Genomic DNA, 113,897 nt, shown 5'->3' with positions numbered 1-113,897 from the left:
TCTCCTGCTCGGCGCCGCTCATGACCGCTCCCGCCGCAGCGCCGCCTCGAAGGCGGCGCGGACCGGCTCGGGCGCCCCGGCCTCCGACCACACCAATCGGACCCTCAGCGCGAGGTCGTCACCGGGGATGGGCACGCACGCGACTCCGGGCACCCGCAGCAGCGGATCGGTGGTGAGCGCGAACGCGCGCCCCGCGGCCACCGCCATGACCGCGTCGCGGTCGTGCGCGGCGGTCAGGAACGCCGGGTCGAGGCCCTTGCCGCGCAGGGTGTCGACCAGCAGGTCGAAGGCCGCCGTGCCGTGGCTGCGCGGTGCCGTCGCGCACGCGAGTCCCTTCAGCGACCGCAACGACGGCTTCGTGGCGTCGGCGGCGGGGTGGTCGGCGGGCACCAGCAGCCACCGCGTCACCCTGATGATCGCGCCGCACTCCAGAGAACCGATCAGCGCCGGGTGGTGCACCGCCGCGCAGTCCAACCCTCCGGAGCCGACGGCGTCGACCAGCTCGGCCGTCGAGGCCGTGGTGGTGATGACGGTGCGCGGGTTCGGATCCGGCGCGCAGGTCCGCAGCTGGGTGGTCACGGCGGCCACGTGCCAGTCGCTGAGTGCCGCCACGACACCTACGCGCAGCGCCCCGCGGCTCTCCCGCAGCCGGTCGGCCTCCGCGGTGAACCCCTCGGCGTTGGCCAGCAGGTCGCGTGCCCGGGGCAGCAGCGCGGCCCCGGCGGTGGTGAGCTGCGCGCCGCGCGAGCCGCGGGTCAGCAGGACGACGCCGAGCCTGGCCTCCAGCCGCTGGATGCCCTGGGACAGCGGCGGCTGGGTAATGCCGAGGCGGTCGGCGGCGTAGCCGAAGTGCCCCTCCTCCGCTACCGCGACGAAGAAGCTCAGATGACGAAGCAGGTCCACGTCGCAGATCCAAGCAAACGCCCGGACCAGGCGTGCTCCCGGCACGTCCGCCGACGCCCGGCGTCAACTCCGGACAGCACTGGTCAGCGGCGAAGCGGTCCGATCGAGGCCGGCCGTGCCCTCACGGTCCTCCGGCGGCGTTGCGGCCGGAGAACGACGCGAAGTAGGCCGCGGCCATGTCCTCGTCGCCGTGGCCGGCCTCCAGTGCGCGCCGGAACCGCTCGCGACAGGCGTCGGCGACGTCCAGCCGCAGGTTGCCGCCGGTGACCTCGGTGATGAGGTTGGCGTCCTTGAAGGCGTTGCGCAGCGCGAACGACGGCGTGTACTCCCCGCCGAGGATGGCGTTGCCCTTCACGTGCGCGTACGGGGAGTCGGTCGCGGTCCCCTCGATCGCCTCCAGGAAATGCCTCGGGTCCACGCCGAGGGACTCGGCCAGCGCCACCGACTCCCCCACGGCGTTGGTCAGCGCCAGCACCCAGCTGTTCACCGCGAGCTTGAGCCGGGTCCCCAGCGCCTGGGCGGGGTCGTCGCCGAGCCACAGGGTCTGCTCCCCCACGGCGTCGAACACCGGTTGCACCCGGTCCCGGGCCTGCCGCGGACCCGCCGCCAGCACTTTCAGCTTGCCCAGCCGCGCGGGCTTCTCCGTGCCGAGGACCGGGGCGTCGACCAGGTGCACGCCGTCGGCGACCGCCGCCACCTCGGTCATCCCCTTGATGCCGATGGTGCCCATCTGCGCCCAGACCGCGTCGTCGCGCAGCTCGGGCACGGCCTCCCGGGCGGCCTTGGCGGTGGACTCGGCGTCCAGCAGCATCGTGACCAGCACGTCGGCTCCGCGCCCGGCCTCGGCGGGGCTGCCCGCGACGACCGCGCCATCCTCGGCGAGCGGCTCGGCCTTCGACCGCGTGCGGTTCCACGCCCGGACGTCGAACCCGGCGGCGAGCAGGTTACGCGCCATCGGCGCGCCCATCGTGCCCGTGCCGAGGAAAGCCACAGTGGTCATCGGCGGTGCTCCCTCCGTCTACGTGCTCCGCCACCCGGGGTACCCGCACGAGCACGCAGCCCCACATGGCTCCAGTGCCAGGTTTCGTGTGGGACTCGGCCTGACCACCCGCGGGTTCTCAGCCGTCTAGCCGCACTGCCAGAGGAAGCGACCCTGCCCCGTCTTCTCGTCGAGGAAGGCGTAGCCGACGCCGGCGTCGCCGAAGTCGACCTCGAACGGCTCGTCGGCCGAGTCGATCTGCAGCACGAACCGCCAGGTGCCGGGCTCGTCCGGCGCCTCATCGCCCTGCAACCAGTCGGGCTCGCCCCACAGCGCGCTGCCGTACTCGCCGGCGCCGTCGTGCTCGGTCAGCTCGGCGCGGTGGTCCAGGCCGAACGTCGGCCCGCGCCGGATGCTGGCGACCCGGTAGAAGTCGGCGGGCTCACCGGGCTGGGCGAAGAACGCGTTCTCGCCGCCGCCCGGCTCCCAGGTGCCGTCGACGTAGTCCTCTTCGTCGGTGATGAACAGATAGCCCAGTCGCGGTTCGTCCCCGGGCAGCCGCACCTGGCCGAGGAAGCGCATCGGCCTGCCGGTGCTGGCCGACAGCGGCCAGGTGGGCTCGTCGAGCCAGACCGGCTGGCCGCCGAACTTGGTCACCGGCTCGGTGATCGGTCCGGCTTCCTCGGCGAAGCGCAGTCGCTGCCTGGCGGTGGTGTTGCTCGTGGGCATTCTCGTCCTTCACTCGGTGGTCGTCCCGTGCAGACCGTAGTGAGCCGGACCGACGGCCAAGCGGCTTTCCGGTGAAAAGCCGGCGCGTCACACGTTCGGCCCAGAGGTGTCCACCGAGGCCGATGCGCTCAGCCGAACAGCAGGAGCGAAACCTTCCGCAGCAGCTCGTACAGGCCGTAGGCGAACGGCAGGCCGACCCACAGCCAGGCCAGCGCGGTCAGGGCGGTGCGGTTCATCGCGCGACCTCCGGCTCGTGGAACCTGGGAGCTACCGGCCGGATCAGCTCGTTGGCCACGAAGCCGACCACGAGCAGTCCGATCATGGCGTACAGCGACGCCGAGTACAGGTCCGGCCCCTGCGCGCCCGAGGCCTCCTGGGAGTCGGCGACGGCGTTGACGATCAGCGGCCCGAGCACCCCGGCCACCGACCACGCCGTCAGCAGCCTGCCGTGGATGGCGCCGACCTGGTAGCTGCCGAACAGGTCCTTGAGGTAGGCGGGCGCGGTCGAGAATCCGCCGCCGTAGAAGGAAAGGATCAGCATCGCGCAGATGACGAACACCGGGACGCCCGACGCCCCGAGCAGCGAGATGCCGAGGTACAGCAGCGCGCCACCACCGAGGTAGAGCCGGTAGATGTTGCGCCGCCCGACGATGTCCGATGTGGACGACCAGATGAAGCGGCCCGCCATGTTCGTCAGCGACAGCAGGGCGACGAAGCCCGCCGCGGCCGTCGCCGAGACCGGGGTGCTGCTCGATGCGAAGAAGTCGGCGATCATCGGCGCCGCCTTCTCCAGGATGCCGATGCCCGCGGTGACGTTGCAGCACAGGATCACCCACAGCAGCCAGAACTGCGGGGTCCGCAGGGCGTTGCGCGCCGACACGTTCGCGCTCGTGACCATCGAACGGCCACTGGTCGGCGGCCGCCAGCCCGCCGGCTGCCACCCGTCCGGAGGCACCCGCACGAGCAGCACCCCGAGCGACATGAACACCGCGTAGACCAGACCGTGCACGAGGAAGGTCAGCGCGATACCGCGGGAGTCGGAGCCGAAGGCGTCGAGCATCCGCACCGACCACGGCGAGGCGATCAGCGCCCCGCCGCCGAAGCCCATGATCGCGATGCCGGTGGCCATCCCCGGCCGGTCGGGGAACCACTTGATCAGTGTGGAGACCGGCGAGATGTAGCCGATGCCCAGGCCGATCCCGCCGACCACGCCGTAGCCGAACACCACCAGCCAGTACTGCCCGACGGCCACGCCGAGCGAGGAGATCAGGAAGCCCGCCGAGAAGCACAGCGTCGACACCGCCATCGCCCAGCGCGGGCCCCGGCGCTCGACCACCGTGCCCGCCACCGCCGCCGAGAGCCCGAGCATCACGATGCCGAGCTGGAACGGCAGCGCGCTGAGCGTGCCCGACAACCCGAGCTCGTCCTCCAGCGGCGGTTTGAACACGCTCCAGGCGTAGACCTGCCCGATCGCCAGGTGCACGGCCAGCGCGGCGGGTGGCACCAGCCAGCGGTTCCAGTCGGCTGGTGCGACGATCCGCGACCGCTCGAGCAACCCTGCTGACATTCATCCTCCCGCCGTGCGATGTGGATCACGCGGCAGCCTACTGTCGATGTCCCCTTCCGCAGGAGGGTCTTTTCCGGCCAGTGGTGCCATCGCCCAGTTCGCGCGAAACCCGCGAGTACCGCTTTTCCTTCCGTTACCGCACCACCGACCCGGATGTCACGAAGCACGCGGGTGCGACGATGTCAGGACAGGCGCTCTCCACGACTGGAGGTCCGGATGGGACGGGTCACCGTGCGGCGGCCGGTGCTGCACATCAAGGCGGGCGAACCCCGGCGCAGGCCCGACACGCTGGCCGCGGAGGAACCGCTGGAGATCAGGGTCGCCTCGCGGCCGCTGAGCGTCACCATGCGCACACCCGGCAGCGACGTGGAGCTGGCTCACGGCTTCCTGCTCACCGAGGGAGTCATCACCGGCCGGGACGAGGTGGCGGCGGCCCGCTTCTGCGACAGCCCCGGCCCCGACGGCCGCAACACCTACAACGTCCTGGACGTCGCGCTCGCACCCGGCGTCGAACCGCCCGACCCGTCGATCGAGCGCAACTTCTACACGACGTCCTCGTGCGGCGTGTGCGGCAAGGCCGCACTGGACTCGGTGCGGTTGCGCACCCGCCACTCCCCCGCCGAGGACCCGCTGCGGCTGCGCGCGGACGTCCTCGCCGAACTGCCCGGCAAGCTCCGCGCGGCCCAACGGGTGTTCGACAGCACCGGCGGGCTGCACGCGGCCGGGCTGTTCGACGCCGACGGCTCGCTGCTGGCCGTGCGCGAGGACGTCGGCAGGCACAACGCCGTGGACAAGGTCCTCGGCTGGGCGCTGATGGAGGGGCGCACACCGCTCACCGGCGGCGTGCTGATGGTGTCCGGACGCGCGTCCTTCGAACTCGTCCAGAAGGCCGCCATGGCCGGTGTGCCGATGCTCGCGGCGGTGTCGGCGCCCTCCTCGCTCGCGGTCGACCTGGCCGAGGAGCAGGGCATGACTCTGGTGGGCTTCCTGCGTGGACAGTCCATGAACGTCTACACCGGAACGCAGCGAGTGGTGACCGAAATCTCGTGACCACCTCCGCTGACCGGTGAAAACAGCGCGGCCCGATAGGCACGATGGAACGCGCGACACCGAGAGACCGGAGGGGAGCATGCAGACGCCAGAGCCCGCGCGGGCCAGATTCCTGCGAAGGCGAACCGTGCTCACCTCCGGGGCCGCCGGGGCTGCCGTGCTCGGGCTGGGCCTCTCCGGCGACACCTTCAGCATCCCCGGCAAGGCCGCGCCGCTGGCCAACCAGAGCAACGTCTCGGTCGAACGCGTCCACTCCCAGGCCCGCAACCGCGAGGTCGACCTCGTGCTGATGTCGCCCGAGGGCGTGGACCGCGAGGGGCTGCCGGTGTGCCTGATGCTGCACGGCCGCTACGGCGACGCCCGCAGGTCCGCCGCCGGCCTGCCCAACTGGCTGAGCGCCGCGGTGGCCGAGGGCCGGGTGCCGCCCTTCGCGTTCCTGGCCGTCGACGGCGGCGGCAACAGCTACTGGCACCGGCACCCGGGCGACGATCCGATGTGGATGTTGCTCGACGAGGTACCCCGCTGGCTGGGCGAACGCGGCCTCGGCGGCGACGACGGCCAGCCCTTCGCGGTGTCGGGCATCTCCATGGGCGGCTTCGGCGCCCTGCTCTACGCCCGGCGCAGGCACGAGCACGACAGCCCGGTGGCGGCCGCCGCGGTCGTCTCGCCCGCGCTGATCACGAGCTGGCGCGAGATGAGCAGGCGCAAGGCGTTCGTCGACGAGGCGGAATGGGCGGGCATGGACCCGCTGCGCCACATCCCCGAACTGGGCAACGTGGCGCTCGGCGTGTGGTGCGGCCTCGGGGACAGGTTCATCACCGGCACCCGCGAGTTCATCCGGCGGGCCCGGCCGGAGGTGGCGTCCACCACCCCAGGCGGCCACAACAGCCGCTACTACCGCAAGGCGCTGCCCGAGGTCGTCAGCTTCATCGGCCGCAAGCTCGCCGAACACGACGCCTGAGCCTTCCAGGCGCGGCCTGAGCCCCCTGACGACAGCACCAGTCGCTTCCGCTGGGCGGAGGTCCGCTGCCTACACCGGGCGCAGGCGTTCCGGCGCGTAGGCGACCGTGTACGGCTCCGCGTCGTAGCGGTCGGCCAGCGGCACCGACCCGTACAGCGCCCAGCTCAACATCGAGGGCCACGGTCCGTAACCGGCGTCGGTGTTGAGGTGCTCGCCGTCGGGGATGACGTCCAGCTCGATCTGCAGCGCCTCGGCCAGCCGGTGCGCCTTGCGCATCGACAGGTACGGGTCGCCGGTGCCCGCGACCATGCGGGTGACACCGCCCGCCTTGCGCAGGGCGCGCGCGTCGAGCGGGTAGGGCACGATGCCGGCCGCGTCCGGGTGCTGCCACTGCGGGTCGGGAGGGGCCACCAGCAGCACGCGGTCGGCGCGCCGCATCTGTCCGCCGATGGTGACCGCGTGGTGCAGCCACAGGGCGACACCACACGAGTGCGCCGCGACCACTAGCTCGGCGTCGGCAGGCACCGCCGCGAGACGTGCGCGCAGCACCGGCACCCACTCGTCCCGGTCGGGGTGGTCGGCGTCGGGAAGGGCCGGCATCTCCACCGTCACGCCCTGCGCCGGGAGCCGTCCGGCCAGCCACTGCTGCCAGTGCCACGGCCCGGAACCGGTCATCCCGTGCAGCAGCAGGACGTGCATCTCGCTCATGTGTCGCTCCCCGACTCGCAAATCTCGCCGATCGACCAATGATCATCGATGACCGGTGAAACCGCTGGAGAGGCCCACCGGTGGGGAGCCTGGCCCACCGCATCGGGTATGGGGCCAACGGAGGCCGGAAGCGAGGCGTCATCGACGGGCTGAAGCACCGGCTCGGCGGCGCGACGAGCCCACCGGGACACGAGGAGTCGTCACGTATTCGGGGGACGGGCCGGATGCCACGAGCGGATCAGGCCGCGACCAGTCCTCAACCGCGCCTCACCCGGACCGAAGGACCAGTCGACACACGAAGACGTCACATGCGTGTCCGGACTCACGGTGCGGCGCGAGCCGCGCGGACCGCGAGGAACCGCACCGCTCAGGCGGACTTCTCGCGGCGCTCCCGCCGGGTGGCCTGGCGCGCGACGATCGTGGGATTCACGTTCTCGCGCACGGTCTGCTCGGTTATCACGACCTTGGCGACGTCCGAGCGGCTCGGAATGTCGTACATCACCGGCAGCAGGACCTCCTCCAGGATCGCCCGCAGGCCGCGAGCGCCGGTGCCGCGCAGGATGGCCTGGTCGGCTATGGCCTCCAGCGCCGTCTTGGTGAACTCCAGCTCGACGTTGTCCATCTCGAACAGCCGCTTGTACTGCTTGATAAGCGCGTTGCGCGGCTCGGTGAGGATCTGCACGAGCGACGGCTTGTCGAGGTTGGTCACGGTGGCCACCGTGGGCAGCCGGCCGATGAACTCCGGGATCAGCCCGTACTTGATCAGGTCCTCGGGCATCACGTCGGCGAAGTGGTCGGCGTTGTCCAGGTCGGTCTTGGACCGCAGCTCGGCCCCGAAGCCCACGCTGTGCTTGCCCACCCGGTCCTCGACGATCTTCTCCAGACCGGCGAACGCGCCCGCCACGATGAACAGCACGTTGGTGGTGTCGATCTGGATGAACTCCTGGTGGGGATGCTTGCGGCCGCCCTGCGGCGGGACGCTGGCGGTGGTGCCCTCGAGGATCTTCAGCAGCGCCTGCTGCACGCCCTCGCCGGAGACGTCGCGCGTGATCGACGGGTTCTCGCTCTTGCGGGCGATCTTGTCGACCTCGTCGATGTAGATGATGCCGGTCTCGGCGCGCTTGACGTCGTAGTCGGCCGCCTGGATGAGCTTGAGCAGGATGTTCTCGACGTCCTCGCCCACGTACCCGGCCTCGGTGAGCGCCGTGGCGTCGGCGATGGCGAACGGGACGTTGAGCATCTTGGCGAGCGTCTGCGCGAGGTAGGTCTTGCCGCAACCGGTGGGACCCAGCATCAGGATGTTCGACTTGGCGAGCTCGACGCTCTCCTCCCGGCTGTCGCGCGATGTGCGCTCGCCCACCTGGATGCGCTTGTAGTGGTTGTAGACCGCTACCGAGAGGTTGCGCTTGGCCGGGTCCTGACCGATGACGTACTGGTCGAGGAACTCGTGGATCTCGGCGGGCTTGGGCAGCTCGTCGAGCTTCACCTCGCCCGCTTCGGCCAGCTCCTCCTCGATGATCTCGTTGCAGAGATCGATGCACTCATCGCAGATGTACACGCCGGGGCCGGCGATGAGTTTCTTGACCTGCTTCTGGCTCTTCCCGCAGAAGGAGCACTTCAGCAGGTCGCCGCCGTCACCGATACGTGCCATGACCGCTGACCCCGTCCCCTCCGGCGCGCCGTCCGGTAGCGCGCCTGACCGTGTGTGCCTTCGACGGTACCTGCCGCTCCCCGGGTTCGGGGAGACTCACAGTGTCCGCCACACGCCGGGCACGGCGTGACTCACGACGTGCCCGGCGTGTCGCCGCCTGACCGTGCTCACCTTGCCGGAGCACGGGCGGACCGGCGAACGAGTGACCGAGTTGTGACCACCGTCTCACCGGACCGCGCCCGGCATGTCTTCAGGACTTCATCGCCGACAGCTTGCGGTAGGGCAGCACCTCGTCGATGATGCCGTACTCCACAGCCTGGTCGGCGGTGAGGATCTTGTCCCGCTCGACGTCCTTGCGGACCTGTTCCTGCGTGCGGTTGGTGTGCCTGGCGAGCGTGGCCTCCATCTGGTCACGCATCCGCTGCACCTCGGCGGCCTGGATCTCCAGGTCGGAGACCTGGCCGTAGATGCCCTCCGTCGCGGGCTGGTGGATCAGCATCCGCGAGTTGGGCAGCGCCAGCCGCTTGCCCTTGGTGCCGGCGGCGAGGATCACCGCCGCCGCCGAGGCGGCCTGGCCCAGGCAGATCGTACGCACGTCCGGGCGAACGTACTGGATCGTGTCGTAGATCGCCATCAGCGCGGTGAACGAGCCGCCCGGCGAGTTGATGTAGATCTGGATCTCGCGGTCCGGGTCGTCGGACTCGAGGAACAGCAGCTGCGCCATCACGTCGTTGGCCGAGGCGTCGTCGACCTGGACGCCGAGGAAGACGATGCGCTCCTCGAACAGCTTGTTGTACGGGTTGGACTCCTTGACCCCGTACGCGGTGCGCTCGACGAACGAGGGCAGCACGTACCGGGACTGCAAGGACTGGTAGGGGTTCACGGGAACACTCCTCGTCTCGGTCAGCCGCGCGGCAGGTTGGCGGCGGTGGCGATGTGGTCGACGAAGCCGTAGTCGCGGGCCTCCTCCGCGGTGAACCACTTGTCCCGGTCGGAGTCGGCCTCGATCTTCTCGATCGGCTGACCGGTCTGCTCGGCGATCAGCTCCGCCATCTCCCGCTTGTTCTTGGCGAAGACCTCGGCCTGGATGGCGATGTCGGAAGCGGTACCACCGATGCCCGCCGACGGCTGGTGCATCATGATCCGCGCGTGCGGCAGCGCGAAGCGCTTGCCCCGGGCGCCCGCCGACAGCAGGAACTGCCCCATCGAAGCGGCGAAGCCCATCGCAACGGTCGCCACGTCCGGCTGGATGAGCTGCATGGTGTCGTAGATCGCCATGCCCGCCGGCACCGAGCCACCCGGCGAGTTGATGTACAACGAAATGTCGCGTTCCGGGTCCTCGGCGGCCAGCAAGATCAGCTGAGAGCAGATCTGGTTGGCGATCGAGTCCTCGACCTGGGAACCGAGGACGATGATGCGTTCCCGCAGCAACCGCTCGTACACCGAGTCGTTGAGCGAGAGCCCGTTCGTCGTCGTCCGCATCTGCGGCGATCCAGCGCCGGACGCCGGAACAGTCTGGTGCTGCGTCACGTCTCCCCTGCCTTCTCCCACTGTGGGCCTCTTCCACGGGGGCACCTGGTCCGCGGTGGAGGGGGGACCTCCACTGTGGACCACTGCGACCCCTGCGATGTCGCGATTCCCCTTCGGGTGATCCGCTACGACAGACCCTAACGAAAGTGGGCGGCACCAGCTTCCCAGTACCGCCCACGTTCGCTCAGAGCATGCCTATTGAAGTTTTCGAGACCGCGGTCACTCCGCCTTGGCGTCCGCCTTCGCCGACTGCTCGTCGGTGGCCTCGGCCTGCTCGTCCTGCTCCTCGGCCTGCGTGCCGAACAGCTCGTCGAGGTCGAGCTCGTTGCCCTCCTCGTCGGTCACGGTGGCCTGCCGCACCACCGAGAACAGCGCCTTGCTGCGCCGGACGTCGGCGTAGATCGCGCCGAGCTGGCCGGACTGCTGGGCCTGCTGGACGTACTGGTCGGGGCTCACGCCGAACCGCTGCGCCTGGTAGATGATCCGCTCGGTCAGCTCGTTGTCGGAGACCGACACGTCCTCGGCGTCGGCGATGGTGTCCAGCACCAGCTGGGTCCGCACCGCCTTCTCCGCCTCCTCGCGGGTCTCGGCCTCGAACTGCTCGCGGGTCTGGCCCTGCTGCTCCAGCCACTCACCGAAGCGGTCCTCGTCGTGGTCGAACGGGTGGATCGCGTCGTGCTTGCGCACGTCGATCTCGGACTCGACGACCTTCTCCGGCAGCGGGACCTCGACGGTCTCCAGCAGCGCCTCCAGGACCTTGTCCCTGGCCTGCATGCCCTGCTGCATCCGCTTGACCCGGCCCAGCCGCTCCCGCAGGTCCGACAGCAGCTCGTCGACGGTGTCGAACTCGCTGGCCATCTGGGCGAACTCGTCGTCGACCTCGGGCAGGTGCCGTTCCTTGACCGAGTTCAGCTTGACGGTGACCTCGGCGTCCTTGCCCGCGTGCTCGCCGGCCACCAGGTTGGTGGTGAACGCCTTGGTCTCGCCCTCGCTCGCGCCGATCAGCGCGTCGTCGATGCCCTCGATGAGCTGGCCGGAACCGATCTCGTAGGACAGGCCGCTGGTCTGGGCCTCCTCGACCTCCTGGCCGTCGACGGTGGCCGACAGGTCGATGCTGACGAAGTCGCCCTGCTGGGCGGGCCGCTCGACGCCTGCCAGGGTGCCGAAGCGGGCGCGCAGCTCGTCGAGCTGCTCGTTGACCTCTTCCTCGGTCACCTCGACGTCGTCGACCGACACCTTCAGCTCGCCGAAGGCGGGCACGGTGATCTCGGGACGGACGTCGACCTCGGCCTTGAACTCGATGACGTCGCCGTCCTCGATCTTGGTCACCTCGATGTCGGGGCGACCGAGAGTGCGCACCTCGCTGCTGTTGACGGCTTCGAGGTACTTGGCCGGGACCGACTCGTTGACGACCTCGTCGAGCACGGGTCCACGACCGATCCGGCTCTCCAGCACCCTGGCGGGCACCTTGCCCGGCCGGAAGCCGGGGATGCGGACCTGCTTGGCCAGTGCCTTGTACGCGCGGTCGAAGTTCGGCTTGAGCTCGTCGAACGGCACCTCGACGTTGATCCGTACGCGCGTCGGGCTCAGGTGCTCGACGGTGCTCTTCACGTGGTCTCCTAGTGCGAACGTGCTTCGTACCCCGGCGGTGCCTGCGGGAGCGGCCCTGGGCCGCATCCGTCGACGCCGGGCTGACCTCCGAGTCTATTGCTTGCAGCTCGGGTACCCGGTTCGGGGTTGCTTACCACCTCTGCCGGGCGACGGTGCCACCCGTCGGGCGACCTCGCGGCGTGCTTCAGTGGAGGCGTGCCAGACACTCCAGCCGGCGACGCGAGCTGCGCCACCCTGTCCGAATCGCTCAACGAGCCGCTGCCCGGCACGGCCGCCGTGGCGGGTAGCTGGTTGTGCCTGGAACAGCGCGGCCCGTGGGGACACAACGCCCTGCTGCAGAGCCACCTGGACCCGGCCGTCGGGCGGGCGCTGGACGCCGCCGCGGGCCCGGCCGAAGTGCGGGTGCAGCTCATCCGCCGCCCCGGCAGGCACGCCGACGAGCCGCCGGGCGGACCGCGTCGCGCCTACCTCGCCCACACCAGCCCGACGGGGTCCTGGCTGCGGGCAGCCGACCTGGCCGACCCGGCCGAACTGCTCGACCTGGACTTCGCGGCGATCGCGGCGGGCCGCCACGACGGCTGGGGACGCGAGGTCGCCGAGCCGCTGCTGCTGGTCTGCACAAACGGCCGCCGCGACCGCTGCTGCGCGGTACTCGGGCGCGAGCTCGTCGCCGGCCTGCGGGGCCGCCACGACGACGCCGTCTGGGAGACCACCCACACCGGCGGCCACCGGTTCGCCCCCGCGGCGGTCCTGCTGCCCAGCGGCTACACCTACGGCAGGCTCGGCCCGCACGAAGCCGACGCCGCGCTCGCGGCCGCCGCCTCGGGCAAGGTCGCGCTGGAGCGCTGCCGGGGCCGGTCCACGTGGACCAGGGCCGGCCAGGTCGCCGAGCTCGCGGTCCGCGACCACATCGGCGAGCACCTGATCGACGCGCTGCGGGTGGAGCCCGCCGGCGGGGACCAGGTGCGCGTCACGCACCAGGATGGCCGGATGTGGACTGTCACCGTCCACGAGCGCGAACTCGATCCGCCGCGACCGAACAGCTGCGGCAAGGCCGCCGTGCGCCCCACCACGCTGGCGGCGGTGGAGATCAGCGACGCACCGGCCGGCGTCAGTGACTCACCAGCGCCGGACCGGCGGCCGAACTGAGCTCGGTCGGGGTCACGGCCGTGATGATCCCCTCGGTGGGCGGCGTGATCGCCGGGGACGGCCCCTGCACCAGCACCGAAACCCCCACCAGGACCACCGCCACGGCACCCAGCACAGCGCACACCACCACGGCGGGGAGGTGAACACGCATCGGAACCCGAATGGCATCGCGCACGCCAACGGAATCGGAACTTTCGCCCCGGCCGTTACCGGCCGTCGCGAAGATCGCGACTCGCATCACGATCAGTGACAACCGGACAGGGGGCCGATTCACGGCGAAGAAGACAACGGGCGACGGGTTCGCGCCGAACGCGAACGACCGTCGCCCGATCGTCGGGGTGGCGGGATTTGAACCCACGGCCCCTCGCACCCAAAGCGAGTGCGCTACCAAGCTGCGCCACACCCCGTCTGAACAGCAACGCCACCAGGTCACCCCGGTGCGTTGCGAGCAGCCTATCGCGACCCGCTAAGCTGGGGCACGCAAGGTCGCGGGAAAGCGACCGGTTACGATGGCGACCGGTCGGCATCCTCCGACGGAGGACCCGTCCAGGCTCCGGCAGAACGGGCCACCAACAGAACACGCGGGCGTAGCTCAATGGTAGAGCCCCAGTCTTCCAAACTGGCTACGCGGGTTCGATTCCCGTCGCCCGCTCCGAGACGGGGGACCCGTGTCCGCGGAATGCGCGGACCGGGTCTCTTCGCATTTCACCGGGGGGTCGAACCCCCCGGGACCCCCCACGGTGCGGTGGCAGCTTTCGGGTGCTTCTGGCCTTCTGAGCGTTCCCGGCCTGGTTTTGGACCAGCCCTCCGCTCGGTTCACCCTCGCCTCTCACCACTACTTCACTTCACGCTCACTGCGGGCTTGCGTCTTCTTGGGGTGGAGGGGAACCGATCAGGCGGTGTGGAATTCGTCTGGGGCTGGTTCGCATCCGCACTGCGGGCGGAATGCGCCCCTGCCGTGATCTGCGGTTGTTGCGGATTTTCGTCCTAATAGGACCTTTTCGTCCCTGGTGGAAATGACGTTGTCGGTGTCGGGGGGATGGCGCATGCTGGCTGCGGTTCGGTCACCGAGAAGGCAGGGGGAACCGCCGGTGTTCCGGCTCGAGTACAAGTGGCTGGTCGGCATCACGTTCGTGCTCGGCCTCGTGATGCAGATCCTCGACATCACCATCCTCAACGTCGCGCTGGCGACGCTGGGACGGGAGTTCGAGGTGGACGCCAGCACCCTGCAGTGGGTGCTCACCGGCTACATGCTCAGCCTGGCGGTCTTCATCCCCTCCTCCGGCTGGATCGCCGACCGGTTCGGCAGCAAGCGGACCTTCCTGCTCGCCGTGGTCATCTTCACCACCGCCTCCGTCCTGTGCGGCTTCGCCGGGAGCATCTGGATGCTGATCGCCTCCCGCGTCCTGCAGGGCGTCGGCGGCGGGATGCTGGTGCCGGTCGGCCAGGCGATGCTCTTCCGCGCATTCCCCGCCCACGAGCGGGCGAAGGCATCCGCGGTGCTGGCGATCCCGATCACCGTCGCCCCGGCGCTGGGACCGATGCTCGGCGGTGCGCTGGTCGAGTACGCGAGCTGGCGCTGGATCTTCTTCATCAACCTCCCGGTCGGGGCCCTGACCCTGGTGTTCACCGTGCTCTTCCTCGAGGAGGAGCGCCGCGGCAGGCCCGGGCGGTTCGACCTTCCCGGGTTCGTGCTGGCCGGGGCCGGGCTGGCCACGCTGCTCTACGGGCTCGACCAGGGCGCCCAGGCCGGGTGGTCGGTGCCGACGGTGTGGGGCAGCCTGCTCGCCGCGGTCCTGCTGCTGGCGGGGCTGACGTGGCGGGAGCTCAGCGTCGGCGAGCCGATGCTCGACCTTCGGCTGCTGCGCAACCGCCTGTTCGGCACCGGAAACGCGCTCCTGCTGTGCCAGGTCGCCTCGCTGTTCGGCGTCCTGTTCCTGCTGCCGCTCTACCTGCAGGACGTGCTGCACGTCTCGCCCTTCACCGCCGGGCTCGTGCTGATGCCGCAGGCGGTGGCGATGCTGCTGGCCACCCAGGTCGTCAGCCGCCTGTACGGCCGGATCGGGCCGAGGCGGCTGCTGCTGGCCGGCTTCTGCCTGGAGATCCCCGTCTACCTGTGCCTGCAACTGCTCGGCACCGGCACTCCGCTGGTGGCCGTGGTGGTGCTGCTGGCACTGCTGGGCATCTCCGTCGGCATCCTGATGACCCCGATACAGACGGCCGCGTTCGCGCAGGTCTCGGTGGCCGAGATGGGCCACGCCAGCTCGATGTACAACGTCAGCAGGCAGGTCGCGACGGCGCTGGGGACCGCGGTCTTCGCCACGACACTGGTCGTGCTCACCGACGCGGGTGGCGACGGAGCCCCGGCGCACGCCCAGATGGCGGGATTCCACGGGGCTTTCCTGGTGGCGGTGGTGTTCGGACTGCTGGCGCTGGCGCTGAGCACCCGCGTGCGAGACTCGGACGCGGCGGCCAGCCTCGATCCGTCCCACCCGGAAGCCGCGCGAGCGGCGAGCCGAACGGGTGAGGTGAGATAGGTCAAGGCCGCCCCACGACCGCATGCCCCGGTGCATATTTGGGGAGTGACCGAAATGCCGCATGCCGACCAGGTCCGCAGCCACGCCCGGTGGCGCCCAGGCTGGAGCTCGGGCCGCACCAGCTACGCGTGGCTGCTCGGCCTGGCCGACCAGCCGGGACTCCGCAGGCTGGTCAACGAGTACCAGTACGCGCTGCGCGACCTGCCCGGCTTCGACCTCGTCCCGCTGGAGTGGATGCACATCCTGGTCCAGGAGGCCGGTTTCACCGACGAGGTCGGCGACGCCGACGTGGACCGGATGGTGACCGCCGTCGGCGACCGCCTGGCCGGCAGCTCGCCGCTCACCCTGGCCTTCCACCACGCCGTGGTGCTGCCCGAGTCGCTCGCGCTTCCCGCCGAACCGCAGTCGAGCCTGCACGAGCTGCGCGCGGACGTGCGCGCGGCGCTGGCCGACGTGCTCGGCGAAGCAGCCGTGCCCACCGAGCCCGAGGACACCGACCGCCACGTCAGCCTCGCGCATTCCACCACCGAGGGGCCCGCGATCTTCGCGGTCGCCACGCTCGGCGCGACCGCCGTGGAACCCACCACGGCCAAGGTCGGCTCGCTCTCGCTGGTGAGGCTCTCCCGCGACCACTCGAACTCCGAGTGGGAGGTCATCACCGACGTGTCGTTCGGCTGAACGGCCAAAGGAGGCGAAAAGCGGTCGCGGCCGCGCGGACATCCCGGTAGGAACCGGGCATGACCGATCTCACCGCGCGCACGCTCCAGGACAGCGAACTCGACGACTACTTCGACGTATTCCGGGCGGCGTTCCTGCTCGACGACGAGCTGCGGCACTTCCGCAACGTGCTCGACGCGGGCCGCTCGCACGGTGTCTTCGACGGCGACGAGCTGATCGGTGTGGCGAGCCGGCTGGCGCCGCGGCTCGCGCTGCCCGGCGGGACGAGCTCGCCGCTGGCCGCGGTCACCGCGGTCGGGGTGAGGCCCGGGCACCGCAGGCGCGGTGTGCTCACCAGGCTGATGCGCGCGCAGCTGCACTCGCTGCACGAGGACGGCGGCGCACCGGTCGCCGCGCTGTACGCGTCGGAAGGCGGCATCTACGGGCGCTTCGGTTATGCGGTCGGCACCTACGAGACCAAGCTGTCGGTCCCCGGCAGGACCCCGTTCAAGTCCACTGTGGACATCGATCCGCGGCCGGTGCGCGAGCTGGGCCGGGAGGCCGCGCTGGAGTTCGTCCACCGCTTCTACCCGACGGTCGAGCGCGACCACGCGGGCCGGCTCTCGCGGGACGACACCGCCTGGGAGGTCCGCGTCGCCGCCGACCGCCCCGGCGACGCCGGCGAGGGCAAGCCCCGGTTCGCCGTGCACCCCGACGGTTACGTGATCTACCGGCCGGAGAAGGGCTGGACCGACCGGGGCCCGGACTTCAAGCTCCACGTGCAGGAGCTGGTCGCCGCCACGCCCCGGGCCTACGCCGCGCTGTGGCGATACCTGCTCGACGTCGACTTCGCCGGTGAGGTCCGGTGGGACAAGGCCGCCATCGACGAACCCGTGGTGCACCTGCTGGCCAACCCGCGCACCGCGGGCCGCCGGGTGGTCGACGGGCTGTGGCTGCGCCTGGTCGACCTCGACCGCGCGCTGCGGGCACGCACGTACTCCGCTCCGCTGGACACCGTCCTGGAGGTCACCGACGCGTTCTGCCCCTGGAACGCCGGGCGCTGGCGGCTGCGCGTCGACGACGACGGCAACGCCGAGGTCTCGCGCACCGAGGACGCCGCGGCGCTCGATGTGGACATCACCGACCTGGCGTCGGTCTACCTCGGTGGCAACACCTTCGCCGGGCTCGCGCGCGGAGGCCGCCTCGGCGACGCGGACCCGGACGCGCTGCGCCGCGCCTCCCGCGCGTTCGCCACCGACGTCGCCCCGCACTGCCAGGAAGGTTTCTGACCCCGCGTGGCGTCCCGGCGGGTACCGTCGGTGTCATCCGGCTCGACATGAGCGGAGGCAGGCGTGGACACCGCAATCGTTCTCATCCTGATCGGCATCGTGGTCATCGTCGCCGCCGTCTGGTGGTCCCGGCAGCGCGCCGCGGCCCGGAGGCAGGCCGAGCTCGACGACGCGCGGGCCGAGGCCCGCCGCTGGCTGGAGCGGCTGAGCGGGCAGGTGGTCAACCTGGTCGGCACCAACGAGGCCGCGAAGCAGGCGCTGGCCGATGCTTCCGAGCGGCACAACGCCGCGGGGTCGCAGATGGAACAGGCGGCCTCGACGACCCAGTGCAAGCTGGTGACCGAGACCGCGCTCGAGGGGCTCTACTACGTACGCGCGGCGCGGACCGCGATGGACATGGACCCGGGGCCGGAGCTGCCCGACCTGTCCGGTCAACGCGGCGCGGGCCGGGTCACCGAGTTCCGCGAGGTCGAAGTCGACGGTCGGCAGCAGGTGGCGTCGCCGGAGCCGACCGACCGCACCCCGCACTACTACCCGGGCGGCACGGTGGCGGGGCGCCCGGTGCCGGAAGGCTGGTACAGCGAGCCGTGGTGGAAGCCCGCGATGCTCGCGGGCACCTGGAGCCTCGGATCGTTCGTGCTGATGAGCGCCATGTTCACCGGTATGGCCGGGGTGCCGGCCGCCGCCTACGCCGAGAGCCCTCCGGACGTCGGTGCCGACGGGGCGGCCGACGGAGGCGCCTTCGACGGCGGTGGCTTCGACATGGGTGGGTTCGACATGGGCGGCTTCTAGGACGTGTTTCGGAGGTGGCTTGCCTGGTTGGGCGCTTCGCGAAACCTCAGCCGCCTTCTCGCTCCGGGATCTCCGACTGACGACGTATGTCCGGATGTGCCTGGTGTCAGGGCGCCTGGCAGGACGGGCACCAGTAGAGCTTGCGCCCGGTCAGGTCGGCGGTGGCCACCTCCGTGCCGCACACCAGGCAGGGTTGCGCGGCCCGCCGGTAGACGTAGACCTCGCCGCCGTGCCGGTCCTGCCGCGGCGCACGGCCGGTGGCTTCCGGCTCGTGCTCGGGTCGCACGGTGTCGATGCGCCCCGCGCGCACCCCGGCGGCCATCAGCTCGACCAGGTCGCTCCAGACCAGGTCCCACCGCTCGCGGCCGAGGTCCCGCCCGGGTGTGTACGGCGGGATGCCGTGCCGGAACAGCACCTCCGCGCGGTAGACGTTGCCCGCGCCGGCCAGCACCTTCTGGTCGAGCAGCAGCGCAGCGATGCTGGTACGGGAGCGGGAGATCCGCTGCCACGCGCGGTCCGGGTCGGCGTCGGTGCGCAGCGGGTCCGGGCCGAGCCGGTCGCGCAGCGCCGCCACCTCCGCGTCGGTGAGCAGTTCGCACGCGGTCGGGCCGCGCAGGTCGGTGCCGTGGGTGTCGCCGACGATCCGCATCCGGACCTGGCCCCGCGGCTCCTCCATCGGCAGCTCGGACTCGGTGAACGTGCCGTAGAGCCCGAGGTGGACGTGCACGACCCGGTCCGGGCCGTAGAAGTGGAACAGGTGCTTGCCGTGGGCTTCGGCCCGCCGCAGGACCGAACCGTCCAGCAGGGCCGCGCTCGCGGCGAACCTGCCCTGCGGGCTGCCGACCCGCACGGCCGCGCCGCCGTAGCGCTTCTGGTGCAGTTGTGCCAGGCGGTGCAGGGTGTGGCCTTCGGGCACCGCTACACCAGTACCCACAGCACGATGGACTCGACCAGGTAGGCCAGCAGCAACCACAGGCACACCCGCAGCCCGCGCAGCACACCCACGCGCGGCGGGGCCTCGCGGTGCCGCACCGCGATCACCACGGACACCACCACCGAGACCAGCACTGCCACAACCGCCCCGGTGATCAGCCACACGCCCACGCCCAGCGCGCAATCGGGCTCCGGGCACGTCGACCCGGGACCGCCGATGAGCCACGGCTGCAGGGCGCTCTGGCCGAACAGCAGCAGGAGCGTGCCGACCACCGTGCCGCCGACCCCCGCGAGGACGGTCAGCGGCGCGGTGGCCTGCCTCGCCATGGTCAGTTGCCCGGCAGAGCCGGCGGCTCGCCGGTCCGCTCGTAGTCGGTGAGCAGGTCGATGCGGCGCTGGTGCCTGCCGCCCTCGAACTCGGTGCCGACGAACGCCTCGACGATCGCCTGCACCTCCTCGACGGTGTGCATCCGCGCACCGATGCCGGCCAGCAGCGCGTTGTTGTGCTGACGGGCCAGCTTGGCGGTGTCGACGTTCCAGGTCAGCGCGGCGCGGGCGCCGGGCACCTTGTTCGCCGCGATCTGCTCGCCGTTGCCGGAGCCACCGAGGACCAGCCCGAGGCTGCCCTCGTCGGCCACCACCCGGCGGGCGGTCTCGATGCAGAACGGCGGGTAGTCGTCCTGGGCGTCGTATTCCGCCGGGCCGACGTCGGTCACCTCGTGACCCTGCTCGGTCAGCCACTTGACGAGATGGTTCTTGAGTTCGAATCCTGCGTGATCGGAGCCTAGGTAGACGCGCACATCGGCAGTCTGCCAAACGCCGGACACCCCAGCTCCACCCTGGTTAGGATTGGGGCCCATGTCTGGGGCTGAGGTGCGGTTGGCGTGGGGCAGCGACGGCGTGCGAGCGCTCGCTCCCGGTTGTTCTGCTCTGATCGTCGTCGACGTGCTGTCGTTCAGCACCGCGGTCGACGTCGCCACCAGCACGGGCGCCCGCGTGCTGCCCCTGCGCTGGCACGACGAGCGCGCGGGGATCGCCGCGGGCCAGGCCGGGGCGGTCCTGGCCAGGCCGCGCAGCGACACCGAGTGGTCTCTGAGCCCCTCCTCCCTGCTCACGCTCACCCCCGAGGTGCTGCTCGCGCTCCCCTCCCCCAACGGCGCGACCCTGTGCGCGGAGGCCGCCGAGTTCGGGGTGAACGTCTTCGCGGGCTGCCTGCGCAACGCGATGGCGGTCGCCGCGGCGGCCGGCAGGCTCGGCGGGCCGATCGGCGTCGTCGCCGCCGGAGAAGGTCACCGCCCGGCCGTGGAGGACGCCATCGGCGCCGGTGCGATCATCGCCGCGCTGTCCGGTCCGCGCTCCGCGGAGGCCGAGTTCGTCGCCGCCGGCTACCAGGCGGTGTCGCAGCGCATCAAGGCGTTGCTGGCCGAGTGCGTCTCCGGCCGCGAGCTGCGCGACGGGGGCTTCGCCCACGACGTCGCCCTCGCCGCCGAGGTCGACACGAGCATGACCGCTCCCGTGCTGCGGGGCGGCCGTTTCGAGGCGTCTTGACCCGCTGGCGGGAGGTCGGCGACGGCGTGCTCGTGCGCCGGTACGCCGAGCTGGACCTGACCGTCGGCCTGGTCGTCGGCTCGGAGCGGGCACTGGTCGTCGACACCCGCGGCGACCACCGGCAGGGCGCAGAGCTGGCCGAAGCGGTCCGGCAGGTGACGTCGCTGCCGTTGCAGATCGTGCTCACCCACGCCCATTTCGACCACTGCTTCGGCACCGGGGCGTTCCTGCCCGCACCGGTGTGGGCGCACGAGCGGTGCGCCCGGCACCTGGACCGGACCGGTGAGTCGCAGCGCGCGGAATGGGGCGCGCACTACCGCGAGCAGGACCGTGAGGACGTCGCCTGCGCGTTGGCGGAGACGACGATCGTCGGGCCGGGCCACCTGGTCGCCGACTCCGCGGAGATCGACCTGGGTGGCCGCACCGCCCACCTGCTGCACCTCGGCCCCGGCCACACCGACCATGACCTGGTGATCGCCGCCGGGGACGTCGTCTTCGCCGGTGACCTGGTCGAACACGGCGCTCCGCCCGACTTCGGCGACGCCCTCCCGCGGCACTGGCCGTCCACTCTGGACGCACTGCTGGCGCTCGCACCGACGACGGTGGTCCCGGGCCACGGCGATCCGGTCGACCCGGGCTTCGTGCGGCGGCAGCGAACCGAGATCGCCGAGGTGGCCCGGCTCTGCCGCGAGGTACGCGAGGGCATGGTCGGCGAGCAGGAAGCCGTCGCCCGGTCCCCTTATCCGCCCGCGACCACACTCAGTGCATTGGCACGCGTTGTTCCGTAATCGCTGAACCGAATTCCCGGCCGACATTGCGCCATTCAGCTCAATGAACAGGGCTGTTCGGAGTCTTTGTGCACCCTAGGGGCACCAGCGCGGAACCGGAACCGTCATTCTCAGAGGACGCGACGAATTCCATTGTCGGACGGCATGTCCGGAGGGTATCCGGAATATCACCGAATGCTGTTTCGACGGCGGTGTCGCGTGCACGTGGACCGAGCGGAGAAGTGGGGTGCAGGCAGTGTCCGCACGCGATGGGTCGGATCCGGCCGCCAGGCAGCAGGACCTGGAGAACCGCAACGCCGCGCTGCGCGGGCAGATCGACAGCATGCTGTCGGATCTGCGCCGCCGCACCGCCGAGATCCAGCAGAAACAGGCCGAGGCCGCGGCCCGGACCCACGAGATCAGCTCCGAGGACGGGATGGTCACCGCGACCGTCGACGCCTCCGGCACGCTGCAGAAGCTGGAGCTGTCGCCGAAGGCGTTCGAGCGCAGTACCCCCGACCGGTTGGCCCGGACCATCACGAGCCTGATCCGGGAAGCCACCGGCACGGCGCAGCAGGCGCTGCACTCGGAGTTCGCGGGCCTGGCCGAGACGCCCGACCTGCCCAGCATCGTCGACGGCGCCCCGATGCTGCAGGACTTCTTCAACGGCAGCCCGCTGTTCACCCCTCCCGACCCGCAGGCCGAACGCGAGGAGCGCGCCGCCGCCGGGTCGTCGTCGCAGGCCGCGCCTTCGCGTCCCGCGAGCCCGCCGCAGGTCCGCACCGCGCCCGAAGACGACTACGACGATGACTTCGACTCGTTCATGGACGACAGGAGGCGTCGCTGGTGAGCAAGCCAATGCGCATGCAGCCGGAGGAGATCCGCTCCGGAGGCACCAAGATCGGCCACTCCGGTGAGGACTGCGAGAAGGTCCACCAGACGCTCAAGAGCGGGCTCGACGCCGAAGGCCAGTGCTGGGGCAACGACGAGGCAGGCCAGGAGTTCGCCAAGTCCTACGTCCAGGCGTCCAAGGACGTCGAGGAAGGCATCAAGAAGATCGCCAAGGCGCTCGGTGACATCAAGACGAACCTGCACCAGACAGCAGACGACACCGAAGCGCGCGATGCGAAGTCCGCGGAGGACCTCGCCAACGTCCCGAAGTAACGGCTGGGGGAGCTGAAGACCCGTGTCGATCGAAATGCCGGACGAGGTCAAGTGGCTGTTCCCGATCGTGGTCGGACAGTCCTGGCCCGAGGGTGACGAGGACGCGCTGCGCCGTCTCGCCGACGCGTGGCGCGCCGCGGGCCAGGGCCTGGACGGGGTCACCTCCGCGGGCAACAACGGCGCCCAGCAGGTCAAGAGCGCCATGGAGGGCAAGACCGCCGACGCCTTCGAGAAGATGTGGAAGGACATCGGCGAAGGCGGCGAGGCCGCCCTGCCCAAGCTGAAGGAAGCGTGCGACAAGCTCGCCGAGAGCTGCGACAGCAGCGCGCTCGAGGTCGAGCACACCAAGCTGACGATCATCGCCTCGCTGATCGCGCTGGCGATCCAGATCGCGGCCATGGTGGCCGCGGCCTTCGGCACCTTCGGCGCTTCCACGGCCGGCATCCCGATCGCGCAGGGCATCACCCGCGCAGCGGTGTGGCAGATCTTCAAGCAGCTCGTCATGAGCATCGCCAAGAACGTCGCGATCGAGGTCGCCACCTCGATGGCGATCGAGACGGCGGTGCAGGGCATCCAGATCGCCTCCGGCGAGCGCAAGGGCTTCGACGGCGGCAAGTTCAAGGACGCGGCGATCAGCGGCGCCATCGGCGGTGTGGTCGGCGGCGCCTTCGAGGGCGTCGGCAAGGTCGCGGGCCGCATGGGCAGCGAAGCGGTCGGCGACGCCGCGGGCGGCGCGGCAGGCAACGCCGGCTCGGCGGCCGGCCGGGCCGCCGGCGACGCGGCGGGTGACGCCGCGGGCGACGCCGCGGCCGCGGCGAGCGAGAGCGTCGCCAAGAACATCGGCAAGGAAGCCCTGAAGGAGGGCGCCACCGGCGCCGCCGAAGGCGCCGTGGGCAGCGTCGCCGAGCAGCTCATCACCGAGGGCAAGGTCGACTGGGGCGAGGTCGGCACCGGCGCCATGTCCGGTGGCGCCACCGGTGCAGGCATGGGCGGCATCGGCGCGGGCGCCGGTCACATCGCCGACAACATCCGCACCCCCGACGTCGACACCGGCGGAGCCGGTGGGTCGGGGTCGGGGTCCGGTGACGGCGGGTCGGGGTCTGGCGACGGTGGGTCGGGCTCTGGCGAGTCGGGCTCCGGCTCGGGCGACGGTGGTTCGGGTTCGGGTTCGGGTTCGGGTTCGGGTTCGGGTTCTGGCTCGGGCTCGGGCTCGGGCTCGGGTGACGGCGGGTCCGGTGGCGGCTCCGACTCCGGCTCGGGTGGCTCTGGTTCCGGCTCTGGTTCAGGCTCTGGTTCAGGCTCTGGTTCCGGCTCGGGCGACGGTGGTTCCGGTGGGTCCGACTCCGGCTCCGGTAGCTCTGGTTCGGGCTCGGGCGGCGCCTCCGCCTCGGCGTCCGACAGCGGATCCGGCTCCGGCGGCGGCGACTCCAGATCTTCCGGTTCCCCCGACTCGTCCTCCAGTTCCTCCGATTCCTCCTCTTCCAGCTCCGGTGGCGGCACCCCGTCCAGCGGTGGCGGCTCGCCTTCCAGCGACGGCGGTTCTTCTTCCAGCAGTGGCGGGACCGGACCGTCCACAATGTCCGCAGGCGGCGACTCAAGTGGCGCTGCCGACAGCTCGCCCGGCGGTTCGTCCGGCGGTTCTCCCGGCGGTGGCAGTCATTCGACTTCCGACTCCGGTTCCTCGGGTGGTGGTTCTTCCAGCCACAGCACCGATTCCGGGGGCCGCGCCTCGGGCGGCGACTCGACGCCGACTTCTTCAGGCGGTGACTCCACCCCGTCGTCTTCGGGCGGCGGCGCCTCGCATGCGACGCCGGGCGGTGGCGACGGCGGTCCCAGCCCGCGCAGCGACAGCGGCGGAGGTAACTACTCCACAAGCGACAGCGGCACTTCCGGTGGCGGTTCCGGCGGGAGTTCGCCCAACGGTTCCGGCGCCTCTGGCGGTTCGGATTCGCCGAGCCCCTCCTCGTCCGGTGGCTCCTCCGGTGGCGCAGGAGCCGGTGCGGGCTCACCGGATTCGTCCGGTGGCGGCTCCGGTGGTTCCCACGGCGGTGGCGGTGCCGGTGGCGGCGCGTCCCACGGCGGTGGCGGTGCCGGCGGCGGCGCGTCCCACGGCGGTGGCGGCGTCGGTGGCGGCGCCTCGCATGGCGGCGGTGGCGGCGGCTTCCGCGGTGGCGGCGGCCCCGGTGCCGGTGCCGGTGCTGGTACCGGTGCTCCCGCGGGCGGCGGCGGTTTCCGCGGTCGTCCCGGCGGCGGTGGCCGTCCGGGTGGTCCCGGTGGCCGCGGTGGCGCGGCCGGTGCCTTCGGCCGCCCGGGTGGTCCGGCGCGTCGTGGCCGCAAGTCCAAGCGGCAGAAGCGCCAGGAGTACATGGACAACATGCAGGCGCCGTCGGTCGGCGGCGTCCGGCTGCCGCGCGGCAACGGCGAGACGGTTCGCCTGCGCCGCGGCGCCTCGCTGACCGACTTCGCCGAGAAGATCAACGCCAACCCGGCCTCGCTGGTGCAGGCGATGTTCCACCTCGGCGAGATGGTCACCGCGACCCAGTCCGTCTCCGACGAGATCCTCGAGCTGCTCGGCGGCGAGATGAACTACAAGGTCGAGATGGTCAGCCCGGAGGACGAGGACCGGGAGCTGCTGGAGTCGTTCGACATCAGCTTCGGCGACCCGGGTTCCTCCGACGAGCAGCTCAGCGCCCGGCCGCCGGTGGTGACCGTCATGGGTCACGTCGACCACGGCAAGACGCGACTGCTGGACACCGTCCGCAAGGCCAACGTCCAGGCGGGCGAGGCCGGCGGCATCACCCAGCACATCGGTGCCTACCAGGTCATGACCGAGCTGGAGGGCAACGAGCGGCCGATCACCTTCATCGACACCCCTGGTCACGAGGCGTTCACCGCCATGCGTGCCCGCGGTGCGAAGTCGACCGACATCGCGGTGCTGGTCGTGGCCGCCGACGACGGCGTCATGCCGCAGACGGTGGAGGCGCTCAACCACGCCCAGGCCGCCGGGGTGCCGATCGTGGTCGCGGTCAACAAGATCGACGTCGAGGGCGCGAACCCGGCCAAGGTCCGCCAGCAGCTGACCGAGTACAACCTGGTCGCCGAGGAGTACGGCGGCGAGACGATGTTCGTCGACATCTCGGCGCGGCAGGGCACCAACATCGAGTCCCTGCTCGAGGCGATCCTGCTGACCGCGGACGCCACGCTGGACCTGCGGGCCAACCCGAAGATGGAGGCCCAGGGCGTCGCGATCGAGGCGCACCTCGACCGCGGCCGCGGTCCGGTGGCGACCGTGCTCGTGCAGCGCGGCACGCTGCGGGTCGGCGACTCGGTGGTCGCGGGCAACGCCTTCGGGCGCGTCCGCCGGATGATCAACGAGCACGACGAGGACGTCACCGAGGCGCTGCCGTCCCGTCCGGTCCAGGTCATCGGCTTCACGTCGGTGCCGGGTGCCGGTGACACCTTCCTGGTGGTCGACGAGGACCGGGTCGCCCGGCAGATCGCCGACCGGCGGGGTGCCCGCATCCGCGAGGCCCAGAACGCGGCCAAGCGCAAGCGGGTCAGCCTCGAGGACCTGGACAAGGTGCTCAAGGAGACCAACCAGCTCAACCTGATCATCAAGGGTGACAACTCGGGTACCGTCGAGGCGCTCGAGGAGTCCCTGACCAAGATCGAGGTCGGTGAAGAGGTCGAGCTGCGGGTCATCCACCGCGGCGTCGGCGGCATCAACGAGAGCGACATCAACCTCGCGACCGCCGAGAACACCATCGTCCTGGGCTTCAACGTCCGGGCCGAGGGCAAGGCGGCCGAGGTGGCCAACCGCGAGGGCGTGGAGATCCGGTACTACTCGGTCATCTACCGCGCGATCGAGGACATCGAGCAGGCCCTCAAGGGCATGCTCAAGCCCGAGTACGAGGAGGTCGAGCTCGGCCGGGCGGAGGTCCGCGAGGTCTTCAAGTCCTCCAAGGTCGGCACCATCGCGGGTTGCATGGTCACCGACGGCATCATGCGGCGCAACGCCAAGGCGCGTCTGCTGCGGGACAACGTCGTGATCTCGGAGAACCTCACGGTCACGTCCCTGAAGCGGTTCAAGGACGACGCGACCGAGGTCCGCGACGGTTTCGAGTGCGGTCTGACCCTGTCGTACAGCGACATCAAGGTCGACGACATCATCGAGACCTACGAGATGCGCGAAAAGCCCCGCGCCTGAGTGGGAGTCCCGGGGACCGCTGAGGCGGTCCCCGGGACCACTCGATCCCCACAGCGAGGAAAACGCCCATGTACGTCGCTGTCCTGGAGCTGGACGTGTTGCTCGGTGACGTCCGCTCCCTGAAGCAGAAGCGCTCCGTCGTGCGGCCCGTCGTGGCCGAGCTGCGACGCCGCTTCGAGGTCGCGGTCGCCGAGGCGGGCGACCAGAACCTGCACCGCCGGGCTCTCATCGGGGTGGCCACGGTGTCCAGCGATGCCGCGCACGCGCGCGAGGTGCTGGACGCCTGCGAGCGCACGGTCGCCGGGCGCCCCGAGCTCGAGCTCCTCTCGGCCCGCCACCGCCTGGTCGGGCCGCAGGACGACTGACCCGGAGCTTCTTCCCCCGAGGCTTCGATTCCCCGAAGGAGGTGCGCCGTGGCCGACACGGCACGCGCCCGCAGACTCGCCAAACGCATCGCCCAGATCGTGGCATCGGGGCTGGAGTACGAGGTCAAGGACCCGAGACTGGCGATGGTGACGATCACCGACGCACGGGTGACCCCGGACCTGCGGGACGCCACTGTCTACTACACCGTGTTCGGCGACGACGCCGACCACGCCTCGACGGCCGCCGCGCTGGCCAGCGCCACCGGTGTGCTGCGGTCGAGGGTCGGGCAGCAGACCGGGGTGCGCTTCACCCCGACCCTGACCTTCGTCGCCGACACCGTGCCCGACGACGCTCGGCGCCTGGACGAGCTGCTGGCGCAGGCCCGCGAGGCCGACGCCGAGGTCGCGCGGCTGGCCTCGACGGCCGAGCACGCCGGCGACGCCGACCCGTACCGCGCCGACACCGAAGATGACGACGACGACACCGACGGTGCCGACGATGAGGCCCGAAGCGACGCCGACGTGCGGCGTGGGCCACAGAGTGGTTGAGTCCGGACGCGGCATCGGGTGCGTTGTGTCGCGACGTCCCCGAACGGGCGTCGCGGCCATCCGCGTGCGGCGGGCGCGCGGCGCCCGCACGAGCCGGGCCTGCGCGCCCGGCATGGAGGTGAACCGGTGAGCGGCCACAGCTCTACCGCGCCGAGCGAGAGCGCGTCGGCGGTGTCCGACGCCGCCAGACTGCTGTCCGAGGCGACGGACGTGACGCTGTTCGCCCACGTCAACCCGGACGCCGACGCGCTGGGCAGCGCGCTCGCGCTGGGCCGGGCGCTGCGGCGGCGAGGCGCCTCGGTGCGGGTGTCGTTCGGCTGGCCGGGCGAGCCGCCCGTGTCGCTGCGCAGCCTCGACGCCGACGGGCTCGTGGTTCCCGCCGCGGAGGTGCCGGAGGCGCCGCCGACGCTGGTCGTGTGCGACACCGGCAGCCTGCAGCGGCTCGGACCGCTGGCGGACCGGGTGGGCGCGACCATCGCCGCGGGTGGTGACGTGCTGGTGATCGACCACCACGTGGCCAACACCCGCTTCGGCACCCGGCACCTGATCGACGAGCGGGCCGAGGCGACGGTGCTGATCGTGCTGCGGCTGCTCGACGAGATGGGTGTGGAGCTCGACCTGCCTACCGCGCGCTGCCTGTACGCCGGTCTGGTTACCGACACCCGTTCGTTCCGGCACGCCAGCGCCGCGACGCACCGCATGGCGGCCCGGTTGCTGGAGGCCGGGGTCGACCCGGAGGCCACCACCCGGCCGCTGCTCGACACCCACCCGTTCCGCTGGATGGGCATGCTCGCCGCAGTGCTCGGCGCGGCCCAGCTGGAGCCGTCGGCCGCTCGCGGGCTCGGTCTGGTGCACACCACGGTGCGGCTGGCGGACTCCGACGGGCTGGGCAGCGAGGAGATCGACAGCGTCATCGACGTCATTCGGACCACCAGCGAGGCCGAGGTCGCCGCCGTGCTGAAGGAGACCGCGCAGGGGCGCTGGTCGGTGTCGTTGCGGGCGGACAGCAAGGTCGACGTCGGCAGGGCGGCCACGGCGTGCGGGGGCGGCGGTCACCGCCTGGCCTCCGGCTTCACCGCCGACGGTGAGGCGGGCGATGTGCTGGACGCCTTGCGCAAGGCCCTCGACGAGGCCCCGCTGCTCGGCTGACGGGTGTCCGTGAGCCTCCTGGTCGACGTGCGCGGCGATGCTGCCCGCCCGGCCCGTGAGTCCTTTGACGTATGTCCCGACGCGGCGTCGAAGCTGTCCTCGCGAGAAGACGGCTGAGAACCCGCGGGTGGCTCAGCTGAGTCCCACGCCGCAAGCGGCTCCGCCGCTTGCGAAACAGAACTAGGTGCGCTGGCGGGCGCGGAAGGCTGCGACGTGGACGCGGTTGGCGCAGCGCGCAGAGCAGAAGCGCTTGGCCTGGTTGGTCGAGGTGTCGAGGAAGTACGTGCCGCAGCCGGACGCTCCGCAGCGGCCCCAGCGCCGGGTGCCGTGGTCGACGACGCCCTGGGCGAGCCCCCACGCCGCCGCCGCGGCGACCTCGGTCGCCGGGGGCGCGTCGGGCCCCGCCACGTGCACGTGCCAGTTGGGCACGTCACGCTCACCGCCGTGACCGGACAGCCGCGGCCGGGGCGGATGGGCTTCGAGCAGCCGGTTGGTCTCGGCGAGCACCGCGTCGGGGTCGCCTGCGACCATCGCGTCCAGCGCGCGGCGGATCCCGGCGGCGACCTCGCGCAGCACGTCCAGGTCGTGCTCGTGCAGGCGGTTGGCCCACCACGGCTCGTCGTGCAGGGCTGCCCGCAGGTGCTCGAGGCTGGAGAGATCGGCGTTGGCGAGCCGGAGCGCGATGGCGGTGTAATCAGCGTTGTCCACAAGCGCTCCTTACCGGTACCCTGCACGTGGATCGTGTCAGGGGCGAAACAGCCAATCGCAGCTTACAGGGAGACAGCGTGTCCGATCGCGGGGAACGGGTGCCGTTGCGGCGCCTGCTGGCACTCGCCGTCCCAGCGCTCGGCGTGCTGGCCGCCGAGCCGCTGTACGTGCTGGTCGACACGGCGGTGATCGGCCACCTCGGTGCCGTCCCGCTGGCCGGGCTGGCGCTCGGCGGCACGCTGTTCACGCTGGTGTCCAGCCAGCTGACCTTCCTCTCCTACGGCACAACCGCGCGCACCGCGCGCCTGCACGGCGCGGGCCGCAGGCAGGACGCCGTCGCCGAGGGTGTGCAGGCGACCTGGCTGGCCGTGGGCATCGGCGTGGTGCTCCTGCTGCTCGCGCAGCTCCTGGCGGTGCCCATCGCGGAGCTGCTGGCCGGGCCGGGAGAGATCGCCGACGCCGCCGCGCGGTGGCTGCGCATCGCGTTGCTGGGCGCCCCGATGGTGCTGATCACCATGGCGGGCAACGGCTGGATGCGCGGTGTGCAGGACACCGCGCGACCGCTGCGGATCGTGCTGCTCGGCAACGGGATCTCCGCCGTGCTGTGCCCGGTGCTGGTGTACCCGCTGGGGTGGGGGCTGGAAGGCTCGGCCGTCGCGAACCTGGTGGGCCAGAGCGTCGCCGCCGCGCTGTTCGTGCGCGCCCTGGTGGCCGAGCGGGTGGAGCTGCGCCCGCACCTGCCCACGATGCGCGCCCAGCTCGGCATGGGCCGCGACCTCGTGCTGCGCACCGCCGCCTTCCAGGCTTGCTTCCTGTCGGCGACCTCGGTCGCGGCGCGGACCGGTGCCGAGACCGCCGCCGCCCACCAGGTGGTGTGGCAGCTGTGGATGTTCCTGTCGCTGGTGCTGGACTCGCTGGCGATCGCGGCGCAGTCGCTGGTCGGGGCCGCCCTCGGGGCGGGTTCGGAGGCCAGGGCCAAGGGCATCGCCAGGCAGGTGAGCTGGTACGGCCTGGGCTTCGGCGTGTTGCTCGGCGTGGTGTTCGCCGCCCTGTCCGGGGTGCTGCCCGCGCTGTTCACCAGCGACGCGGCGGTGCTGGCGACGGTCGGGCACGCGTGGTGGTTCTTCGTCGCGTTGCAGCCGGTCGCGGGTGTGGTCTTCGCGCTGGACGGCGTGTTCCTCGGGGCCGGCGACGCCGCGTACCTGCGGACAGCGACGATGCTCAGTGCCGCCGTCGGGTACCTGCCGATGATCTGGCTGGCGCTGGCGTTCGGCTGGGGCCTGGCAGGCATCTGGACCGGGCTGAGCCTGTTCATGCTGCTGCGGCTGGTGACGCTGCTGCTGCGGGCCCGTTCCGGCCGGTGGGCGGTCACCGGGACCGCGCCGGTCGGTGCCGCGGCGTAGCACGCCGCGACCGCGTCGACGGCCCGGGCGCGACGCTCAGCGCTGCCAGAACCAGTCGGTCTCTCGGATCCGGCGCAGCGCCTCGCGCCGCCGGTCCGGGTCGAGCCGCTGGACGTAGATCATCCCGTCGAGGTGGTCGGTCTCGTGCTGCAGGCAGCGCGCCATCAGGCCGCTGCCGGAGACCCTGACCGGCTCGTTGTCGGCGTCGACCCCGCGGACCACGGCGTGCTGGGCGCGGGGAGTGTCGAACCACAGCTCCGGAACGGACAGGCAGCCCTCGGGACCCTCCTGCTGCTCCTCCGAGAGCTCCACGATCTCCGGGTTGAGCACGTAGCCGATCTCGCCGTCGACGTTGTAGCTGAACGCGCGGATGCCCACGCCGATCTGCGGCGCGGCCAGCCCGGCGTGGCCGGGCGCGTCGACGGTGTCGAGCAGGTCGGCGACGACCGAGCGCAGCCGGTCGTCGAACACCGTGACCGGCTCGGCGGGCGTGCGCAGCACCGGGTCGCCGAACCGCCGGATTTCCCGGAACGCCACCGCGCCACCTCCCGCGCCACCTGCCGTCGAACCGGCGTTCACTTTATCGGCGGCCGGATGCGTGGCGCGGTGACGGGTCGGGGATGATGGGCGGCCGTGTCTGAGCGTTCCCGTCGGAATCGTCCGCCCGTCCCGCCCGGCCTGCTCGTGGTCGACAAGCCCGCCGGGATGACCTCCCACGACGTCGTCGCCCGCGTGCGGCGGATCATGGGCACCCGCAAGGTCGGCCACGCCGGGACGCTGGACCCGATGGCGACCGGGGTGCTCGTGCTGGGGCTGGAACGCGCGACGAAGCTGCTCGGCCACCTGGCCATGGACACCAAGGCGTACCTGGCCACCATCCACCTCGGTGCGGCCACCACCACCGACGACGCCGAGGGCGAGGTGCTGTCGGAGACCGACGCCTCCGAGGTCGACGAGGACGCGGTCCGCGCCGGTGTCGCGGAGCTGACCGGCGAGCTCCAGCAGGTCCCCAGCTCGGTCAGCGCGGTAAAGGTCAACGGCCGCCGCGCGTACGAGATCGCGCGGTCCGGCGAGCAGGTCGAGCTCGCCGCGCGCCCGGTCACCGTGTCGCGCTTCGACGTGCTCGCGCTGCGCCGCACCGAGGCGGCGACCGAGCTGGACGTGCTCGTCGAGTGCTCGTCGGGCACCTACGTCCGCGCGCTCGCGCGCGACCTGGGCGCGGACCTCGGCGTCGGCGGCCACCTCGCCGCGCTTCGGCGCACCAGGGTCGGCCCGTTCGGGCTGGCCACCGCGCGCACCCTCGACGTGCTGGAGGAGGAGCCGGGGCTGTCGATGGACCTGGACCGCGCGGTGGCGACCGCGTTCCGGCGGACCGATGTGGACACCGCCGCGGCGCGGGCGCTCGCGCACGGACAGGCGATCCCGGCGGCCGGGCTGGAGGGCACCTACGGCGTGTTCGGCCCGGACGGACAGGTGATCGCCCTGGTCCGCGACCAGGGGCCCAGGGCCAAACCGGTGCTGGTGCTCGCTCCGGCGGGCTGACCCCGCGGCCGTCCGCCCCCCGGCGCGCGCGTCCGACCCGCGACCGAACGGGTGTGACTGAGCTCACCCCGCTGGAACCCCTCCGTTCCCGGAACGTCACAAGATCAGTTCTGCAGCAGACGTTCGAGGAGTTCTTCATGCGCAAGCGGATCGTGGGCACGACTGTTGCGGTGGCGGCGGGCCTGGCGCTCAGCGGCTGCGCGGCGGGCGGTGCCGGGCTGAGCGCCCCGGTCGGTGGCGGCCAGGAGCAGCAGCCGGTCCAGAACCAGCAGGTCTCCGCGGAGTCGGCCGACTCGCAGGCCGGTGACGACTTACGTCCCTGCCTCGCCGGTGATTTGAAAGCCACCTTCAGCAGCCACGAGCAGCCGGGCGAGTTCGCCAGCTCCGGGAGCGTAGGCGTGACCAAGACCAGCGAGAACATGACCCCGTGCGTGTTGGACGGCCGCGCGGCCGTCGAGTTGATGCGCGGTTCGGAGGGTGGTGACCGGCTGCCGGTCAGCGTCGAGCAGGTCCCCGACGACGGGCACGGCGTGGTCCGGCCGATGGTGCTGGACGCGGTCGGCGACCTGGCCACCTTCCGCATGTCGTGGACCTCGACGCCCGGTTGCGACACGCCCGGTGCCGTGTCGGTGACGCCGCCGGCGGGTGGGGATGCCGTCGAGGTTCCGGTCAACCGCGGCGAGGACTCGAAGATGGACGTCTGCGATGGCGCGGTTCTCAGGGTCGTCCCCTTCGGCGACTACACGTCCTGAGACGCCGGGAGCGCCTTGCCGCCGGTACTCACCCGGTGGCATGGCAACCGACCGGAGTGGCGGCAGTAGGCTTGCGGGCCGTGCAGCGATGGCGCGGTTTGGAGCAGCTTCCCGGCGGCTGGGGTCGGTGCGTGGTCACCATCGGGGTCTTCGATGGGATACACCGCGGCCACCAGCAGCTCATCACCCACGCGGTCGAGCGCGCCCGCCGGCGCGGCCTGCCGTGCGTGCTGATGACCTTCGACCCGCATCCGGCCGAGGTCGTGCGACCGGGCAGCCACCCCGCGCAGCTCACCACCCTGCGCAGGCGCGCCGAGCTCGCCGAGCAGCTCGGGGTCGACGTCTTCTGCGTGCTGCCGTTCACCCAGGAGGTCTCCCGGGTCCCGGCCGACCAGTTCGTGCACGAGGTGCTCGTCGAGCGCCTGCACGCGGCGGTGGTCGTGGTGGGCGAGAACTTCCGCTTCGGGCACAAGGCGGCGGGCGACATCACCGCGCTGGAGCAGCTCGGCGAGCGGTTCGGCTTCGAGGTGGAGACCGACGCCCTGCTGACCGGCCCCGCCGAGCGCGACGGTGAGGACGCATCGGTGACCTTCTCCTCCACCTACATCCGCTCGTGCATCGACGCCGGGGACGTCGGCGCCGCCGCCTCCGCGCTCGGCAGGTACCACCGGCTGGAGGGCATCGTCGTGCGCGGCGCGGGACGTGGCGGCAAGGAGCTCGGCTTCCCCACGGCGAACCTGTCCACGCCCGCCTACGCCGCGATCCCCGCCGACGGCATCTACGCCTGCTGGTTCACCCACCGGCTTCGCGGCGCCGCCGAGCCGGGGCCTGCGCTGCCGGCGGCGGTGTCGGTGGGCAGCAACCCGACCTTCTCCGGCACCGAGCGCACCGTCGAGGCGTTCGTGCTCGACATCGACGCCGACTTCTACGGCGAGCAGGTCGACCTGGACTTCGTGCGGCGGTTGCGCGGCCAGGTGCGGTTCGACTCGGCGGAGGCGCTGATCGAGCAGATGCACCGCGACGTCGACGAGGTCCGCGAAATCCTGCGGGTGGATGCGTGACGGAGCCGGCCCGGGAGACCCGTTCGGAGCAGTCGCGGGAGCGAAACGGCGCGGCCGGACGCGAAGCGTTTTCCGATTGCTCCCCGCGGAGGGAGCGTGACCTGGCAGTATTCAGGCCTGTACCACGCCAGGCGTCGGGTGGCGTGATCAACGGTGGCACCGGGGGAGCGAAGGTGGAGGAACAGAAAAGCGTCCAGCGGAACCTGGCACTGCAGCGCCAGTGGTATGGCGAGCCATTGGGTGACCGGGTGCGCAGGCTGGTGGTCGCTTTCCGGATCTCCCAGGCCCAGCTCGCCGACGTGCTCGGCATCAGCGCTCCCATGCTCAGCCAGGTCATGAGCGGGCGGCGGGCCAAGATCGGCAACCCGCAGGTGCTGGCCCGGCTGGTCATGCTCGAACGCAAGGTGCTCATCCCCGGCGTGGCGGCGGGCGACTCGGAGGCGATGAAGCACGCGCTGGAGGACGTCCGCAACTCGCAGCCGTCGGTCGGCCGGGACAACCTGCCGGTCATGCAGGCCGTGGGCGAGGAGACGGCGTGGCCGGTGCTGCGCGAGGTAGCGCGCCCCAGTGAGCTGGAGGCCGCCGCGTCGATGATCGACGGCCACTACCCGGCCCTGGCCGGTCTGCTGCGCCGCGCGGCCAACGGCGACCTGACCTGACCAGGAGCGGGCCCGGCTCCCCGTCGCGGTTGCGGGGGTGGGCCAAGCGGCTGCGCCGCTGCGAGATCAAAGGCAGGCTGTCGGAAGCCTTTCCGCTCCGGCCGGGTGCCCGCGGGACAGACGGGTACTAGGGTCCGGCCATGCGCCTGTTCACCGCGCTGTGGCCGTCGGATGAGGCGGTCCGCCACCTCTCGGCGGCGCTGGACTCGCTGCCCGAGGACCGGCTGGCCGACGCCACCGACGGGCTCCGCAAGTTCCGGTTCATCCCCTCCGCGCGGTGGCACCTGACGCTGTGCTTCCACGGCGACGACGCCGATCCCGGCAGGCTCGGCGAGCGCCTGGAACGCAAGGTCGCCGCCGTGCGCGAGCGGCATCCCGCCCCGCCGCGCCTGCGGCTGGCCGCGGGCGGTTCCTTCCGCGGCGTGCTGTGGGTCGGCACCGAACCCGAAGACGCCTCGGACGCGGCCGCGATCCGGGCGCTGGTCCGCGCGGCCGGGGCCGATCCGCACGACTACCAGGGTCACCTGACGGTCGCCCGGTGGGCAGCCGGTCGCCCGCGGGGAGGCCGGTTGCGGGGTCTGCTCGACGACTACGCGGGGCCCTGGTGGGAGCTCGGCGAGGTGACCCTGGTCCGCAGTGACCAGGGCGAAGGCGGCCCGGTGTACACGCCGGTGCGCAGGGTGGCCCTGACGCGCCCCGACGCCGGGGCGACCGGGGAGTAACCCATCTGCCTGATATCGTGGACCGTGGCTCCGGCTGCAGTCCGTGGCGGCCGAGCCCGGCCCGGCGGTGCTTCCACCGCGTCGACCGCGTCCTCGCGGTTCGCTCGGAGGCGGTCCGGACCGATTCCCGGCGCGGCCCCAGGCGGGGCAGGCGCCGGTCGTTGTGACCACGGGACACAAAATGGGAGTCAACTCGTGGCTTTGTCCACTGCGGAGAAGAAGCAGACCCTGGCCGAGTACGGCCTGCACGACAGCGACACCGGCTCGGCCGAGGCGCAGGTGGCCCTGCTGACCAAGCGCATCATCGGTCTCACCGAGCACCTCAAGCAGCACAAGCACGACCACCACTCGCGTCGTGGCCTGCTGCTGATGGTCGGCCGCCGTCGCCGGCTGCTGAACTACCTGACGAAGGTGGACATCGAGCGCTACCGTTCGCTGATCCAGCGACTCGGTCTGCGTCGTTGACGGACGCCGAGGGGAGTGGCCGGTCGGCCACTCCCCTCGGTGCATGAAGAGGGGGCGGCGCCGCCGCCCGCAGAACTGCAGAGAGCTCACGGTGACAGCGGGCAAGCGTCCGCCGGTCTTCGGTAGTGGCTCCCGGGCGGACCTCGCAGGAGGTTCCCGAGGGCTTCGATCGATGGCCGGCCTCGTCGGACCACGACCCGGATGCGCTGCCGTGGGCCTCGTGGAGACGAGGAGAGAACAACTTGACTGACGTGCAGTCACTGGACGAGGGCGTGTACGAAGCGACCGCGGTGCTGGACAACGGCGCCTTCGGCACCCGTACCGTCCGATTCGAGACCGGCCGGCTGGCCAAGCAGGCCGCCGGCAGCGTCGTCGCCTACCTGGACGACGACACCATGCTGCTCTCGGCCACCACGGCCTCCAAGCAGCCGAAGGAGCACTTCGACTTCTTCCCGCTGACCGTGGACGTCGAGGAGCGGATGTACGCCGCGGGCCGCATCCCCGGCTCGTTCTTCCGCCGCGAGGGCCGTCCCTCCACCGACGCGATCCTGACCTGCCGGCTGATCGACCGGCCGCTGCGCCCGTCGTTCGTCGACGGCCTGCGCAACGAGGTCCAGGTCGTGGTCACGGTGATGAGCCTGGACCCGAAGGACCCCTACGACGTGCTGGCGATCAACGGCGCGTCGGCCTCCACCCAGCTGTCCGGCCTGCCGTTCTCCGGCCCGGTCGGCGGCACCCGGATGGCGCTCATCGACGGCCAGTGGGTGGCATTCCCCACCTACGAGCAGCTCGAGCGCGCGGTGTTCGACATGGTCGTGGCCGGCCGCATCGTCGGTGACGACGTCGCGATCATGATGGTCGAGGCCGAGGCCACCGACAAGACGGTCGACCTGGTCGGCGCCGGGGCGCAGGCCCCGACCGAGGAGGTCGTGGCCGCCGGTCTGGAGGCCGCCAAGCCGTTCATCCGCACCCTGTGCCAGGCCCAGCAGCAGCTGGCCTCGGCGGCGGGCAAGGCCACCGAGGAGTTCCCGGTGTTCCCGGCCTACGCCGACGACGCGTTCACCGCCGTCGAGCAGGCCGCCTCCGCCGAGCTCGCCGAGGCGCTGAAGATCGCCGGCAAGCAGGAGCGCGAGAACCGGCTCGACGAGATCAAGGCCGCCGTGCTGGACAAGGTCGGCACCGGTGAGGGCGAGCAGTTCGAGGGCCGCGAGAAGGAGGTCGGCGCCGCGTTCCGCTCGCTGACCAAGAAGCTGGTGCGGCAGCGGATCATCCGCGACCAGGTCCGCATCGACGGCCGCGGCCTGACCGACATCCGCAGCCTGGGCGCCGAGGTCGGGGTCATCCCGCGGGCGCACGGCTCGGCGCTGTTCGAGCGCGGCGAGACCCAGATCCTGGGCGTGTCGACGCTGAACATGCTGCGGCTGGAGCAGACCATCGACTCGTTGTCCCCGGAGACGACGAAGCGCTACATGCACCACTACAACTTCCCGCCGTACTCGACCGGTGAGACCGGCCGGGTCGGCAGCCCGAAGCGGCGCGAGATCGGCCACGGTGCGCTGGCCGAGCGCGCGCTGATCCCGGTGCTGCCCACGCGCGAGGAGTTCCCGTACGCGCTGCGCCAGGTCTCCGAGGCGCTGGGCTCCAACGGCTCCACCTCGATGGGCTCGGTCTGCGCCTCGACGCTGTCGCTGCTCAACGCCGGCGTGCCGCTGAAGGCCCCGGTCGCGGGCATCGCGATGGGCCTGGTCTCCGACGAGATCGACGGCAAGACCCACTACGTGGCGCTGACCGACATCCTCGGTGCCGAGGACGCGTTCGGCGACATGGACTTCAAGGTCGCGGGCACCAAGGAGTTCGTGACCGCGCTGCAGCTGGACACCAAGCTGGACGGCATCCCGTCCGAGGTGCTGGCGCAGGCGCTGGGCCAGGCGCGCGACGCCCGGTTCACCATCCTCGAGGTGATGGCCGAGGCGATCGGCAAGCCCGACGAGATGAGCCCGCACGCCCCGCGGGTGACCTCGATCAGCATCCCGGTGGACAAGATCGGCGAGGTCATCGGCCCGAAGGGCAAGATGATCAACTCGATCACCGAGGAGACCGGCGCCGAGATCACCATCGAGGACGACGGCACCATCTACGTCGGCGCCGCCGACGGCCCGTCCGCGGAGGCCGCGATCGACAAGATCAACGCCATCGCCAACCCGCAGCTGCCGAAGGTCGGCGAGCGCTTCCTGGGCACGGTGGTCAAGACCGCCGCGTTCGGCGCGTTCGTCTCGCTGCTGCCGGGCAAGGACGGCCTGGTGCACATCTCCAAGCTGGGCAACGGCAAGCGCATCGGCAAGGTCGAGGACGTGGTCAACGTCGGCGACAAGCTGCGCGTGGAGATCGCCGACATCGACAGCCGCGGCAAGATCAGCCTGATCGTCGTCGACGACGAGGCGGAGAAGGCCGACAAGGACGCCGAGACCGCCGAGAGCGGCGAGAGCGAAGAGAAGAGCGAGCAGGACGCCTGAGAGGGCGCTCCGAGTGGCGCGCGGATGCTCTGACACCACGACTCCGCGTGTGAACACGCCGAACTGATGCGGCCCGTCCCGGTTCCCGGGACGGGCCGTATCGTTCGAGCAGACCCGCCCTCGCGCGGTGGTCGTGGTGGTGGACGGCGCCGCCGTCGCCGCCCGCGGCCGTTCGCGCCCCCGAGACCCGAGGACCATGAAGCAGCAGCAGAAGCAGACAGGTGCCGGACATCTGCAGAGACCGGGTACGACGCGCGTGCTCGGGCGCGGTGGTGGCGGGGAGGCGATGCGGCGCACAGTGCTGCCGGGCGGGCTGCGGGTCGTCACCGAGCAGGTGCCGGGTGCGCGGTCGGCGTCGGTGGGCATCTGGGTCGGCGTCGGCTCGCGCGACGAGTCCAGGCAGCAGGCCGGTGCCGCGCACTACCTGGAGCACCTGCTGTTCAAGGGCACCGCGAAGCGCACCGCCGTGCAGATCGCGCAGGAGATCGACGCGGTCGGCGGCGAGCTGAACGCGTTCACCTCCAAAGAGCACACCTGCTACTACGCGCACGTCCTGGACGAGGACCTCCCGCTGGCCGTCGACATGCTGTGCGACGTGGTGTTCGACGCGGTCAACGCCAAGGCCGACGTCGACGTCGAGCGCAGCGTGGTGCTCGAGGAGATCGCCATGCGCGACGACGACCCCGAGGACCTGCTGCACGAGACGTTCACCGAGGCGGTGCTCGGCGACCACCCGCTCGGCCGGTCCGTGCTGGGCACCGAGGAGTCCATCGAGAGCATGAGCCGGGCCCGGGTGCACGGCTTCTACCGCAGCAGCTACCAGCTTCCCAGGATGGTCGTCGCCGTCGCGGGCAACATCGAGCACAGCAGGGTCCTGCGGTTGCTGCGCAAGGCCATCGGCGACCGGCTCGACGGCGAGTCCGTGCCCGCGCCGCCGCGCTCCGGCCGGGCCCGGCTGCCGCGGCAGAAGCCGCTGGTGCTGCACGAGGACGACACCGAGCAGGCGCACCTGCTGCTGGGCTGCCGGGGCATCGACCGGCACGACGACCGTCGCTTCGCGCTGGGTGTGCTCAACGCCGCGCTGGGCGGCGGGATGAGCTCGCGGCTGTTCCAGGAGATCCGGGAGAAGCGCGGGCTGGCCTACTCGGTGTACTCCTCGACGACGGCCTACGCCGACACCGGCACCTTCTCCGTCTACGCGGGCTGCACACCCGACCGCCTCGGCGAGGTCGCCGCGGTGGTGCGCGGGGTGCTGGCCGGGGTCGCCGCGGACGGGCTGACAGAGGACGAGGTGGCGCGCGGGCGCGGCCAGCTCCGGGGCGGTCTGGTGCTGGGGCTGGAGGACACCGCCTCGCGGATGACCCGCATCGGCAAGAGCGAGCTGAACTACGGGCGGCACCTGAGCGTGGCGCAGACGCTGGAGCGCATCGACGCCGTCACCGCGCAGGACGTCGCGGAGCTGGCGGCGGAGCTGCTGCAACGCCCGCTGACCACCGCGGTCGTCGGCCCCTACGGCGCCGTCGAGGACCTGCCCGACGGGCTCTGACCCCGGTCTTGCAGAATCACCGCAGGTACAAGCGCTGTGGAAAGGCGGTCGACAAGGTGAACTCGCCAGCCCCGATCAAGGTCGGCGTACTGGGCGCCCGCGGGCGGATGGGCAGCGAGGCGGTCCACGCCGTCGGCGAGGCCCCCGACACCGAGCTCGTCGCGGCGGTCAACCGCGAGGACTCGCTCGACGCGCTGGTCTCCGCGGGCGCGCGGGTCGCGGTGGACCTGACCCACCCCGACTCGGTGCTGGACAACATCAGGTTCTGCGTCGACAACGGCATCCACGTGGTCGTCGGGACCAGTGGGCTGGGCACCGCCGAGCTGGACGAGGTGCGTTCGTGGCTGGCCGAGCGGCCGGAGGCCGGTGTGCTGGTGGCGCCGAACTTCGCGATCGGCGCGGTGCTGTCGATGCGCTTCGCCGAGATCGCCGCCCCGTTCTTCGACTCGGTGGAGATCGTCGAGCTGCACCACCCGAAGAAGGCCGACGCGCCCTCGGGCACGGCCGCACGCACCGCGCAGGTGGTCTCCCAGGCGCGCGCCGACGCCGGGCGCGGTCCGTCGCCGGACGCCACGACCAAGGAGCTCGACGGCGCCCGCGGTGCCGACGTGGACGGGGTGCGGGTGCACTCGGTGCGGATGACCGGCCTGGTCGCGCACCAGGAGGTGCTTTTCGGCGGCGAGGGCGAGACGCTGACGGTCCGCCACGACTCCTTCGACCGCCGGTCCTTCATGCCGGGCGTGCTGCTCGGGATCCGCGAGATCGGCTCCCGCCCGGGCCTGACGGTCGGCCTCGAGTCCCTGCTGGGGCTGTGAGTGTCTGAGCGGGACCGCGACCGGCGTAGGCTGGTGACCGCGAGGGGCGCGGCGTTCGTGCTGGCCCTGGTGCTGCTGGCGTACCTGGTGCTGCTCGGCGGACGAGCCTTCACGATGATCGTCAGCGGGCAGCCCGTGTTCGTCGTGCTGGGGCTTGCGATCCTGGTGCTGCCGGTGCTCGGCGCGGTGCTGGTCGCGGACCAGCTGCGCTTCGGTGCGAGCACCGAGCGGCTGGCGCGCCGCCTGCACGACGAGGGCGCGCTGCCCGACGTCTCACACCTACCGCTGCGGCCGTCCGGCCGCGTCGAGCGCGACGCCGCCGACGCCTGGTTCGACGAGAAGCAGCGGGAGCTGGAGGCCGCGCCGCAGGACTGGCGGGCCTGGTTCGCCCTCGCCCAGGCCTACGACCTGGCAGGCGACCGCAACCGCGGGCGCAAGGCGATGCGCCGCGCGATCGAGCTGGAGAAGGGCGAAAGCCGACGAACATAGGCCCGGCCGGAGCAGCCGGGGAACCGCTTTTCAGGTGACCGGATGCCGATCGCGGATTGTGGGACGCGATCGGCATCCGGTTTCCCATTCAATGGTCCGGGTTTGACATGGTGATCACCCGCCGCGCATGATCGTGCGCATGCCGAGGTTCTTCGCCCTGGTCGCCAGAATCCACGTGGATCTGCGGCACCAGGCCAGCGCGCTGTGTAGCGCCTGAAGGGTTCTTCTCCCTCGTCACCGGGGACGCAGTCGGCGTCCTTTATCCCACCGGGTCGCGTTCCGCTGGATTCGGCGCGTCCGGTTTCGCGTTGATTCGGTTTTCCGGGATTCGCCGTGCGCGCATTTCGCGGCTGCCGTTCGACGTCTTTCGTTGTTTCCGTTCGTCCTTTTGTTGTCGGCGCCGGCGTGCCGGCACGTTCAGGAGTGCTGATGAGAACAAGAACGCGAAGAAGATGGCCGGGGGCGCGGCGTTTCGCGCCGGAAGCCGACAAGCCCCGTCACCGCGCCGCACTCGGACGTCGGCGGGCGGTGATCGCGGTGCTGGTGGCGCTCGGGGCGGTCACGCTGCCCGTCGCGTCGAGCGACGCCTACGCGGGCGTGCAGGTCTCCACCCACCGCGTCCAGGGCGCCGACGGCAAGGAGTACTCGGTCACCAACCACGTCGTCGGCCGTGCGCTGTCGAACGCCTCCGGGCAGCGCAAGGAGTGGCTGCTGGTCTGGGCCGGTGACGAGAACATCGCCGACACCGCGGTCAAGGACGTCAAGAACCTGCCCGGTTCGCTCGGCGGCGGGCTGGACAAAACCGTCGACGCGCTACCGGGTCCGGACTTCCTGGCCGTCATCGACGCGACCAAGGGGTCCAGCACCTACGGCCAGGTGGTCAACACCGCGACCGTGGGGCCGCTGGTGGAGAACGAGCCGCACCACATGCAGTACGTGTGGCACAAGGGCGACACGATCTTCGCCGGTGCCCTGTTCGGGGCCGCGACCTACGCGTTCGACGTGTCGGCGCTGCCGAACCTCAAGCTCAAGGGCATCAGCCTGCCGTCGCAGACGCTGGGCGGGTCGGTCCCGGACGCGTACTGGACGCTGAAGGACGGCACGGCCTACGCGACCTACATGGGCGGTCCCGTCGCACCGGGCCCGTTCCGCTACGACGACGGTTCGGTGCACGTCGGCAACGGCTTCGCGGGCAGCCCCGGTGAGGTCGTGCGGTTCGACCCGAACGCCAAGGTGCTCTCGCAGTCCCCCGCGGCGACCCCGGGCGGGGACAACGAGAAGCTTTGCGCCAACCTGCCGCGGCTGGGCACGCCGACCTGCGCCAACCCGCACGGCATCCAGGCCCGCGAGGACCTGGACACGCTGGTCACCAGCGACTACGCCGAGCCGAGGAACATCATCCTGGACCCGGTGAAGCAGCCGTCGCCGTACCTGCGGCGGCCGACGGTGCGGACCTGGGACATCTCCGACCGCAACCACCCCAGGCTCAAGGCGGTCTCGTACCTGCCGGACGGCCCGCGTGCCGATCCCGAGGACCCGCTGCACGCGGAGAGCCGGGCGGTCATGGAGACCACGGTGACCAACCTGCCCGGTCACAAGGGCGCGTTCGCGCAGACCATGCAGGGCGGTGCGGTGTTCTACACCCCCGACATCACCGCGGCCGAGCCGCACTGGGTCGAGGTCTTCGACGACGGGGCTGCGAACAAGGCGATCGACCCGGCCAACGACAGCAACGGCGGCAGCTCCAACGGCGGCTGGATCCAGACCAGCCCGGACGACCGCTTCCTGTACCGGGCGATCGTCGGCCGCCAGCCGGGCACGCTCGGGCCGGACGACCCCGGCACCACCGGCGGGGTCTACACGCTCGACATCTCCAAGCTGGTGGCAGCGGGCACCGGCTTCAAGTGCTCGATCGACACGCTGGAGAAGGCGCAGCGCGGTGGCGGCGAGGACTGCCCGACGCTGGCCGGTGCGACGCCGATCAACCCGGGTCAGCCGGGTGCCGGCCCGCACTGGGGTGCCTACGACAACTTCAGGATCGGCCCGGACGGGCTCTACCAGGAGACCAGCAGGCCGGGCCGGCTCGCGGTGTCGAACTACTTCGTCGCGCGTTCCGGCCTCGACGGTGACCACAAGGTCAACATGGTGAACCTGGGCGGGGACGGTTCGGTTTCGGTGGACGACGCCTTCCGGGACGAGGTGACCGGCGAGGTCGGGGTCAACTTCAACCGGCGGTCGTGGCCGCACGGCGACTTCGGCAACGCCAAGCCGCACTCGGAGCTGTTCGTGGTCGCTGACCAGGACGTCAAGTGAACCACCGGCGGGGCGGGGCATCCCGCTGCACGGCGCGGAACCCGGTGCCGCGCCCCGCCGGTCCGCTCCGGCGACCCCCCGAAACCACCTCCCCGGAAATGTGAGTCTGGCGATGGATGCGCATGGCATGCACGCGACCGCGTCCGATGTGGACGCGCTCGCCCTGGTGCTGAGACTGGTGCTGCTGTCGGGCACCGCCCTGGTCGCGGGAACCGGTCTGCTGCGGCCGGTGACCGAGGCACCGGCCCGGTGGGTCTCTTGGTCCTCGGGCGGGCTGGCCGCGCTGGCCGGTCTGATATCGATCCCCGCGCTGGGTGTGAGCCCGGCCTTCGCGGTCGGGCACGCGGTGCTGGTGCTGGCCGTACCCGCCCTGCTGAGCCGGCCGACGGCAGCCGCCTACGCGGGCTTCGCCGCGGCCGCGCTGCTCGTCGCCGAGACGGCGTCCGGGCACTCCTCGTTCCAGTTCCTCGTGGACACCACCTACACCGCCGTCGCCGTCGCCTGGTTCGGCTTCGCGGTGCACGCGGGACGGCTGAAGCCGGGGCTTCGCCTCGGCCCGATCGCGCTGACCGCCGCGATCGCACTCACCGCGGCTGCGGTCGGGCAACTGCTCCTCTCCGGTCTGCTCGACCGGCGGCTCCACAGCAGCGGCCACGGCGTCGCGCTGCTGCTGATCGCACTGTCCACTGTGGTCGTACTCGGTCTGGCCGGTCGGCTGCGCCGCGATCCGCGACGGATCTACCGGTTCGGGGCGGCAGGCGTCGCCGCGGCCTTCCTGCTGTGGGGTGCGCTGCCCGCGATCCCGCGACCGCACGAGCTCGCGGTCCCGGGTGTCCCGCGGCTCGTGCACGCCGAGGTCGAGGGGCAGAAGCTGCCGGTGCTGATCACCCCGCAGCGACCGGGCCCCAACCTGGTGCACTTCCCGGAAAGCGCGGGCAAGGGCATCTCGGTCGAGGTGGGCGAGAACGTGATGCCCGCCATGGCACGGCCGGGCGGCCACGGCACGTGGGCCACCGTCGACCTGCCCGTGGGGCGCAGCGACGTCGTCATCCGCCGCGGCGATGCCACCGACAGCGTCGAGGTCGACACCGGGGACGCGACCGCGCCCGCACTCGCGGGTGCGACCGGTCCCGACGGGCCCGAGTGCGCCGGCGCCGCGCTCGGCGGCCTGGTCGCGGGCGCGCGGACCCCGCTGGCCGCCTGCCCCGCCGACGCGCTCACCCCCGACGACGCCGACGCGCTGCGCCGCCTGGTCGGTGCCCTGGCGGCCAACGGGACACCGGCGGTCACCCTCGAAGCCGACGACTCCCCGCGCTCCCGGCAGGCCGCCGACGTGGTCCGCGCCGCCGCGGCCGAGCGCGGTGTCGCGGTGAGCCCGGTGCCGCAGCCCGAAGGCGCGCTCGTCGTGGTCTCCGGCTGGGAGCGCGCGGTCGACCGGCTGACTCTGGGCCACCAGTACGTGTGGGGCGTCCACCTGGCTCCGTGGCTGCTGCACGGACCGGTCCTCAACTCGGCGGCCAGCTCGTCGGTGCCGCTGCGCTTCGACCCGCGTGACCAGCGCTCGCTGGCCTATGGCCTCACCCTCGCCGGCGCCTTCGGCGGAGAGCCGCCCTCGGTGGCCGGGTTCGGTTCGTGGCTGGCCGCGCGCGGGATGGCCGTGCGGGGGCCGGTGACGATCTACGCCGCCGCCCAGGTCGACGTGATGAAGATGAGCATGCCCGGCATGGACCACGGCGGTACCGCGGCCGGGACGTGGAACCCCGAGGGCACGGTGGTCGCGGTCTCCGCCCCGCTCACGCCCTGATCCAGGAGCCGGACATCTCTGTTGTGGATGCTGACTTCCGCCGCTCGGCGGGGGAACTGAGGAGGTGCACGAGATGAGGAAACCGATCGCACGGCTGCTCGCCGGTACCGCTGCCGGTGTCGCGCTGACGTGCCTGAGCGGCGGCGTGGCGCAGGCGGAGACCACGCCGGTCTGGCTGCTGCCCGGGGTCGACGCGGGCGCGGTGCTGGGACCGACCGCGGAGCTGCCTGCCCAGGCGCTGCGCCCGGTCTTCGACGCGATCCCGGCGGGCGCGGTCCCGGGCGAGCTGCCGGGGGTGGTCCCTGGCGTCGTGCCGGGTGGCGTCGTACCGGGCGGCGTGGCCGCCCCGGCGCAGGACCAGGCGCAGACCGCCGCCCCCGACGGCCCGGCCATCGTCGACGAGCCCGACACCAGCGGCCTGCACAACAAGTGGACCTTCGCGCCCGCTGGCGTGCCGGTCCTCGGCGTCATCGACTCCGTGCAGGGCGTGCCCGGCCGGCTGTTCTGACGTGCGCACTGCTCCCGCAGCGCCGCGGGAGCAGTCGCCGCCAGGGCGCCGCTACCCGGGGCCGGATCCAGGGCTTCGCGGCGCTATATCCAGGCGACGAGGGCGCCCGGCGCGACCGCCAGCACCCCGAACCGCAGGAAACGACCGACGAACCCAGTGACCAGGAAAGTCGTCAGCGGCACCTTCGCCCAGCCCGCCACGAAGACGATCGCCGCGAACGGCGGCAGGCTCGCGATGGCGCTCACCAGCAGCACCCCGCCGGTCCACAGCGGGCGCTTGCGGCAGGTCTCGCGGAACCGGTCGATCCACGCGCTCCAGCGGCCCTTGGTCTTGGCCTCGGTCCGCCGCCGCAGGAACGCGGGCAGCCGCACGACCCCGCGCGCGGCGTAGTAGTACAGCATCTTGCCCGCGACCTGCCCGACCGCGATGACCAGCGCCAGGGCCCACCACGGCACCTCCGGCCCCTTGAGCACCAGACCGATCACGAACAGCTCGACGCTGATCAGCGGCATCAGCGCGGAGGCCACCGCGACCCCGAAGGTCGTCGAGAGCAGACCGATCACTGCCAGCAAGTTTCCCCCAACTCGGAAGAAGGCATCGGCGGGAGGCCAACAACCTGCCTCCACGCCTCGAGGCCGAGTCGCGACCTCGTCAACTCCGCTCGAAGCGCAGGTCGAGCGAGCCGGACAACCTCAGCTCGCGGAGGGGACGGCCACCCGCATCGAGTGTCCGCACTGTACCGTCCGGCTGCCACCCCACACTCGCGTAGAAGCCGGTCGAAGCCTGGTCCGCCTCGGGGACCCAGGTGATGCCGCGGGTGGCGCCCTCGGCGCTCAGGCGCTGCGCCATCGCGCCCAGCAGCCGCCCGCCGTGGCCGCGCCTGCCCCACCTCGGCTCCACCAGCAGCGTGCTGACCAGCGCCACCGTGGCCGCGTCGGGCGGTTCGGTGCCGTCGGCGGCGGCGGTCTCGGTCGTCGGGGCGAACCCGGCGGCGCAGAACCCCACCAGCCACTGGCCCTCGATGGCGACCAGCACCGATGCCGGGCCCCCGGTCAGCGCGTGGCGCCACTGCGACTCGGTCTCGGCGGGGTCCAGTCCGGCCAGCACGTCTTCCGGGAGCACGTCGGCGTAGGCGGTGCGCCAGGTCGTCAGCTGGATCCTCGCGATCTCGGCGGCGTCGTCGGGTCCGGCGACTCGCACGTCGGCTTCGGCCATGCGGTGAACCTAACGTGTCCGCACATTCACTCGTAGGAGCGGCCGGGTGTCGGTCGGTGTCGGTGGGTGCTGGCACGATCTGGCGAGTGCAGACCATGAGCATCGAGACCGCGCGGCGCACCGCGCTGGCGGCGCAGGGCTTCGCCGATCCGCGGCCGGCCGGGGAGGTCAACCGCAGGCACCTGCAACGCGCGCTGGGCCGGACCAAGCTGCTCCAGCTCGACTCGGTCAACGTCGCGGTCCGCGCGCACTACATGCCGGTCTACAGCAGGCTCGGCGCCTACCCCGCGGACCTGGTCGACGACGCCGCCTGGTCGCACCGCTCGCGGCGCCCCCGGCTGCTCGTGGAGTACTGGGCGCACGAGGCGTCGCTGATCCCCGTCGAGGACTGGCCGCTGCTGCGCTGGCGGATGCGCGAGTACGGCGGCGCCTGGCGGCGCAAGTTCCGCACGCTGCTCGAGCGCGCGCCGCAACTGGTCGACGACGTGCTCGCGGCGGTCAAGGACCTCGGCCCGATCGGCGCCGGCGCGCTGGAGCGCGAGCTCGGCGGCGGGCAGAAGCAGGGCACCGGCCCCTGGTGGAACCGCACCGACACCAAGCACGCCTGCGAGCTGCTGTTCGCGATGGGGGAGCTGACCACCGGGGCTCGGCGAGGTTTCGAACGCCTCTACGACCTGCCGGAGCGGGTGCTGCCCGCCGACGTGCTCGCCGCCGACCCCGAGGACGACGTCGCGGTCCGCGGCCTGGTGGAGCGCTCCGCACAGGCGCTCGGGGTGGGCACCGAGGCCGATCTGCGCGACTACTACCGGCTCAGCCCCGCCCAGTCCAAGCAGGCCGTCGCCGAGCTGGTCGAGGACGGCCTGCTGGAGCCGGTGACCGTGCACGGCTGGCGCCAGCCCGCCTACCGCCACGCCGGGGCGCGCGTGCCGCGCAAGGTGACCGGGCGAGCGCTGCTGTGCCCGTTCGACCCGCTGATCTGGGAGCGCTCGCGCACCGAGCGCCTGTTCGGCTTCCGCTACCGCATCGAGATCTACGTGCCGGAACCCAAGCGCCAGTACGGCTACTACGTGTTCCCGTTCCTGCTGGACGGGAAGCTCGTCGCCCGCGTCGACCTGAAGGCCGACCGAGCGGCCGGGGTGCTGCGAGTGCCCGGCGCGTTCGCCGAACCGGGCGCCGACCTCGCGGCGGTGGTGCCGGAACTCGCCGGCGCGCTGGGTGACATGGCGGCCTGGCTCGGGCTGGGCGGGGTGGCCGTGGGGGAGCGCGGCGACCTGGCCACCGCCCTGCGCACCGCTACCCGCGGCAACGACTGACGACAACCCTCACAGGGGCACCACACCCACAGGGGCAGTGCCCCCGAAGGAACGGTGCCGTGGTTCTCATCCCGTCGACCTGGCGCCAGCCCTTAGCCCTCGTGGAGGTCGATGGGATGAGAACCACCACCCACCCCACCGCAGCATCCCCCGAAAACCCGCTCATCCCGGAGACCTGCCGGGGGTCTGGGGGCGGCGAGCGCCCCAGAAACCACCCACTCACCGCAAGCCGCAAAGCCAGGGTGAGTCCGTCGAAAACTCACGCGGCCCCGTTCTCAAGGTGACCCGCGTGCGCAAGGTGGGTGCGTCGAAAACTCACGCGGCCCCGCTCTCAAGGTGACCCGCGTGCGCAAGGTGGGTGCGTCGAAAACTCACGCGGCCCCGCTCTCAAAGTGCCCCGCGTGCGCAAGGCGGGTGCGTCGAAAACTCACGCGCCCCCGCTCTCAAAGTGCCCCGCGTGCGCAAGGCGGGTGCGTCGAAAACTCACGCGCCCCCGCTCCCAAAGTGCCCCGCGCGCGCAGGGTGCGTGCCTCGAAACCCCCCCCGCCCCCAAAGCCCGCCGCCGTGCAAAGCCCGCCGCCGTGCCCGGCGGCTCCGCCCGCCCCACCGCTCCCGCGGCGGGGCGGCCCGCCGCCGGGGCGCCTGCCCCGCCCGGCGTCAGATCCCCGACATGATCAAAGCGTCCCCGGTGCCGGTGCGGCCGAACACGCGCAGCGGCGGCTCCTCGGCGGGCGGTTCGTCCGACACCGCCAGGTCGCTGGTCGCGCTGCCGGTCGACGACGTCAGGTCCACCTCGGCGCCGACGCCGCGGCGCACCGCGACCTGCAACTGCCCGGACCCGCTGATCAGCTCCACCTGGCCCCGCGTCGCGTCGGCGACGGTGAGGTCACCGCTGCCGGAGCGGACCAGCACGTCGTCGTGCACCGCGCCGATCCAGACGTTGCCGCTGCCGGTGACCACCGAGGACGGCGAGTCGATCGAGGCGATCTCGACGTCGCCGCTGCCGCTGCGGGCCTGCACGCCTCCGAGCACCGACCCGAGCTTGAGCGGTCCCGCGCTGGTGCGCACGGTCGCGCTGCCGCTGGACTCGTCGACGCTCACGTCCCCGGAGGCCGCCTGGATCTGCACCCGGCCGGCCTTGCCGCTGACCGATACCTGACCCGAGGTGTGCACGCCGATCTGCGACTCCAGTGGTGCGGTGATCCTGATCGCAAGCGGGATCCCCCGCAGCGGGGCCGCGGCCGGTCCGCGCACCGCGAGCCTGCTTCCGGTCAGGTCGATGCGGGTCTGGTGCACCGCCTCGGCGAGCGGCTCGCGCGGCCCGTCGCCGCCGGGACGCAGCCCGCTCTCGCCGAACTGCTCGCTGACCCAGTTCAGCAGCCCGGACAGTCCGCTGCGCCAGTCCGGCCCGGCCGACGACGGGTCGTGGCGGACCTCGACGTGGGTCACCGGCGTCTCGGCCAGCTCGATGCGGATCGAGCCCGCGTTGTTGCTGATGTCGAGCTCGATGGGGTGCGGGGTCTCGAAGTCCTGGGTGCGGACCAGCTCGTCGGAGCGGTCCTCGAAGCCGGAGTGCTGCTCGGTCATGCCGCTGCCCCCCTTCAGCCCTGGACCCAGCCGTGGACGCGCGAGCCGCCCGGCCCGTCACCGCGCCACCGGTCCCGGCCCGCCCCGGGCGGCCCCCACGGCCTGCCGCCGTGGCCGCCTTCGCGCGGTCCGCGCGCCCTGGCTCCGCCGTGCAGGGCGCCCTGCACGGCTTGCGCGACCCAGGTGTTCAGCGACACGCCCTGCACGGAGGCGGCCTGCTCGGCCTGCGACTTGATCTCGTCGAGCAGGCGCAGCGTGATCCGGCTGATGTCGCCGCCGTCGCCGGGCGGCGGGGGCGGCGGCTGCTCGTCCCGGGCGCCGGCCGGTTCGCCGGTGCTGCCGCTGACCCCGACCCGGACGTCCCGGCCGTCCAGCCGGATGTCCACGACCTGTCCGTCGAGGTGCGTGGTGACCTCCGCCGCGAGGTCCGACAACGCGTTCATGATCGCCAGGCGGGCGGCGGGCTCGATCGCCGAGGACAGCACCGCCGCGGTCTGGCGGGTCTGCTCGTCGCCCGCCGACGCCGCGGAGGTCAGGTCCTCCCGGAGCTGGCTGATGTAGGGGCTCAGATCCATGACGCCACAGTGACACCATTCGTGACGTCATGCAACGTCCCTGGTGACGTCAATCGCGTCGGCTGACCGGCGGGGCGGGCACGTCGGGGTCGACCGTTAGGCTCGACGGGCAAGAGACTGGGGAGTCGCGACAGTGGTCGACGACCACGACTGAACAGCAGAAAGGGGTTCGCTCTCCGTGACCGAGATCGTCCCGCCGAAGGTCCAGCTCATCGGCAAGACCGAATTCTTCCCACCGGCCGACGTGGACTGGTCGACCGACGCGGACGGCGGCCAGGCGCTCGCGGAGTTCGCCGGGCGCGCCTGCTACCAGTCGTGGCGCAAGCCGAACCCGGCGACCGCGACCAACGCCGGCTACCTCCGCCACATCCTGGAGGTCGGCCACCTCTCCGTGCTCGAGCACGGGACGGTGACGTTCTACCTGAGCGGGATGTCGCGCTCGCTGACCCACGAGCTGATCCGCCACCGCCACTTCTCCTACTCCCAGCTCTCGCAGCGCTACGTGCCCGAGCGCGACGCCGCGATGGTCGAGCCGGACGTCATCGCCGAAGACCCCGAGCTGCACGAGAAGTTCGTCAAGGCCACCCAGGCCAGCGTCGACGCCTACAGCGAGCTGCTGGAGGCGCTGCAGGAGAAGTTCGCCGACGAGCCGAAGGCCACGCTGCGCCGCAAGCAGGCCCGGCAGGCGGCCCGGTCGGTGCTGCCCAACGCCACCGAGACCCGGATCGTGGTCACCGGCAACTACCGCGCGTGGCGGCACTTCATCGCGATGCGCGCGAGCGAGCACGCCGACGTCGAGATCCGCGCGCTGGCGATCGAGTGCCTGCGCCAGCTGCACAAGGCGGTGCCCAACGTCTTCGGCGACTTCGAGATCACCAGCCTGAAGGACGGCAGCGAGGTCGCGTCGAGCCCGTTCGTCACCGAGGGCTGACGCCAGCGGGCGGCACTGCCGCGAAGATTCTCGGCGCGGGTGGAAACCGAACGCCTGCTGATTCAGTCCAAGGAGCCGGGTCTCATCTGGTTGGATGAGGCCCGGCTTCAAGGTGTGAGCGCAGCGTGTTCGTCGCGCTCGGGCGGTGGAGGAAGGCGCTGTGGTGCAACACCCGGAGACCGGGCGGCAGGCCCGTGTGATCGGCGGCCGTTACCAGGTGACCGGGGAGCTCGGGCGCGGTGGCATGGGGATCGTCTGGCGCGCGTGGGACCAGGTGATCGGCCGCGAGGTGGCGATCAAGGAGCTGCACCTGCCCGACGGCGTGCCGCCCGCGGAGCGCCAGGTCTACGAGGAGCGGGTGCTGCGCGAGGCCCGCACGGCGGGCCGGCTCAACGACCCCGCCGTGGTGACCGTGCACGACGTGCTCGCCGAGGCCGGGACCACCTACATCGTGATGGAGCTGGTGCGGGCCGTCACGCTGACCGAGCTGGTGGCCCAGCGCGGCCCGCTGCCGCCGGAGCAGGCCGCCGACCTCGCGCGGCAGGTGCTCCCGGCGCTGGAGAACGCGCACGCGGCGGGGATCGTGCACCGCGACGTCAAGCCGAGCAACATCATGGTCGCCGACGGCCGGGTGAAGCTCGCCGACTTCGGCATCGCCCAGACCCTGGACGACCCGCGGCTGACCAGCAGCGGGGCCATCGTGGGGTCGCCGTCGTTCATGGCGCCCGAGCGCATCCAGGGCGCCGACGCGTCGCCGGCGAGCGACCTGTGGTCGCTCGGCGCGACGCTGTTCTTCGCGGTGGAGGGCTGGATGCCGTTCGAGCGCCAGACCACGGCCGCCACGCTGAACGCGGTGCTCAACGAGACGCCCCGCGCCACCCGGCCGCACGGCGTGGTCGGGCCGGTGATCACCGGCCTGCTGATCGCCGACCTGAAGGCGCGATTCACCGCTCCGCAGGTGCGGGCGTTGCTGGCCGGCACGCCGGCGTCCGATGCCGTGACCCGGCCCGCAGGCGTCGCGTCGACGGCCGTCGCCGTGCAGGCGCGCCGCGGCAGGCGAGGGCTATGGGCGTCGGTGGCAGCCGTCGCGGCGGTGGTGCTGTTCGTGGCGGGCCTGCTGCTCGGGCGGTTCGGGCTGGGCGGCTCGACGCCGGTCGCGATGGAGCCGACGCTGACCTTCGGTACCGGGGGCGACCTCCAGCGGTTCCACTTCCCCTCCAGCGGGGGCTGCTCCGACGGTGCTCTCGCTCCGGGCGGGTCGTTCGGCAAGTCCGACTCCAGGACCTGCACCGATCCGCACGACCACGAGATCTTCCACAGCGGCTCGGTGTTCTCCTCGGGCGAGACCGACGTCGACTACCCCGGCGAGGAGGAACTCCGGCGCTTCGGCGAAGGGCTGTGCTCGGCGTTCTTCAACTCGAACCAGATCGTCATCCCCGCCAAGGAGACCGCGCTGCGCTACGTCGCGCTGGTGCCCACCGAGCAGAGCTGGAACCTGCGGCGCACCGTCCGCGCGGACGACAGCAGCGACAACGACGACCAGGGCTCCCAGACCGTGTACTGCGGTCTGCACAGCGCCGACGGCAAGAAGCTGACGACCAAGGCGACGCTGTAGCCGGATCGCGGGGACGCCTGCGGCTAGAGTGACCTCATGGGTGTGGCCAGTGACGAGCGCCAGCAGCTGTGCGAACTGTTCGACCGCGTCGGTCCGGACGCGCCGACGCTGTGCGAGGGGTGGACCACGCGCGATCTCGCGGTGCACCTGGTCGTGCGGGAGAGGCGGCCCGACGCGCTCGCGGGCAAGCTGCTTCAGCGGCTTGCCGACCGCGGTGAGCGCATCGAGTCCGAGATCGGCGACCGCCCGTGGCCGGAGCTGGTCGACATGGTGCGCCAGGGCCCTCCGAAGTGGAACCCGCTGGGGCTGTCCGCGGTGGACGAGACGGTGAACTCCGCGGAGTTCTACGTCCACCACGAGGACGTGCGGCGGGCGCAGCCCGGCTGGGAGCCGCGACCGTCGGACCCGGCCCGCGACGAGGCCCTGTGGAAGGCGCTGTCGCGCACCGCGAAGGTCTTCTACGGCCGCAGCCCGGTCGGCGTCGTGCTGCGCAGGCCGGACGGCACCGAGATCGCCGCCAGGCGCGGGCCGCGCACGGTGCGCATCAACGGCGAGACCGGCGAACTGCTCCTGCACGCCTTCGGCCGCAAGCAGGTCCGTGTGACCTTCGACGGCAACGAGGCCGACGTGCTCGCGGTGGAGGATCTTCGCCGGTCGCTGTGACCGGAAAACTCTTCAACGCCGCCCGCCCCGGCCGCAAGAATCACCGCTTCCGAGGATCCCGCGCGAGGGGTTTTCACATCGTCGGCCGACCGGGGGCCAGGGCCGGTCCGGGCGCGCTCGACGGTGGACTGACCAGGTAGCGTCATGGGTTATGACCGTCTGCCCCACTGCCTCTCCGGGCCGTCCGTTCGGCCGGGTACTGACCGCCATGGTGACGCCGTTCGACGAGGACGGGAAACTCGACCTGAAGCTGGCGCAGGAGCTGGCCACCTACCTCGTCGACCACGTCGGCAACGACGGGCTGGTCGTCAACGGCACGACGGGGGAGAGCCCGACGACCAGCGACGAGGAGAAGGAGCGCCTGCTGCGCGCGGTGGTCGAGGCGGTCGGCGACCGCGCCACCGTCGTGGCGGGCGCGGGCACGAACAACACCGTGCACTCGGTCGAGCTCGCGCGTTCGGCGGAGAAGGCCGGGGCGCACGGCCTGCTGGTCGTGACCCCCTACTACTCGCGCCCGCCGCAGGAGGGCCTGCTCTCGCACTTCACCACCGTCGCCGACGCGACCGACCTGCCGGTGATGCTCTACGACATCCCGCCGCGCTCGGTCGTGCCGATCCAGGTCGACACGCTCAAGCGGCTGGCCGAGCACCCGCAGATCAAGGCGGTCAAGGACTCCAAGCACGACCTGCTGGCAGGCAGCGACGTCATGGCCAACACCGACCTGGCCTACTACTCCGGCGAGGATCCGTTGAACCTGCCGTGGCTGTCGGTCGGCGCGGTCGGCTTCGTCAGCGTGATCGGCCACGTCGTCGGCGACCGGCTGCGCCAGATGCTCGACGCCTACGAGTCGGGTGACATCACCGCCGCCCGCGAGGTCCACAACGGGCTGCTGCCGGTGTACCGCTCGATGAACTTCGTCGGCGGCGTCATCTTCTCCAAGACCGCGCTGCGGCTGTGCGGCTACGAGACCGGCCGGCCCCGCCTGCCGCTGCCCGCGGCCACCGAGGAGCAGGTCCGGATCATCACCAGCGACCTGTGGGATGCTGGCCTGGTACTGGTAAATCCGGACGCAGCAGCAGAGGTGACCCAGCGTTGAGCGCGAAGGCCACAGCCACCGAGTACCACCCGGTGACGCCGACCTCGTCGGCACCGCCGGGACCGCTGGCAGAAGGCGGCCTGCGCGTGTTCGCGCTCGGCGGCATCGGCGAGGTCGGCCGCAACATGACGGTGTTCGAGCACGCCGGACGGCTGCTGGTCGTCGACTGCGGGGTGCTGTTCCCGGAGGACGACGCGCCCGGGGTGGACCTGATCCTGCCCGACTTCGCGCCCATCGAGAACCGCCTCGACGACATCGAGGCGCTGGTGCTCACCCACGGCCACGAGGACCACATCGGCGCGGTGCCGTTCCTGCTGCGCCTGCGGCCCGACCTGCCCGTCGTGGGCTCGAAGTTCACGCTCGCGCTGCTGGCGGCCAAGTGCAAGGAGCACCGGCTCAACCCGACGCTGGTGGAGGTCGCCGAGGGCCAGCACAGCACGCACGGCGCCTTCGACCTGGAGTTCTTCGCGGTCAACCACTCGATCCCGGACGCACTGGCCGTCGCCATCCGCACCCCGGCCGGGGTGGTGCTGCACACCGGCGACATCAAGCTCGACCAGCTCCCGCTGGACGGCAGGCTCACCGACCTCGCGGGCTTCTCCCGGCTCGGCGACGAGGGCGTGGACCTGTTCCTGGTCGACTCCACCAACGCCGAGGTGCCCGGGTTCGTCACCCCGGAGCGCGAGATCCGGCCGGTGCTGGACCGGGTGATCGGCAAGGCCACCCAGCGGTTGATCGTGGCGTGCTTCGCCAGCCACGTGCACCGGGTGCAGCAGGTGCTCGACGTGGCCGTCGAACACGGCAGGAAGGTCTGCTTCGTCGGCCGTTCGATGGTCCGCAACATGGGCATCGCCTCCGAGCTCGGCCTGCTGCAGGTGCCCGACGGCCTGATCGTCGAGCTCGACGAGGCGCTGGCGATGCCCGAGCACCTGGTCGTGTTCGTCTCGACCGGTTCGCAGGGCGAGCCGCTGTCGGCGCTGTCGCGGATGGCCCGCGGCGAGCACAAGCAGATCCGCATCCGCGCGGGCGACACCGTCGTGCTGGCCAGTTCGCTGATCCCCGGCAACGAGACCGCGGTGTTCGGCGTGGTCAACGGCCTGGTCAGGCTGGGCGCCGACGTCGTGCACCAGGGCGGTGCGAAGGTCCACGTCTCCGGTCACGCCTCGGCGGGCGAGCTGCTCTACCTCTACAACGCCGTCCGGCCGAGCAACGTGATGCCGGTGCACGGCGAGTGGCGGCACCTGCGCGCCAACGGCGAGCTGGCGCGGCTGACCGGCGTCGCGCCGGAGCGGGTGGTCATCGCCGAGGACGGCGTGGTCGTCGACATGGTCGACGGCATCGCCGGGATCGTGGGCCGCTTCGAGGTAGGCCACGTCTACGTCGACGGGCTGTCGGTCGGGGACGTCGGCGAGTCGACGCTGTCGGACCGACTGATCCTCGGCGAGGGCGGGTTCATCTCGATCAACGTCGCCGTCGAGGCCGGCACCGGGCGGGCGGTGTCGTCGCCGAAGATCTCCGGTCGCGGGTTCTCCGACGACCCGAAGGCGCTCGACGATGTCGTGCCGCTGGTGGAGATGGAGCTGGCGCGCACCGAGTCGGAGGGGATCACCGACACCCACCGGATCGCGCAGTCCGTGCGCCGCGTGGTGGGCAAGTGGGTCGCCGACACCTACCGGCGCCGCCCGATGATCGTGCCGAACGTGCTGCCGGTAGGCAGCTGAGCGGTCCTTCCGGCGCGCTTCCGGTCGCTGAGCGGTCGTTGTCGCTGAGTCGCGACCGGGCGGGTTCCTCACCTGTGCAACCCGCCCGGTCGCGGCTGAGCCTTCCCGTTCCCGGAAGGGTGGCGGGCTCAGGTGGTCATTTCTTCTCTTCCTTCTCCAGGTCCTCGGCCGCGTCCTCGTAGTTGTTGCCCGCCGCCGCGGTTTCCTTCGACGCCTCCGGAAACGCCGACCGGCGGAGGGCCGCCCCGTCGATCGTGTCGGCCCAGCCGTCGCGCACGCGCGCGCCGGTGGCGTTGTCCACGCCGTCGGCGCGGTCCCTGAGCTGGGACGGGACCCGGTCGCGGATCGCGTTGTTGAAGCTGTCGAACTTGCCGTCCATCGCCCGCACGTGCTGCTGGCGCGAACCGACCGCCGCGCCGGGCTTGGAGGCCAGCTCCCCGACCCGGTGCGCCTTCACCCGGACCGAGCGGGCGGCGTCCTTGAGCTTGTCGAACTTGCCCATGACGTCGGCGATCTTCTCCAGCAGGTCCTTGACCTTGCGGATGATCTTGCCCGCGGTGGCGGCCCCGCGCCCCACGGCCCAGCCGGTGAACGCGGCCATGGAGGCACCCGCGGTGAAGACGGCAGCCGCGCTGGCGGTGAGGAACGCCGCGATGATCTCGCCCAGGACGTCGGCGATCATGTCCCGGATCATGGCGCGGACCGCGGCCACCGCCACCCCGATCGCCTGGGTCGCGTAGCGCACGCCGTTGGCCAGCTTCTCCAGCGCGCCGATGTCCTCGGCGAGCGCGGCGGCGGTCCCGCGGTAGCTGTCGGCCGACTGGCCCTCCCACGACGCGGTCTGCGACTCCGCGGCCTGGGCATATTCCGAAGCGACCTTGCCGCAGGTCGTGGCCACCTGCTCGCCCCAGACCGCGGCCACCTCGTTCACCGCGTCCGGGTCGCCCGCCAGGTCGTCCAGCGGTTCCTTGAGGACGACAGGTGCTCGATCAGCCAGCCGACGCCCGCGCCGCTGAGCATCCCGAGCGGGTTGGCGATGAAGCCCAGCGCGTCCAGCCCCACCGACGCCATGTTGCCGAGCGTGGCGACCGACATGTCGAAGTCCTTGACCAGCGAGTCGACGCTCTCGACGATGCGCGCGCCGTCGGTCCGGTCGTCTTCGGTGACTTCGAGACCCATCACAGCCCCTTCATGATCTCGGCGAAGACCTTCGCATGGTCGTCGTCGGTCTTGCGGTTCGCGTCGGCGCAGTCGCGCAGGCCGTCGGCGAGGCTGGGCATCGTCGAGCCGACTTCGCCGATGTCGTCGCCGATCAGGGTGATGCCCGCACGCAACAGCAGCGCGAAGGGCTGGCAGAGGATGCCGAAGGTCTCGGTGCCGAGATCGACGCTGGCACCCCTGCCGCCGGCCTCGCTGAGCTGCTTGCCCAGCGCGTCGACCTGGCCGGCGTGCGAGGCCAGGTCGTCCGGAACGATCTTGAATCCCATGTCGCGGGCTCCTTCAGCGCAGGTACGAGCCGCCGGGCTCGTCGAAGTCGTCGTCCTCTTCCTGCCAGCCCGGGCGCGGCTGCCGCGGCGTCTGCGGGGCGGCGGGCGGGGTACCGCCGCGGTCGGCGGGCGCGGCGGTGGGCGCGGGCGGGTTGCCGTCGTCCGCGGTGGGCGGCTGGATCTGCTCGCGCAGGAAGTCCATCGCCGCGGTGCCGCCGACCAGCGGCTGCATGGCCGCCTGCACCTGCTGCGCCGCGGCACCGTGGGCCTTGGCGACGGTTTCGGTGATGAGAGCGGCGAGCCGCTCGTGGCCGAGTCGCATCGCGTGCGGTGCGATGGTCAGGCGCTCCAGGCGCCCGCCCGGGGCGAGCACCACGGACACGGCGCCGTCGGGGCCGGCCACCTCGGCGCGCATGGTCCTGATCCGCTCCTGGACGTCGTCGGCGCGCCGCAAAATATCGTCCACCCGGTTCATGTAGTCGGCCAGCCGCTGCTGTGCTGCGCCGAGTGCCTCGGTTTCCAGGGTGTCCCCTCCTCGATCCGGTCGTACAGCCATTCGAGTGACTGCCGGTTCCGACTCGCGGTGGGTTCCCCGGTTCCTGCAAGATCATCTTCTTTGCGATGGCGATCCACTGTGCGCAGAGGAGGCCGAGACCGCGCGAAGGGGATGGTCAGCGGTAGGGGCGGTGCGAATGGTCAGCGGCGGTCAGAGAGTCACGGCGCGGAGTCGTTGCACAGCGCCAGTTCCCAGGCGCCGACGGAGCTGCTCTCGTCCAGCACCTCGCCGTCGACGGTGATCCGGCAGGTGATCCGGCCCTCGTCGGCGTTCTGCGCGGAGAGCGTGAAGACCTGGAAAGCCGCCTCCTCCAGGGAGATCTCCTTGCGGAACGGCAGCGGCACGTTCTGCAGCTGCTCGGTGCCCGTACCTCCGTCGCTGGTGTAGGTCACGTCGACCACGTCACCGTCGCCGAACACCTCGTAGAGGACGTGGCGGTCCTGCGCGGGCATGCCCTCGGCCGGACTTCCCAGCACCGCGCAGCCGGACAGCACGAACGGCAGGACGAGCCCGGCGATGCCGAGCACGAGCGCGGAGCCGCCGAATCCGCCGCCGCGGTCCGCTCGTTCCCCCTGTCGCATCCCTGGTCCTCCCCGCAGTCGGCCCGCATCCGCTCCGGATGGGCACACCGCTGTTCTACACGAGGCAGCAGCCGCAACGCCCTCCGGGCGAGACCCGGAGGGCGTTGCGGCGTACGGCCCTGGCGCCGCGCTCAGTGCTGGTTGGCCTGCAGCGCTTCCTGCAGGATCGCCGGCTGCTGCGGGCGGACGCTCACCGCGCCCACGGCCGCGGGCTCCGGCTGCGGCAGCGGCCGGCAGGTGGTGTCGGGGCCCTCACCGTCCTTGCGCTCCGGCAGCTTTCCGGTGGCGAGGTAGTCGGCGATCTGGCCGTCCAGGCAGGCGTTGCCGCCCAGCGACCCGGAGTGCGTCGTGCCACCGGGCAGGCTGATCAGGCTGGAGTTCGGCAGCCGCCTGCGAGCCTCCAGCGCGCCCGGGAACGGAGTCGCGGCGTCGAGTTCCTCGCTGATGAGCAGCGCGCTGGCGACCTTGCCGCCGTCGACGTCGACCGGCTTGCCCGCCTTGGCGGGCCAGAACAGGCACGGGGCGTTGAACCAGGCGTTCGCCCAGGTCTGGTACGGCGCCTTGGCGTGGGTGGCCCAGTTGTCCTCCTCCCACCGCTTCCACTGCTCCGGCCACTGCACGTCGGTGCACTGCACCGCGTTGTAGACGGCGAAACCGTTGTCCTCGCCGGGCGGGTTGGCCTTGTCGTAGAGCTGCTTGAGCGGTTCCCACGCGCCGTCGTGGACCCAGCCGGCGAACGCCTTGGCGCGGGCGTCCCACCCGCCCTGGCCGTAGCCGGCCTGCAGGAACAGGTCGGTCCACTCGTCGGAGCCGATGATGCCGCCCGCCGGGTCGCGGTCGAGCTTCGCGCGCTGGTCGTAGAACAGCTTCGACACGTCGGCGCCGGTGGTGCCGAGGTGGTAGACCGCGTCGTGGCGGGCGATCCAGTCGAAGAAGATGTTGATGTTGCGGTCGAAGGCCACGTCCTGGTTGAGGTTGGCCTGGTACCAGACGTCGTTGGCGTTGACCACGCCGTCCATCACCACCCGGCGCAGCCGCTCCGGGAACATCGTGCCGTAGACCTGGCCGAGGTAGGTGCCGTAGGAGAAGCCGTAGTAGTTGATCTGCTCGGCGCCCAGCGCCTTGCGGATGCTCTCCATGTCCTGCACGGAGTCGGTGGTCTTGACGTGTTCGAGCAGCTTGCCGTGGGCGCCGCAGGCCCGCGCGTAGCCCTCGGACTTGGCCAGCCACTCCTTCTCCAGTTCAGGGGTCACCGGGACGTAGTCGGGCCGGTTGTAGGAGAAGTGGTTCGGGTCGCACGACAGCGCGGGCACGCTGGAGCCGACACCGCGCGGATCGAAGCCGATCCAGTCGTAGGACCTGCCGACGTCCTTGGGAACCGACGGGCCCAGCGCGGCGAGCCGCAGCCCGGAGCCGCCGGGACCGCCGGGGTTGACCAGGATCGGGCCCTGGTACTGCGCGTCGGGAACGGTGTGCTTCACCCGGGACACCGCGAGCGAGATCTTCTCGCCGGCCGGGTCGGCGTAGTCCATCGGCACGTCCAGCATGCCGCACTCGGCGCCGGCTTTCTGCAGGCTCTCGTCCTGGCACGGTCCCCACTGGATCGGAGCGGGCTGGAACTCCGGCGGCTTCGCGGCCCCCGCCACGGGGGCCAGCGCGAGCCCGCCGGCCAGCAAGCCGGCCGCCATCGCGGCGCTAGCGATTCTCTTCACGGCGATCCCTGTCTGTCGGCGATCCGCGAGTTCTCCTCGCCTGAACCGGCGATCAGTGTTGACTCGCGCTCGCGTTCCGCGCCAGTCAAAAGGCGAAGTTGGCGCAAAGTGCTCTCGCCCGGAGGGGGGAATGCACTCACTCTTCCGATGTGGACAACTCCGGAAAGTGATCTATGTCAGAGAATGTGCCGCCATGTCCGGGAATCCGCGCGACGTGCACGGACCTCCGGTTACGCCTGCTCCCGTCCACTTCGCACCGTTTGCGCGCAGCACGCCCGGGGCTCCGGCGCCACTTGGAACGGTTGCACTGGATCGGGCGAACGGGTGCAGCGCATCCGGCTCGGCGAGCACCCGGGCAGGCGACGTGGGAAGGGCCTGGTGTGGCGGCAACTCGCGTGCCGCCGGATACCGCTGCGCTCCAGACTGTGGCAGCGGTCCGCGAAATGCGGACGCGCTTCCCGGCCGGATCGGTCACCGTGCCGGGCGGTTCCATCCCGGCGCGGCGGACTGGGTGCTGCCAGGTCCGCCGCGGCCACGCCCTGAAGTCGCGTGGTGGGAGCAGATCGCGTTCAACGTGTGTCCGGAGTTGGGCACGGCGATCGCGGGATCCTCGCCCACCTCGCGGCGGCCGGCGACCGCTACGGGTGCCAGGGGCTCCGCTTGTCGCTGACCGGGCGGGTCGGGTCGTCGTGGTCGGGGACGTCCGGTTCGGCGGCACGCAGCGGGACCAGCCCGTCGGTGATGGCGCGCATGATGCGGTCGCGGGCGCGGACGGCGTCGCCGGGGCGCTCGGCGGAGAGGTCGCTGAGGTCGACCGGAGCGCCGAAGTGCACCTTCAGCGTCGGGCGCCTGCGGATGGCGCGCAGCCACGACGAGAACAGGATCCACACGTCGCGGGCGCTCTCGACGCGGAGCATGCCGTAGCACATGGCCTCGTGCGCACCCCACTGGCTGACCGGCACCACCGGTGCCTGCGACGCCAGCGCCATCCGGGCCACGCCGGTCTTGCCGAGCTCCGGCCAGAGACCCGGCTCCAGGCTGATCCGCCCCTCCGGGTACATCAGCACCGGCCGCGGGTCCTCACCCAGGGCCGCGACAACCTTGGCCAGCGCCTCACCCGCCGTCGCCTTGCCCCGGTCGGCCCGCACGTGGCGGCTGCGGCGCAGCATCCAGCCCAGGACCGGGGTGTCGAAGAGGCCGCCAGTTGCCAGGAACCGCGGTGCGATGCGGCGCTGCCTGCACGCGGCGATCAGCACCACCGGGTCGAGGTTGCCGATGTGGTTGGCCGCCATCAGCAGCGGCCTGCCGCGCAGCGGGTCCGGCACGTCGCCGGTGACCTCCAGCCGCCCGGTGAGCGCGACGACCGCGCGGTCGATCCGCATCAGCGCACGCCACAACCGCGGAGCGGCTCGGTACAGCTTGTCTCGATCGCTTCGGCGTGTCGGCTCGTGCGGTGTCGACGGCAAGGCAACCATGATGGTCGAGGATCCCACGAACCAGGCCCGCGCATGAGCGGATCACTCGAAAAATCCACCGCGCCGTCACTCACCAGTGGCTGGTGTGACTGGGGAGGCGGGTAAAGATACCGTGTGGGGCATGGCGAGCCGGACGACGAGCGGGGGGCGCAGCTCCCGCAACGGCGCTGCCAGCGGCACCGCGAAGAGCTCCGGCAAGAGCTCCGCGAGGGGTTCGGCAGCCACCCGGAGCAGCGGCTCCGGCAAGGGTTCACGCGGTGGCGGGTCCTCGAAGGGCGGTAGCGGGGGCAGCGCCAAGCCGCGCCCGGGTTCCACGCACGCCCCCCGCCGCGCACCGGCGAAGCGTTCCGGCGGCTCCGGTGGCGCCGGCGTCGGCCGGGGTGTCGCCAAGGGAGTCGGGGGCGTGGTCCGCGCCATCGGCCGCACCAAGGACCTCGACCCCGCGCACCGCAGGGACGGGCTGGCGCTGTTCTTCCTCGCCATCGCCGTCGTGGCCGCGGCGGGCGTGTGGTGGCACGCAGGCGGCCCCGTGGGCCAGTGGTTCGACTGGATCCTGCGCTCGGTCATCGGCTCGGCCGCGCTCGCGCTGCCCGTGGTGCTGCTGATCGTCTCGGTGCTGCTGATGCGCACGGAGAACAACCCGGATGCGCGCCCGCGTGTGGTCATCGGGGCGCTGTTGCTGGTGCTGTCCGCGCTTGGCGGCCTGCACATCGCCGCCGGTGCGCCGCAGGCGGTCCAGCAGTGGCCGCAGGCCGGTGGCGCGATCGGCTTCGTCGCGGGCGGCCCGCTCGCCCATGGGCTCACCGGCCCGGTCGCGATGGCCGTGCTGGTGATCGTGTTCCTGTTCGGTTTCCTGCTGCTCACCGGCACGCCGGTGCGCGAGATCCCGAGCCGCCTGCGCGGGCTCGGGCAGCACGAGGACGACGCGGCCGCCGACGCCCGGGCGAAGGGCGCCACGACCGAGGACTCCGAGAAGACCGAGGTCAAGCTGCGGAGGCCGTCGCGGCGCCGCCAGGCGTCGATGTCCGGGGACTCCCAGCTCTCCATCGACGACGTCGAGGCCGACGCCAAGACCGCCAAGAAGCCCAAGCCCGCCGACGTCCCGGCCAACCAGCCCGCCGCCGAGGCCGCCAAGCCCGAGAAGGCTGAGAAGGCCGAGCGGCCGAAGGTCACCCGCACCGTCGAGGGCGACTACCAGCCGCCGTCGCTGGACATGCTGCACGACGGCGAACCGCCGAAGGCCCGCAGCAAGGCCAACGACTCGATGATCGAGGCGATCACCGCCGTCCTCGAGCAGTTCAACATCGACGCCCAGGTCACCGGCTTCACCCGCGGGCCGACGGTGACCCGCTACGAGGTCGAGCTCGGGCCCGGCGTCAAGGTCGAGAAGATCACCGCGCTGACCAAGAACATCGCCTACGCCGCCGCGACCGACAACGTCCGGCTGCTCGCGCCCATCCCCGGCAAGTCCGCGGTGGGCATCGAGGTCCCCAACAGCGACCGCGAGATGGTCCGGCTCGGCGACGTGCTGCGCTCGCAGAAGGCGGTCGCCGACACCCACCCGCTGGTGATGGGCCTTGGCAAGGACATCGAGGGCGACATGGTCACCGCGAACCTGGCGAAGATGCCGCACCTGCTGTGCGCGGGCTCCACCGGTTCGGGCAAGTCGAGCTTCGTCAACTCCATGCTGGTGTCGCTGCTGGCGCGGGCCACGCCCTCGGAGGTCAGGATGATCCTGATCGACCCGAAGATGGTGGAGCTCACCCCGTACGAGGGCATCCCGCACCTGATCACGCCCATCATCACCCAGCCGAAGAAGGCCGCGGCCGCGCTGGGCTGGCTGGTGGACGAGATGGAGCAGCGCTACCAGGACATGCAGGCCAACCGGGTCCGCCACATCGACGACTTCAACAAGAAGGTCCGTTCCGGCGAGATCACCGCACCCCTCGGCAGCGAGCGCGATTACCGGCCCTACCCCTACATCCTGGCCATCGTCGACGAGCTGGCCGACCTGATGATGACCGCGCCGCGCGACGTCGAGGACGCGATCGTGCGGATCACCCAGAAGGCCCGGGCCGCGGGCATCCACCTCGTGCTGGCGACCCAGCGTCCTTCGGTGGACGTGGTCACCGGCCTGATCAAGACCAACGTGCCGTCGCGGCTGGCCTTCGCCACGTCGTCGCTGACCGACTCGCGGGTCATCCTCGACCAGCCGGGTGCCGAGAAGCTGATCGGCATGGGTGACGCGCTGTACCTGCCGATGGGCGCGTCCCGGCCGGTGCGGGTGCAGGGCTCGTTCGTCAGCGACGAGGAGATCCACCGCGTCGTCGCCTACACCAAGGAGCAGGCGGAGCCGGAGTACACCGACGGCGTCACCGCGGCCAAGGCGGGGGAGAAGAAGGAGGTCGACTCCGACATCGGAGACGACCTCGACGTCCTGCTGCAGGCCGCCGAGCTCGTCGTGACCAGCCAGTTCGGCTCCACCTCGATGCTGCAGCGCAAGCTGCGGGTGGGCTTCGCCAAGGCGGGCAGGCTGATGGACCTGCTGGAGTCGCGCGGCGTGGTCGGCCCGTCGGAGGGTTCGAAGGCGCGCGAGGTGCTGGTCAAGCCGGACGAGCTGGAGAACGCGCTGTACTCGATCCGCGGCGGCCCGCCGCCGGACGAGGAGGTCTGAAGGACCCGCCTTTGAACTCACCTTGCGTGACGGCGCGGGCAGCGGAACATCGGCCGCGCCCCTTCGAAGATCGAAAAGCAGGCTCTGAGGCCACGTGACAACGGCTCCCGCTGATCGGCGGGAGCCGTTTCGCATTTACACCGATTCCCCGTTTAACCGTTTGTTCCCGCGATTTTCCGGCAATGGTCGCGACTATTGTGTTGAATCGGTTGATGCTGGTCCGAACGGTCTAGTTCGGATTGCCCTGAATGAATACCGCGCGTGGGCTGCACCACCCATTTCGTGCGATATATTCGCCGCCACCGCTGATCAGATGACGTTGTTCGACACGGCCGGTGACGAAACAATTGGCGAAGGGTTCGCAGATGTCCGGCAGGAAAGTCCGCGCAGGTTCGGCGATCGCGCTGTCACTGCTCATGGTCACGGGGTTCCAGCAGATCGCCTCGGGCGTCGAGCCACCGGCCGCCGACCCGGCGTCGAGCCCGCCGCCGGGAGCGGGGCCCGCGGACGTGGAGAAGGGCGAGATGCTGCGCCACGGCGGCAGCAGCTACCCGCGGCTGGTGCGGCTGGAGCACGGTCCGGCCAAGGGGCGCGTGCTGGCCAGCATGACCACCTACGTCGACCGCGCCGGGCGCGCGGTGATCTACCAGAGCGACGACGACGGCCGCTCGTTCCAGCAGGCCGGGGAGATCCGCGACCCGGAGGGCGAGAACGAGAAGGGCATGTGCTGCTCGACGCTCTACGAGCTGCCTCAGCGGGTCGGCGACATGCCCGCGGGCACCCTGCTGTGGGCGGGCACGGCGGGCATCGGTGCCGACGCCGACGTGCGGGAGGCCAGCATCCGGCTCTGGCGCAGCGACGACCAGGGGCGCACCTGGCGCTTCCTGTCGACCATGGTCGACGCGCCGCGCGGCCCGGGTGTGTGGGAACCGGAGTTCACCGTCTCGGAGAACGGGGACCTGGTCGCTTTCTATTCCGACGACGGCGACCCGAAGCACGACCAGAAGATGGTGCAGGTGCGTTCTCGTGACGGTGTGAACTGGACGGACGTGAAGGAGACGATCAAGAACGACGAGTTCACCGTGCGCCCGGGAATGGCCGGAGTCCGGCAGCTTCCCGACGGCACCTACGTGATGGTCTACGAGGTCTGCAATTACGACCCCGACCACATCTGCACGGTTTACATGCGCAAGTCCGAGGACGGCTGGGACTGGGGCGACCCGTACGACCTCGGCACCGAGATCACCTCCGACACCGGCGCCCAGCCGCTCGGGACGCCGACCATCGCGTGGGCCCCCGGGCCCGGCCGCAACGGCAGGCTGCTGCTGGCCTACCAGCTGCTCGCGCTGGACCGCGGTGGACTCGCGCCGGGCAACGGCCGCACGCTGCTGGCCACCGACGACCCTGCGAACCCGGGCAAGCCCTGGCGCGAGATCCCGGCGCCGGTGAACATCAAGTACAACCACGGCAGCACGTGCCGCAACTTCAGCCCGACGGTGGTGCCGACCGAGGACGGCGAGTCGGTCATCCACGTGACGACCGATTTCGAGAAGTACATCGGCGGACCGTGCGAGGCGTGGTTCGGCGTCGGCCCCATCGACGGCGGCCAGGCCGCGCAGGCCCCGCAGCAGATGGACACCAGGCCCGGCCGTTAGGCGCTGTCGTTGAACTCGTCTTGAGTGGCGGTCCCGTTCGCCCAGGTCCCGTTCGCCCGTTCGTCGCGGGCGGACGGGACCTGTCGCTTCCCGGCTTACCTGCGCAGGACGGCGTAGGAGCCGTTGAGGTCGTCCACCCTGGACACCCCGAGCAGCTGCATCGTGCGCACGACCTCGGTGCGCAGGATGTCGACCGCGCGCTGCACGCCCAGCTCGCCGCCGGCCATCAGCCCGTACAGGTACGCGCGGCCGACCAGGCAGGAGTCGGCGCCCAGCGCGAGCGCGGCGACGATGTCGGCGCCGCTGAGGATGCCGGTGTCGAGCATGATCTCCGCGCGGTCGCCGATGGCCTCCCGCACCTCCGGCAGCAGCTCCAGCATCGTCGGCGCGCGGTCGAGCTGGCGCCCGCCGTGGTTGGACAGGATGACCGCGTCCGCCCCGAGCTCGACCACCCGGCGGGCGTCGGAGACGTTCTGCAGCCCCTTGATGATCAGCGGCCCGTCCCACGCCTCGCGCAACCACTCCACGTCGCTGAAGTTCAGCGAGGGGTCGAACATCTTGTTGATCAGCTCGGCGGCGGTGCCCTCCCACCGGCTGAACGAGGCGAACGACAGCGGCTCGGTGGTCAGCAGGTTGAACCACCACGCCGGGTGCATGGCGCCGTCGGCGATCGTCTTCAGCGACAGCGCGGGCGGGATGGTCAGCCCGTTGCGCATGTCGCGCAGTCGGGCGCCGCCGACCGGGGTGTCCACCGTCAGGATCAGCGCCTCGTAACCGGCGTCCTGCGCGCGTTGCACGAGGTCGCGGCTGGCCGCGCGGTCGCGCCAGATGTAGAGCTGGAACCACTTGCGCGCGGCGGGACCGGCGGTCGCGGTGTCCTCGATGGACGTCGTGCCCATGGTGGACAGCCCGTACGGGATGCCCGTCCGCTGCGCGACGCGTACCACGGCGCTCTCGCCCTCGTGGTTCATCATCCTGGTGAAACCCGTCGGCGCCAGCGAGAACGGCATCGCCGACGGCTTGCCAAGCACCGAGGTCGTGGTGTCCACGCCGGACACGTCCCGCAGCACCGACGGGCGGAACTCGACGTCGAGGAACGCCTGCCGGGCGCGGCGCAGGCTGGTCTCGCCCTCGGCGGCGCCGTCGGTGTAGTCGAAGACCGCGCGCGGCGTGCGGCGGCGCGCGATGGCGCGCAGGTCGCCGATCGTGTGCGCGCGGGCCAGGCGCCGCCGGGTCGGGTTGAGCTGCGGTGGTTCGACCCGCAGCAGCGGTCGGAGCTCGGACCAGCGCGGGAGTTGCCGCCGTACCATCGGGCACCGTTCCTTTCTCGTGCACGGTTGCCCCGTGAACGGTACCGATTTCACGCTGGCGAAGTCACTGCAGAGACGAGAAGGGCGTGACCGCCACGGCGGCCACGCCCGGTGGATGCCTCAGCCCTGGCGGGCGGTGATCCCGGCCTTGTCGATGGCGTCGGCGGTCGAGTTCGCGGAGGCCCCGAACTGCCGGACCGCCTGGTAGTAGACGTTGGCAGCGGCCTTGCAGCCGTTGTTGCTGCCGCAGGCCGAGTACATGTCGGCCTTGAAGTTGTCGTCGATGCGCAGGCGGGTGTCCTCGTTGAACCTGGCCTGGCGCTTGTAGTTGCGGTAGCCGAAGTCGTGGCGGTCGCAGCTCTCGGAGAAGTCGTAGCCCAGCGGCTCGTCGGGGGACCAGGAGCAGCTGTCCGACGACCAGTCGAGCTGGGTGGCGTGGGGCCGGTCGCCACGGACGTCGGTGAACTGGGTGAGCGAGACCTCGAAGAGGTACCTGTCGGTGGTCGCGCGCAACTCGGAGTCGCTGAGGTCGGCGTGCGCGGTGCCGGCGGTCAGCAGCAGTGCACCTGTGGCGGCCACCGCGGCCGCGAACGCGCGCCGGGCGCCAGGTGAGTTCTTCACGGTGATCTCCTCGGATCAGGTGAGTGACTCCCGGTTTATAGCCGCCGGGTGGGCGGTTTCGGACGCTTTGACGCTATCTGCACATGAATGGTGGATGGCGTTTCCACCTAACGCTCCGAACGGCGCAACCGCGCTGCCTCCTCACGGAGCCGGGCAAGCGTCTGCGCGGGCGAAGTCAGCCGACCTGGTCGGGACGCGGACGGGGATCAGGTGATCTCGCCGGGCGGTGGCTGGGAGGTGAGCCGGTCTGGTCCGGACGTCAGCCGGTCTCGCCGGCTTCTCCGGTCGCGTAGGCGCGCAGGAAGGTGTCGACCGCGGCCGCGGCGACCGCGCGGGTCTCGCTCGCGGGCAGCCTCCGGGTGCCCAGCCGTGAGCGCGCCTCGACCGGTCCGGTCAGCAGCGCCATGAACTGCTCGGCGGCCTGCGCCGGGTCGCAGCGGCGCAGCTCCCCCGACAGCGAGAGGCGGGCGAAGCGGTCGGCCAGCGCCTCGGTGATCCGGGTGGAGGTGCGCCGCTGGACGGACTCGACGAGGTCGGGGAAGCGGGCGACCTGGGCGTAGGTGAGCCAGCGCAGGGCCAGCGCCCGCTTGCCGGTCACCACCTGCAGCATCCGCCGCGCCAGGTCCGCCGTGGCCGCGGGCAGGTCGGCGCCGGGCTCGCGCAGCCGTTCCACGACGGCGAGCCCCTCCGCGGCCACCGCGTCGGCGGCTGCCTCCACCGCCTGCCGGAACAGGTTCTCCTTGTCGCTGAGGTGGTTGTAGACCGTCAGCTTCGCGACCCCGGCCTCCTCGGCGATCTCCTGCACGCAGGTCTGCGAGTAGCCCTGCCGGGCGAAGACGGTGAACGCGGCGTCCAGGATCGCCTGCCGCTTGTCGATGCGTCCCCGCGAGGTCGTCCGCGCGGCCGAAGCCGTCCCTCTAGCCACGGCACGCAAGCTTATAGCGCGCGCCGCGTGCGTCGATCTCCCGTCAGTCCTGCAGCTCCAGGAGCATGCGGGTGTTGCCGAGGGTGTTGGGCTTGACGTAGGGCAGGTCGAGGAACTCGGCGACGCCCTCGTCGAGGGAGCGCCGCATCTGCGCGTAGACCTCGGGCGTCACCGGTGCGCCGTCGATCGGCTGGAAGCCGTGCCTGCGGAAGAACGCCGTCTCGAAGGTGAGCACGAAGATCCGGGGGAGCCCGAGCTCGCGGCCCGCGGTGATCAGCTGCGACACGACGCGGTGGCCGACGCCGAGGCCGCGCACCGACTCGTCCACGGCGACGGTGCGGATCTCGGCGAGGTCCTCCCATAGGACGTGCAGCGCGCCGCAGCCCACGATCCGCCCGGGCCCCTCCGGTTCGGTCAGCTCCTCGGCGACCCAGAACTCCTGGACGTCCTCGTAGAGCGTGACGAGCTCCTTGGCCAGCAGCACCTTGCCCGCGTAGTGGTCCACCAGCGACTTGATCGCCCGCACGTCGCCGATCCGCGCGCGCCGGATCACTATCGCGTGTGGCGCATAGTCATGCATGCGGTTCATGTTAGCGCCCGCCGCGATGCGGAGCATGCACATCGCGCAGAAGATCCCGGCAAGGAGGAGCTGCGATCACCCGGTGGAACCGTTCGTTGATAACAGTGGCCCGAGGATCGGGGTCGCGGCGCGGAAGGCTATGCGGTCAGGCGCAGGAGCATGCGGGTGTTGCCGAGGGTGTTGGGCTTGACGTAGGGCAGGTCGAGGAACTGCGCGACGCCCTCGTCCGGTGAGCGGCGGATCTCGTCGTAGATCTCGGGTGGGACCGGGGTGTCGCGGATCGGCAGGAACCCGTGCCTGCCGAAGAAGCCGGTCTCGAAGGTCAGCACGAACAGCCGTGCCAGGCCGAGCTCGCGCGCGCAGGCGATCAGGTGGTCGACCAGTGCGTGGCCGATGCCCATGCCGTGGCTGAGCGGGTCGACCGCGACGGTGCGGATCTCGGCGAGGTCCTCCCATAGGACGTGCAGCGCGCCGCAGCCGACGATCCGGCCCCCGGTCTCGGCGACCCAGAACTCCTGGACGTCCTCGTAGAGCGTGACGAGCTCCTTGCCCAGCACCACCTTTCCCGCGTAGTGGTCGACCAGGGTCTTGATCTCGGGGACATCGCGGATGCGAGCGGGGCGGATGTTCACGGATGTCGACATAGTTAGGCAAGCCTAACCTGCATGATCGGCCTCGGGTACTGCGGCGGGGCGTAATCTCGGTCTCGCCCGGCAGCGGGAACGGGCCGTGCGCACGAGGTTTCCGGTGCGACGCGGGGGTTTCCCCGCGGTCGCCGCGAGGGCGTCCCGCCCCGCGGGCTCGCCCGCCGCATCCCGCCGTAGCCCGCCCGCGGTGCGCAGCGAGGCTCATGCGCAGCGGGGACAACGCCGGACGTTACGCTCGACGCATGTCTGCCGAGCACCCTTCCCGTCGAGTCGCCATGGTCACGCTCGGTTGCGCGCGCAACGAGGTCGACTCCGAGGAGCTCGCCGGCAACCTGCACCAACGCGGCTGGGACCTGATCGACGACGAGTCGTCCGCCGACGTCGTCGTGGTCAACACCTGCGGTTTCGTCGAGTCGGCGAAGAAGGACTCCGTCGACACGCTGCTCGCGGCATCCGACACCGGCGCGAAGGTCGTCGCCGTCGGGTGCATGGCGGAGCGTTACGGCGCCGAGCTCGCCGAGCACCTGCCGGAGGCCGACGCGGTGCTCGGGTTCGACCACTACGGCAACCTCGCCGACCGGCTCGACGACGTGCTCGCCGGCCACGCCATCCAGCCCCACCAGCCGCAGGACCGGCGCAAGATGCTGCCGATCACCCCGGTCGCCAGGCCCGCCGCCGCGGCGGCCTCCGAGGTCGCCGTCCCCGGCCACGGCTGGGTGCCCTCCACGCGCGGGATCGCCCGCCGCAGGCTCGACGACTCGCCGCTCGCGGCGCTCAAGCTGGCCTCCGGCTGCGACCGCCGCTGCTCCTTCTGCGCCATCCCGTCCTTCCGGGGCTCCTTCCTGTCGCGGCAGCCGGAGGAGGTGCTCGGCGAGGCCGCGTGGCTGGCCGAGCAGGGCGCGAAGGAGCTGTTCCTGGTCAGCGAGAACTCCACCTCCTACGGCAAGGACCTCTCCGATCCGCGCGCCCTGGAGACCCTGCTGCCGCGGCTGGCGGGCATCGACGGCGTCGACCGGGTCCGCGTCTCCTACCTCCAGCCCGCCGAGACCCGCCCCGGCCTGGTCCGCGCCATCGCGACCACCCCGGGCGTGGCGCCCTACTTCGACCTGTCCTTCCAGCACTCCAGCGAGAAGGTGCTGCGGCGGATGCGCCGGTTCGGCTCCACAGAGTCGTTCCTGGCGCTGATCGACCAGATCCGCGAGCTCGCCCCGGAGGCGGGCATCCGCAGCAACGTCATCGTCGGCTTCCCCGGCGAGACCGAGGAGGACTTCGAGGAGCTGCAGGACTTCCTGACCAGGGCCCGGCTCGACGCGGTCGGCGTGTTCGGCTACTCCGACGAGGACGGCACCGAGGCCGCCGGTTTCGACGGCAAGCTCGGCGAGGACGTCGTCGCCGCCCGGGTCGAGCAGGTCTCCGCGCTGGCCGACGAGCTGGTCGCGCAGCGTGCGGAGGACCGCGTCGGCACCGAGGTTCGGGTGCTGGTCGAGCGGGACGAGGACGGCGAGGTCGCCGGCCGCGCCGAACACCAGGGCCCGGAGGTGGACGGCGAGTGCGCCGTCGTCGATGCTGGAGGGGTCGGCGTCGGCGAGGTGGTGCACTGCCGGGTGATCGCCAGCGAGGGCGTGGACCTCGTGGCGCGCCCGGTCGGCGCCGCACCGGAACAGGACTCGTCGCAACGCCGCGGTGCCGGGGAGGGATCATGAACCGGGATCGAACCCTGAGCTCGGGTGCCCGCGCGGGTCACCGGCGCGGCGCGGTGGCCACGCCGTGACCGCCGAGAGCGCGGCCTCGGACTCCGCCACCTCCGGTGGGCGCGCCGACGGCCCGGTGCCCGTTCTCAACATCGCCAACGTCCTGACCATGTCGCGGCTGGCGCTGGTGCCGGTCTTCCTGGTCGCGCTGTTCTGGGACGACGGCCACGACCCGATGTGGCGCTGGATCGCCACCGGCGTCTTCGCCATCGCCTCGATCACCGACCGCATCGACGGCGACCTGGCGCGGCGGCGCGGGCTGGTCACCGACTTCGGCAAGGTCGCGGACCCGATCGCGGACAAGGCGCTCACCGGCTCGGCGCTGGTCGGGCTCAGCCTGCTCGGCGACCTGGCGTGGTGGGTGACGCTGGTGATCATCGGCCGCGAGCTGGCGATCACCGGCCTGCGGTTCTGGGTGATCCGCCACGGCGTGATCCCGGCCAGCCGGGGCGGCAAGGTCAAGACGCTGCTGCAGGCCCTGGCCATCGGGCTGTACCTGCTGCCGCTGGCGGGCTGGGCCGATCCGCTGCGGTGGGTCGTGATGGGCGCCGCCGTGCTGGCCACCGTCGTGACCGGGCTCGACTACGTCTTCCGGGCGCTGCGCCTCCGGGCGAGCGGCAAGCGGGCGGCCGGCGCGTGATCGTCGAGGCCCTCGGGGTCCCCCGCCAGCACGTGGTGCTCGTCCTCGACGCGCTGCGCACGCGTGGTGAGACCGTCGCCACCGCCGAGTCGCTGACCGCGGGCATCCTGTCGGCCGCGCTGACCGACGTGCCCGGCGCGAGCGACGTCGTGCGCGGCGGCGTGGTCGTCTACGCCACGGACCTCAAGGCCAGCCTGCTCGGCGTCGACCGGGTCGTGCTCGACGAGCACGGCGCGGTGCACCCCGCGGTCGCCGAGATGCTGGCCGTGGGCGTGCGGGCGCGCTGCGGCGCGGACTGGGGCATCGGCCTCACCGGCGTGGCCGGACCCGACCCGCAGGACGGCGTCTCGCCGGGCACCGTGCACCTCGGCTTCGCTGGTCCCAGCGGCGCGACGGTGCGTTCGGTCCACCTGGGAGGCGATCGCCACTCGGTGCGGGCTGCGGCCGTTCGGGTGGCGTTGGAACAGTTCCGGGAACTGCTGCGTTGATGCTGCTGACCGGACGGATCAACCGTGCGCTGGAGGAAGGCGCGGCCCGCGGGCCACGCCGGGTCCAGCGGGCCTCGCGTTCGCCCTTGGCGGACTTGCCGCTGATCGTTCTCGCCGAGGCCGCTCGGTGAGTAACGTAGGGGGCGTTGGCGCGTAGCGCACGCGGTAGGCGACGAAGAAGGGAGGCGCGAGATGACCGTGTTGCTGCGGGAAGCGGTCGGTGAACGACTGCGCCGCGCCCGGACCGCTCAGTCTCGGACCTTGCGGGACGTCTCGCGCGCTGCCCGGGTGAGCCTCGGCTACCTCTCCGAGGTGGAACGGGGCCGCAAGGAGGCGTCCAGCGAGCTGCTCGCCTCGATCTGCGACGCCCTGGAGCTGCCGCTGCCGGAGCTGCTGGTGACCGTGGCCGGCGACATGGACGAGTCGCTGCTGGCACCCGCCACGGTGGAGCACGCGTCGACCGCCGAGATCGACGGCGGCAGGCTGGTGCCCAGCCTCATCGGCACCGAGCTCGGCGAGGCCGAGCCGGCAGGCGAGCGCGAGCTCGCGGGCACCGAGGCCCACGGCGGCACGGAGACCCGCGTGTCCATCGACGAAGCCACCCGGGTGTCCATCGACGAGGCCGCCGGGGACCTGCGGCTGCAGTCGGTGCTCAGCCAGCGCATCGGTGCGCCGGTGCGCACCTCCGGCGGCGTGGTCGTCGCGGCCTGAGGCGCGGTGGCGCCGGCGGCTGGCTGGCCGCTGGCCGCTGGCGGCCGGCGGGCCGGGGGCCGGGCGGTGCGGGCGCCTCGGTTTGGCTGTCGGGGGCTTGGGCTGGCGGGTGCCGGTTGGCTTGATGGCGCGCCTGGGTTTGGCTGGTGGGGCCTTGGTCGGCGGGTGCCGGTTGGGCTCGTGGGGCGCGTGGGTTCGGCTCGTGGGGGCTTTGGCGGTCGGGTGCCTGTTGGGCTCGGGCGTGCCTGGGTTGGGCTCTCGGGGCTTGTTCGCCCCGTGGTGATTTGTAGGCGATGTCACTCTTTCGGGCTGGTCAGGGTGGCCCGGGTGCCGGTGTCGGCGGTCGGCCTGGTTCGATCTTGTCGCTGTTGGGTTGCGACTCGGGGAAAATTCCGGAGATCTCCCCGGTCTGGTGGAAGCGCACACAGCGACCTGACACGATGGAACCAGTGGGCACGCTGGGGCGTTGTGCCTCGTGGGCAGCCGAGCATGAGAGAAGGCAGGCGGAGGAGATGGCCAACCCGTTCGTGAAGGCTTGGAAGTACCTGATGGCGTCGTTCTCGTCGAAGGTCGACGAGCACGCCGACCCGAAGGTGCAGATCCAGCAGGCCATCGAGGAAGCGCAGCGGCAGCACCAGGCGCTCTCCCAGCAGGCCGCCTCGGTGATCGGCAACCAGCGCCAGCTGGAGATGAAGCTCAACCGCCAGCTCGGCGAGGTCGAGAAGCTGCAGGCCTCGGCCCGGCAGGCGCTGGTCATGGCCGACCAGGCGCGGACCGAGGGCGACGAGGTCAAGGCCCAGAAGTACGAGGAGACCGCGACCCAGCTCGCGAGCCAGCTGGTGACGGCCGAGCAGGGCGTCGAGGACCTCAAGACGCTGCACGACCAGTCGCTGGGAGCCGCCGAACAGGCCAAGCAGGCCGTGGAGCGCAACGCCCAGGTGCTGCAGCAGAAGATCGCCGAGCGGACCAAGCTGCTCAGCCAGCTGGAGCAGGCCAAGATGCAGGAGCAGGTCTCCTCGTCGCTGCGCCAGATGACCGAGGTCGCCGCTCCCGGCAACACCCCCTCGCTGGAGGAGGTCCGGGACAAGATCGAGCGCCGCTACACCACCGCCCTCGGCGAGGCGGAGCTGGCGCAGAACAGCGTCCAGGGCCGGATGATGGAGGTCCAGCAGGCCTCCATCGACGCCGCGGGCGCCAGCAGGCTCGCCCAGATCCGGGCGTCCATGGGCGGCGGCCAGCAGCAGGTCACCGGTGGTGGCCAGCAGCAGGTGACCGGCGGGCAGAACGCCGCGGAGCCGGCCACCCAGCAGCAACAGCAGCAGAACCCGCAGACCGGCCAGGCCTGAGCGGCCACCGGTCGCGCGGCTGGCGCGGGAAGTTCGGGCAGGACGGCGGACTGGGGCGGTTCAGTTGGGATCAGGAGCCAGGCCGAGCAGGCAGGAGCTCACGCAATGGGGCGAAGCCGCGATCGAGCAGCTTCGCGGCCCGGTGCTGACCAACGTGCGTCGCAAGATCGCGCAGTGGCGTGATCCCCGCGCCCGCCTGCTCCGGCAGCGCAGGCGCGCGAAGCGCACCACCGTCGGCAGCGCGGTCACCACCGGCGTCCTGGGAGCCGGTTCCTACGCCTCATTCGCCATGGATGCGATGTGGGCCGCGGTCGGCTCCCTCGGCGAGGTCGCCCAGCAGGGCGCCGTGTTCGGGCTGGGCGGGCTGGCCGTGGCCTCCGGCGCCGCCACGATCGGCGCGGGCGTGAAGTACCGCAGGCTCAAGCGGATGCCACTGCCGGAGGCCGCGCCCGACCCGGTTGAGCTGCCGCCTGCCGGATCGCAGGCCAGGGAGCCCATGCGGCGGTTGCGCGATGCCGAGCAGAGCCTCCACGAGGCGCTGACTCAGCTCACCGCCAGCGGAACCGGCAGCGAGGCCGTCGACGCCCGTGCCACGGCCGGCCAGACCGCCACCGCCCTGCGCCAGGTCGCGGCGCGGTTGCAGGCGGTGGAGGCGGCCATCCAGCACGCGCCACCCTCCGACCGGGCCGCGCTGGAGGAGGACGTGCGCAAGCTGCGCGCCGAACTCGACGAGGGCATCGACACCTACTGCGGGCTGGTCGCCGCGGCTGGTCGTGCCGTCGCGGCCAGCGGCGCACCCGAGCAGAAGTACCTGATCCAGGACGCCACCGACCGCCTCGTCGGCCTCGCCGCGGCGTTGCAGGAGCTTTCCGGCGCAGGCCCGCGCGCCGACGGCCAGGCCTCTCGATTCGACAGCCCGGCCTCCCACGTCGACGGATCTGCCCCGCGGGTCGAAACGGATGTGGCCGAGCCGCGCCGGTCGCGCAACCAGGAACCGGGCCAGTACAGCTGACCGCGGCGGCGGGCCGCCGTGGGCACCCAGATCACCTGCCCTGCGGGCCCACGGCCCGTGCGGACACCGCAGCCCCGGCACTCGGTGGCCCGGACTTCCACGGCCATGTGGCGCCGGGACCTGGATGCTCGGCGACCTGGACCCTCGGCGTTCGTGGAGCGCGGGCAGCTAGGGGCTCTCGCGGGCCCGCATTCTCGGCGGCCATGGGGCGCGGGGCGGCCTGAACACTCGGCGGCCTGAGGCGCTTCGCCGGGCCGGCTGCGCCGACGTCTGGTTGCCGCCATGTGGACGCTGCTGCCACCCGCACAGGCGACCGGAGGCACACTGCTTGGGGGAGCTGGGGCCGCTCCCGTCGGCCGCAGGCCGCCCGCCGGACGGATGACCAGCACGTCCGGCTGACTTCGCGAGGCATCCGGGCGACACGCCGGACCACCTGCGTTACAGCAGGTAGTTCTAATTTCATCTGTTCGGGTCCGGCACTCCTTGATTGTGTGATGCGAAATAGTAATCTTCCCGTTGTCACTACATACCGTGGCACCATCTCCGTCTGAGCGGGGAAGTCGGGAGAGGAACGACGTGGCGTTGTGGACCGTGCACGGCAACGGTCGACACTTGCTGGGCGACGCCGTCGTCACCTCCGAGGAACGCCTGAGCTGGCCCCTCACCATCGGCCTCGGCGTCCAGCACCTGCTCGCCATGTTCGGCATGACGACGCTTGTCCCGCTGCTCACCGGCTTCCCGGTCACCACCACCCTGCTGCTCTCCGGTGTGGGCACGCTCCTGTTCGTCGTCGTCACCCGAAACCGCATCCCGAGCTATCTGGGTGCCTCCGCGGCGTTCGTGGTGCCGCTGGTCGTCGCGTCGGAGACCGGCGGTGCCGGTCCGGCCGCGCTGCTCGGCGGGATCATGGTCGTCGGACTGGTCGTGACGGCCGTCGGCGTGGCGGTCAAGGCGCTCGGCGTCCGCCTGCTGGAGTCCGCGATGCCGCCGATCGTCACCGGCGCGATCGTGCTGATGATCGGACTGAGCCTGGCCCCGCAGTCGGTCGAGTCGGTGGACAAGCACCCGGTCGCGGCGGCGCTGACGCTGGGCACGGTGGTGCTGGCGACGGTGGCCAGCCGCGGCCTGCTCGCCAGGGCATCGGTGCTGCTGGGCGTGCTGGTCGGCTGGGCGTACGCGGCGGTGACCTTCCAGCTCGACGAAGCGCGGCTGGCCGGGCTGCGCGACGCGCCGTGGTTCGGACCGCCCGACCTGATCGCCCCGCAGGTGCACCTGTCGGTCATGCCCTACGTGCTGCCGTTGGTGATCGTGCTGGTCGCCGAGCACGTCGGGCACCTCAAGGCGGTCGCCGCGCTGACCGGCCGCAACCTCGACGGCAGCGTCGGGGACGCGCTGATCGGCGGCGGGCTGGCCACCACGCTGTCGGGCTCGGCGGGCGGTTCGGCGCTGAGCAGCTACGCCGCCAACGTCGGGGTCATGGCCGCGACCAGGGTCTACTCGACGGCGGCGTGCGTGGTCGCCGCCGGGGCGTCGGTGGTGCTGTCGTTCAGCCCGAAGCTCGCGGCGCTGATCAACACCATCCCGCTGGGCGTGCTCGGCGGCGCCACGCTGGTGCTGTTCGGCATGCTCGCGATGGTCGGCGTGCGGATCTGGCTGGACGCCAGGGTCGACTTCGCCGATCCGGTCAACGTCGCGGTGCTGGGCACCGCGATCATCGCCGGGGTCGGCAACCTCACGCTCTCGATCGGGGCGCTGCGGATCACCGGTGTGGTCTGGGGCTCGGTGGGGATCGTCCTGCTCTACCCGCTGCTGCGCCGTCTGGCCGACGCCCGCCGCTCGTCCTGAGCCCCGCGCTGGCAGTTCGGGCAGTGGTAGGCCACGCGTTCCTCGATGCCGTGCCCCTGCACGCCTCGCCGGACCGCGCCGCCGCATCGCAGGCACGTCCGGCGCCCGTAGACCCAGTGGGTCCGCCCGCGCCGCTCGTCGCCGGTCGTGGACTGCTCCGGGTGCCAGGCGTTGCGCAGCAGCAGCTCGCGGGACAGCCGGACGGCCTCGGCCGCGTCCACTTCGGACACCGGGGTCCACGGGGTGCTGCCGAGCAGGAAGCAGACCTCGGTCTTGTAGAGGTTCCCGACACCTGCGACCACGCTCTGGTCCAGCAGGGCCAGCCCTATCTCGCGGTCGGGGTCGGCGGTCAGCCGCCGCACCGCCTCCAGCGCGGCGGGCTCGTCCCAGTCCGGTGACAGCAGGTCGGGACCGAGGTGACCGACCAGCCGGTGCTCGTCGCCGGTCCGCAGCAGGTGCAGGTCGTGCAGGTTGAAGCCGACGGCGCTGCGCTGCTCCGTCGCCAGGATCGCCCGTGCCTGGTGACCGGGACGGCGCCACCGCGCACCGGGGGAGTAGACGTGCCAGGCGCCGTCCATCCGCAGGTGGCTGTGCAGCGTGCGGTCGCCGTCGAACCGGATCAGCAGGTGCTTGCCCGCGGGGCGGACCTCGCGCACGGTGCGGCCCGCCAGGTCGACCTCGGCCAGCCTGGGATGCCGGAGCTCGCCGCGCACCAGCACCTCGCCCGCCAGCGCCTCGTGCAACCGGTGGCAGGCCAGGAAGACCGTGTCGCCCTCCGGCAGAGCAGGCTCACCGCCCTTCCAGCGCCGGCTTCAGCCCCCGCGGGACACCCGCGGTGCCCGATCCGTCCATGCTCGCACCTGTTCATGCCGGAAGGCGCCTCTGCGCGGCGAACCGGGGCCGGTCATTCGGCGGCTTCCTCGAACTCCTCGTCGTCGAAGTCATCCAGCTCCGCGCTGCGGTCGACCCGGCCCGCCCGCAGCGTGCGCGCCAGCAGCAGGTTGAACGCCAGCGCGACCTCGCGCGCGCCCGGCGTGCCCCACTGGTGGATCGGCATGCAGGCGCCCTGCGCCTGCTGCACGGCGAGCCGGTCGGGCAGCGCCACCGGCATCACCAGCGGGCCGAAGATCTCCCGGAGCTCCTCGATGCGGTACTGGTGCTCGTGCGACCGCGGCCGGACCCGGTTGACCACCACGCCCAGGGGCTGCAACCGCGGGTTGTTCGCCTCCCGTTCGGCCTGCACCGCCTCGAAGGCGCGCTGGACTCCGGAGACGGCGAAGATCGTCGGCTCGGTGACCAGCATCGCCCGGTCGGCCGCGACCAGCGCGGACCGGGTCAGCCTGCCCAGCGACGGCGGGCAGTCCAGCAGCACCAGCTGGTAGGGCAGCTCGCCGTCGGCGATCAGCTCGTCCAGCCGGGACAACGCCGTGGTCAGCTTGGAGAGGTGCTCCTCGTCGGGGTGGTGGCCGTTGTGCAGCTCGCCGTCCTCGGAGCCGACCAGGACGTCGACCTCCTCGCCCCACGCGCTGGGCGCGACCGCCGCGCTCAGCACCTCCGGGCGCGGGTCGGCCAGCACGTCGCCGAGCTCCTTGTCGGTCGCGTCCGGCTCCAGGCATGCGGTCGCGTTGCACTGCGGATCCAGGTCCACGACCAGGGTTCGAACCCCTCGGCGCATGGCCGCCGAAGCGAGGCCGAGCACCACGGTCGTCTTGCCCACGCCACCCTTGAGACTCAGCACTGCCACCGTATGCACGCCCGTAGCCTACGGAACTGCCGGGTGATCTCGTGTCCTGCTCGTCAATCCGTGACCGCACGCCACGTGAACAGCCCGCGTGACCCGCTATTACGCTTGGCGCTCATGAGATCCGACGCGGTCCACCGGGTGCTGGAAGCCGAACTCGCCCAAGCTCGGAAGCGGCGGGGCGGTCAGCCGCCGCGGGTGCTCGACGTCGGTGGCGGCAGCGGCGTGTGGGCGGTCCCACTGGCCTCCGCGGGCTGCGCCGTGACCGTCGTGGACCCCAGCCCCAACGCACTCGCCACGTTGCAGCGCCGGGCGGCCGACGCCGGGGTGGCCGACCGGATCACCCCGTTGCAGGGCGACACCGACGCGCTGCACGCGGTCAGTCCCGAGGGTGGCGCCGACCTGGTGCTCGGGCACGGGCTGCTGGAGGTCGTCGACGACGTGGCCTCGGCGCTGCGCGAGATGGCGGCGGCCACCGCGCCCGGCGGCGCGGTGTCGGTGCTGGTCGCCAACCGGCACGCGGCGGTGCTGGCGCGGGCGCTGACCGGCCGGGTCACCGAGGCGCTGAAGCTGTTCCAGGACCCCGACGGCAGGCTGGGCGACTGCACCGCCGACACGCTGCAACGCCGGTTCGACAGCGAGAGCGTCGAGCGGGTCATGCGCGAGGCGGGCATGGACGTCGAGCTGATCCAGGGCCAGGGCGTGCTCAGCGACATCGTCCCGGGATCGGTGCTGGAGAGCACCACCGGAGCCGCGGAGTCGCTGGCGGAGCTGGAGCGGGTCGCCGCCGCCCGGCCGCCGCTGCGCGACATCGCCACCCGGCTGCACGCGATCGGCCGCGTCGGCGGCTGACGACGTTGGCCACGTCGGCGGGACGCGGCGGGCGGAGCCCGGCGGCTCGCCGCGCCGGGCTTGCGCGGCCGGGCGGTGAAGGGTATTCCGGACCTGGCGCTGCCAAGATCGCCCGAGGGCACTGCCCCGACGGGATGATGTAGGCAACTCGCCGCGCACTCGTGCGGGGACCGGGTAGTCGTCGCGTCGCCGGAACCGTATCCTCGTGGGTGACGCCCCCAAGCGTTCGCCGGGTCCCCGCCCGGAGGGTCCGAATCCCTCTCGGGTCTCCGGCGCCACTGAGACACTGTGCCGGAGGAGGAGCCATGCCACTCTCCGAGCACGAGCAGCGACTGCTCGATCAGATCGAGCGCGCGCTCTACGCCGAGGATCCCAAGTTCGCCTCCAGCGTGCGCGGAGGACGGCTGCACCGCCCGTCCAGGCGTCGTCGCCTGCAGGGCATCGCCGTGTTCGCGCTGGGGTTGATCCTGCTGGTGCTCGGCGTGGTGATACCGGTCAGGGCGGCCGATATCCCTGTGGTGAGCGTGGTCGGCTTCCTCGTGATGTTCGGCGGAACATTGATGGTCTGGTCTGCCATGCGTGGTGGTGGCGGGGAGGACAGCGAGCCGGAGGCGGAGGACGGCGGCGGGAAGTCCGGCGGTGGCCGGAAGAAGCCCGAGAGCCGCGGTCGCAGCTCCCTCGCGAGGCGGATGGAGGAGCGCTTCCGCAAGCGCTTCGAGCAATAGCAACCCAACCTTTGGTGTGCGTGATCGCCGTCCGGATATCGGTCGGCGATCACTTCATGTCTGGGTGAGGTTGCACACGCGGGTGCCAGCCGTCCGCCGGTGCCATGGGGCGGCTCTTCGACGGCGTGTTGTCCTGCGTGCGGTGTCCTGAACAGCGGCTGATGCCGGACATCACGGCGGCGGTGTCCGATGCCGAACACCAAGGGCACCGGAACCGGCACTGAGCCGGTCCTACCGGCGCAGCACCGAGCGCGGCAGCAGGCGGTCCCGCCAGCTCAGCGGAGCGCTCCGGTGGAGGGCAGCCACCGCTTCGCGCAGGAACTCGGCAACGGCCGGGTCCGGTTCGCGGCCCGACGGTGCGTACCACTCCCGCTCCACGGCGCCCACGAGCGCCCGTACGGCGCGGGAACCCTCCGCGTCGAGCGCGTGGCCGTCGATGAGCGCGTTGGCGCTGTGCCGGACCGTCCGGGCGGCCTCCGGCCGCGTTCCGCGGTCCCAGAACTCGTCGAGCAGCTCCCGCCACGCCGCTCCGGCCGAGCCGGGGCCGCCTTCGGCGACCGTCCGCAGCCGCAGCCGCCTGCGAGCCTCGCGCAGCGCGGCGGGACACGCGACGATCACCAGCGCCACCAGCACGACCAGCAGCAACGTCAGCCACGGCCCGCCGCCGGTGTCGGTGCGGCCCGGCTGCTGCACGGCGTTGCGCTCGCCGCCGTCCACCACGCCCGGCTGCGGCTGCTGACCTGGGGGTGTAGGCGTCGGCGGCGTCGACACACCAGGCGGCGGTGGCAGGGCCTGTCCGGGCGCCGGTTCGCGGTTCAGGTAGTCCGGCAGCGACGTCCGGCCGTCGTCCAGCGGCGTCGGGTCGAAGGTCGTCCAGCCCCAGCCCGGGAAGTAGGCCTCCACCCAGGCGTGCGCGTCGTCGGTGCTGATCACGCGGGAGTCGCCGTCCTGGTAGCCGGCGGTGAAGCCGACCGCGACCCGCGAGGGGATGCCCGCCGCCCGCAGCAGCACCGCCATCGACGACGCGAACTGCTCGCAGTAGCCCCGCTTGCCGCGGAACAGGAAGTCCGACAGCGCGTTGCTGCCCGACGGGGGCGCGGTCTCCAGCTCGTAGGAGAAGCCGTTGGACGGGTCGGTGAAGAACCGGTTGAGCGCGGTGACCTTGTCGAAGTCGGTCGGCTGGCCGGCGGTGAGCCGCCTGGCCAGGTCGGTGACCTCGGGCGGGATGCCCGTGGTGTCCAGGTAGGCGGGGTCGATCCGCACCGGTCCGTTGGCGCCGCGCAGCTGCTGCGGGGTGGGGGAGGAGAGCGTGAGCTGCTCGGTGTAGGGCCTGCTCTGCTGCCGGGTCTGGGTGAACACGATCCCGGCGGCCGGGTCGTAGCGCCAGTCCGGCCCCATCCCCGACACGGCCTCGGGGGTGCCGAAGACCGGCAGCCAGGGGTCGCGGTAGCCCAGCGGTTCGATGTCCACCCGCATCGGGGTGCCGGTGGAGATGTCGGTGCCGTCCGGCAGCGGCAGCGGCTGGGTGGCGTCCACTCCCTGGGTGAGGCCGTCCATCTTCCAGCCGTTGCCCGGGTCGAACTTGCGCAGCGTCATCGCCCGCAGGTAGGTCTCCCGGTTCAGGCCGCGAACGCGGAACAGGTCGATGGTGCGGCTGCGGTCGAGCTGTCCGCGCAGCGAGGTGAACGGCTGCAGGCCGACGCCGCCGCTGGAGGTGCCGAAGCCGGTGGTGCCCGCGCCGGGCAGCCTGCCCTCGGTGCCGACGCCGGTGAACACCGTCCCGGTGAGCAGCGCGATCACCACGGAGGCACCGGCGACCGCGCTGGTCGTGCGGCCGAAGATGTTGCCGGCGACCGCGTCGCGGCTCTCCCGCCGCTGCCAGCGCTGGTGGTGGCCGCCGGAGGCCAGCAGCAGCGCGAACGCCAGCGCGCCGCCCACGAAGCTCCACCACGGCAGCATGTCGTCGGCCAGCGAAGCGGGGATGGCGTAGACGCACAGCAGGACCAGCCCGGCCACCGCGGGCGCCTGCAACGCCACCGCGATGATGTCGACGAGCATCGCGACCAGGCCCAGCCCCAGGCAGACCAGCGCCTGCAACGCCGTCTCGGCGGGAACCGGCGGCACGCCCTCGCGCACCAGGTCCAGCGCGCGGGTCAGCTCCTCGGACAGCTCGCCCAGCGCGGCCGGGCCAGGCAGGAAGCCCAACAACGCCTGGTTGGTGAACAGCGCGGTCAGGGCGGTCGTCAGGGCCAGCCCCTGCACGGCCACCACCAGCGGGGGCCACCAGCGCATCGTCCGGCCGAAGACGCCCGTCCCGGCGACGAGCCCGATGGTCAGCAGCGCGGGGACCACCCAGCGCGCGTCGGCGATCACCCCGGAGAAGGCGGTGGAGGCGAGCGCGACCGACACCGCCGCCGCGGCCGACGAGACGGTGGAGGTGTCGACCGCCCGGCCGGTTCCGGCGCTCATGCCACCTCCGGTTCCAGCGCTCACGACGCCACCCCTGTTCCCGCGGTCCCGTCGCTCTCCCGGCAGAGCTTGCCCCACGCCTCGGCGGTGGAGGTGCGGGGACCGCCGACGATCACCACCGTCCATCCCGCCGCGCGCAGCCTGCGGGCCGTCACCTGCGGGTCGAAGCCGCCGTCGGAGGGCTGCCCGCTCCAGGCCCGGACGTCCAGCAGCAGCGCGAGGCTCCTGGCCTCCTGCGGGCGCAGCCGGGTCAGTTCGGCGACCGCGGCCGTCGTGGTCTCGCCGAGCACCGCGACCAGCTCCTGGCCGTTGCCCGGGTCGCGACCGCACACCAGGTCGCGCTGGGTCGACGCGCGCAGCGCGGCCAGCGAGTCCAGCACCGCCTCGTCGTGCCCGCCGTCCGCGGGACCGGAACCGCCTGCGAGCTGGCGGCCGTCCTCGGTGACCAGCCGGACCTGCCTGCCGTGCCGGTTCAGGTGCAGGCTGATGCTGGCCGCGGCCGAGACCGCCCACTCGATGCTGGACCGAGCGCCGGTGCCGCGGTGAGCGGCCGTACGCCGGTCCAGCAGCACCGTCGTGCCGCCCTGCCACGGGCGCTCCTCGGCCCGCACCATCAGCTCGTCGCGGCGCGCGGTGGTCTTCCAGTGCACGCGCCGCATGTCGTCACCGTGCCGGTACTGGCGGACCATCGAGTCGTCGTCGCCGTGCCCGGCGCGCAACCGGGTCGTGCCGTCCTCACCGGTACCCAGCCCGGAGCCGGCGGGCAGCCCGCCCAACGGCACCACCCTGGGCACCGCGACCACCCGGCTGCGCCCGGCCAGCTCGCGCTCGAACTCCGACAGCCCGAACGGGTCGCCTATGCGCGTGCGCAGAGGGCCGATCTGGTGCACGCCCCGCAGCGACGGCTGCACGTCGTACTCCAGGACCGTGCCGCCCCGGCGGGGAACGTCGGACAGCCGGAACCGCGGACGGCCGCCGAGCGCGTGCGGGGTGCCGTCCTCGAGCTGGAGCCCGCCGACGGGCAGCCGGCCGGTGCCGGTGATGTGCAGCCGCACCAGCGCCTGCGACCCGACCGGGACCCGCATCGGCAGGACCTCGCGGCGGGCCGCCAGTCCGAAGCGCGAGCGGCCCGCCAGGAGCAGCGCCAGCAGCGGCAGGGCGGCGACGAACGCCGAGACCCGCAGCAGGTCGCGCTCGTCGAGGATGAGCGAGCACACGCCGGCGGCCACGCCCGCGGCCAGCAGGCATCGGCCCCGGATCGTCAGGCCGGAGAGCATGGCTAGCGCCGCCCGCCACCGTCACCGCGCGGCACGGAGATGCGGGTCAGCAGCTGGCGGACCAGGTCGGAGGCCGAACGCCGGGTGGCGCGGGCCTCGCTGGTGAGCACCAGGCGGTGCGCCAGCACCGGCACGGCCACGGCCTGGACGTCGTCGGGGACCACGAAGTCGCGTCCGGACAGCGCCGCCTGCGCGCGGGCGGCGCGCACGAGCTGGAGGGTCGACCGCGGCGACGCGCCCAGCCGCAGCTCGGGCAGGTGCCGGGTGGCGGTCACCAGTTCGACGACGTAGCGGCGCAGCTCGGTGCTGACGTGCACGGCGCGCACGGTCTGCACCAGCGACTGCACCTGCGCGCTGTCGGTGACCGGCCGCAGCTCGCGCAGCGGCTCGTGCCCCGTGTGCTCGTCGACCATCGCCAGCTCGGCCTGCGCGTCGGGGTAGCCGATGGAGACCCGGGCGGTGAACCGGTCGCGCTGCGCCTCGGGCAGGGCGTAGGTGCCCTCCATCTCGATGGGGTTCTGGGTGGCGATCACCATGAACGGGGCGCGCAGCGGGTAGGTCTCGCCGTCGACGGTGACCTGGTTCTCCTCCATGCACTCCAGCAGCGCGGACTGGGTCTTGGGGGAGGCGCGGTTGATCTCGTCGCCGACGACGATGTTGGCGAACACCGGGCCCGCGCGGAACTCGAAGCTCTCGCGCTGGCGGTTGAAGATGGAGACGCCGGTGATGTCGCTGGGCAGCAGGTCCGGCGTGAACTGGATGCGGCTGACGGTGCAGTCGATGGAGCGGGCGAGCGCCTTGGCCAGCGAGGTCTTGCCGACGCCCGGCACGTCCTCGACCAGCAGGTGCCCCTCTGCCAGCAGCGTCACCAGCGCGATCCGGACGACCTCGGGCTTGCCGACGAGCACCTGCTCGACGTTGGCGGCGATCCGCTGGATGGTGCTGTGCAGCGCGTCGACGTCCACGGTGCCCGGCTGCGCGCGACCGCGGTCTCCGTTGGATCCCTGGCCGCCGCCGTACCGGGGCCCGCCACCGGCCTCGGCGGCACCGTCCCCGGTCACCGCGGTGCCGGATGTGTGGATCTTGGACGTCACGCAACCTCCAGGTGCTCTCCCGGGTGTCCGCGGCGACGCGGCCGTGCTGTCTCCTCAGGCGTCGGGCGAGCGCACGCCGGGCTCGTGCTGCCACCCCTGAACGACTTCTCGATCATCTCGCCCTACGTCAGCGTGCCCATGCAGTGTGCCAAACCGGAGTGGCCTTCCGTAGCCGGGCGTGAGCGGGATCCTCCCCACTCCGCCCCACGGCGTGGCCCCGCCGGCGGCGGGCGCCGAGCATAGCGGCCCGGGTGCGGGCTGTGATCATCGTCGGGCGCGCCGTTTCCCCCACCTCGCTCCCCACCGGCGCTACCTGCGCAAACATCGTCAGGCTTCCGTGTCGGACCGGTGCGATTCGTGTTGACGGTGGAGCGAAGTGGGGTAGTGTGGTTGACGGTGGGGCGAACGGGGGTCCCGCTTTCGCCGGGCGCAGCAGCAGGCCGCGACACGCGGCGGCAGTGGCGGCGAACGCAGTAGCAGGGCAGTTGGCAGAGCAGTCGGGGTTGTGGCAGCCCGGTGCGGCGGAGCAGTCGGTGCCGCGGCGGGACGGCCGCAGCGGTCGCCCTCCAGGTCGGTGGGCACCGGGCAGTTGGCACGAGTGGTCCGCGCAGGACCGTCGTCAGCAGGAGATCGCCGGGGGTCGCCGTTGTCCAGCGGCCGGTTCCGGCGTCGCCGAGGTGACGAGGTCGACGTCGTCCGCTCCCTCCGGGGGCGAGCCGGTCCCCGGACCGGACGGGCGGCAGCGGTACCGCGGGCCGGTGGCCGAGTGCGCGTCACCGGTGGGTGAGCGCGCCGATCCCGGCGTAGGGGATTCGGGACCGTCGGTCGCCGGTGGCCCAGGGGAGGTGGCCGCCGATGTTCCTCGGTACCCACCACCCCAAGCTCGACGACAAGGGGCGGCTGACGTTGCCCGCGAAGTTCCGGGAAGCACTGGCAGGGGGGTTGATGGTCACCAAGGGACAGGACCACTGCCTCTATGTCTTCCCGCGCGCCGAGTTCGAGCAGATGGCCAGGAAGGTCGCCGAAGCCCCGTTCACCAACGAGTCCGTCCGCGCCTACCAGCGCTACCTGTTCGCAGGTACCGACGAGCAGCAGCCCGACGGCCAGGGCCGGATCTCGGTCGCCGCCGAGCTGCGCCGCTACGCGGGCCTCACCAAGGACTGCGTGGTCATCGGCGCGATCAACAGGCTGGAGATCTGGAACGCCGAGCGCTGGCAGACCTACCTCGACGAGCACGAGGAGGACTACGCGCAGGCCCGGGAGGAGGTGCTGCCCGGGGTCTTCTAGGCAGTTGGCAGGCGAACGTGGAAGTACTCGCGATCGGGTGTCGTGAGGCCTCGGTCCGCTCGGCTATCGCACGCCTGGTGCACCTTCCCCGGCATCAGGACGCGACGGGCGGGCGGGGACCTGACGGAACCCGGTCTCTGGGGGAACACCTCGTACGACGGGACTTCGGCGGTGCGGCCGAGCGCGGGCCCCGCGCTCGCGCGTGGGGCACCGCGGGCGTCGTGCGGCGGACAAGGCTAGCGGGAGGGAGGGACCGCCATGGCCGATGAGCGACAGCGGCGTGCGAACGACGGCGGTTCCGCGCGGGACCGGCACGTCCCGGTCATGCTGGAACGCACTCTCGAACTGCTCGCCCCGGCGCTGTCGAAGGGGCCCGCGGTGGTCGTCGACGCGACGCTGGGCATGGGCGGGCACTCCGAGGCGCTGCTGGCGGCGCACCCGGAGCTGACCCTGGTCGGGCTCGACCGCGACCCCGAGGCGCTGCGGCTGGCCGGTGAACGGCTGGCGCCCCACTCCGACCGGGTGCACCTGGTGCACGCGGTCTACGACGAGTGGACCGAGGCGTTGGCCGGGCTGGGCCTGTCCAAGGTCGACGGTGCACTGTTCGACCTCGGCGTCTCGTCGCTGCAGCTCGACGAGACCGACCGCGGGTTCGCCTACGCCCACGACGCTCCGCTGGACATGCGGATGGACTCCGGTGCGCCCCGCACCGCGGCGGACGTGCTCAACACCTACTCGGCGGCCGAGCTGACCCGGGTGCTGCGCGACTACGGCGAGGAGAAGTTCGCCGCCCGGATCGCCGCGGCGATCGTGCGGGAGCGGGCAAAGGCCCCGTTCGACCGCAGTGGGCGGCTGGTCGAGCTGCTCTACGACGCGGTCCCGGCGGCCAGCAGGCGCACCGGCGGGCACCCGGCCAAGCGGACCTTCCAGGCGCTGCGCATCGAGGTCAACGCCGAGCTGGAGGTGCTCGGGCGCGCGCTGCCCGCGGCGCTGGACTCGCTGGCGGTGGGCGGCCGGATGGTCGTGATGTCCTACCACTCCCTGGAGGACCGGATGGTCAAGCGGACCTTCGCCGAGCGGGCGAAATCGAAGACCCCGGTGGACCTGCCGGTGGAGCTGCCGGGCCACGGCCCGGAGATCCGGCTGCTCACCAGGGGAGCGGAACTGGCATCGGATGCGGAGACGGCGGCCAACCCCAGGGCCGCTTCGGTGCGGCTGCGGGCCGCGGAGCGGATCAAGGAGGCGGTATGACAGCACCGGCACGGAGCAGGACGACCGCTTCGCGCGCCAGTACCACCGAGCGCGAGCAGTCGGCCAAGACCAAGCAGCCGGCCGGGGGCAAGCGGACCCGGTCGGCGGCGGCCGAGCGCGCCTACGCCCGCCGCGAGGCGCGGCGCGAGCGCTCGCTGCGCGAGGCCCCGGAGCGGCGGCCGACCAGGCAGCGCCAGTCCACCGAGCAGCGCCGCCCGCGCCGGGTGGCGCTTCCCGCGGCGATGCTCCCGGAGCGGGTCGCGGGGTCCCGGCTGCCCCTGGTGGTGGTCTCGATGTCGCTGCTGGCGACCGGCCTGGTGGCGACGCTGTGGCTGTCGATCGCGGCGGTCAGCGGCTCCTACCGGCTCCAGCAGGGCGAGGCCGAGCTCACCGCGCTGAACGAGCAGAAGGAACGGCTGATGCTCGACGTCAACGCGCGCAACTCCACGCCGGCGCTGCAACGCGCCGCGGCCGCCGAGGGCCTGGTGCCCGCTCCGCAGGCCGCGCACCTGGTGACGAACCCGGACGGCACGGTCAGCGTGGTCGGTGATCCGCAGGCCGCCGAGGCCCCGGCCCCGCCGCCGGTCCAGGCGCCGCCCGCCCCGCCGCAGGCCGGCGAGCCGCCGGCGGCCCCACCGGAGCAGGCCGGGCACGACCCGCGTCGGCAGGCAGCGCTGGTTCCGGCGGTGGAGGGGCGCTGATGGTCCGCAGGGCGGCGCGGCGCGGCCGCCGCACGGCCCGCATCGACGTCGCCGGCAGCGACCGGCGGCTGGTGGTGGGCAGGATCCTGCTGGTCATCGCGCTGGTGATGACCGCGGGCAGGCTGGTGTGGGTGCAGGGCTTCCAAGCCAACGCGTTGTCGGAGAAGTCGGAGCGGCAGCGGATCACCAGGGACAACGCCCCCGCCGAGCGGGGGTCCTTCCTCGACCGCAGCGGCAACGTACTGGCCTTCAACAGCGAGGCCAAGCAGCTCTACGCCAACCCCAGCGACCTCACCAGGACCAAGGACGAGGCGCACGCCAAGGACCCGGGCAAGCCCACGGCCGAGCAGTACAAGCGGGAGATCGCCCGGTTCATCCACGCCAAGGTCGGTGACCGGCTGCCGGAGCAGGAGGTCTACGACGTCCTGTCGATGCCCGTGAAGTTCAGGTACTTCGGTCCGCTGGTCGACGTCGCGACCGCGCGGACGATCACCGAGGAGTTCCCCGAGATCGGCGCCGAGCACCGCGCCGTGCGCGAGTACCCCGCCGACGACGTGGCCGCCAACATCATCGGCGCCGCCCGCTGGTCGATGGACGACGGCAGGGTCCGGGGCCTGCTCGGCCTGGAGCACTCGCTGAACACCACGCTCGCCGGCCGCGACGGGGTCAAGGTCGCCGACACCGCGATGGGCAGCGACCTGGTCATCCCCGGCACCGAGCGCGAGCTGGAGCCGCCGACACCCGGCTCGGACGTGGCCCTGACCATCGACTCGGACCTGCAGTTCATGGTCCAGCGCGAGCTGTCCCGCTACGTCACCGAGTCCGGGGCCAAGGGCGGCAGCGCGGTCGTGCTGGACGCCAAGACGGGTGAGGTCTACGCGCTGGCCAACGACAAGACGTTCGACCCGGCGAGCGAACCAGCGACGTGGTCGCCGCAGGGCGTGGCGAACCCGGCGGTCACCACGCCGTTCGAACCCGGCTCGGTGAACAAGGTGATCACCGCGGCGGGCGCGATCGAGCACGGCCTGGTGACGCCGCAGGACGTGCTGCAGGTGCCCGGCAGCATCAAGGTGGCCGACGCGGTGATCGGCGACGCCTGGCCGCACGGGGTGCTGCCGCTGACCTTCACCGGCGTGCTCGGCAAGTCCTCCAACGTCGGCACGCTGATGATGGCCCAGAAGCTGGGCGAGGACCGCTTCAGCGAGCTGGTTCAGAAGTTCGGCGTCGGCCGCAAGACCGGCGTCGAGCTGCCCGGTGAGAGCCCGGGCCTGGTGCCGCCGCGCAACCAGTGGTCCGGCAGCACGTTCGGCAACCTGCCGATCGGGCAGGGCCTTTCGATGACGGTTCTGCAGATGGCCGGGATGTACCAGGCGATCGCCAACGACGGTGTCCGCGTGCCGCCGAGGATGATCTCGGCCGAGATCCGCCCGGACGGCACGCACGTGGCGCGTCCCGCGCCGGAGCCGGTGCGGGTGGTCAGCCCGGAGACCGCGCACACGGTCAGGGACATGCTGCGCTCGGTCGTGCAGGACGCTCCGCAGCAGCGCGGCACCGCGCCGGAGGCGGCGCTGGAGGGCTACCAGATAGCGGGCAAGACGGGCACCGCGCAGAAGATCGACAAGTCCTGCGGCTGCTACAGCCAGTCGGAGTACTGGAGCACCTTCGCCGGGATAGTCCCGGCCGACGACCCGCGGTTCGTGGTGGGGCTGATGCTCGACGACCCGGCGCGCGGGAAGTCGGCGGCTCCGCTGTTCCACGACATCGCGTCGTTCCTGACCCAGCGCTACCAGATCCCGCTGTCGAAGGAGCCCGCTCCGGTGCAGACGCTCCAGGCCAGATGAGCGCGCCGGGCCGGGTCGCGGCGAACTAGCATCGACGCGTTGCCCGCGAGTCGACCGGGAGGCGTGGTGGCAGCGGTTCGTGGTGCGCACTTCGTGCGGGCGGCCGAGCGCACGCTGGCGGTGCTGCGGGCGTTCGCGCCGGACCGGCCGGAGATGACGCTGACGGAGGTGGCCGAGGCCAGCGGCCTCGACCGGGCGGGCGCCCGGCGGCTGCTGCTCACGCTCATCGACCTCGGCTACGTCCACCACGACGGCAGGCAGTACGCGCTGACGCCGCAGGTGCTGGAGTTCGGCTACGCCTACCTGTCGAGCCGGTCGTTGCCGCAGATCGCCGAGCCGCACCTGCGCAGGCTCACCGGTGAGCTGCGGGAGATGACGGCGGTGGGGGTGCTCGACGGCGACGAGGTCCGCTACGTCGCGCAGGTGCCGGGGCCGAAGCTGCTGTCGGTGTCGATCCCGGTGGGCACCCGCTTCCCCGCGCACGCCACGTCGATGGGCAAGGTGCTGCTGGCGGCCATGCCGCCGGAGCACCTGGATGCGCGGCTGCGGGCGATGGAGCTCGGCAGGATCACCCCGCACACCATCACCACCCGGGAGGGCCTGCTGGCCGAGCTGGCGAAGGTGCGCAGGCAGGGGTTCGTGATCTCCGACGACGAGCTGGAGCCGGGGCTGCGCGGCGTCGCGGCACCCGTCCGGGGAGCCGATGGCCGGGTGGTCGCGGCGGTCAACGTCTCGCTCGACGCCCGCGGCGCCACGGAGGAGGTGGTCCGCAACGAGGTGGTGCCGCCGCTGGTCACCACGGCGGCCCGCGTCGAGGCGGACCTGCGGCTCAAGCCCGCGCGGGGAAGCTGAACAGGACGGCGGAGGCCGGTGGGCCCGGAGCAGTGGGCCCACCGGCGGTGGCGGCGCCGTGATGGCGGGGTGTCTGTCGTCAGGCGCCGCTGGTCGGTTCGGACTCCTCGAGGTAGCGCTTTTCCGCGACGTGGACGAAGAAGTCCGGCTCGGCGTCGGCGTAGGTCTCCTGGAAGTCGCCGTAGGTGTCGATCCGCTGGAAGCCGGTGTCGCGGAGCAGCCCGCGCAGGTAGTCCTTGCGCAGCGGGTACATGTTCAGGAAGAACTCGTCACCGCCGGGGAAGGTGTATCTGTAGCGCGCCAGCCCCTCGTCGGCGTGGTCGGGACGGGCCGAGACGCGTGCACCGCAGTAGTAGTAGGTGCGGCCGCTGGAGGACTCGCCGTCGAGGATGGCGTCGTAGTTGCGCTGGTCGATGACCAGCACGCCGTCGTGCTTGAGCAGCGCGTAGAACTCCGCCAGCGCCTTGCGCCGGTCGTGCTCGGAGAACAGGTGCGTGAAGGAGTTGCCGAGGCAGATGACCGCGTCGAACGGGCCCTGCACGTCGCGGGTGAGCCAGCGCCAGTCGCTGTTGACCGTGCGCAGCACGTGCCCGCCGTGTTCGATGCCGTTGCGGAACGCCCTGGCCAGCATCTGCGGGCTGCCGTCGGCGCTGGTGGTGTCGAATCCCGCGTCCAGCAGCCGGACCGAGTGGAAACCGGTGCCGGTCGCGGCGTCCAGGACCGTGCGCACGCCGCGCGAGCGCAGCTGCTCGATGAAGAAGCGGCCCTCGCCGTCGGCGCGCTTGTCCCAGTCGATCAGCTCGTCCCACCGGTCGACGATGCCGCCGACGTACTCGTGGGTGTAATGGCCGGTCTCGCGGACTTCCAGCGGGTTGTCCCCGAAGACCTGGTGCCGCAGGTCGAGGGAGTGGGTGGAGGCGGTCGGGTTCTGCGTTCCGCGCGAGCGGACTCGGACGTTCTGGCTCATGCTCCGTTTCCTCGAATTGCTCGAGATCGAATGCGAAAAGGGGAGCTCCCGCGCCGTGGCCGGGTTTTCCGGCCGCCGCGTCGTCGCTGCGATCGGCGCATCGCTGACGTTAGGTGAATCGCCCGGCGAATCAAGTGCGCCGCCGTTCCTCCCGCGATGTCCGGGCCTGTGCCGCATCCTCGGCGGAGCCGCCGGCCGAGGGCTGCTGACCAGGCCGATCACCGGATTCCGGGCACTGGCACGAACGGGTTTCCAAGCCGGTTCCGCTCGGCGGGCCCGGTGTTCGCAGCGCAATCGCCGGTGTCGCGGTGCGAACCGGGAAGTGCACCGGATCACGGGTGGCGATCTTGTGCGGCCGAGCCGCGAATCCGATGTCCAGCTCCGGCTTTCACGCAGTTCGGGGCCTTGTGCGGACTTCCGCCGATCGGCGCCGAGTTCCCGGCCGACGACGAGACGGACGCGATTTGTAGTGCGCGTCACGGTTATTTCCGCTCGGTTCCGCTTCTACGATCCGCGTCACATCTCGGGCCGAACTCCGGCGGGTCGCCTTCGGCCGTGCGGACGTGGAAGCGAAAGGGAGGATCGATGCGGATCCGGAACCGGGCTCTTGCGAACAAGGTGGTCGAGGCGCAGGAGGCCGCCGCCATGATCGAGCCGGGCACCAACATCGGCATGAGCGGATTCACCGGTGCCGGATATCCCAAGGAGGTGCCCGGTGCGCTGGCCAAGCGGCTGGCCGCCGAGGCCGCCGCGGGACAGCCCGGCAAGGTCGGCCTGTGGACGGGCGCGTCGACGGCTCCGGAGCTGGACGGGGTCCTGGCCGCGGCCGACGGGATCGACCTGCGGATGCCCTACCAGTCCGACCCGGTCAGCCGCGAGAAGATCAACTCCGGTGCGATGGACTACACCGACATCCACCTCTCGCACGTCGCGCAGCGGGTGTGGCAGGGCTTCTTCGGCGATCTGGACGTCGCGGTCGTGGAGGTCAGCGGGATCACCGAGGACGGCCGACTGGTCCCGTCGTCCTCGGTGGGCAACAACAAGACCTGGATCGAGCGCGCCGACAAGGTGATCCTCGAGGTCAACTCGTGGCAGAGCGAGCACCTCGAAGGCATGCACGACATCTACCACGGCACCGCGCTGCCGCCGCGGCGCACTCCGATCCCGCTGACGCACCCGGCCGACCGCATCGGCTCGCCGTACCTGGAGTGCCCGCCGGAGAAGGTCGTCGCGGTCGTGCGGACCGACTCGCCGGACCGCAACACGGTCTTCACCCCGCCCGACGGCGTCTCGCGGGCCATCGCCGGGCACGTGCTGGACTTCCTCGACCTGGAGGTCGCCGCAGGCAGGCTGCCGCGGAGCCTGCTGCCGTTGCAGTCCGGGGTCGGCAACGTGGCCAACGCCGTCCTCGCCGGGCTGCGGGAGGGGCCGTTCGAGGGGCTGACCGCCTACACCGAGGTGATCCAGGACGGGATGCTGGAGCTGATCGACTCCGGCAAGCTGCTGACCGCGTCGGCCACCGCGTTCTCGCTGAGCCCGGCGGCCGTGGACCGGTTCAACCGGGACGCCGCCGCCTACCGCGACCGGATCGTGCTGCGGCCGCAGGAGATCAGCAACCACCCCGAACTCGTGCGACGGCTGGGCTGTCTGGCGATGAACGGCGTGGTCGAGGCCGACATCCACGGCAACATCAACTCGACGCACCTGATGGGCAGCCGGATGCAGAACGGCATCGGCGGTTCCGGCGACTTCGCCCGCAACGCCTACGTGTCGGTCTTCGTGACCCCGTCGGTGGCCAAGGGCGGGGCGATCTCGGCGATCGTGCCGATGGTCTCGCACGTCGACCACACCGAGCACGACGTCGACGTCATCGTCACCGAGCAGGGGCTCGCCGACCTGCGCGGGCTGTCACCGCGCAGGCGGGCGCAGCTGGTCATCGACAGGTGCGCGCACCCGGACTTCCGGCCCGCGCTGCGCGACTACCACGAACGCGCGCTGCGGTCGTCCTTCGGCGGCCACACCCCGCACCTGCTCGCCGAGGCGCTGTCGTGGCACCAGCGCTACCTCGACGAGGGCACGATGCGGCGCTGACCAGCCGGGCCGGCCGAGCGGCTGCGCCGCACCGAACGCAGGCGCTCAGTCGTGGTCGTAGGGGCGGCGCAGCTCGACCTCCGGGTTGAGCCGCACCCCGAAGCCCGGTGTCTCCGGCAGCCGCAGGCGGCCGCCGACCGGCACTGGCTCGTCGAGCAGTAGCGGCGAGAACATCGGCACCACCTCGGTCGCCCGCGGATGCATCATCAGGAACTCGGTGAACGGGCTGTTGTGCCTGGTGATGACGAAGTGGTAGGAGTACACGCTCGATCCGTGCGGGACCACCATCGCGCCGTGGGCGTCGGCCAGCGCGGAGATCTTGAGCAGCTCGGTGATCCCGCCGCACCAGTTGACGTCGGGCTGGATGATGTCGGGGCGGCCCATCTCCAGCAGCAGCCGGAAGCCGTAGCGGGTGTGCTCGTGCTCGCCGGTGGTCATCAGCATCGTCGACGGCATCCGCCTGCGCAGCTCGCCGTATCCCCAGTAGTCGTCGGGGATCAGCGCCTCCTCCAGCCACTTCAGGTCGTACTCGGCGGCGGCGTGGGCCAGCCTGGTGGCGTACTCGACGTCCAGCGCCATCCAGCAGTCGAACATCAGCCAGAAGTCGGGCCCGACCCGCTCGCGCATGGTGCGCAGCCGCTCGATGTTGGCGTGCAGTCCTTCGACGCCCTCGGCGGGTCCGTGCTGGAGCGTCATCTTCCCGCCCAGGAACCCGAGTTCCTTGGCCACGTCGGGGCGGCCCGTGGTGGCGTAGCACTGCAACTCGTCACGCACTGGGCCGCCGAGCAGCGCGTACACGGGCTCTTGGCGGATCTTGCCGAGCAGGTCGTAGAGGGCGAGGTCCACCGCGCTGATCGCGTTGAGCACCAGGCCCTTGCGCCCGTAGTAGAGGGTCGCGTTGAACATCTGGTCCCAGATCTTCTCGACGTCGGTGACCGACGCGCCCTCCACGAACCGCGCCAGGTGCTTCTCCACGATGTAGGCGCCCGGCTCGCCCGCCGTGGTCACCCCGACGCCGACGGTGCCGTCCTCGGCCTCGACCTCGACGACCAGCGTGCCGAGCACGTTGATGCCGAAAGCCTGCCTGCTGGCGCGGTATTCGGGGTACTTCGCCATCGGGGTGGCGACGTGGTCGTCGATCCAGTGGTCCTCGGCCTGGTCGTGGTAGTCGGCGCCGCCACCGGTCACGGTGAGCGCGCGTACCTGGCGGATCTTCAACGGGCCTCCTCTGGAGCGGGGTGCGCGGTGCTGCGTGCCGCCGGGGCCGGCAGCCGGGAGCTGAGCAGGAAGAGCGCGGCGGCGGCCAGGCCGCAGGCCGACAGCAGGTAGAGCCCGGCCGAGTCGGAGGAAAGGGTTTCCTCGACCCAGTTCTTGGCCACCGGGGCGACGAAACCGCCGAGGTTTCCCAGCGAGTTGATCAGCCCGATGCCCGCCGCGGCGGCGGTGCCGGTGAGGTAGGCGGCGGGGAAGGTCCAGAACACCGGCTGCACCGAGATGTAGCCGGCGGCGGCGACCGCGAGGCCGCAGATGGCCAGGACCGGACTGGAGAAGTAGGCCGAGGCGGCGATGCCGGCTGATCCGGCGCACAGGCACGCCGCTGCCACGAACCGCTTGCGGTGCTGGGAAACCCGGTCCGCGCCCGAGGACACCGCGAGGTTGGCCAGCAGCGCGACCGTCCACGGGATCGCGGTCACCAGCCCCACCGCGAACCCGACCTCGCCGCCGACCGCCGCGGACACCTGCGTCGGAAGGTAGAAGGTCATGCCGTAGACGGCGCACTGGATCAGGAAGTAGACCAGGCTGAAGTAGAGCACGCGCGGGTCGACCAGCGAGGTCAGCAGCCGGTGCGGGCTGTGCTCGCGCTTGCGCTCGGCCTCCAGGTCCACCGCCGACTGCAGGGCGTCGCGCTGCGGCTGCGACAGCCACCTCGCGTCGGCGGGTTTGTTGTCGAGGTAGAAGAAAGCCCACACGCCGACGACGCACGCGATGAGCCCCTCGACCGCGAACATCCACTGCCAGCCCAGGATTCCGGCGGCGCCGTCGAGCTCCAGCAGCAGTCCCGAGAGCGGTCCGCCGAGCACCGAGGCGAGCGGGATTCCCAGGTAGAACAGGGCGTTGCAGCGCGCGCGGTAGGCGTGCGGGACCCAGTGGGTGATGAACAGGATGACCCCGGGGAAGAACCCGGCCTCGGCCACGCCGAGCATAAACCGCAGCAGGTAGAACAGGGTCTCGCTGTTGACCAGCGCCATCGCGGCCGAGATCAGGCCCCAGGTGACCATGATCCGGCACATCCACCAGCGGGCGCCCACCCGCTGCATGATCAGGTTGCTGGGCACCTCGAACAGCGCGTAGCCGATGAAGAACAGCCCCGCGCCGAACGCGTAGGCGGCTTCGGAGATGCCCGCGTGTGCCTGGAACTCCTCCTTGGCGAACCCGATGTTGACCCGGTCCAGGAACGCGATGACGTACATGAAGAACAGGAACGGCATCAGCCGCCACATCACCCGTCGCACCGCCGCGGGCAGGGCCTCGTCGTTGGTTTGGGGCACCGGACCTCCCCGTTGAGGTGCTGTACGAAATACCGAACAAAGTTCGTGATTTGGGACACAGAGTAGGTGGGGAGATCGGGACGGTCAACGCTGCTGGGCCCGGTTTTTCGTTCAGCGTTCCAGTCGTCGTCCGAAAACACGAACACTCCGGCGTTCTATTGCGCGCGTTCGCGGCCACCTGGTTACGTTCGTCGCACAGGCCCTTTCGACGGTGAAGGAGTGGCGCCGGTGAGTACGTCGAGGCGGAGTGCGAGCTGGTTCGGGGCACACGGCAGGGCCGGGATGACGGCCCGCTCCTGGCTGAAGAACCAGGGCTACAGCGACGACGTCTTCGACGGGCGGCCGGTGATCGGCATCGGCACCACGTGGTCGGAACTGGCGCCGTGCAACGCCCACCAGCAGCGCATCGCCGAGGCGGTCAAGCGCGGGGTATGGCAGGCGGGCGGCTTCCCGCTGGAGTTCCCCAACATGGCGCTCGGCGAGACCCTGATGCGCCCCACCACCATGCTCTACCGCAACCTGCTGGCGATGCAGGCCGAGGAGACGATCCGGGCCAACCCGCTCGACGGCGTCGTGCTGCTCTCCGGCTGCGACAAGACCACGCCGGGGCTGCTGATGGCCGCGGCCAGCGTGGACCTGCCCGCGGTGATGCTCACCGGCGGGCCGATGCTCAACGGCAAGTACAAGGGCACCGACATCGGCTCGGGCACCGCGGTGTGGAAGGCCGAGGAGGATCTCGTCGCGGGCCGCATCGACCAGGAGGAGTGCTACTTCATCGAGGGCTGCATGTCGCGGTCCAACGGCCACTGCATGACCATGGGCACCGCGTCGACGATGGCCTGCGTCGTCGAGGGCCTGGGCATGCAGTTCCCCTACGCGGCGTCGTGGCCCGCCGTGGACGCCCGCCGCTACGCCACCGCCCAGCAGGTCGGCAGGCGGATCGTCGGCATGGTCGAGGAGGACCTCAAGCCCTCGGACCTGATGACCCGCGAGGCGTTCCGCAACGCGATCCGGGTCAACGCCGCGATCGGCGGCTCCACCAACGCCGTGGTGCACCTGATCGCGATCGCCAAGCGGGCCGGGGTCGAGCTGACCGTCGACGACTTCGACGCCGACACCCGCGACGTGCCGACCCTGGTGAACCTGATGCCCAGCGGGAAGTTCCTGATGGAGGACTTCTGCTACGCGGGCGGGCTGCCCGCGGTGATGAAGGAGCTCGGCGAGCTGGTCGACGGGTCGGTGCTGACCGTCACCGGCCGCACGGTCGCCGACAACATCGCCGACGCCGAGATCCACGACCCGAGGGTGATCACCCCGCGCGGCGAGCCGTTCCAGGCCGCGGGCACCGGCACCGCCGTGCTGCGCGGGACGCTGGCGCCGGGCGGCGCGGTGATCAAGCAGTCGGCGGCCTCGCCGCGGCTGCTGCACCACCGCGGACCGGCGATGGTGTTCGAGAGCGCCGAGGACTACTACGCCGTGTGCGAGGACGAGGACCTCGACGTCGACGAGAACACCGTGCTGGTCATCCGCAACGCGGGGCCGAAGGGGTACCCGGGCATGCCCGAGGTGGCCAACGTGCCGGTGCCCAAGAAGATCCTCAACCGCGGCATCGACGACATGGTGCGCATCTCCGACGGCCGGATGAGTGGCACCGCCTACGGCACGGTCGTCCTGCACGTCACGCCGGAGTCGGCAGCGGGCGGGCCGCTGGCGTTCGTGCGGACCGGCGACGTCGTGCACCTCGACGTGGCGAACCGGACGCTTGACCTCGAGGTCTCCGAGGAGGAGATGGTCCGGCGGCGCGCGGACTGGAAGGACCCCGACAACCCCTATCCGCGCGGCTACCAGCGGCTCTACTACGACCACGTCCTGCAGGCGTCGGACGGCGCGGACCTGGACTTCCTGGTCGGCAAATCCGGCAGCGCGGTGCCCCGCGACGGCCACTGAGCGCGTCTGGCGACCGGGGGTGGGGCCGACCCCTAGAGCGGCCCCACCCCTGGTCTCACAGCCCGGCCGGGACCTGCGGGTCGCTCCAGCCGAGGTAGTTGCCGAAGTACGACAGGCTGTCCTGGTGGCCGATGGCCCCGTCGATGCCGCTGGAGTAGAAGCCGCCGTTGCCGTCGGCGATGCCGACGTGGCCGTACTGGCTGATGTTCCAGTAGACGAAGGCGCCCTTCGGCGGGTTGGTGTCGCCCTCGTGCGCCTTGCCCGCGTTGACCGCGCCCTGCCAGTGCGCGATGGCCGAGGGCCACACGCCGGTCGTCCCCCAGGCGTTCTCGACGGCCTTCTCGCACAGGCCCTCGTATGAGGTGTTGCCCTGCTTGGACTTGAACCACTCGACCGCACCGTCGGCAGTGCCGTCCGCGGGGTCGGCCGCGGCGGGCGGCGCGGCGGGGACCTGCTGGACGAGTGCGGGTGCGGCGTCGACGACCGGGCTCGCGGTGGTCACGGCGGGGAAGACGGAGACGGCCGCGGCGGCGGCGCCGGCGAGGGCTAATCGGCCGATCCGGGTGGGACGTCGGTTCACGGAGTCCTCCTGGTGGGGATTTTCCAACCAAACGGGTCGTCGGAACGTAATCGATCACCGTGATGGGACACCACAAAGTTCGGATGAACAGAGCAGGGCCGGGCCCCTGAACGGCCGCGGGTGTTGGCCCCGTGGCAGGGGTCGGTGGTCAGCGCGCGGCTCCGATCAGTTCCGCGAGACCTGCCAGATGCTCCGGCGCGGCTGTTGCCTGGCATCGGGTCGCCGCCCGACGTGATCGACAGCGGGCCTGCGACCCGCTCGGCGCGGAGGCGCACCACCAGGACCCGGGGCTGGTAGGCGGTGCCTTCGGCGGACACGAGCGGCTGAGCTGCGACCACTCCGTGCTCATCCAGGCGCGGAGGGCGTCCGGCGCAGCCGCCGTTGCGCCGAAAGGCCCCGGGGGCGGCACCCCGAACGCGCGGCCGACCATGAGGATGACCCGTCAGGTGGTACCGGTAGCCTGTCGCGACGTGCCTTCCGCGGTCGCGACAGCCCCGCCTCGCCCCACGAACGTCGAGCCGGTGGACACCGAACAGCTAGCCGAGCTCATCGGCGCGCGAATCCTTCGCGCCCCTGGTCAGGGCCCCTCCGGGCGGCCGGTGGCGGGCGCGACGCTCAGAGCTCAGCACGTGCGCCCCGGCGACATGTTCGCCGCGCTTCCCGGAACCCGCGTGCACGGCGCCGACTTCGCCGCCACCGCGCTGGACGCCGGCGCGGTCGCGGTCCTGACGGACCAGGCCGGTGTGGTCCGGGCGGACCTGCTCGACCACCCGGAGGTCAGCGCGGGCCGGGTCGCACTGCTGGTGCACGACGACCCGCGCGCCGCGCTCGGGCCCGCCGCAGCCAAGATCTACGGCGAGCCCTCCCAACAGCTGCGGATCCTGGGCGTCACCGGCACCTCCGGCAAGACCACCACGACCTACCTGCTCGAGTCGGCGCTGGCCGCGGCGGGCTTCACCACCGGCCTGGTCGGCACCGTGGAGACCCGCATCGCCGGTGAGCGCCTGGACAGCGCGTTCACCACCCCCGAGGCCCCCGACCTGCAGGCGCTGCTGGCGGTGATGGTCGAGCACGGCGTCACGCACGTGCCGATGGAGGTCTCCAGCCACGCCCTCGCGCTCGGCCGCGTCTCGGGCACCCGCTTCACCGTCGGCGGGTTCACCAACCTCTCCCAGGACCACCTGGACTTCCACCGCGACCTCGACGACTACTTCCAGGCCAAGGCGCTGCTCTTCGACGGCCGCTCCGAGCACGAGGTCGTCTGCACCGACACCGACTGGGGCCGCAAGCTGGTCAAGCCCGGCACCATCACGGTTTCCACCACCGGCGACGCGTCCTGGACCGCCACCGACGTCGAGGCGTTCCCGACCGGCGAGCAGGAGTTCACCGCGCACGGCCCGGGCGGGCTCTCGCTGCGGATGCGGCTGCGGCTGCCCGGACCGTTCAACATCGCCAACGCGCTGCTGGCCATCGGCATCCTGCACGCCGCGGAGGTCCCCACCTGGGCCATCGAACGCGGGCTGGCCGAGGTCGACGTGCCGGGCCGGATGGAGCGGGTCGCGCTGGGGCAGGACTTCACCGCCGTGGTCGACTACTCCCACAAGCCGGGTGCGGTCGCGGCGGTGCTGGACGCGGCGCGTGCACAGGCCGAGGGCCGCGTGATCGTGGTCCTGGGCTGCGGAGGAGACCGTGACGTCGCCAAACGGCCGCTGATGGGAGAGGCCGCCGCACGCCGGTCCGGACTACTGATCGTCACCGACGATAATCCTCGTAGCGAGGACCCGGCCGACATCCGGGCCGCCATGCTCGCCGGTGCCGACGCGGTGCCCGCCGCCGAACGCGGCGAGGTCATCGAGCGCGGCGACCGGCGGGAGGCCATCGCCGAGGCGGTGGCGCGAGCGTCCAGCGGCGACATCGTCGTGGTCGCGGGCAAGGGGCACGAGACGGGACAGGAGGTGGCGGGCGTGGTCCATCCCTTCTCCGATCGGGAAGAGCTCGCCGCCGCCCTGCGCAGGCGGCTGGGCGCTGCCCACGCCGACGGGGGAGACACCGAAGTCCATCGGGGGCAGGGCGACGAGGAGGCAAGGTGATCCGGCTCAGCCTGGCTGACATCGCGGAAGCGGTGGGCGGCAGGCTCCATCGTGCGGATGGATCGGAGATCGTGTCCGCGAGCGTGGAGTTCGACTCGCGGAAGGTGGCCAGCGGCGGGCTGTTCGTGGCCGTGCCCGGCGAACGGGTGGACGGCCACGACTTCGCCGCGGGGGCCGTCGCAGACGGCGCCGCGGGCGTGCTCGCGGCCCGCGAGGTCGACGCCCCCGCGGTGATCGTGCCGCCGGTACCCGCGGACGCCGCCGGGCTGATGGCGCTGGCGGGCGACACCGACGGCTCCGGCGCCGCGGTGCTCGCGGCGCTGGCCAAGCTCGCGCGGTACGTGGTGGACCGGCTGCCGGAGCTCACCGTGGTCGGTGTGACCGGCTCGTCCGGCAAGACCTCCACCAAGGACCTGATCGCCCAGCTGCTGGAGCCGATGGGGCCGACCGTGGCGCCGCCCGGTTCCTTCAACAACGAGCTCGGGCACCCGTGGACCGCGCTGCGCGCCGACGAGGACACGCGGCACTTGGTCCTGGAGCTGTCGGCGCGCGGCGTCGGCCACATCGCGAAGCTGTGCGACGTGGCGCCGCCGCGCATCGGCGCCGTGCTCAACGTCGGCCACGCCCACCTCGGCGAGTTCGGCTCGCAGGAGGCGGTGGCCAGGGCCAAGGGCGAACTGGTCGAGTCGCTGCCGGCCGACGGCGTGGCGGTGCTCAACGCCGACGACCCGCTGGTCGCGGCGATGGCGTCGCGGACGCGCGCCCGCGTGGTGCTGGTCGGGGAGTCGCCCGATGCCCACGTGCGGGCCGAGGACGTCGTGCTCGACGAGCAGGCCAGGCCCAGCTTCACGCTGGTCACCCCGCAGGGGTCGGCGGCGGTGTCGCTGCCGCTGTACGGCGAGCACCACGTCGGCAACGCGCTGAGCGCCGCGGCCATCGCGCTGGAGCTCGGCGCGACGCTGGAGCAGGTCGCCGACCGGCTCAGCGGCGTGCGGCGCGTCTCGGCGCGGCGGATGGAGGTCGCCGAGACCGCCGGCGGCGTCACGGTCGTCAACGACGCCTACAACGCGAACCCGGAGTCCATGCGCGCCGCGCTGAAGACGCTGGCCTCCATGACCCGTGGCCGTCCCGGCCGGGCGTGGGCCGTCCTCGGCGTGATGGGCGAGCTGGGCGAGGCCGGGGCACAAGCGCACGACGAGATCGGACGGCTGGCCGTCCGGCTCAACATCGACCGGCTGGTGGTCGTCGGGGACCAGGCGGCGGGAATGCACCACGGTGCGTCGCTGGAAGGTTCATGGGGAGAGGAGTCGGTTCTGGTGCCGGATGTCGACGCCGCCGTCGCGCTGCTGCGCGCCGAGCTGCGACCCGGTGATGTCGTGCTGGCCAAGGCGTCGAAGGTGGCCGCCCTGTGGCGGGTCGCCGAGGCGCTGATCGAGGACCCGGACGGGGGTGCCCGGTGAAGAGCATCCTCGTCGGCGCCGCCGTGGCGCTGGTCGTGTCCATCCTGTTCACCCCGTACCTCATCCGCGTCTTCTCCCGGCAGGGCTTCGGGCAGGAGATCCGCGAGGAGGTGCAGCAGTCCCACGCCGCCAAGCGCGGCACGCCGACGATGGGCGGCGTGGCGATCCTGGTCGCCATGTGGGCGGGCTACCTGGTGGCCCACCTGACGGTCACCGACGAGCCGCCGACCGCCTCCGGGCTGCTGGTGCTCGGCCTGACCACCGCGCTGGGCATCGTCGGGTTCCTCGACGACTTCATCAAGATCCGCAAGCAGCGCAACCTCGGCCTGAACAAGACCGCCAAGCTGGTGGGCCAGCTGGTGGCGTCGCTGCTGTTCGCGATCCTGGCGATGCAGTTCGCCAACCAGAACGGCATCACGCCCGCCTCCGAGCACCTGTCGTTCATCCGCGACATCACGGTGATCTCGTTCGGCTCGGTCGGCTTCGTGATCTTCGCCTACATCGCGATCAGCGGCTGGTCCAACGCGGTGAACTTCACCGACGGCATGGACGGGCTCGCGGGCGGCACCGCGGCGATGGTGCTGGCGATCTACGTGGTGATCTCGTTCTGGCAGTTCCGCAACAACTGCTCGGCGCCGAACGGACCGGCGCTGGCCTGCTACACGGTGCGCGACCCGCTGGACATCGCGCTCGTGGCGGGCGCGGCGATGGCGGCGTGCGTCGGCTTCCTGTGGTGGAACGCCGCACCGGCGAAGATCTTCATGGGCGACACCGGCTCGCTGGCCCTCGGCGGCCTGCTGGCCGGGCTGTCGATGGTCACCCGCACCGAGCTGCTGATGATCATCATCGGCGGCCTGTTCGTGGTCGAGGCGCTGTCGGTGGTCATGCAGATCGTGGTGTTCCGCTCGACGCGGCGGCGGCTGTTCCGGATGGCACCGTTCCACCACCACTTCGAGCTGGCGGGCTGGGCCGAGACCACGGTGATCATCCGGTTCTGGGTCCTGGCCGCGATCAGCGCGATGTTCGGCCTGGGCCTGTTCTACGCGGACTGGCTCTCGCTGGCGCGCGAGTTCTTCTAGGGGAGTGCTCGCCGGCGGGTCGCTCGGCGACCGCCACCGCCGGCGGAGCATGACCCGCACGGGGGGCGTGGGCAGCGCGGCTCACGTCCCCGGCCGGGGCGCACGGACGGCGCCCCGCGGTACGCAGTGGGGGACCGCGAGCCGGCTCGCGGTCCCGACCGGGTGCGGGCGTGCCCGCACTGACGCAGTGGAGGATCGTTGACGACGGGTCGGTTCGAGGGTCTGCGGGTGCTGGTCGCCGGTGCCGGGGTGTCCGGGCGGTCGGCGGCCGAGGCGCTGCTGGCCGCGGGTGCCTCGGTGACCGTCTCCGACGCGTCGTCCGACCGGCTGGTGGCCCTGGCCTCGTTGCAGGCGCAGGGCGCCGAGCTGGTCCCCGGGCTGACCGAGCCGCCGGAGGGCACCGACCTGGTGGTCACCAGCCCGGGCTGGCGGCCGGAGTCGCCGCTGCTGGCGGCCACCACGGCCGCGGGCGTGGAGCTGATCGGCGAGGTGGAGCTGGCCTGGCGCCTGGACCAGGACCGCCCGGAGCCCGCCACCTGGCTCGCGGTCACCGGGACCAACGGCAAGACCACCACGGTCGGCATGCTGGAATCGATCCTGCGCGCTGGCGGCGTCGACGTCGTGGCCTGCGGCAACGTCGGCCTGCCGGTCGTCGACGCGGTCCGCGCCGGGCACCGGGTGCTGGCGGTGGAGCTGTCCAGCTTCCAGCTGCACTGGTCGCAGACGGTCGCGCCGCACGCCTCGGTCGTGCTCAACCTCGCGGCCGACCACCTCGACTGGCACGGCTCGCTCGACGCCTACGGCGCGGCCAAGGCCCGCGTCTACGCGGGCAACTCGGTCGCGGTGCACAACGCCGACGACGAGTGGTCGGTGCGGCTGGCCGACGCGGGCGCGCCGACGCAGGCCCGGCGGGTGTCCTTCACGCTGTCAGAACCGGCGCCCGGCGGTCTCGGCGTCGAGGCGGGCGCGCTGGTGGACCGCGCGTTCGGCGACCGGGAGCGCCTGGCGGCGCTGGCCGACGTCCACCCGGCCGGTCCGCACAACGTGGCCAACGCGCTGGCCGCGGCGTCCCTCGCTCGCGCCTACGGCGTCGAACCGGAGGCCGTCGCCGAGGGACTGCGCGCCTTCCAGCCCGGCGCGCACCGCTCGGTCGTGGTGGCCGAGTCCGCGGGCGTGTCCTACGTCGACGACTCCAAGGCCACCAACCCGCACGCCGCCGACGCCGCGCTGCGCGCGCACCCGAAGGTGGTGTGGATCGCGGGCGGCCTGCTCAAGGGCGCCGACGTCGAGGACCTGGTCGCGGCCAACGCCCCCCGCCTCGCCGCGGTGGTGCTCATCGGCCAGGACCGCGCCCGGTTCGCCGAAGCGCTGGCTCGACACGCCCCGGATGTTCCGGTCCGCGAGGTGGAGTCGGGGGACGATGCGGGCATGCTTGCCGCTGTCCGCCTCGCGGGTGAATTCGCCGAGCCCGGTTGCGCCGTCGTCCTGGCACCCGCCGCCGCCTCCATGGACATGTTCACCGACTACGCCCACCGCGGCCGCGCGTTCGCCGACGCGGTCCGCGAAGTGCTGTCGGGCTCGGTGGCCCCGGCCAACGGCGGGTGAAACCGGCCGTGCCCACCGCCACCAAGACCGCCCCGAGGCAGGCCCGCGGCGTCGACCGGCGCGGCGCGGGGGCGCTGTTCTCGCCGCTGACCGCGTGGCTCACCCGGCCGCTGGCCTCGTTCCACCTGCTGCTGGCCATCTTCGGCCTGCTGACCGTGTTCGGCCTGGTGATGGTGCTGTCGGCCTCCAGCGTCGACTCGTTCAGCAAGGCGGGCTCGACCTACAACGTCTTCGGCAAGCAGGTGCTGTACTGCCTGGCCGGGCTGGTGCTGTTCTACATCGCCCTGCGGGTGCCGGTGCGGCTGATGCGCCGGTACAGCCTGATCCTGCTCACCTCCTGCCTCGGCCTGCTGGTGCTGGTGCTGACCCCGCTGGGGGCGACGGTCAACGGCGCGCAGAGCTGGTTCATCATCGCCGGGGTCTCCTTCCAGCCGGTCGAGTTCGCCAAGGTCGCGTTCGCGCTGTGGGGCGCGCACGTGCTTGTCACCAAGCGCGGCCTGCTCGGCCAGTACCGGCACCTGCTGGTGCCCGTGGTGCCCGGCGCGCTGCTGATGTTCGCCCTGGTGATGCTGCAGCCCGACCTCGGCTCGACGATCACGCTGTTCATCGTGCTGGCCGCGCTGATGTGGTTCGCGGGCGCGCCGCTGCGGCTTTTCGGCGTGGTCCTGCTTGCCGCGGTGACCGCGGGCGTGGTGCTGACCATGGTCGCCGACTACCGGATGGCGCGGCTGACGACGTTCCTCGACCCCGGCTCCGACCCGAGCGGCCGCGGCTACCACGCGCAGCAGTCGCAGTACGCGCTGGCCGACGGCGGCCTCTTCGGCCGCGGTCTGGGGCAGGGCTGGTCCAAGTGGCAGTACCTGCCCAACGTGCACAACGACTTCATCTTCGCCGTCATCGGCGAGGAGCTGGGCTTCGTCGGCTGCTCGCTGGTGCTCGTCCTGTTCGGCACCACCGCCTACGTCGGCATGCGCATCGCCGCCCGCAACACCGACCCGTGGATCCGGCTCATCGCGGCGACCCTGACGACCTGGCTGGTCGGGCAGGCCGCGATCAACGTCGGCTACGTGGTCGGGCTGCTGCCCATCACCGGCCTGCCGCTGCCGCTGATCTCCTCCGGCGGGTCCTCGGTGGTGGCGACCATGCTGGTGTTCGGGCTGCTGGCGAACTTCGCCCGGCACGAGCCGGAGGCGATCGCCGCGCTACGGTCTCTGGGACCGGGCAGGGTGGGCCGGTTGCTGCGGTTGCCCACCCCAGAGCCCTACCGGCCGCCGGTGAAGCGGCGTCCGGCGCGGGCCACCACCCCACCGAGCCGCCCCGGGGTGAAGACCCCGGGGGCACAAGCCACCCGCCGGGGATCCGGAGAGGCACGCGCGCGCGGAGCGCGCAGCGGCCCGGGATCCCGGGCGCAGACACGAGGAGGACATCGTTGAGCTGGCAGCAAGCGGCCGGGTACGGCGCGGGCGACGCCATGGCGCGGCGGGCGCCGTCGGTCGTGGTGGCCGGTGGCGGTACCGCCGGTCACATCGAGCCGGCGCTGGCGCTGGCCGACGCGGTGCGGCGGCTGCGGCCGGACGCGCAGGTCACCGCGCTGGGCACCGAGCGCGGTCTGGAGAACCGGCTGGTGCCGGCCCGCGGCTACCCGCTGGAGCTGGTGCCGCCGGTGCCGATGCCGCGCAAGCCCACCCCCGAACTGCTCAAGCTGCCGCTGAAGGTGCGGGAGTCGGTCAAGCGGACGCGTGAGGTGCTCGACCGGGTCGGCGCCGACGTCGTCGTCGGCTTCGGCGGCTACGTGTCGCTGCCGGCCTACCTCGCCGCGCGCGGCAAGACCCCGATCGTGGTGCACGAGGCCAACGCCCGCGCCGGGCTGGCCAACAAGGTCGGCGCGAAGTTCGCCGAGCGGGTGCTGTCGGCGACCCCCGACAGCGGCCTGGCCGGGGCGCGGACCATCGGCATCCCGCTGCGGGAGTCGATCACCACGCTCGACCGCGCGGCGCTGCGCGCCCAGGCGCGGGCCCACTTCGGGCTGCACCCGCACGCCCCGACCATCCTGGTCTTCGGCGGCTCGCAGGGCGCCCGCACCCTCAACACGGCCTTCTCCGGCGCGGCCGACGCGCTGGGGCGCGCCGGGGTCGGCGTGCTCCATGCCCACGGACCGAAGAACACCCTGGCGGTGCAGCAGGTCCCGGGCGCGCCCGTCTACAACGCGGTGCCGTACCTGGAGCGGATGGACCTCGCCTACGCCGCGGCCGACCTGGTGGTCTGCCGCTCCGGGGCGATGACGGTCGCCGAGGTCTCGGCGGTCGGCCTGCCCGCGGTCTTCGTGCCGCTGCCGCACGGCAACGGCGAGCAGGCGCTCAACGCGCAGCCGGTGGTCAGCGCCGGTGGCGCGCGGCTGGTGCCGGACGAGCAGATGACCCCGCAGCGGGTCGTCGAGGAGTTGCTGCCGCTGGCGCTGGACGCCCAGCGGTTGCAGGAGATGAGCCGGGCGACGCTGAGCACCGGGCACCGCGAGGCGGACCGGGTGCTGGCCCAGATCGTGCTGGAGGTGGCCGGGCGATGAGGACCGATGCGGCCGGTGGGACCTACCTTGATCCGTCCGCCGCGGACGTGACCGCGCTGTTGGAGCGGGTGCACCTGGTCGGTATCGGCGGCGCGGGGATGAGCGGCATCGCGCGCATCCTGCTCGCGAGAGGCAGGCAGGTGTCGGGTTCCGACGCCAGGGACTCGCGCACGGTGCTGGCGCTGAAGGCGCAGGGCGCGCAAATCGCGCTCGGGCACCGGGCGGAGAACATCGAGCAGTTCGACGGTGACCCGACGGCGGTCGTGGTCTCCACCGCGATCCGCCGGGACAACCCGGAGCTGGTCGCGGCGCAGGAGCGCGGCGTCCCGGTGCTGCGCCGGGCGGAGGCGCTGGCGGCGCTGATGGCCGACCACCGCGTGGCCTGCGTGGCGGGAACGCACGGCAAGACCTCGACCACCTCGATGCTGACCGTGGCGTTGCAGCACTGCCGGCTCGACCCGTCGTTCGCCATCGGCGGCGACCTCAACGAGTCGGGGGCCAACGCCCACCACGGCGACGGCGGTGTCTTCGTCGCCGAGGCCGACGAGAGCGACGGCTCGTTCCTGGTGTTCGCGCCCTCGGTCGCGGTGGTGACCAACGTCGAGCCCGACCACCTCGACCACCACGGCACCGCCGAGGCCTACACGGAGGTCTTCCAGCGGTTCGTGGAGCGCATCGAGCCGGGCGGCGTGCTCATCGCCTGCGCCGACGACCCGGGCGCGGCGCTGCTGGCCGACCAGGCCGAGGCGTCCGGGGTGCGGGTGCGCCGCTACGGCCACGAGGTGACCGCCGACGGCGACGCGCGCATGGTCGGCTACCGCCCCGAGCACGGTTCGGGCGTCGTGACCGTCGAGGTCTCCGGCGACCGGCTCGACGTCCAGGTGGCGGTGCCCGGCGAGCACATGGCGGCCAACGCCGTCGCCGCCCTGCTGGCCGGGCTGGAGCTCGGCGCACCGCTGGAGGGCCTGCTCGAGGGCCTGGCCGCGTTCGGCGGTGTGCGCAGGCGCTTCGAGTTCAAGGGCCGCGCCGACGGCGTGCGGGTCTACGACGACTACGCCCACCACCCCACCGAGGTGGACGCGCAGCTGCGCGCGGCGCGCCCGGTGGTCGGCGACGGACGGCTGGTCGTGGTCTTCCAGCCGCACCTGTACTCGCGCACGGCGGCGTTCGCGGGCGAGTTCGCCACGGCGCTCGGGCTGGCCGACGAGGTCGTCGTGCTCGACGTCTACGGCGCGCGGGAGGACCCGCAGCCGGGCGTCACCGGTGAGCTGATCGCCGAGTCGGTGCCGCTGCCCGTCGAGCGGGTGCACTACGAGCCGTCCTTCACCGCCGCCGCGCCGCTGGTGGCAGGGCTCGTCCAGCCCGGCGACCTGGTCCTGACCATGGGTGCGGGGGACGTGACGATGCTCGGCCCGGAGATCCTCGCCGAGGTCGAGCGCGAGAGCGGGGCGAACGAGGAGGACGCATGACCGCCGGTCGCCGCCCGGCCGTGCCGGGCTTGCTGCGGCGTGCGTGCTCGCCGGTCCGGCGAGGTCTGCCGCGTGCGTGCTCACCGGTCCGGCGGGGCGTGGCTGGTCCGGCCCGGTTGCCGGGTCTGTCGCAGCGCGCGTGCTCGCCGGGGCCGGACAACCTTGGCCTGCGCGGGGACCTTGCCCTGCCCGGGGAGCGCGCGTGACGACGCGGTCGCGCGGTCGCGGACCGGCCAGGCCCGGGGTGCGCCGCAGCACCGGCGGCCGGCCGGTGCGTGCCGCCGCCGTGCCGCCGCCGTGGCGGCGTTGGCTGCTGCCCGGGGTGGTCGCGGCGGCGACCGTGGTCGCGCTCGTCCTGTACTTCACGCCCGTGCTGGGCGTGCGCGACGTTCGCGTCGAAGGCAACGGTGCGCTGTCCGAGCAGGAGGTCCTGGCCGCGGCCGGGGTAGAGCTGGGCAAGCCGATGCTGCAGGTCGACGAGGAGCAGATCGCCGAGCGGCTGCGCGCGGTGCCGAAGGTCGCCGAGGCCGGGGTCGAGCTGGCGTGGCCGTCGACGGTCCAGCTGCGGGTCACCGAGCGCGTGCCGGTGGCCTACCTGGTCACCAGCACCGGATTCCAGCTCGTCGACGCGGGCGGGGTCACCTTCGACCAGGTGCCGCAGGCCCCGGCCGGGCTGCCGAGGCTGGAGGCGCGCCCCGCCGGTCCGGGCGACCCGGCGATCACCGCCGCGATGACCGTGCTGACCGCGCTGCCCCCGGCCGTGCGCGCCGAGGTGACGGCGGTGATCGCGCAGAACCCCCGCGACCTGCGCCTGCACCTGCGCGGCGACCGCGAGGTGGAGTGGGGCGACGTGCGTGAGACGCCGCGCAAGGCCGCGATCCTGACGCCCCTGCTCACCCGCCCCGGCCGCGTCTACGACGTGACCAGCCCGATTCTGCCCACCGTGGCGAAGTAGGACAGCACCACTACACCCACATCAGGTGCAGCTGCTGGCTCCCGATGCTGGAAAGCCTGCTCCGCGCGGACTCGGCCGACCGGAACGATCCGTTCATCCGCCCCGCGGCGCTCACGATCGCGGCGTGGTCGTCGAACGCCATGCCCCAGTACTCGACATGCCCGCGGTGGAGGTCGCCGACCTCTTCGCACAACGCGAACAGTTTCGGCGCGGTCTCCCTGGCCAGATCGAGCAGTTCGGCCATGAATTCCTCTCGAGTTCCGAACGGGGCCAGCGCATCGGCGTCGAATTCAGGCACGGCGTCCTCCTAGGATCAAATGTCGATGATCGCGATGAAGTTCTCGTCTATTTAAAAGCCACCGATATTGCTCGATCGGGTGGATCTCCTGTCGACGCAGCCGTTGGCGCCGTTAAGACGGACTGGGGCAACCGGCTACGACAGCCGGCTACGACAGGAGGAAATCGATGACGCCGAGGACGGACTCGGGTTGGCTGCGGAGGCGAATCGGCCGCGAGCTGCGCACACTGCGCGAGGCAACGCCGGGTCCGGACGGGCGCAAGATCACGACGACGGAAGCTGCCCGGGAACTCGGCTGCACGCAACCGAAGATCTCCAGCATCGAGGCCGGAAAACATCGCTTGCAGTGGCGTGACGTCCGGGACCTGCTCCGTTTCTACGGAGCGTCTGACATCGAGACCGAACGGCTGGTGAAGTGGGCGAAGCGGTCCAATGAGCCGATCTGGTGGGCGCCCTTCGCTGATGTCGTCGAGGACTGGTTCGCCGATCTCGTCGGCGCCGAAGGTGAAGCTGAACGTGAGATCACTTATGCGCACGGCGTGCTGCCCGGTCTGCTGCAGACGGAAAGCTACATCCGCGCGCTGACTGACCGGAGTCCGATGGTTGCGCCAGAACAGCGCGAACTCGTCGTCGGTCTTCGACTCGAACGGCAGCACAGGTTGAGCGAGGACGAACCGCTGGAACTGGTCGCGCTCATCGAGGAGTCCGTGCTGTCGCGTCCGGTCGGTTCGCCGGAAGTCATGCGCGAGCAGCTCGAACACCTCGCCTCGATGAGCAAGCGGGACAACGTGGTCATCCAGGTGTTGCCGACCGCGGCTGGCCCGCACGCGGCTGTCGACGGGGCGTTCACCCTCTTGGAATTCGCCGAGTTCGATCCCGCCGTTTACGTCCAGCAGCATCCGGCGATCGGCGCTTGTTACTCCGACGACCAGCGGCTTGTCGACACGTTTACGATGATTGCGAAAGAGGTTCGCAAGCTTGCGTCGAGCCCGCGCGAGTCGCTGTCGCTGATCCGCGACCGGGCCGACGAGTTCTCCTGATCGGGGTTCCGATGGTCGACGCCAACCTGTTGCACGCGCGCTGGCGGAAGTCGAGTCACAGCAACCACCAGGGAGAGTGCGTCGAGGTGGCGTTCGTGGGCGAGGGCGTGGCGGCCCGTGATTCCAAGGACCCCGATGGTCCCGTTCTGGTCTTCGACCGCTCGCGCTGGACGGCGTTCGTGGCGCGCCTGAACTGCTGACCAAGGTCGCTACGGATCCCGGTCACGGTCCTGGCGCGGAAGGATCGGCTCTGAGGCTGTGCCTTTCTCCAGGATCGAGGTCAGGGC

At 71.8% G+C, this 113,897-nt stretch carries 106 protein-coding genes and 2 tRNA genes (1 of these 108 cut by a window edge); 64 read left to right on the top strand and 44 right to left on the bottom strand.

The genetic code is table 11. The features are described from left to right. From HUO13_RS09225 to HUO13_RS09205, 6 genes are all read right to left on the bottom strand, one after another. Positions 1-22, bottom strand: the 5' portion of a protein-coding gene (locus HUO13_RS09225; protein WP_211901001.1) for a serine hydrolase. The gene continues 1,010 nt to the left of window position 1, outside the view; the window shows 22 of its 1,032 coding nt (coding positions 1-22); the start codon lies at positions 20-22; its stop codon lies off the left edge, out of view. Next, positions 19-903: a LysR family transcriptional regulator gene (locus HUO13_RS09220; protein ID WP_211901000.1), complete on the bottom strand. Its 885-nt coding sequence runs from the start codon at positions 901-903 to the stop codon at positions 19-21. Before HUO13_RS09220 ends, HUO13_RS09225 begins: the two co-directional genes overlap by 4 nt. A 121-nt stretch (positions 904-1,024) precedes the next feature. Next, positions 1,025-1,903: an NAD(P)-dependent oxidoreductase gene (locus HUO13_RS09215; RefSeq protein ID WP_211900999.1), complete on the bottom strand. Its 879-nt coding sequence runs from the start codon at positions 1,901-1,903 to the stop codon at positions 1,025-1,027. 126 nt (positions 1,904-2,029) lie between these two features. Further along, positions 2,030-2,611, bottom strand: coding sequence for a DUF1963 domain-containing protein (locus tag HUO13_RS09210; RefSeq protein ID WP_211900998.1), 582 nt, complete (start codon positions 2,609-2,611; stop codon positions 2,030-2,032). 128 nt (positions 2,612-2,739) lie between these two features. Continuing rightward, a complete protein-coding gene (locus tag HUO13_RS38330) occupies positions 2,740-2,847 on the bottom strand; it encodes an MFS transporter small subunit (RefSeq protein WP_432757829.1) in 108 nt (35 codons plus the stop codon). Beyond that, entirely contained in the window at positions 2,844-4,178 is a 1,335-nt protein-coding gene (locus tag HUO13_RS09205; protein ID WP_211900997.1) for an L-lactate MFS transporter, read from the bottom strand. The genes HUO13_RS38330 and HUO13_RS09205 overlap by 4 nt, the downstream gene beginning before the upstream one ends. 216 nt (positions 4,179-4,394) lie before the next feature. Here HUO13_RS09205 and fdhD point away from each other — a divergent pair, with 216 nt between their 5' ends. Both fdhD and HUO13_RS09195 read left to right on the top strand, forming a co-directional pair. After that, positions 4,395-5,228, top strand: coding sequence for a formate dehydrogenase accessory sulfurtransferase FdhD (gene fdhD / locus HUO13_RS09200; RefSeq protein ID WP_211900996.1), 834 nt, complete (start codon positions 4,395-4,397; stop codon positions 5,226-5,228). A gap of 79 nt (positions 5,229-5,307) precedes the next feature. Next, on the top strand, positions 5,308-6,189 hold the full coding sequence (locus tag HUO13_RS09195; protein ID WP_211900995.1) for an alpha/beta hydrolase: 882 nt from the start codon (positions 5,308-5,310) through the stop codon (positions 6,187-6,189). A gap of 69 nt (positions 6,190-6,258) precedes the next feature. Here the strand turns inward: HUO13_RS09195 and HUO13_RS09190 are convergent, their stop codons facing one another. From HUO13_RS09190 to tig, 5 genes are all read right to left on the bottom strand, one after another. Further along, the gene (locus tag HUO13_RS09190; RefSeq protein WP_211900994.1) at positions 6,259-6,897 is read right to left on the bottom strand and encodes an RBBP9/YdeN family alpha/beta hydrolase; all 639 of its coding nucleotides are present in this window, start codon (positions 6,895-6,897) and stop codon (positions 6,259-6,261) included. Positions 6,898-7,264: 367 nt separating this feature from the next. Further along, positions 7,265-8,548, bottom strand: a complete 1,284-nt coding sequence (gene clpX, locus HUO13_RS09185) for an ATP-dependent Clp protease ATP-binding subunit ClpX (protein ID WP_211900993.1) — start codon at positions 8,546-8,548, stop codon at positions 7,265-7,267. Between the two features lie 250 nt (positions 8,549-8,798). After that, positions 8,799-9,431: an ATP-dependent Clp protease proteolytic subunit gene (locus HUO13_RS09180; RefSeq protein ID WP_009950200.1), complete on the bottom strand. Its 633-nt coding sequence runs from the start codon at positions 9,429-9,431 to the stop codon at positions 8,799-8,801. 20 nt (positions 9,432-9,451) lie between these two features. Then, positions 9,452-10,030 (bottom strand): ATP-dependent Clp protease proteolytic subunit, encoded by a 579-nt coding sequence (locus tag HUO13_RS09175; protein ID WP_009950202.1) that lies wholly within the window; start codon positions 10,028-10,030, stop codon positions 9,452-9,454. 267 nt (positions 10,031-10,297) lie between these two features. Then, positions 10,298-11,689, bottom strand: coding sequence for a trigger factor (tig, locus tag HUO13_RS09170; RefSeq protein ID WP_211900992.1), 1,392 nt, complete (start codon positions 11,687-11,689; stop codon positions 10,298-10,300). A gap of 195 nt (positions 11,690-11,884) precedes the next feature. Between tig and HUO13_RS09165 the strand changes: the two genes are divergently transcribed. Next, positions 11,885-12,838 carry a sucrase ferredoxin gene (locus HUO13_RS09165; RefSeq protein WP_211900991.1) on the top strand — a complete coding sequence of 318 codons (954 nt, stop codon included), beginning with the start codon at positions 11,885-11,887 and terminating at the stop codon, positions 12,836-12,838. On the opposite strand, the gene HUO13_RS09160 is transcribed toward HUO13_RS09165, so the two are convergent. Both HUO13_RS09160 and HUO13_RS09155 read right to left on the bottom strand, forming a co-directional pair. Next, entirely contained in the window at positions 12,801-13,091 is a 291-nt protein-coding gene (locus tag HUO13_RS09160) for a hypothetical protein (protein ID WP_211900990.1), read from the bottom strand. The two genes, HUO13_RS09165 and HUO13_RS09160, sit on opposite strands and share 38 nt — an antisense overlap. A gap of 80 nt (positions 13,092-13,171) precedes the next feature. Beyond that, positions 13,172-13,245, bottom strand: a tRNA-Pro gene (locus tag HUO13_RS09155). 174 nt (positions 13,246-13,419) lie between these two features. Here HUO13_RS09155 and HUO13_RS09150 point away from each other — a divergent pair. The 5 genes from HUO13_RS09150 to HUO13_RS09130 all read left to right on the top strand — a co-directional run bounded on the left by HUO13_RS09150 (position 13,420) and on the right by HUO13_RS09130 (position 18,113). Further along, positions 13,420-13,490 (top strand) — tRNA-Gly (locus tag HUO13_RS09150). 439 nt (positions 13,491-13,929) lie between these two features. Then, the gene (locus HUO13_RS09145) at positions 13,930-15,375 is read left to right on the top strand and encodes an MDR family MFS transporter (RefSeq protein ID WP_211900989.1); all 1,446 of its coding nucleotides are present in this window, start codon (positions 13,930-13,932) and stop codon (positions 15,373-15,375) included. Between the two features lie 54 nt (positions 15,376-15,429). Then, positions 15,430-16,053, top strand: a complete 624-nt coding sequence (locus tag HUO13_RS09140; RefSeq protein ID WP_211900988.1) for a 2'-5' RNA ligase family protein — start codon at positions 15,430-15,432, stop codon at positions 16,051-16,053. Positions 16,054-16,112: 59 nt separating this feature from the next. Then, the gene (locus tag HUO13_RS09135; protein WP_211900987.1) at positions 16,113-17,321 is read left to right on the top strand and encodes a GNAT family N-acetyltransferase; all 1,209 of its coding nucleotides are present in this window, start codon (positions 16,113-16,115) and stop codon (positions 17,319-17,321) included. 63 nt (positions 17,322-17,384) lie between these two features. Beyond that, complete coding sequence (locus tag HUO13_RS09130) at positions 17,385-18,113, top strand: hypothetical protein (protein ID WP_211900986.1); 729 nt, start codon at positions 17,385-17,387, stop codon at positions 18,111-18,113. Positions 18,114-18,219: 106 nt separating this feature from the next. Here HUO13_RS09130 and HUO13_RS09125 read toward each other — a convergent pair whose 3' ends face one another. The 3 genes from HUO13_RS09125 to HUO13_RS09115 are packed head-to-tail and all read right to left on the bottom strand — an operon-like array spanning position 18,220 to position 19,846. Further along, complete coding sequence (locus tag HUO13_RS09125) at positions 18,220-19,029, bottom strand: Fpg/Nei family DNA glycosylase (RefSeq protein ID WP_211900985.1); 810 nt, start codon at positions 19,027-19,029, stop codon at positions 18,220-18,222. 2 nt (positions 19,030-19,031) lie between these two features. Continuing rightward, positions 19,032-19,373, bottom strand: a complete 342-nt coding sequence (locus tag HUO13_RS09120; protein ID WP_211900984.1) for a hypothetical protein — start codon at positions 19,371-19,373, stop codon at positions 19,032-19,034. Positions 19,374-19,375: 2 nt separating this feature from the next. Next, the gene (locus HUO13_RS09115) at positions 19,376-19,846 is read right to left on the bottom strand and encodes a ribose-5-phosphate isomerase (protein WP_211900983.1); all 471 of its coding nucleotides are present in this window, start codon (positions 19,844-19,846) and stop codon (positions 19,376-19,378) included. A 58-nt stretch (positions 19,847-19,904) separates the two neighbouring features. Between HUO13_RS09115 and HUO13_RS09110 the strand changes: the two genes are divergently transcribed. The 8 genes from HUO13_RS09110 (at position 19,905) to HUO13_RS09075 (ending at position 28,795) form a co-directional block, all read left to right on the top strand. After that, positions 19,905-20,594: a 2-phosphosulfolactate phosphatase gene (locus tag HUO13_RS09110; RefSeq protein ID WP_211900982.1), complete on the top strand. Its 690-nt coding sequence runs from the start codon at positions 19,905-19,907 to the stop codon at positions 20,592-20,594. Next, positions 20,591-21,382: an MBL fold metallo-hydrolase gene (locus HUO13_RS09105; RefSeq protein WP_211900981.1), complete on the top strand. Its 792-nt coding sequence runs from the start codon at positions 20,591-20,593 to the stop codon at positions 21,380-21,382. Before HUO13_RS09110 ends, HUO13_RS09105 begins: the two co-directional genes overlap by 4 nt. Positions 21,383-21,617: 235 nt before the next feature. Next, on the top strand, positions 21,618-22,211 hold the full coding sequence (locus tag HUO13_RS09100; RefSeq protein ID WP_211900980.1) for a YbaB/EbfC family nucleoid-associated protein: 594 nt from the start codon (positions 21,618-21,620) through the stop codon (positions 22,209-22,211). Continuing rightward, a complete protein-coding gene (locus HUO13_RS09095) occupies positions 22,208-22,525 on the top strand; it encodes a WXG100 family type VII secretion target (RefSeq protein ID WP_249124560.1) in 318 nt (105 codons plus the stop codon). The genes HUO13_RS09100 and HUO13_RS09095 overlap by 4 nt, the downstream gene beginning before the upstream one ends. Before the next feature lie 22 nt (positions 22,526-22,547). Next, complete coding sequence (infB, locus tag HUO13_RS38325; protein WP_432757828.1) at positions 22,548-26,732, top strand: translation initiation factor IF-2; 4,185 nt, start codon at positions 22,548-22,550, stop codon at positions 26,730-26,732. A 68-nt stretch (positions 26,733-26,800) separates the two neighbouring features. Further along, complete coding sequence (locus HUO13_RS09085) at positions 26,801-27,097, top strand: DUF503 domain-containing protein (protein WP_211900979.1); 297 nt, start codon at positions 26,801-26,803, stop codon at positions 27,095-27,097. A 48-nt stretch (positions 27,098-27,145) separates the two neighbouring features. After that, on the top strand, positions 27,146-27,646 hold the full coding sequence (rbfA, locus tag HUO13_RS09080) for a 30S ribosome-binding factor RbfA (protein ID WP_211900978.1): 501 nt from the start codon (positions 27,146-27,148) through the stop codon (positions 27,644-27,646). Between the two features lie 126 nt (positions 27,647-27,772). Further along, positions 27,773-28,795 (top strand): DHH family phosphoesterase, encoded by a 1,023-nt coding sequence (locus HUO13_RS09075; protein WP_211900977.1) that lies wholly within the window; start codon positions 27,773-27,775, stop codon positions 28,793-28,795. A 180-nt stretch (positions 28,796-28,975) separates the two neighbouring features. Here HUO13_RS09075 and HUO13_RS09070 read toward each other — a convergent pair whose 3' ends face one another. Beyond that, positions 28,976-29,503: a CGNR zinc finger domain-containing protein gene (locus HUO13_RS09070; RefSeq protein ID WP_211900976.1), complete on the bottom strand. Its 528-nt coding sequence runs from the start codon at positions 29,501-29,503 to the stop codon at positions 28,976-28,978. A 77-nt stretch (positions 29,504-29,580) separates the two neighbouring features. On the opposite strand from HUO13_RS09070, the gene HUO13_RS09065 reads away from it, so the two are divergent. Further along, on the top strand, positions 29,581-30,906 hold the full coding sequence (locus HUO13_RS09065) for an MATE family efflux transporter (protein ID WP_211900975.1): 1,326 nt from the start codon (positions 29,581-29,583) through the stop codon (positions 30,904-30,906). Positions 30,907-30,942: 36 nt separating this feature from the next. Here the strand turns inward: HUO13_RS09065 and def are convergent, their stop codons facing one another. Beyond that, positions 30,943-31,443, bottom strand: coding sequence for a peptide deformylase (def, locus tag HUO13_RS09060; RefSeq protein WP_211900974.1), 501 nt, complete (start codon positions 31,441-31,443; stop codon positions 30,943-30,945). Between the two features lie 96 nt (positions 31,444-31,539). On the opposite strand from def, the gene truB reads away from it, so the two are divergent. From truB to HUO13_RS08995, 13 genes are all read left to right on the top strand, one after another. Beyond that, a complete protein-coding gene (gene truB, locus HUO13_RS09055; protein WP_211900973.1) occupies positions 31,540-32,448 on the top strand; it encodes a tRNA pseudouridine(55) synthase TruB in 909 nt (302 codons plus the stop codon). A 137-nt stretch (positions 32,449-32,585) separates the two neighbouring features. Further along, positions 32,586-33,200 (top strand): DUF4232 domain-containing protein, encoded by a 615-nt coding sequence (locus tag HUO13_RS09050; protein WP_211900972.1) that lies wholly within the window; start codon positions 32,586-32,588, stop codon positions 33,198-33,200. A gap of 80 nt (positions 33,201-33,280) precedes the next feature. Continuing rightward, positions 33,281-34,261 carry a bifunctional riboflavin kinase/FAD synthetase gene (locus HUO13_RS09045; RefSeq protein WP_211900971.1) on the top strand — a complete coding sequence of 327 codons (981 nt, stop codon included), beginning with the start codon at positions 33,281-33,283 and terminating at the stop codon, positions 34,259-34,261. 173 nt (positions 34,262-34,434) lie between these two features. Next, a complete protein-coding gene (locus HUO13_RS09040) occupies positions 34,435-34,920 on the top strand; it encodes a helix-turn-helix domain-containing protein (protein ID WP_211900970.1) in 486 nt (161 codons plus the stop codon). Between the two features lie 140 nt (positions 34,921-35,060). Next, the gene (locus HUO13_RS09035; RefSeq protein WP_211900969.1) at positions 35,061-35,642 is read left to right on the top strand and encodes a 2'-5' RNA ligase family protein; all 582 of its coding nucleotides are present in this window, start codon (positions 35,061-35,063) and stop codon (positions 35,640-35,642) included. Positions 35,643-35,837: 195 nt separating this feature from the next. Next, positions 35,838-36,107, top strand: coding sequence for a 30S ribosomal protein S15 (gene rpsO, locus HUO13_RS09030; RefSeq protein ID WP_211900968.1), 270 nt, complete (start codon positions 35,838-35,840; stop codon positions 36,105-36,107). Between the two features lie 242 nt (positions 36,108-36,349). Next, entirely contained in the window at positions 36,350-38,620 is a 2,271-nt protein-coding gene (locus HUO13_RS09025) for a polyribonucleotide nucleotidyltransferase (protein ID WP_211900967.1), read from the top strand. 196 nt (positions 38,621-38,816) lie between these two features. Next, a complete protein-coding gene (locus HUO13_RS09020; RefSeq protein ID WP_211900966.1) occupies positions 38,817-40,166 on the top strand; it encodes a M16 family metallopeptidase in 1,350 nt (449 codons plus the stop codon). A 56-nt stretch (positions 40,167-40,222) separates the two neighbouring features. Continuing rightward, on the top strand, positions 40,223-40,981 hold the full coding sequence (gene dapB / locus HUO13_RS09015; protein WP_211900965.1) for a 4-hydroxy-tetrahydrodipicolinate reductase: 759 nt from the start codon (positions 40,223-40,225) through the stop codon (positions 40,979-40,981). Continuing rightward, positions 40,982-41,470 carry a hypothetical protein gene (locus tag HUO13_RS09010; protein ID WP_211900964.1) on the top strand — a complete coding sequence of 163 codons (489 nt, stop codon included), beginning with the start codon at positions 40,982-40,984 and terminating at the stop codon, positions 41,468-41,470. A gap of 429 nt (positions 41,471-41,899) precedes the next feature. Beyond that, positions 41,900-43,783 carry a hypothetical protein gene (locus tag HUO13_RS09005; RefSeq protein ID WP_432757827.1) on the top strand — a complete coding sequence of 628 codons (1,884 nt, stop codon included), beginning with the start codon at positions 41,900-41,902 and terminating at the stop codon, positions 43,781-43,783. Between the two features lie 127 nt (positions 43,784-43,910). Beyond that, complete coding sequence (locus HUO13_RS09000) at positions 43,911-45,587, top strand: hypothetical protein (RefSeq protein WP_249124559.1); 1,677 nt, start codon at positions 43,911-43,913, stop codon at positions 45,585-45,587. 73 nt (positions 45,588-45,660) lie between these two features. Continuing rightward, a complete protein-coding gene (locus tag HUO13_RS08995; protein WP_211900962.1) occupies positions 45,661-46,095 on the top strand; it encodes a hypothetical protein in 435 nt (144 codons plus the stop codon). Positions 46,096-46,178: 83 nt separating this feature from the next. Here HUO13_RS08995 and HUO13_RS08990 read toward each other — a convergent pair whose 3' ends face one another. Together HUO13_RS08990 and HUO13_RS08985 are read right to left on the bottom strand one after the other, a co-directional pair. Next, positions 46,179-46,658: a VTT domain-containing protein gene (locus HUO13_RS08990; RefSeq protein WP_211900961.1), complete on the bottom strand. Its 480-nt coding sequence runs from the start codon at positions 46,656-46,658 to the stop codon at positions 46,179-46,181. Between the two features lie 88 nt (positions 46,659-46,746). Further along, a complete protein-coding gene (locus HUO13_RS08985) occupies positions 46,747-47,310 on the bottom strand; it encodes a GNAT family N-acetyltransferase (RefSeq protein WP_211900960.1) in 564 nt (187 codons plus the stop codon). An 86-nt stretch (positions 47,311-47,396) separates the two neighbouring features. Between HUO13_RS08985 and HUO13_RS08980 the strand changes: the two genes are divergently transcribed. After that, positions 47,397-48,623: a winged helix-turn-helix domain-containing protein gene (locus tag HUO13_RS08980; RefSeq protein WP_211900959.1), complete on the top strand. Its 1,227-nt coding sequence runs from the start codon at positions 47,397-47,399 to the stop codon at positions 48,621-48,623. 657 nt (positions 48,624-49,280) lie between these two features. Here HUO13_RS08980 and HUO13_RS08975 read toward each other — a convergent pair. Next, the gene (locus HUO13_RS08975) at positions 49,281-50,210 is read right to left on the bottom strand and encodes a DUF4097 family beta strand repeat-containing protein (protein WP_211900958.1); all 930 of its coding nucleotides are present in this window, start codon (positions 50,208-50,210) and stop codon (positions 49,281-49,283) included. Between the two features lie 14 nt (positions 50,211-50,224). Continuing rightward, positions 50,225-50,785 carry a toxin-antitoxin system HicB family antitoxin gene (locus HUO13_RS08970; RefSeq protein WP_211900957.1) on the bottom strand — a complete coding sequence of 187 codons (561 nt, stop codon included), beginning with the start codon at positions 50,783-50,785 and terminating at the stop codon, positions 50,225-50,227. Between the two features lie 178 nt (positions 50,786-50,963). Between HUO13_RS08970 and thyX the strand changes: the two genes are divergently transcribed. The 5 genes from thyX to HUO13_RS08945 all read left to right on the top strand — a co-directional run bounded on the left by thyX (position 50,964) and on the right by HUO13_RS08945 (position 56,811). Beyond that, positions 50,964-51,716 (top strand): FAD-dependent thymidylate synthase, encoded by a 753-nt coding sequence (thyX, locus tag HUO13_RS08965; RefSeq protein ID WP_211900956.1) that lies wholly within the window; start codon positions 50,964-50,966, stop codon positions 51,714-51,716. Between the two features lie 160 nt (positions 51,717-51,876). After that, a complete protein-coding gene (locus tag HUO13_RS08960; RefSeq protein WP_211900955.1) occupies positions 51,877-53,331 on the top strand; it encodes a serine/threonine-protein kinase in 1,455 nt (484 codons plus the stop codon). A 36-nt stretch (positions 53,332-53,367) separates the two neighbouring features. Continuing rightward, a complete protein-coding gene (locus HUO13_RS08955) occupies positions 53,368-53,994 on the top strand; it encodes a TIGR03085 family metal-binding protein (protein WP_211900954.1) in 627 nt (208 codons plus the stop codon). A gap of 151 nt (positions 53,995-54,145) precedes the next feature. Beyond that, the gene (dapA, locus tag HUO13_RS08950; protein WP_037302692.1) at positions 54,146-55,090 is read left to right on the top strand and encodes a 4-hydroxy-tetrahydrodipicolinate synthase; all 945 of its coding nucleotides are present in this window, start codon (positions 54,146-54,148) and stop codon (positions 55,088-55,090) included. 32 nt (positions 55,091-55,122) lie between these two features. After that, complete coding sequence (locus HUO13_RS08945; RefSeq protein WP_211902760.1) at positions 55,123-56,811, top strand: ribonuclease J; 1,689 nt, start codon at positions 55,123-55,125, stop codon at positions 56,809-56,811. A gap of 136 nt (positions 56,812-56,947) precedes the next feature. Here the strand turns inward: HUO13_RS08945 and HUO13_RS08940 are convergent, their stop codons facing one another. The 7 genes from HUO13_RS08940 to HUO13_RS08915 form a co-directional block, all read right to left on the bottom strand. Next, positions 56,948-57,742, bottom strand: coding sequence for a hypothetical protein (locus tag HUO13_RS08940; RefSeq protein WP_249124557.1), 795 nt, complete (start codon positions 57,740-57,742; stop codon positions 56,948-56,950). Continuing rightward, positions 57,739-57,990, bottom strand: coding sequence for a hypothetical protein (locus HUO13_RS37330; RefSeq protein ID WP_249124556.1), 252 nt, complete (start codon positions 57,988-57,990; stop codon positions 57,739-57,741). Before HUO13_RS37330 ends, HUO13_RS08940 begins: the two co-directional genes overlap by 4 nt. Further along, entirely contained in the window at positions 57,990-58,298 is a 309-nt protein-coding gene (locus tag HUO13_RS08935; protein WP_211900953.1) for a type VII secretion target, read from the bottom strand. The genes HUO13_RS37330 and HUO13_RS08935 overlap by 1 nt, the downstream gene beginning before the upstream one ends. A gap of 13 nt (positions 58,299-58,311) precedes the next feature. Then, on the bottom strand, positions 58,312-58,854 hold the full coding sequence (locus HUO13_RS08930; RefSeq protein ID WP_249124554.1) for a YbaB/EbfC family nucleoid-associated protein: 543 nt from the start codon (positions 58,852-58,854) through the stop codon (positions 58,312-58,314). A gap of 158 nt (positions 58,855-59,012) precedes the next feature. Continuing rightward, complete coding sequence (locus HUO13_RS08925; protein WP_211900952.1) at positions 59,013-59,435, bottom strand: MmpS family transport accessory protein; 423 nt, start codon at positions 59,433-59,435, stop codon at positions 59,013-59,015. A gap of 131 nt (positions 59,436-59,566) precedes the next feature. Beyond that, complete coding sequence (locus HUO13_RS08920) at positions 59,567-61,147, bottom strand: alpha/beta hydrolase (protein ID WP_249124552.1); 1,581 nt, start codon at positions 61,145-61,147, stop codon at positions 59,567-59,569. 638 nt (positions 61,148-61,785) lie between these two features. After that, positions 61,786-62,529, bottom strand: a complete 744-nt coding sequence (locus HUO13_RS08915) for a lysophospholipid acyltransferase family protein (RefSeq protein ID WP_211900951.1) — start codon at positions 62,527-62,529, stop codon at positions 61,786-61,788. Positions 62,530-62,743: 214 nt separating this feature from the next. Between HUO13_RS08915 and HUO13_RS08910 the strand changes: the two genes are divergently transcribed. Both HUO13_RS08910 and HUO13_RS08905 read left to right on the top strand, forming a co-directional pair. Beyond that, the gene (locus tag HUO13_RS08910) at positions 62,744-65,296 is read left to right on the top strand and encodes an FtsK/SpoIIIE family DNA translocase (protein ID WP_211900950.1); all 2,553 of its coding nucleotides are present in this window, start codon (positions 62,744-62,746) and stop codon (positions 65,294-65,296) included. 365 nt (positions 65,297-65,661) lie between these two features. Beyond that, positions 65,662-66,951 carry a sialidase family protein gene (locus tag HUO13_RS08905; protein ID WP_211900949.1) on the top strand — a complete coding sequence of 430 codons (1,290 nt, stop codon included), beginning with the start codon at positions 65,662-65,664 and terminating at the stop codon, positions 66,949-66,951. A gap of 95 nt (positions 66,952-67,046) precedes the next feature. On the opposite strand, the gene HUO13_RS08900 is transcribed toward HUO13_RS08905, so the two are convergent. From HUO13_RS08900 to HUO13_RS08880, 5 genes are all read right to left on the bottom strand, one after another. Next, a complete protein-coding gene (locus HUO13_RS08900; protein WP_211900948.1) occupies positions 67,047-68,261 on the bottom strand; it encodes an alpha-hydroxy acid oxidase in 1,215 nt (404 codons plus the stop codon). A 120-nt stretch (positions 68,262-68,381) separates the two neighbouring features. Continuing rightward, positions 68,382-68,882 (bottom strand): phospholipase, encoded by a 501-nt coding sequence (locus HUO13_RS08895; RefSeq protein ID WP_211900947.1) that lies wholly within the window; start codon positions 68,880-68,882, stop codon positions 68,382-68,384. Between the two features lie 259 nt (positions 68,883-69,141). Continuing rightward, positions 69,142-69,807 (bottom strand): TetR/AcrR family transcriptional regulator, encoded by a 666-nt coding sequence (locus HUO13_RS08890; protein WP_211900946.1) that lies wholly within the window; start codon positions 69,805-69,807, stop codon positions 69,142-69,144. Positions 69,808-69,850: 43 nt separating this feature from the next. Further along, a complete protein-coding gene (locus tag HUO13_RS08885) occupies positions 69,851-70,387 on the bottom strand; it encodes an amino-acid N-acetyltransferase (protein ID WP_211900945.1) in 537 nt (178 codons plus the stop codon). 137 nt (positions 70,388-70,524) lie between these two features. Beyond that, positions 70,525-71,031 carry an amino-acid N-acetyltransferase gene (locus HUO13_RS08880; protein WP_211900944.1) on the bottom strand — a complete coding sequence of 169 codons (507 nt, stop codon included), beginning with the start codon at positions 71,029-71,031 and terminating at the stop codon, positions 70,525-70,527. Between the two features lie 245 nt (positions 71,032-71,276). Here HUO13_RS08880 and rimO point away from each other — a divergent pair, with 245 nt between their 5' ends. The 7 genes from rimO to HUO13_RS08845 all read left to right on the top strand — a co-directional run bounded on the left by rimO (position 71,277) and on the right by HUO13_RS08845 (position 78,827). After that, complete coding sequence (gene rimO / locus HUO13_RS08875; RefSeq protein WP_211900943.1) at positions 71,277-72,737, top strand: 30S ribosomal protein S12 methylthiotransferase RimO; 1,461 nt, start codon at positions 71,277-71,279, stop codon at positions 72,735-72,737. Positions 72,738-72,801: 64 nt separating this feature from the next. After that, entirely contained in the window at positions 72,802-73,425 is a 624-nt protein-coding gene (pgsA, locus tag HUO13_RS08870; protein WP_211900942.1) for a CDP-diacylglycerol--glycerol-3-phosphate 3-phosphatidyltransferase, read from the top strand. After that, positions 73,422-73,913, top strand: a complete 492-nt coding sequence (locus tag HUO13_RS08865) for a CinA family protein (RefSeq protein ID WP_211900941.1) — start codon at positions 73,422-73,424, stop codon at positions 73,911-73,913. Before pgsA ends, HUO13_RS08865 begins: the two co-directional genes overlap by 4 nt. A gap of 192 nt (positions 73,914-74,105) precedes the next feature. After that, entirely contained in the window at positions 74,106-74,624 is a 519-nt protein-coding gene (locus HUO13_RS08860; RefSeq protein ID WP_211900940.1) for a helix-turn-helix domain-containing protein, read from the top strand. Between the two features lie 512 nt (positions 74,625-75,136). After that, positions 75,137-75,970 (top strand): PspA/IM30 family protein, encoded by an 834-nt coding sequence (locus HUO13_RS08855; RefSeq protein WP_211900939.1) that lies wholly within the window; start codon positions 75,137-75,139, stop codon positions 75,968-75,970. Positions 75,971-76,034: 64 nt separating this feature from the next. Continuing rightward, on the top strand, positions 76,035-76,982 hold the full coding sequence (gene pspM / locus HUO13_RS08850; RefSeq protein ID WP_211900938.1) for a phage shock envelope stress response protein PspM: 948 nt from the start codon (positions 76,035-76,037) through the stop codon (positions 76,980-76,982). 576 nt (positions 76,983-77,558) lie between these two features. Then, the gene (locus HUO13_RS08845; RefSeq protein ID WP_211900937.1) at positions 77,559-78,827 is read left to right on the top strand and encodes a uracil-xanthine permease family protein; all 1,269 of its coding nucleotides are present in this window, start codon (positions 77,559-77,561) and stop codon (positions 78,825-78,827) included. Here HUO13_RS08845 and HUO13_RS08840 read toward each other — a convergent pair. Together HUO13_RS08840 and HUO13_RS08835 are read right to left on the bottom strand one after the other, a co-directional pair. Then, positions 78,782-79,609, bottom strand: a complete 828-nt coding sequence (locus HUO13_RS08840; protein ID WP_211902757.1) for a DNA-formamidopyrimidine glycosylase family protein — start codon at positions 79,607-79,609, stop codon at positions 78,782-78,784. The genes HUO13_RS08845 and HUO13_RS08840 overlap by 46 nt on opposite strands. 122 nt (positions 79,610-79,731) lie before the next feature. Next, on the bottom strand, positions 79,732-80,580 hold the full coding sequence (locus HUO13_RS08835; protein ID WP_211900936.1) for a ParA family protein: 849 nt from the start codon (positions 80,578-80,580) through the stop codon (positions 79,732-79,734). Positions 80,581-80,685: 105 nt separating this feature from the next. Here HUO13_RS08835 and HUO13_RS08830 point away from each other — a divergent pair, with 105 nt between their 5' ends. Both HUO13_RS08830 and HUO13_RS08825 read left to right on the top strand, forming a co-directional pair. After that, positions 80,686-81,420, top strand: a complete 735-nt coding sequence (locus tag HUO13_RS08830) for a class I SAM-dependent methyltransferase (RefSeq protein WP_211900935.1) — start codon at positions 80,686-80,688, stop codon at positions 81,418-81,420. A 305-nt stretch (positions 81,421-81,725) separates the two neighbouring features. Further along, on the top strand, positions 81,726-82,145 hold the full coding sequence (locus HUO13_RS08825; protein ID WP_211900934.1) for a DUF3040 domain-containing protein: 420 nt from the start codon (positions 81,726-81,728) through the stop codon (positions 82,143-82,145). A 231-nt stretch (positions 82,146-82,376) separates the two neighbouring features. Here the strand turns inward: HUO13_RS08825 and HUO13_RS08820 are convergent, their stop codons facing one another. From HUO13_RS08820 to HUO13_RS08810, 3 genes are read right to left on the bottom strand one after another with little or no spacing between them, the layout of a single operon-like run. Beyond that, positions 82,377-84,614 (bottom strand): transglutaminase TgpA family protein, encoded by a 2,238-nt coding sequence (locus HUO13_RS08820; RefSeq protein ID WP_211900933.1) that lies wholly within the window; start codon positions 84,612-84,614, stop codon positions 82,377-82,379. A gap of 20 nt (positions 84,615-84,634) precedes the next feature. Further along, positions 84,635-85,891: a DUF58 domain-containing protein gene (locus HUO13_RS08815; RefSeq protein WP_211900932.1), complete on the bottom strand. Its 1,257-nt coding sequence runs from the start codon at positions 85,889-85,891 to the stop codon at positions 84,635-84,637. Between the two features lie 2 nt (positions 85,892-85,893). Beyond that, a complete protein-coding gene (locus HUO13_RS08810; RefSeq protein WP_211900931.1) occupies positions 85,894-86,985 on the bottom strand; it encodes an AAA family ATPase in 1,092 nt (363 codons plus the stop codon). An 855-nt stretch (positions 86,986-87,840) separates the two neighbouring features. Between HUO13_RS08810 and mraZ the strand changes: the two genes are divergently transcribed. The 5 genes from mraZ to HUO13_RS08785 all read left to right on the top strand — a co-directional run bounded on the left by mraZ (position 87,841) and on the right by HUO13_RS08785 (position 92,917). Continuing rightward, the gene (gene mraZ, locus HUO13_RS08805; protein ID WP_211900930.1) at positions 87,841-88,272 is read left to right on the top strand and encodes a division/cell wall cluster transcriptional repressor MraZ; all 432 of its coding nucleotides are present in this window, start codon (positions 87,841-87,843) and stop codon (positions 88,270-88,272) included. A 258-nt stretch (positions 88,273-88,530) separates the two neighbouring features. Next, positions 88,531-89,523, top strand: coding sequence for a 16S rRNA (cytosine(1402)-N(4))-methyltransferase RsmH (rsmH, locus tag HUO13_RS08800; RefSeq protein ID WP_211900929.1), 993 nt, complete (start codon positions 88,531-88,533; stop codon positions 89,521-89,523). Next, the gene (locus HUO13_RS08795) at positions 89,520-90,224 is read left to right on the top strand and encodes a hypothetical protein (protein ID WP_211900928.1); all 705 of its coding nucleotides are present in this window, start codon (positions 89,520-89,522) and stop codon (positions 90,222-90,224) included. Before rsmH ends, HUO13_RS08795 begins: the two co-directional genes overlap by 4 nt. Continuing rightward, a complete protein-coding gene (locus tag HUO13_RS08790; RefSeq protein ID WP_211900927.1) occupies positions 90,224-92,065 on the top strand; it encodes a peptidoglycan D,D-transpeptidase FtsI family protein in 1,842 nt (613 codons plus the stop codon). Before HUO13_RS08795 ends, HUO13_RS08790 begins: the two co-directional genes overlap by 1 nt. A 63-nt stretch (positions 92,066-92,128) precedes the next feature. Continuing rightward, positions 92,129-92,917, top strand: a complete 789-nt coding sequence (locus HUO13_RS08785) for an IclR family transcriptional regulator domain-containing protein (RefSeq protein WP_211902756.1) — start codon at positions 92,129-92,131, stop codon at positions 92,915-92,917. Positions 92,918-92,996: 79 nt separating this feature from the next. Here the strand turns inward: HUO13_RS08785 and HUO13_RS08780 are convergent, their stop codons facing one another. Next, a complete protein-coding gene (locus HUO13_RS08780) occupies positions 92,997-93,884 on the bottom strand; it encodes a class I SAM-dependent methyltransferase (RefSeq protein ID WP_211900926.1) in 888 nt (295 codons plus the stop codon). A 585-nt stretch (positions 93,885-94,469) separates the two neighbouring features. Here HUO13_RS08780 and HUO13_RS08775 point away from each other — a divergent pair. Next, positions 94,470-95,975, top strand: coding sequence for an acetyl-CoA hydrolase/transferase family protein (locus HUO13_RS08775; protein WP_211900925.1), 1,506 nt, complete (start codon positions 94,470-94,472; stop codon positions 95,973-95,975). Positions 95,976-96,020: 45 nt separating this feature from the next. Here the strand turns inward: HUO13_RS08775 and rhmD are convergent, their stop codons facing one another. Both rhmD and HUO13_RS08765 read right to left on the bottom strand, forming a co-directional pair. Beyond that, positions 96,021-97,193, bottom strand: a complete 1,173-nt coding sequence (rhmD, locus tag HUO13_RS08770; RefSeq protein ID WP_211900924.1) for an L-rhamnonate dehydratase — start codon at positions 97,191-97,193, stop codon at positions 96,021-96,023. Continuing rightward, positions 97,190-98,524 carry an MFS transporter gene (locus HUO13_RS08765; RefSeq protein WP_211900923.1) on the bottom strand — a complete coding sequence of 445 codons (1,335 nt, stop codon included), beginning with the start codon at positions 98,522-98,524 and terminating at the stop codon, positions 97,190-97,192. The genes rhmD and HUO13_RS08765 overlap by 4 nt, the downstream gene beginning before the upstream one ends. Positions 98,525-98,752: 228 nt before the next feature. Here HUO13_RS08765 and HUO13_RS08760 point away from each other — a divergent pair, with 228 nt between their 5' ends. Further along, positions 98,753-100,471, top strand: coding sequence for an IlvD/Edd family dehydratase (locus tag HUO13_RS08760; protein WP_211900922.1), 1,719 nt, complete (start codon positions 98,753-98,755; stop codon positions 100,469-100,471). A 55-nt stretch (positions 100,472-100,526) separates the two neighbouring features. On the opposite strand, the gene HUO13_RS08755 is transcribed toward HUO13_RS08760, so the two are convergent. Further along, positions 100,527-101,051, bottom strand: a complete 525-nt coding sequence (locus HUO13_RS08755) for a CHAP domain-containing protein (RefSeq protein ID WP_211900921.1) — start codon at positions 101,049-101,051, stop codon at positions 100,527-100,529. A gap of 521 nt (positions 101,052-101,572) precedes the next feature. On the opposite strand from HUO13_RS08755, the gene HUO13_RS08750 reads away from it, so the two are divergent. The 8 genes from HUO13_RS08750 to HUO13_RS08715 all read left to right on the top strand — a co-directional run bounded on the left by HUO13_RS08750 (position 101,573) and on the right by HUO13_RS08715 (position 112,272). Further along, entirely contained in the window at positions 101,573-103,141 is a 1,569-nt protein-coding gene (locus HUO13_RS08750; protein ID WP_211900920.1) for a UDP-N-acetylmuramoyl-L-alanyl-D-glutamate--2,6-diaminopimelate ligase, read from the top strand. Continuing rightward, complete coding sequence (locus tag HUO13_RS08745; protein ID WP_211900919.1) at positions 103,138-104,601, top strand: UDP-N-acetylmuramoyl-tripeptide--D-alanyl-D-alanine ligase; 1,464 nt, start codon at positions 103,138-103,140, stop codon at positions 104,599-104,601. The genes HUO13_RS08750 and HUO13_RS08745 overlap by 4 nt, the downstream gene beginning before the upstream one ends. Next, positions 104,598-105,680: a phospho-N-acetylmuramoyl-pentapeptide-transferase gene (gene mraY, locus HUO13_RS08740; protein ID WP_211900918.1), complete on the top strand. Its 1,083-nt coding sequence runs from the start codon at positions 104,598-104,600 to the stop codon at positions 105,678-105,680. Before HUO13_RS08745 ends, mraY begins: the two co-directional genes overlap by 4 nt. A gap of 198 nt (positions 105,681-105,878) precedes the next feature. Beyond that, positions 105,879-107,285 carry a UDP-N-acetylmuramoyl-L-alanine--D-glutamate ligase gene (gene murD / locus HUO13_RS08735; RefSeq protein WP_211900917.1) on the top strand — a complete coding sequence of 469 codons (1,407 nt, stop codon included), beginning with the start codon at positions 105,879-105,881 and terminating at the stop codon, positions 107,283-107,285. An 8-nt stretch (positions 107,286-107,293) separates the two neighbouring features. Further along, the gene (ftsW, locus tag HUO13_RS08730) at positions 107,294-108,718 is read left to right on the top strand and encodes a putative lipid II flippase FtsW (protein WP_211900916.1); all 1,425 of its coding nucleotides are present in this window, start codon (positions 107,294-107,296) and stop codon (positions 108,716-108,718) included. A gap of 38 nt (positions 108,719-108,756) precedes the next feature. After that, positions 108,757-109,848, top strand: a complete 1,092-nt coding sequence (gene murG / locus HUO13_RS08725) for an undecaprenyldiphospho-muramoylpentapeptide beta-N-acetylglucosaminyltransferase (RefSeq protein WP_211902755.1) — start codon at positions 108,757-108,759, stop codon at positions 109,846-109,848. Beyond that, positions 109,845-111,317, top strand: a complete 1,473-nt coding sequence (gene murC / locus HUO13_RS08720) for a UDP-N-acetylmuramate--L-alanine ligase (RefSeq protein ID WP_211900915.1) — start codon at positions 109,845-109,847, stop codon at positions 111,315-111,317. Before murG ends, murC begins: the two co-directional genes overlap by 4 nt. 202 nt (positions 111,318-111,519) lie before the next feature. After that, positions 111,520-112,272 (top strand): cell division protein FtsQ/DivIB, encoded by a 753-nt coding sequence (locus tag HUO13_RS08715; RefSeq protein ID WP_249124550.1) that lies wholly within the window; start codon positions 111,520-111,522, stop codon positions 112,270-112,272. A 10-nt stretch (positions 112,273-112,282) separates the two neighbouring features. On the opposite strand, the gene HUO13_RS08710 is transcribed toward HUO13_RS08715, so the two are convergent. Further along, on the bottom strand, positions 112,283-112,570 hold the full coding sequence (locus HUO13_RS08710; RefSeq protein WP_249124549.1) for a hypothetical protein: 288 nt from the start codon (positions 112,568-112,570) through the stop codon (positions 112,283-112,285). Between the two features lie 167 nt (positions 112,571-112,737). On the opposite strand from HUO13_RS08710, the gene HUO13_RS08705 reads away from it, so the two are divergent. Together HUO13_RS08705 and HUO13_RS08700 are read left to right on the top strand one after the other, a co-directional pair. Then, positions 112,738-113,610, top strand: a complete 873-nt coding sequence (locus HUO13_RS08705) for a helix-turn-helix domain-containing protein (RefSeq protein WP_211900914.1) — start codon at positions 112,738-112,740, stop codon at positions 113,608-113,610. A gap of 11 nt (positions 113,611-113,621) precedes the next feature. Then, positions 113,622-113,810, top strand: coding sequence for a DUF397 domain-containing protein (locus HUO13_RS08700; RefSeq protein WP_211900913.1), 189 nt, complete (start codon positions 113,622-113,624; stop codon positions 113,808-113,810). Positions 113,811-113,897 lie beyond the last annotated feature (87 nt).

The sequence above is a fragment of the Saccharopolyspora erythraea genome, from assembly GCF_018141105.1.
Classification (GTDB): Bacteria; Actinomycetota; Actinomycetes; order Mycobacteriales; family Pseudonocardiaceae; genus Saccharopolyspora_D; species Saccharopolyspora_D erythraea_A.
The sequence above is the reverse complement of the archived record's forward strand: the minus strand, read 5'-3'. Positions and strand labels throughout refer to the sequence as shown.

What these genes read in the sequence shown, in the direction of transcription:
- HUO13_RS09215 (WP_211900999.1), bottom strand. Translation starts at nt 1,903, where the DNA reads ATGACCACTGTGGCTTTCCTCGGCACGGGCACGATGGGCGCGCCGATG.
- HUO13_RS09210 (WP_211900998.1), bottom strand. Translation starts at nt 2,611, where the DNA reads ATGCCCACGAGCAACACCACCGCCAGGCAGCGACTGCGCTTCGCCGAG.
- HUO13_RS38330 (WP_432757829.1), bottom strand. Translation starts at nt 2,847, where the DNA reads ATGAACCGCACCGCCCTGACCGCGCTGGCCTGGCTGTGGGTCGGCCTG.
- HUO13_RS09205 (WP_211900997.1), bottom strand. Translation starts at nt 4,178, where the DNA reads ATGTCAGCAGGGTTGCTCGAGCGGTCGCGGATCGTCGCACCAGCCGAC.
- fdhD (WP_211900996.1), top strand. Translation starts at nt 4,395, where the DNA reads ATGGGACGGGTCACCGTGCGGCGGCCGGTGCTGCACATCAAGGCGGGC.
- HUO13_RS09195 (WP_211900995.1), top strand. Translation starts at nt 5,308, where the DNA reads ATGCAGACGCCAGAGCCCGCGCGGGCCAGATTCCTGCGAAGGCGAACC.
- HUO13_RS09190 (WP_211900994.1), bottom strand. Translation starts at nt 6,897, where the DNA reads ATGAGCGAGATGCACGTCCTGCTGCTGCACGGGATGACCGGTTCCGGG.
- clpX (WP_211900993.1), bottom strand. Translation starts at nt 8,548, where the DNA reads ATGGCACGTATCGGTGACGGCGGCGACCTGCTGAAGTGCTCCTTCTGC.
- HUO13_RS09175 (WP_009950202.1), bottom strand. Translation starts at nt 10,030, where the DNA reads ATGCGGACGACGACGAACGGGCTCTCGCTCAACGACTCGGTGTACGAG.
- HUO13_RS09140 (WP_211900988.1), top strand. Translation starts at nt 15,430, where the DNA reads ATGCCGCATGCCGACCAGGTCCGCAGCCACGCCCGGTGGCGCCCAGGC.
- HUO13_RS09135 (WP_211900987.1), top strand. Translation starts at nt 16,113, where the DNA reads ATGACCGATCTCACCGCGCGCACGCTCCAGGACAGCGAACTCGACGAC.
- HUO13_RS09120 (WP_211900984.1), bottom strand. Translation starts at nt 19,373, where the DNA reads ATGGCGAGGCAGGCCACCGCGCCGCTGACCGTCCTCGCGGGGGTCGGC.
- HUO13_RS09110 (WP_211900982.1), top strand. Translation starts at nt 19,905, where the DNA reads ATGTCTGGGGCTGAGGTGCGGTTGGCGTGGGGCAGCGACGGCGTGCGA.
- HUO13_RS09085 (WP_211900979.1), top strand. Translation starts at nt 26,801, where the DNA reads ATGTACGTCGCTGTCCTGGAGCTGGACGTGTTGCTCGGTGACGTCCGC.
- HUO13_RS09050 (WP_211900972.1), top strand. Translation starts at nt 32,586, where the DNA reads ATGCGCAAGCGGATCGTGGGCACGACTGTTGCGGTGGCGGCGGGCCTG.
- HUO13_RS09035 (WP_211900969.1), top strand. Translation starts at nt 35,061, where the DNA reads ATGCGCCTGTTCACCGCGCTGTGGCCGTCGGATGAGGCGGTCCGCCAC.
- HUO13_RS09020 (WP_211900966.1), top strand. Translation starts at nt 38,817, where the DNA reads ATGAAGCAGCAGCAGAAGCAGACAGGTGCCGGACATCTGCAGAGACCG.
- HUO13_RS09005 (WP_432757827.1), top strand. Translation starts at nt 41,900, where the DNA reads ATGAGAACAAGAACGCGAAGAAGATGGCCGGGGGCGCGGCGTTTCGCG.
- HUO13_RS09000 (WP_249124559.1), top strand. Translation starts at nt 43,911, where the DNA reads ATGCACGCGACCGCGTCCGATGTGGACGCGCTCGCCCTGGTGCTGAGA.
- HUO13_RS08995 (WP_211900962.1), top strand. Translation starts at nt 45,661, where the DNA reads ATGAGGAAACCGATCGCACGGCTGCTCGCCGGTACCGCTGCCGGTGTC.
- HUO13_RS08985 (WP_211900960.1), bottom strand. Translation starts at nt 47,310, where the DNA reads ATGGCCGAAGCCGACGTGCGAGTCGCCGGACCCGACGACGCCGCCGAG.
- HUO13_RS08975 (WP_211900958.1), bottom strand. Translation starts at nt 50,210, where the DNA reads ATGACCGAGCAGCACTCCGGCTTCGAGGACCGCTCCGACGAGCTGGTC.
- HUO13_RS08970 (WP_211900957.1), bottom strand. Translation starts at nt 50,785, where the DNA reads ATGGATCTGAGCCCCTACATCAGCCAGCTCCGGGAGGACCTGACCTCC.
- HUO13_RS08955 (WP_211900954.1), top strand. Translation starts at nt 53,368, where the DNA reads ATGGGTGTGGCCAGTGACGAGCGCCAGCAGCTGTGCGAACTGTTCGAC.
- dapA (WP_037302692.1), top strand. Translation starts at nt 54,146, where the DNA reads ATGACCGTCTGCCCCACTGCCTCTCCGGGCCGTCCGTTCGGCCGGGTA.
- HUO13_RS37330 (WP_249124556.1), bottom strand. Translation starts at nt 57,990, where the DNA reads ATGGGTCTCGAAGTCACCGAAGACGACCGGACCGACGGCGCGCGCATC.
- HUO13_RS08935 (WP_211900953.1), bottom strand. Translation starts at nt 58,298, where the DNA reads ATGGGATTCAAGATCGTTCCGGACGACCTGGCCTCGCACGCCGGCCAG.
- HUO13_RS08930 (WP_249124554.1), bottom strand. Translation starts at nt 58,854, where the DNA reads ATGGCTGTACGACCGGATCGAGGAGGGGACACCCTGGAAACCGAGGCA.
- HUO13_RS08925 (WP_211900952.1), bottom strand. Translation starts at nt 59,435, where the DNA reads ATGCGACAGGGGGAACGAGCGGACCGCGGCGGCGGATTCGGCGGCTCC.
- HUO13_RS08915 (WP_211900951.1), bottom strand. Translation starts at nt 62,529, where the DNA reads ATGCGGATCGACCGCGCGGTCGTCGCGCTCACCGGGCGGCTGGAGGTC.
- HUO13_RS08910 (WP_211900950.1), top strand. Translation starts at nt 62,744, where the DNA reads ATGGCGAGCCGGACGACGAGCGGGGGGCGCAGCTCCCGCAACGGCGCT.
- HUO13_RS08905 (WP_211900949.1), top strand. Translation starts at nt 65,662, where the DNA reads ATGTCCGGCAGGAAAGTCCGCGCAGGTTCGGCGATCGCGCTGTCACTG.
- HUO13_RS08900 (WP_211900948.1), bottom strand. Translation starts at nt 68,261, where the DNA reads ATGGTACGGCGGCAACTCCCGCGCTGGTCCGAGCTCCGACCGCTGCTG.
- HUO13_RS08885 (WP_211900945.1), bottom strand. Translation starts at nt 70,387, where the DNA reads ATGCATGACTATGCGCCACACGCGATAGTGATCCGGCGCGCGCGGATC.
- HUO13_RS08880 (WP_211900944.1), bottom strand. Translation starts at nt 71,031, where the DNA reads ATGTCGACATCCGTGAACATCCGCCCCGCTCGCATCCGCGATGTCCCC.
- rimO (WP_211900943.1), top strand. Translation starts at nt 71,277, where the DNA reads ATGTCTGCCGAGCACCCTTCCCGTCGAGTCGCCATGGTCACGCTCGGT.
- HUO13_RS08860 (WP_211900940.1), top strand. Translation starts at nt 74,106, where the DNA reads ATGACCGTGTTGCTGCGGGAAGCGGTCGGTGAACGACTGCGCCGCGCC.
- HUO13_RS08855 (WP_211900939.1), top strand. Translation starts at nt 75,137, where the DNA reads ATGGCCAACCCGTTCGTGAAGGCTTGGAAGTACCTGATGGCGTCGTTC.
- HUO13_RS08830 (WP_211900935.1), top strand. Translation starts at nt 80,686, where the DNA reads ATGAGATCCGACGCGGTCCACCGGGTGCTGGAAGCCGAACTCGCCCAA.
- HUO13_RS08825 (WP_211900934.1), top strand. Translation starts at nt 81,726, where the DNA reads ATGCCACTCTCCGAGCACGAGCAGCGACTGCTCGATCAGATCGAGCGC.
- HUO13_RS08820 (WP_211900933.1), bottom strand. Translation starts at nt 84,614, where the DNA reads ATGAGCGCCGGAACCGGCCGGGCGGTCGACACCTCCACCGTCTCGTCG.
- HUO13_RS08815 (WP_211900932.1), bottom strand. Translation starts at nt 85,891, where the DNA reads ATGCTCTCCGGCCTGACGATCCGGGGCCGATGCCTGCTGGCCGCGGGC.
- mraZ (WP_211900930.1), top strand. Translation starts at nt 87,841, where the DNA reads ATGTTCCTCGGTACCCACCACCCCAAGCTCGACGACAAGGGGCGGCTG.
- rsmH (WP_211900929.1), top strand. Translation starts at nt 88,531, where the DNA reads ATGGCCGATGAGCGACAGCGGCGTGCGAACGACGGCGGTTCCGCGCGG.
- HUO13_RS08795 (WP_211900928.1), top strand. Translation starts at nt 89,520, where the DNA reads ATGACAGCACCGGCACGGAGCAGGACGACCGCTTCGCGCGCCAGTACC.
- HUO13_RS08790 (WP_211900927.1), top strand. Translation starts at nt 90,224, where the DNA reads ATGGTCCGCAGGGCGGCGCGGCGCGGCCGCCGCACGGCCCGCATCGAC.
- HUO13_RS08780 (WP_211900926.1), bottom strand. Translation starts at nt 93,884, where the DNA reads ATGAGCCAGAACGTCCGAGTCCGCTCGCGCGGAACGCAGAACCCGACC.
- HUO13_RS08775 (WP_211900925.1), top strand. Translation starts at nt 94,470, where the DNA reads ATGCGGATCCGGAACCGGGCTCTTGCGAACAAGGTGGTCGAGGCGCAG.
- murG (WP_211902755.1), top strand. Translation starts at nt 108,757, where the DNA reads ATGGCGCGGCGGGCGCCGTCGGTCGTGGTGGCCGGTGGCGGTACCGCC.
- murC (WP_211900915.1), top strand. Translation starts at nt 109,845, where the DNA reads ATGAGGACCGATGCGGCCGGTGGGACCTACCTTGATCCGTCCGCCGCG.
- HUO13_RS08705 (WP_211900914.1), top strand. Translation starts at nt 112,738, where the DNA reads ATGACGCCGAGGACGGACTCGGGTTGGCTGCGGAGGCGAATCGGCCGC.
- HUO13_RS08700 (WP_211900913.1), top strand. Translation starts at nt 113,622, where the DNA reads ATGGTCGACGCCAACCTGTTGCACGCGCGCTGGCGGAAGTCGAGTCAC.